The sequence below is a fragment of the Rhizobium sp. L9 genome (assembly GCF_002531885.1).
GTDB lineage: Bacteria > Pseudomonadota > Alphaproteobacteria > Rhizobiales > Rhizobiaceae > Rhizobium.
On record NZ_NWSZ01000014.1, the window covers coordinates 1 to 113209 of the forward strand.

General features: G+C 61.8%; 106 protein-coding genes and 5 pseudogenes. 60 read left to right on the top strand and 51 right to left on the bottom strand.

Annotated elements, in window-relative coordinates; all coding sequences use genetic code 11:
- Window positions 1-77 (top strand): annotated as a pseudogene (locus CO660_RS32820) (trehalose utilization protein ThuA); the annotation flags it as partial.
- 27 nt (window positions 78-104) lie between these two features.
- The gene (locus CO660_RS16215) at window positions 105-1142 is read left to right on the top strand and encodes a Gfo/Idh/MocA family oxidoreductase (RefSeq protein ID WP_085781620.1); all 1038 of its coding nucleotides are present in this window, start codon (window positions 105-107) and stop codon (window positions 1140-1142) included.
- 28 nt (window positions 1143-1170) lie between these two features.
- Here CO660_RS16215 and CO660_RS16220 read toward each other — a convergent pair whose 3' ends face one another.
- Both CO660_RS16220 and CO660_RS16225 read right to left on the bottom strand, forming a co-directional pair.
- Window positions 1171-1563 (bottom strand): DUF4112 domain-containing protein, encoded by a 393-nt coding sequence (locus CO660_RS16220; protein WP_097599574.1) that lies wholly within the window; start codon window positions 1561-1563, stop codon window positions 1171-1173.
- A gap of 142 nt (window positions 1564-1705) precedes the next feature.
- Entirely contained in the window at window positions 1706-3523 is a 1818-nt protein-coding gene (locus CO660_RS16225; RefSeq protein WP_097599665.1) for a HAMP domain-containing methyl-accepting chemotaxis protein, read from the bottom strand.
- Window positions 3524-3767: 244 nt separating this feature from the next.
- Between CO660_RS16225 and CO660_RS16230 the strand changes: the two genes are divergently transcribed.
- The gene (locus CO660_RS16230; RefSeq protein WP_097599575.1) at window positions 3768-4016 is read left to right on the top strand and encodes a plasmid stabilization protein; all 249 of its coding nucleotides are present in this window, start codon (window positions 3768-3770) and stop codon (window positions 4014-4016) included.
- Window positions 4017-4179: 163 nt separating this feature from the next.
- Here the strand turns inward: CO660_RS16230 and CO660_RS34475 are convergent.
- Window positions 4180-4364, bottom strand: a pseudogene (locus CO660_RS34475) (EF-hand domain-containing protein); the annotation flags it as partial.
- Window positions 4365-4527: 163 nt separating this feature from the next.
- Between CO660_RS34475 and CO660_RS16240 the strand changes: the two are divergent.
- The gene (locus tag CO660_RS16240) at window positions 4528-5175 is read left to right on the top strand and encodes a TetR/AcrR family transcriptional regulator (protein WP_097599576.1); all 648 of its coding nucleotides are present in this window, start codon (window positions 4528-4530) and stop codon (window positions 5173-5175) included.
- Window positions 5176-5295: 120 nt separating this feature from the next.
- On the opposite strand, the gene CO660_RS16245 is transcribed toward CO660_RS16240, so the two are convergent.
- Window positions 5296-5529 carry a hypothetical protein gene (locus tag CO660_RS16245; RefSeq protein ID WP_097599577.1) on the bottom strand — a complete coding sequence of 78 codons (234 nt, stop codon included), beginning with the start codon at window positions 5527-5529 and terminating at the stop codon, window positions 5296-5298.
- A gap of 131 nt (window positions 5530-5660) precedes the next feature.
- On the opposite strand from CO660_RS16245, the gene CO660_RS16250 reads away from it, so the two are divergent.
- The 9 genes from CO660_RS16250 (at window position 5661) to CO660_RS16290 (ending at window position 12577) form a co-directional block, all read left to right on the top strand.
- Window positions 5661-6500: a transporter substrate-binding domain-containing protein gene (locus tag CO660_RS16250; protein WP_097599578.1), complete on the top strand. Its 840-nt coding sequence runs from the start codon at window positions 5661-5663 to the stop codon at window positions 6498-6500.
- 163 nt (window positions 6501-6663) lie between these two features.
- On the top strand, window positions 6664-7326 hold the full coding sequence (locus CO660_RS16255; protein WP_097599579.1) for an amino acid ABC transporter permease: 663 nt from the start codon (window positions 6664-6666) through the stop codon (window positions 7324-7326).
- Window positions 7327-7331: 5 nt separating this feature from the next.
- Window positions 7332-7991 (top strand): amino acid ABC transporter permease, encoded by a 660-nt coding sequence (locus CO660_RS16260; RefSeq protein ID WP_085781604.1) that lies wholly within the window; start codon window positions 7332-7334, stop codon window positions 7989-7991.
- An 11-nt stretch (window positions 7992-8002) separates the two neighbouring features.
- On the top strand, window positions 8003-8773 hold the full coding sequence (locus tag CO660_RS16265) for an amino acid ABC transporter ATP-binding protein (RefSeq protein ID WP_097599580.1): 771 nt from the start codon (window positions 8003-8005) through the stop codon (window positions 8771-8773).
- 156 nt (window positions 8774-8929) lie between these two features.
- Window positions 8930-9679 (top strand): GntR family transcriptional regulator, encoded by a 750-nt coding sequence (locus tag CO660_RS16270; protein WP_097599581.1) that lies wholly within the window; start codon window positions 8930-8932, stop codon window positions 9677-9679.
- A 4-nt stretch (window positions 9680-9683) separates the two neighbouring features.
- The gene (locus CO660_RS16275; RefSeq protein ID WP_085781601.1) at window positions 9684-10469 is read left to right on the top strand and encodes a transporter substrate-binding domain-containing protein; all 786 of its coding nucleotides are present in this window, start codon (window positions 9684-9686) and stop codon (window positions 10467-10469) included.
- A 77-nt stretch (window positions 10470-10546) separates the two neighbouring features.
- A complete protein-coding gene (locus CO660_RS16280; RefSeq protein ID WP_085781600.1) occupies window positions 10547-11218 on the top strand; it encodes an amino acid ABC transporter permease in 672 nt (223 codons plus the stop codon).
- Entirely contained in the window at window positions 11215-11874 is a 660-nt protein-coding gene (locus tag CO660_RS16285) for an amino acid ABC transporter permease (RefSeq protein ID WP_085781599.1), read from the top strand. Before CO660_RS16280 ends, CO660_RS16285 begins: the two co-directional genes overlap by 4 nt.
- Window positions 11852-12577: an amino acid ABC transporter ATP-binding protein gene (locus CO660_RS16290; RefSeq protein ID WP_097599582.1), complete on the top strand. Its 726-nt coding sequence runs from the start codon at window positions 11852-11854 to the stop codon at window positions 12575-12577. Before CO660_RS16285 ends, CO660_RS16290 begins: the two co-directional genes overlap by 23 nt.
- On the opposite strand, the gene CO660_RS16295 is transcribed toward CO660_RS16290, so the two are convergent.
- The 3 genes and pseudogenes from CO660_RS16295 to CO660_RS16305 all read right to left on the bottom strand — a co-directional run bounded on the left by CO660_RS16295 (window position 12578) and on the right by CO660_RS16305 (window position 14178).
- Entirely contained in the window at window positions 12578-13240 is a 663-nt protein-coding gene (locus tag CO660_RS16295; protein ID WP_097599583.1) for a metal-binding protein ZinT, read from the bottom strand.
- Between the two features lie 243 nt (window positions 13241-13483).
- Window positions 13484-13669: pseudogene (locus CO660_RS16300) on the bottom strand (PfkB family carbohydrate kinase); the annotation flags it as partial.
- A 56-nt stretch (window positions 13670-13725) separates the two neighbouring features.
- Window positions 13726-14178 (bottom strand): helix-turn-helix domain-containing protein, encoded by a 453-nt coding sequence (locus CO660_RS16305; protein ID WP_097599584.1) that lies wholly within the window; start codon window positions 14176-14178, stop codon window positions 13726-13728.
- A gap of 346 nt (window positions 14179-14524) precedes the next feature.
- On the opposite strand from CO660_RS16305, the gene CO660_RS16310 reads away from it, so the two are divergent.
- The 5 genes from CO660_RS16310 to scpA all read left to right on the top strand — a co-directional run bounded on the left by CO660_RS16310 (window position 14525) and on the right by scpA (window position 20920).
- Window positions 14525-15727, top strand: a complete 1203-nt coding sequence (locus tag CO660_RS16310) for an MFS transporter (RefSeq protein WP_097599585.1) — start codon at window positions 14525-14527, stop codon at window positions 15725-15727.
- 293 nt (window positions 15728-16020) lie between these two features.
- Window positions 16021-16860 (top strand): MetQ/NlpA family lipoprotein, encoded by an 840-nt coding sequence (locus CO660_RS16315; protein ID WP_097599666.1) that lies wholly within the window; start codon window positions 16021-16023, stop codon window positions 16858-16860.
- 88 nt (window positions 16861-16948) lie between these two features.
- A complete protein-coding gene (locus CO660_RS16320; RefSeq protein ID WP_097599586.1) occupies window positions 16949-18031 on the top strand; it encodes a methionine ABC transporter ATP-binding protein in 1083 nt (360 codons plus the stop codon).
- Window positions 18012-18665 (top strand): methionine ABC transporter permease, encoded by a 654-nt coding sequence (locus CO660_RS16325; RefSeq protein ID WP_097599587.1) that lies wholly within the window; start codon window positions 18012-18014, stop codon window positions 18663-18665. The genes CO660_RS16320 and CO660_RS16325 overlap by 20 nt, the downstream gene beginning before the upstream one ends.
- A 116-nt stretch (window positions 18666-18781) precedes the next feature.
- Window positions 18782-20920, top strand: coding sequence for a methylmalonyl-CoA mutase (scpA, locus tag CO660_RS16330; RefSeq protein ID WP_097599667.1), 2139 nt, complete (start codon window positions 18782-18784; stop codon window positions 20918-20920).
- Window positions 20921-20965: 45 nt separating this feature from the next.
- Here the strand turns inward: scpA and CO660_RS16335 are convergent, their stop codons facing one another.
- Window positions 20966-22126: a fumarylacetoacetate hydrolase family protein gene (locus CO660_RS16335; RefSeq protein ID WP_097599588.1), complete on the bottom strand. Its 1161-nt coding sequence runs from the start codon at window positions 22124-22126 to the stop codon at window positions 20966-20968.
- Window positions 22127-22490: 364 nt separating this feature from the next.
- Here CO660_RS16335 and CO660_RS16340 point away from each other — a divergent pair, with 364 nt between their 5' ends.
- Both CO660_RS16340 and CO660_RS16345 read left to right on the top strand, forming a co-directional pair.
- Window positions 22491-23501 carry a Gfo/Idh/MocA family oxidoreductase gene (locus CO660_RS16340; protein WP_097599589.1) on the top strand — a complete coding sequence of 337 codons (1011 nt, stop codon included), beginning with the start codon at window positions 22491-22493 and terminating at the stop codon, window positions 23499-23501.
- 10 nt (window positions 23502-23511) lie between these two features.
- The gene (locus CO660_RS16345) at window positions 23512-24606 is read left to right on the top strand and encodes a Gfo/Idh/MocA family oxidoreductase (protein WP_097599590.1); all 1095 of its coding nucleotides are present in this window, start codon (window positions 23512-23514) and stop codon (window positions 24604-24606) included.
- Between the two features lie 4 nt (window positions 24607-24610).
- Here CO660_RS16345 and CO660_RS16350 read toward each other — a convergent pair whose 3' ends face one another.
- The gene (locus CO660_RS16350; RefSeq protein ID WP_097599591.1) at window positions 24611-25120 is read right to left on the bottom strand and encodes a GNAT family N-acetyltransferase; all 510 of its coding nucleotides are present in this window, start codon (window positions 25118-25120) and stop codon (window positions 24611-24613) included.
- Between the two features lie 142 nt (window positions 25121-25262).
- Here CO660_RS16350 and CO660_RS16355 point away from each other — a divergent pair.
- Window positions 25263-25654: pseudogene (locus tag CO660_RS16355) on the top strand (VOC family protein).
- A 47-nt stretch (window positions 25655-25701) separates the two neighbouring features.
- Here the strand turns inward: CO660_RS16355 and CO660_RS16360 are convergent.
- Window positions 25702-26622 (bottom strand): helix-turn-helix domain-containing protein, encoded by a 921-nt coding sequence (locus tag CO660_RS16360; RefSeq protein ID WP_097599592.1) that lies wholly within the window; start codon window positions 26620-26622, stop codon window positions 25702-25704.
- 86 nt (window positions 26623-26708) lie between these two features.
- On the opposite strand from CO660_RS16360, the gene CO660_RS16365 reads away from it, so the two are divergent.
- The 5 genes from CO660_RS16365 (at window position 26709) to CO660_RS16385 (ending at window position 32911) form a co-directional block, all read left to right on the top strand.
- Window positions 26709-27983: an extracellular solute-binding protein gene (locus CO660_RS16365; protein WP_097599593.1), complete on the top strand. Its 1275-nt coding sequence runs from the start codon at window positions 26709-26711 to the stop codon at window positions 27981-27983.
- Between the two features lie 86 nt (window positions 27984-28069).
- Window positions 28070-28930: a sugar ABC transporter permease gene (locus CO660_RS16370; RefSeq protein ID WP_097599594.1), complete on the top strand. Its 861-nt coding sequence runs from the start codon at window positions 28070-28072 to the stop codon at window positions 28928-28930.
- A complete protein-coding gene (locus CO660_RS16375; protein WP_085781576.1) occupies window positions 28927-29763 on the top strand; it encodes a carbohydrate ABC transporter permease in 837 nt (278 codons plus the stop codon). Before CO660_RS16370 ends, CO660_RS16375 begins: the two co-directional genes overlap by 4 nt.
- A gap of 25 nt (window positions 29764-29788) precedes the next feature.
- Complete coding sequence (ugpC, locus tag CO660_RS16380; RefSeq protein WP_097599595.1) at window positions 29789-30871, top strand: sn-glycerol-3-phosphate ABC transporter ATP-binding protein UgpC; 1083 nt, start codon at window positions 29789-29791, stop codon at window positions 30869-30871.
- A gap of 36 nt (window positions 30872-30907) precedes the next feature.
- Window positions 30908-32911, top strand: coding sequence for an aldo/keto reductase (locus tag CO660_RS16385; RefSeq protein WP_097599596.1), 2004 nt, complete (start codon window positions 30908-30910; stop codon window positions 32909-32911).
- A 45-nt stretch (window positions 32912-32956) separates the two neighbouring features.
- On the opposite strand, the gene cydX is transcribed toward CO660_RS16385, so the two are convergent.
- The 7 genes from cydX to CO660_RS16420 form a co-directional block, all read right to left on the bottom strand.
- Entirely contained in the window at window positions 32957-33079 is a 123-nt protein-coding gene (cydX, locus tag CO660_RS16390) for a cytochrome bd-I oxidase subunit CydX (protein WP_085781573.1), read from the bottom strand.
- A 13-nt stretch (window positions 33080-33092) separates the two neighbouring features.
- A complete protein-coding gene (gene cydB, locus CO660_RS16395; protein WP_097599597.1) occupies window positions 33093-34247 on the bottom strand; it encodes a cytochrome d ubiquinol oxidase subunit II in 1155 nt (384 codons plus the stop codon).
- A gap of 6 nt (window positions 34248-34253) precedes the next feature.
- The gene (locus tag CO660_RS16400; protein ID WP_097599598.1) at window positions 34254-35834 is read right to left on the bottom strand and encodes a cytochrome ubiquinol oxidase subunit I; all 1581 of its coding nucleotides are present in this window, start codon (window positions 35832-35834) and stop codon (window positions 34254-34256) included.
- Window positions 35835-35911: 77 nt separating this feature from the next.
- Window positions 35912-37603 (bottom strand): ATP-binding cassette domain-containing protein, encoded by a 1692-nt coding sequence (locus CO660_RS16405; protein WP_097599599.1) that lies wholly within the window; start codon window positions 37601-37603, stop codon window positions 35912-35914.
- Window positions 37600-39327 carry a thiol reductant ABC exporter subunit CydD gene (gene cydD / locus CO660_RS16410; RefSeq protein WP_097599600.1) on the bottom strand — a complete coding sequence of 576 codons (1728 nt, stop codon included), beginning with the start codon at window positions 39325-39327 and terminating at the stop codon, window positions 37600-37602. Before cydD ends, CO660_RS16405 begins: the two co-directional genes overlap by 4 nt.
- Before the next feature lie 4 nt (window positions 39328-39331).
- Entirely contained in the window at window positions 39332-39910 is a 579-nt protein-coding gene (locus CO660_RS16415) for a GbsR/MarR family transcriptional regulator (RefSeq protein ID WP_097599601.1), read from the bottom strand.
- Window positions 39911-40197: 287 nt separating this feature from the next.
- On the bottom strand, window positions 40198-40797 hold the full coding sequence (locus CO660_RS16420) for a HupE/UreJ family protein (RefSeq protein WP_097599602.1): 600 nt from the start codon (window positions 40795-40797) through the stop codon (window positions 40198-40200).
- A gap of 269 nt (window positions 40798-41066) precedes the next feature.
- On the opposite strand from CO660_RS16420, the gene CO660_RS16425 reads away from it, so the two are divergent.
- On the top strand, window positions 41067-42098 hold the full coding sequence (locus CO660_RS16425) for a hydroxyacid dehydrogenase (protein WP_097599603.1): 1032 nt from the start codon (window positions 41067-41069) through the stop codon (window positions 42096-42098).
- A 54-nt stretch (window positions 42099-42152) separates the two neighbouring features.
- On the opposite strand, the gene CO660_RS16430 is transcribed toward CO660_RS16425, so the two are convergent.
- Window positions 42153-43166, bottom strand: a complete 1014-nt coding sequence (locus tag CO660_RS16430; protein WP_097599604.1) for a Tim44 domain-containing protein — start codon at window positions 43164-43166, stop codon at window positions 42153-42155.
- An 84-nt stretch (window positions 43167-43250) separates the two neighbouring features.
- Window positions 43251-43709 carry a YbaK/EbsC family protein gene (locus tag CO660_RS16435; RefSeq protein ID WP_085781564.1) on the bottom strand — a complete coding sequence of 153 codons (459 nt, stop codon included), beginning with the start codon at window positions 43707-43709 and terminating at the stop codon, window positions 43251-43253.
- A gap of 250 nt (window positions 43710-43959) precedes the next feature.
- Here CO660_RS16435 and CO660_RS16440 point away from each other — a divergent pair, with 250 nt between their 5' ends.
- From CO660_RS16440 to CO660_RS16470, 7 genes are all read left to right on the top strand, one after another.
- Window positions 43960-45306 (top strand): extracellular solute-binding protein, encoded by a 1347-nt coding sequence (locus CO660_RS16440; protein ID WP_097599668.1) that lies wholly within the window; start codon window positions 43960-43962, stop codon window positions 45304-45306.
- 64 nt (window positions 45307-45370) lie between these two features.
- Window positions 45371-46672, top strand: coding sequence for a sugar ABC transporter permease (locus tag CO660_RS16445; RefSeq protein ID WP_097599605.1), 1302 nt, complete (start codon window positions 45371-45373; stop codon window positions 46670-46672).
- Between the two features lie 2 nt (window positions 46673-46674).
- Window positions 46675-47517, top strand: a complete 843-nt coding sequence (locus CO660_RS16450) for a carbohydrate ABC transporter permease (protein ID WP_085781561.1) — start codon at window positions 46675-46677, stop codon at window positions 47515-47517.
- Complete coding sequence (locus CO660_RS16455; protein WP_097599606.1) at window positions 47517-48572, top strand: ABC transporter ATP-binding protein; 1056 nt, start codon at window positions 47517-47519, stop codon at window positions 48570-48572. The genes CO660_RS16450 and CO660_RS16455 overlap by 1 nt, the downstream gene beginning before the upstream one ends.
- Complete coding sequence (locus tag CO660_RS16460; protein WP_097599607.1) at window positions 48572-49342, top strand: glycerophosphodiester phosphodiesterase; 771 nt, start codon at window positions 48572-48574, stop codon at window positions 49340-49342. The genes CO660_RS16455 and CO660_RS16460 overlap by 1 nt, the downstream gene beginning before the upstream one ends.
- Entirely contained in the window at window positions 49335-50339 is a 1005-nt protein-coding gene (locus CO660_RS16465; protein ID WP_097599608.1) for a LacI family DNA-binding transcriptional regulator, read from the top strand. Before CO660_RS16460 ends, CO660_RS16465 begins: the two co-directional genes overlap by 8 nt.
- Window positions 50339-51160, top strand: coding sequence for an inositol monophosphatase family protein (locus CO660_RS16470; protein ID WP_097599609.1), 822 nt, complete (start codon window positions 50339-50341; stop codon window positions 51158-51160). The genes CO660_RS16465 and CO660_RS16470 overlap by 1 nt, the downstream gene beginning before the upstream one ends.
- Here the strand turns inward: CO660_RS16470 and CO660_RS16475 are convergent.
- The 10 genes from CO660_RS16475 to CO660_RS16520 all read right to left on the bottom strand — a co-directional run bounded on the left by CO660_RS16475 (window position 51157) and on the right by CO660_RS16520 (window position 62302).
- Window positions 51157-52026, bottom strand: a complete 870-nt coding sequence (locus tag CO660_RS16475) for a glycerophosphodiester phosphodiesterase family protein (RefSeq protein ID WP_097599610.1) — start codon at window positions 52024-52026, stop codon at window positions 51157-51159. The genes CO660_RS16470 and CO660_RS16475 overlap by 4 nt on opposite strands.
- Window positions 52027-52089: 63 nt before the next feature.
- Entirely contained in the window at window positions 52090-53181 is a 1092-nt protein-coding gene (locus CO660_RS16480) for an aminotransferase class V-fold PLP-dependent enzyme (protein WP_097599611.1), read from the bottom strand.
- 10 nt (window positions 53182-53191) lie between these two features.
- A complete protein-coding gene (locus CO660_RS16485) occupies window positions 53192-53974 on the bottom strand; it encodes an ATP-binding cassette domain-containing protein (RefSeq protein ID WP_097599612.1) in 783 nt (260 codons plus the stop codon).
- Window positions 53971-54765 carry an ABC transporter ATP-binding protein gene (locus CO660_RS16490; RefSeq protein WP_097599613.1) on the bottom strand — a complete coding sequence of 265 codons (795 nt, stop codon included), beginning with the start codon at window positions 54763-54765 and terminating at the stop codon, window positions 53971-53973. Before CO660_RS16490 ends, CO660_RS16485 begins: the two co-directional genes overlap by 4 nt.
- Window positions 54762-55595, bottom strand: coding sequence for an ABC transporter permease (locus tag CO660_RS16495; RefSeq protein WP_097599614.1), 834 nt, complete (start codon window positions 55593-55595; stop codon window positions 54762-54764). Before CO660_RS16495 ends, CO660_RS16490 begins: the two co-directional genes overlap by 4 nt.
- Window positions 55592-56581, bottom strand: a complete 990-nt coding sequence (locus tag CO660_RS16500; RefSeq protein WP_097599615.1) for an ABC transporter permease — start codon at window positions 56579-56581, stop codon at window positions 55592-55594. The genes CO660_RS16495 and CO660_RS16500 overlap by 4 nt, the downstream gene beginning before the upstream one ends.
- 40 nt (window positions 56582-56621) lie before the next feature.
- A complete protein-coding gene (locus CO660_RS16505; RefSeq protein ID WP_097599616.1) occupies window positions 56622-58232 on the bottom strand; it encodes an ABC transporter substrate-binding protein in 1611 nt (536 codons plus the stop codon).
- Window positions 58233-58355: 123 nt separating this feature from the next.
- The gene (locus tag CO660_RS16510; protein WP_097599617.1) at window positions 58356-59753 is read right to left on the bottom strand and encodes an LLM class flavin-dependent oxidoreductase; all 1398 of its coding nucleotides are present in this window, start codon (window positions 59751-59753) and stop codon (window positions 58356-58358) included.
- An 18-nt stretch (window positions 59754-59771) separates the two neighbouring features.
- The gene (locus CO660_RS16515; RefSeq protein ID WP_097599618.1) at window positions 59772-60821 is read right to left on the bottom strand and encodes an ABC transporter permease; all 1050 of its coding nucleotides are present in this window, start codon (window positions 60819-60821) and stop codon (window positions 59772-59774) included.
- Entirely contained in the window at window positions 60818-62302 is a 1485-nt protein-coding gene (locus tag CO660_RS16520; protein WP_097599669.1) for a sugar ABC transporter ATP-binding protein, read from the bottom strand. The genes CO660_RS16515 and CO660_RS16520 overlap by 4 nt, the downstream gene beginning before the upstream one ends.
- A 232-nt stretch (window positions 62303-62534) precedes the next feature.
- Here CO660_RS16520 and CO660_RS16525 point away from each other — a divergent pair, with 232 nt between their 5' ends.
- Window positions 62535-63581 (top strand): substrate-binding domain-containing protein, encoded by a 1047-nt coding sequence (locus tag CO660_RS16525; RefSeq protein WP_097599619.1) that lies wholly within the window; start codon window positions 62535-62537, stop codon window positions 63579-63581.
- 78 nt (window positions 63582-63659) lie between these two features.
- Window positions 63660-64868: an acyl-CoA dehydrogenase family protein gene (locus tag CO660_RS16530; RefSeq protein WP_097599620.1), complete on the top strand. Its 1209-nt coding sequence runs from the start codon at window positions 63660-63662 to the stop codon at window positions 64866-64868.
- 74 nt (window positions 64869-64942) lie between these two features.
- Here the strand turns inward: CO660_RS16530 and CO660_RS16535 are convergent, their stop codons facing one another.
- Entirely contained in the window at window positions 64943-66160 is a 1218-nt protein-coding gene (locus CO660_RS16535; RefSeq protein WP_097599621.1) for an SfnB family sulfur acquisition oxidoreductase, read from the bottom strand.
- Window positions 66161-66442: 282 nt separating this feature from the next.
- Here CO660_RS16535 and CO660_RS16540 point away from each other — a divergent pair, with 282 nt between their 5' ends.
- Entirely contained in the window at window positions 66443-67777 is a 1335-nt protein-coding gene (locus CO660_RS16540; RefSeq protein WP_097599622.1) for an LLM class flavin-dependent oxidoreductase, read from the top strand.
- 18 nt (window positions 67778-67795) lie between these two features.
- Here the strand turns inward: CO660_RS16540 and CO660_RS16545 are convergent.
- Together CO660_RS16545 and CO660_RS16550 are read right to left on the bottom strand one after the other, a co-directional pair.
- Window positions 67796-67936 (bottom strand): annotated as a pseudogene (locus tag CO660_RS16545) (PIN domain-containing protein); the annotation flags it as partial.
- Between the two features lie 24 nt (window positions 67937-67960).
- Complete coding sequence (locus CO660_RS16550; protein ID WP_097599623.1) at window positions 67961-69031, bottom strand: substrate-binding domain-containing protein; 1071 nt, start codon at window positions 69029-69031, stop codon at window positions 67961-67963.
- 109 nt (window positions 69032-69140) lie between these two features.
- On the opposite strand from CO660_RS16550, the gene CO660_RS16555 reads away from it, so the two are divergent.
- From CO660_RS16555 to CO660_RS16595, 9 genes are all read left to right on the top strand, one after another.
- Window positions 69141-70175 carry a Gfo/Idh/MocA family oxidoreductase gene (locus CO660_RS16555; RefSeq protein ID WP_097599670.1) on the top strand — a complete coding sequence of 345 codons (1035 nt, stop codon included), beginning with the start codon at window positions 69141-69143 and terminating at the stop codon, window positions 70173-70175.
- An 11-nt stretch (window positions 70176-70186) separates the two neighbouring features.
- Window positions 70187-71086, top strand: a complete 900-nt coding sequence (locus CO660_RS16560; protein WP_097599624.1) for a sugar phosphate isomerase/epimerase — start codon at window positions 70187-70189, stop codon at window positions 71084-71086.
- A gap of 104 nt (window positions 71087-71190) precedes the next feature.
- Window positions 71191-72453 (top strand): extracellular solute-binding protein, encoded by a 1263-nt coding sequence (locus CO660_RS16565; RefSeq protein ID WP_085781544.1) that lies wholly within the window; start codon window positions 71191-71193, stop codon window positions 72451-72453.
- Window positions 72454-72518: 65 nt separating this feature from the next.
- The gene (locus CO660_RS16570; RefSeq protein WP_085781543.1) at window positions 72519-73427 is read left to right on the top strand and encodes a sugar ABC transporter permease; all 909 of its coding nucleotides are present in this window, start codon (window positions 72519-72521) and stop codon (window positions 73425-73427) included.
- Between the two features lie 3 nt (window positions 73428-73430).
- A complete protein-coding gene (locus CO660_RS16575; protein ID WP_097599625.1) occupies window positions 73431-74318 on the top strand; it encodes a carbohydrate ABC transporter permease in 888 nt (295 codons plus the stop codon).
- Between the two features lie 61 nt (window positions 74319-74379).
- Entirely contained in the window at window positions 74380-75456 is a 1077-nt protein-coding gene (locus CO660_RS16580) for an ABC transporter ATP-binding protein (RefSeq protein ID WP_097599626.1), read from the top strand.
- A gap of 106 nt (window positions 75457-75562) precedes the next feature.
- Window positions 75563-76396: an inositol monophosphatase family protein gene (locus CO660_RS16585; protein WP_085781540.1), complete on the top strand. Its 834-nt coding sequence runs from the start codon at window positions 75563-75565 to the stop codon at window positions 76394-76396.
- Between the two features lie 80 nt (window positions 76397-76476).
- Window positions 76477-76986 (top strand): peptide-methionine (S)-S-oxide reductase MsrA, encoded by a 510-nt coding sequence (gene msrA / locus CO660_RS16590; protein ID WP_097599627.1) that lies wholly within the window; start codon window positions 76477-76479, stop codon window positions 76984-76986.
- A gap of 81 nt (window positions 76987-77067) precedes the next feature.
- Window positions 77068-77847 carry a class I SAM-dependent methyltransferase gene (locus CO660_RS16595; protein WP_097599628.1) on the top strand — a complete coding sequence of 260 codons (780 nt, stop codon included), beginning with the start codon at window positions 77068-77070 and terminating at the stop codon, window positions 77845-77847.
- 20 nt (window positions 77848-77867) lie between these two features.
- Here CO660_RS16595 and CO660_RS16600 read toward each other — a convergent pair whose 3' ends face one another.
- From CO660_RS16600 to CO660_RS16625, 6 genes are read right to left on the bottom strand one after another with little or no spacing between them, the layout of a single operon-like run.
- Window positions 77868-79157: an amidohydrolase family protein gene (locus CO660_RS16600; RefSeq protein ID WP_097599629.1), complete on the bottom strand. Its 1290-nt coding sequence runs from the start codon at window positions 79155-79157 to the stop codon at window positions 77868-77870.
- A 26-nt stretch (window positions 79158-79183) separates the two neighbouring features.
- Window positions 79184-80128: an ABC transporter permease gene (locus tag CO660_RS16605; protein ID WP_097599630.1), complete on the bottom strand. Its 945-nt coding sequence runs from the start codon at window positions 80126-80128 to the stop codon at window positions 79184-79186.
- Window positions 80125-81174, bottom strand: coding sequence for an ABC transporter permease (locus tag CO660_RS16610; protein ID WP_097599631.1), 1050 nt, complete (start codon window positions 81172-81174; stop codon window positions 80125-80127). The genes CO660_RS16605 and CO660_RS16610 overlap by 4 nt, the downstream gene beginning before the upstream one ends.
- Window positions 81164-82696, bottom strand: coding sequence for an ABC transporter ATP-binding protein (locus CO660_RS16615; protein WP_097599632.1), 1533 nt, complete (start codon window positions 82694-82696; stop codon window positions 81164-81166). Before CO660_RS16615 ends, CO660_RS16610 begins: the two co-directional genes overlap by 11 nt.
- Window positions 82693-84105 (bottom strand): amidase, encoded by a 1413-nt coding sequence (locus CO660_RS16620; protein ID WP_097599633.1) that lies wholly within the window; start codon window positions 84103-84105, stop codon window positions 82693-82695. Before CO660_RS16620 ends, CO660_RS16615 begins: the two co-directional genes overlap by 4 nt.
- 8 nt (window positions 84106-84113) lie before the next feature.
- Complete coding sequence (locus CO660_RS16625; protein WP_097599634.1) at window positions 84114-85100, bottom strand: BMP family protein; 987 nt, start codon at window positions 85098-85100, stop codon at window positions 84114-84116.
- A 236-nt stretch (window positions 85101-85336) separates the two neighbouring features.
- Here CO660_RS16625 and CO660_RS16630 point away from each other — a divergent pair, with 236 nt between their 5' ends.
- Both CO660_RS16630 and CO660_RS16635 read left to right on the top strand, forming a co-directional pair.
- Entirely contained in the window at window positions 85337-86014 is a 678-nt protein-coding gene (locus CO660_RS16630) for a lysophospholipid acyltransferase family protein (protein WP_245362255.1), read from the top strand.
- The gene (locus CO660_RS16635; RefSeq protein ID WP_097599635.1) at window positions 86011-86940 is read left to right on the top strand and encodes a phosphatidate cytidylyltransferase; all 930 of its coding nucleotides are present in this window, start codon (window positions 86011-86013) and stop codon (window positions 86938-86940) included. Before CO660_RS16630 ends, CO660_RS16635 begins: the two co-directional genes overlap by 4 nt.
- A gap of 11 nt (window positions 86941-86951) precedes the next feature.
- Here the strand turns inward: CO660_RS16635 and CO660_RS16640 are convergent, their stop codons facing one another.
- From CO660_RS16640 to CO660_RS16650, 3 genes are all read right to left on the bottom strand, one after another.
- A complete protein-coding gene (locus CO660_RS16640; protein WP_097599636.1) occupies window positions 86952-87275 on the bottom strand; it encodes a chaperone modulator CbpM in 324 nt (107 codons plus the stop codon).
- Between the two features lie 2 nt (window positions 87276-87277).
- Complete coding sequence (locus tag CO660_RS16645) at window positions 87278-88192, bottom strand: J domain-containing protein (RefSeq protein WP_097599637.1); 915 nt, start codon at window positions 88190-88192, stop codon at window positions 87278-87280.
- 134 nt (window positions 88193-88326) lie between these two features.
- Window positions 88327-88794 (bottom strand): universal stress protein, encoded by a 468-nt coding sequence (locus CO660_RS16650; protein WP_097599638.1) that lies wholly within the window; start codon window positions 88792-88794, stop codon window positions 88327-88329.
- A 217-nt stretch (window positions 88795-89011) separates the two neighbouring features.
- On the opposite strand from CO660_RS16650, the gene CO660_RS16655 reads away from it, so the two are divergent.
- The gene (locus CO660_RS16655) at window positions 89012-89875 is read left to right on the top strand and encodes an NAD(P)-dependent oxidoreductase (RefSeq protein WP_097599639.1); all 864 of its coding nucleotides are present in this window, start codon (window positions 89012-89014) and stop codon (window positions 89873-89875) included.
- 35 nt (window positions 89876-89910) lie between these two features.
- Here CO660_RS16655 and CO660_RS16660 read toward each other — a convergent pair whose 3' ends face one another.
- Together CO660_RS16660 and CO660_RS16665 are read right to left on the bottom strand one after the other, a co-directional pair.
- The gene (locus tag CO660_RS16660; RefSeq protein WP_097599640.1) at window positions 89911-90735 is read right to left on the bottom strand and encodes a phosphoenolpyruvate hydrolase family protein; all 825 of its coding nucleotides are present in this window, start codon (window positions 90733-90735) and stop codon (window positions 89911-89913) included.
- 10 nt (window positions 90736-90745) lie between these two features.
- On the bottom strand, window positions 90746-91942 hold the full coding sequence (locus tag CO660_RS16665; RefSeq protein WP_097599641.1) for a Tm-1-like ATP-binding domain-containing protein: 1197 nt from the start codon (window positions 91940-91942) through the stop codon (window positions 90746-90748).
- A gap of 132 nt (window positions 91943-92074) precedes the next feature.
- Here CO660_RS16665 and CO660_RS16670 point away from each other — a divergent pair, with 132 nt between their 5' ends.
- The 7 genes from CO660_RS16670 to yghU all read left to right on the top strand — a co-directional run bounded on the left by CO660_RS16670 (window position 92075) and on the right by yghU (window position 98408).
- Window positions 92075-92746: a GntR family transcriptional regulator gene (locus tag CO660_RS16670; protein WP_097599642.1), complete on the top strand. Its 672-nt coding sequence runs from the start codon at window positions 92075-92077 to the stop codon at window positions 92744-92746.
- A 70-nt stretch (window positions 92747-92816) separates the two neighbouring features.
- On the top strand, window positions 92817-94070 hold the full coding sequence (locus CO660_RS16675; protein ID WP_097599643.1) for an extracellular solute-binding protein: 1254 nt from the start codon (window positions 92817-92819) through the stop codon (window positions 94068-94070).
- Between the two features lie 59 nt (window positions 94071-94129).
- Entirely contained in the window at window positions 94130-95065 is a 936-nt protein-coding gene (locus CO660_RS16680; RefSeq protein WP_097599644.1) for a sugar ABC transporter permease, read from the top strand.
- A complete protein-coding gene (locus CO660_RS16685) occupies window positions 95062-95889 on the top strand; it encodes a carbohydrate ABC transporter permease (protein WP_097599645.1) in 828 nt (275 codons plus the stop codon). Before CO660_RS16680 ends, CO660_RS16685 begins: the two co-directional genes overlap by 4 nt.
- Window positions 95890-95891: 2 nt before the next feature.
- Entirely contained in the window at window positions 95892-96983 is a 1092-nt protein-coding gene (locus tag CO660_RS16690) for a Gfo/Idh/MocA family oxidoreductase (RefSeq protein ID WP_097599646.1), read from the top strand.
- Between the two features lie 14 nt (window positions 96984-96997).
- Window positions 96998-97378 carry a cupin domain-containing protein gene (locus tag CO660_RS16695; protein WP_097599647.1) on the top strand — a complete coding sequence of 127 codons (381 nt, stop codon included), beginning with the start codon at window positions 96998-97000 and terminating at the stop codon, window positions 97376-97378.
- A 154-nt stretch (window positions 97379-97532) separates the two neighbouring features.
- Window positions 97533-98408 carry a glutathione-dependent disulfide-bond oxidoreductase gene (gene yghU, locus CO660_RS16700; protein WP_097599648.1) on the top strand — a complete coding sequence of 292 codons (876 nt, stop codon included), beginning with the start codon at window positions 97533-97535 and terminating at the stop codon, window positions 98406-98408.
- A gap of 83 nt (window positions 98409-98491) precedes the next feature.
- Here the strand turns inward: yghU and CO660_RS16705 are convergent, their stop codons facing one another.
- The 5 genes from CO660_RS16705 to CO660_RS16725 are packed head-to-tail and all read right to left on the bottom strand — an operon-like array spanning window position 98492 to window position 104442.
- The gene (locus tag CO660_RS16705; protein ID WP_097599649.1) at window positions 98492-100006 is read right to left on the bottom strand and encodes an ABC transporter substrate-binding protein; all 1515 of its coding nucleotides are present in this window, start codon (window positions 100004-100006) and stop codon (window positions 98492-98494) included.
- Window positions 100007-100025: 19 nt separating this feature from the next.
- Window positions 100026-101717, bottom strand: coding sequence for an ABC transporter ATP-binding protein (locus CO660_RS16710; RefSeq protein WP_097599650.1), 1692 nt, complete (start codon window positions 101715-101717; stop codon window positions 100026-100028).
- A complete protein-coding gene (locus CO660_RS16715; protein WP_097599651.1) occupies window positions 101714-102565 on the bottom strand; it encodes an ABC transporter permease in 852 nt (283 codons plus the stop codon). The genes CO660_RS16710 and CO660_RS16715 overlap by 4 nt, the downstream gene beginning before the upstream one ends.
- The gene (locus CO660_RS16720; RefSeq protein WP_097599652.1) at window positions 102562-103500 is read right to left on the bottom strand and encodes an ABC transporter permease; all 939 of its coding nucleotides are present in this window, start codon (window positions 103498-103500) and stop codon (window positions 102562-102564) included. The genes CO660_RS16715 and CO660_RS16720 overlap by 4 nt, the downstream gene beginning before the upstream one ends.
- A 51-nt stretch (window positions 103501-103551) precedes the next feature.
- Window positions 103552-104442, bottom strand: a complete 891-nt coding sequence (locus tag CO660_RS16725; protein WP_097599653.1) for a proline iminopeptidase-family hydrolase — start codon at window positions 104440-104442, stop codon at window positions 103552-103554.
- Window positions 104443-104569: 127 nt separating this feature from the next.
- Here CO660_RS16725 and CO660_RS16730 point away from each other — a divergent pair, with 127 nt between their 5' ends.
- Both CO660_RS16730 and CO660_RS16735 read left to right on the top strand, forming a co-directional pair.
- Complete coding sequence (locus CO660_RS16730; protein WP_097599654.1) at window positions 104570-105364, top strand: LuxR family transcriptional regulator; 795 nt, start codon at window positions 104570-104572, stop codon at window positions 105362-105364.
- Window positions 105365-105426: 62 nt separating this feature from the next.
- On the top strand, window positions 105427-106329 hold the full coding sequence (locus CO660_RS16735; protein ID WP_176536296.1) for a proline iminopeptidase-family hydrolase: 903 nt from the start codon (window positions 105427-105429) through the stop codon (window positions 106327-106329).
- A 16-nt stretch (window positions 106330-106345) separates the two neighbouring features.
- Here the strand turns inward: CO660_RS16735 and CO660_RS16740 are convergent, their stop codons facing one another.
- The gene (locus tag CO660_RS16740; RefSeq protein ID WP_097599656.1) at window positions 106346-107260 is read right to left on the bottom strand and encodes an acetamidase/formamidase family protein; all 915 of its coding nucleotides are present in this window, start codon (window positions 107258-107260) and stop codon (window positions 106346-106348) included.
- Between the two features lie 237 nt (window positions 107261-107497).
- On the opposite strand from CO660_RS16740, the gene CO660_RS16745 reads away from it, so the two are divergent.
- Both CO660_RS16745 and CO660_RS16750 read left to right on the top strand, forming a co-directional pair.
- A complete protein-coding gene (locus tag CO660_RS16745; RefSeq protein ID WP_097599657.1) occupies window positions 107498-107752 on the top strand; it encodes a type II toxin-antitoxin system Phd/YefM family antitoxin in 255 nt (84 codons plus the stop codon).
- Window positions 107749-108171 carry a type II toxin-antitoxin system VapC family toxin gene (locus tag CO660_RS16750; protein ID WP_097599658.1) on the top strand — a complete coding sequence of 141 codons (423 nt, stop codon included), beginning with the start codon at window positions 107749-107751 and terminating at the stop codon, window positions 108169-108171. The genes CO660_RS16745 and CO660_RS16750 overlap by 4 nt, the downstream gene beginning before the upstream one ends.
- Window positions 108172-108217: 46 nt before the next feature.
- On the opposite strand, the gene CO660_RS16755 is transcribed toward CO660_RS16750, so the two are convergent.
- Both CO660_RS16755 and CO660_RS16760 read right to left on the bottom strand, forming a co-directional pair.
- A complete protein-coding gene (locus tag CO660_RS16755) occupies window positions 108218-111691 on the bottom strand; it encodes an AAA family ATPase (RefSeq protein WP_097599659.1) in 3474 nt (1157 codons plus the stop codon).
- Window positions 111691-112959, bottom strand: a complete 1269-nt coding sequence (locus CO660_RS16760; RefSeq protein ID WP_097599660.1) for a DNA repair exonuclease — start codon at window positions 112957-112959, stop codon at window positions 111691-111693. Before CO660_RS16760 ends, CO660_RS16755 begins: the two co-directional genes overlap by 1 nt.
- Window positions 112960-113209 lie beyond the last annotated feature (250 nt).

Below are 113209 nucleotides of genomic sequence, written 5' to 3' on the forward strand. Positions count from 1 at the left end.
CGGTGGAAAAGGCATTGGAGCCGATCGTCGAACGCGGCCCGAAACTGCACCAGGCCGGCGAAGCCGGTTACCGCTGAACTCGATAAAGGATCATGAGGACAAAAATGCGCTTGATCATTCTCGGAACGGGAGGATGGGCAAATACCCACGCCATGAACTTCTCCGAAATCGCCGGCGTCAAAATTGTTGCTGCCGTCGATACAGACGAGGTCCGGCTGCGGGCCTTCGCGCTCAGGCATGGCATCCCGCTTACTTTCACATCGCTCGATGACGCCCTTGCCTGGGGGGAGTTTGACGCCGTGACCAATGTCACGCCGGATCGAGCGCATTATTCCACGACGATGAAGATACTCGGCGCCGGCAAGCATGTGCTCTGCGAGAAGCCCCTGGCGGTCAACTACCGCGAGGCCAAGGAGATGGCCGACGCCGCGGCGGCGTCCGGAAAGGTCACGATGGTAAACCTTACCTATCGTAATGTGGCGCCGCTGCAGGCGGCGCGAAAGATGGTGCTGGATGGCCGTCTCGGCGCGATCCGCCACTTCGAAGCGTCCTATCTCCAAAGTTGGTTGGTGTCCAAGGCTTGGGGCGACTGGACCAAAGAGTCGCAGTGGCTTTGGCGGCTGTCGACAAAGCACGGCTCCAACGGTGTGCTGGGCGATGTTGGTATCCACATTCTCGACTTCGCGGTTTTTGCCGCCGGCAGCGACGTAAAGGCGGCGGCATCGCATCTCAAGGTTTTCGACAAGAGCCCCGGGAACCGGATCGGCGAATACGAGCTCGATGCGAATGACAGTTTCCTGATGATGGCCGAGCTCGAAAACGGCGCGGCTGGCGTCATCCATGCAACGCGCTGGGCAACCGGCCATCTGAACGAATTGCGCCTGCGCCTGCATGGAGACAAGGGGGCGCTCGAGGTGGTGCATACGCCTGAAGGTTCGACCCTCAGGGCCTGCGAAGGCGCCGATGCCGACAAGGCGATCTGGCGCAAGATCGAGGTCGAACCGGTCATCACCAATTTCCAGCGATTTGCAAACGCCGTGGAAAAAGGGAAGCCGGATGAGCCGGGTTTCGGCCATGCCGCCAAGCTGCAATTTGTTCTTGATCACGCAGTCAAGACGGCCGGCGCCCTGACTGAGCTTTAGACAGGTTCCTCGGAGGGGCCGAGCATCGTCAGATGCGCTGGTTCAGCTCGTCTTCGCTGATGCCGAAATGCTCGAGGATGATGCCGACGTTCCGGCGGTGAGATTTGAAATAAACGTCGAAGAGATCGCCGACCAGCGGAACCGTGCCGCAGGCGGCGTCGACGCCGAGATTGACCGCCATGCGGGCGAGCTTATGGGCAGGAAGGCCGAGACGCCTTGCTTCATCGATGATGAAGAGACCGATGAGGGATCCGGCAACGTCGCCGACGGCTGGGATGAGGCCGAGAACCGAGTCTGCGCCGATCCGTACGCCGAAAGGCAATCTGACTGCGGTATCCATGAGCCGAGCGATCGCGGCAGCGCGTCGAATTCTTTCGCGTTCGAGCGCCGTGGGGCGTTCCCTGTGGGCAGAGGCTGGCATCAAAACCCTTGCGGCATTGGGATCGCAGCGCGATCCTGATCCAACGAAGGTGCGGCGTCGCGATCGAGATGTTCCATTGCCGTGAAACGCCGAAAGTCTTAATAGGTTCGCCGGCCGCGTGAGGATTTACGCCTGAGCCGCGTCAGGCGGCTCTCTGCGATCTTGACCCGCCGGCCGGTGCATTGATCTGAAAACGGCCGACCACGCCCTCCAGCGTCTGCGTCTGCCCGCCGAGCGCACGGCAGGCTGAGACCGTTTCCGCGGCCATCGCGGCATTGCGCTGCGTGACCTCATCGAGCGCATTGACGGAGGCATTGATTTCCGCGATCGCCACTGCCTGCTCGGAGGAAACCGAAACGATGCGGGCGATCAGGCCGGCGACCTGCTCGACCTGGCCTTCGATTTCCATTAGCGCCTTGCCGGTGCGGTTGACGAGCTCTACGCCGGTGGAAACCTGAGACGATGACGTGGAAATCAGAGATCTGATCTCCTTGGCGGCATTGGCCGAACGGAGGGCGAGCTCACGTACTTCCTGCGCTACAACGGCGAAGCCTTTGCCCGCTTCGCCTGCTCGGGCAGCTTCCACACCGGCGTTGAGCGCCAGAAGGTTGGTCTGGAACGCGATCTCGTCGATGACGTTGACGATATCGCCGATCTGGGCGGACGAACCCTCGATCTTCTGCATGGCGGCGATCGCATCGCGAACGATGGCTGCCGAATGTTCGGCGCTGCTGCGCGTCTCGGCCATCATACCGGTCGCCTTGCCGGCATGGTGGGAGGCGTCATTGGTTTTAGCGTTCATCTCCTTGAGCGCGGCGGTGGCCTCTTCTAGCATAGCCGCCTGCTGCTCCGTGCGCGATGCGAGGCTGTCTGCGGCATTGGTGATGCCGGTCGAGGAACTGCCCACCTGCCGGGAGGTCTGGGCGACCTCCGCCATTGAGGCGGAAAGAGCATCCAGGCTGTCGTTGAACTTGGCGCGCAAGCTCTCATAGGCGGCGGCAAAGGTTGTCGTGATACGGCAATCAAGATTGCCGTGCGACAGCTGGTCCAGGCCATATGTCAACTCGTTGATAACCGTTTCGCGTGTTCGCTCCTCGGCCGCCTTTTCGGCCATCTGGCTGCGCTCGCGCTCGAATTCGGCATCGCGAAGCGCCGTTTCCCGCTTCTGCGCGTCCTGCCGTTCCAGCGCATTACGGCGGAACACCGCGACCGCCTTGGACATGGCGCCGATCTCGTCGGAACGATTCGCATAGGGAACTTCGGTCGAAAAATCGCCTTCGGCAAGATTGCCCATATAGGCCTTCATGCCATCGAGCGGCACGATTGCCCGGCGGCGCAGAAGATAGAGTCCCGCCAGCAGCAGAGCGAAGGAGCCGAAGCCTGCAGCTCCCGCATAGATCGTCCAGGTCACGATTTCCGAAGCTGCGTTCGTTTCCTCGCCCTTCAGGAAAGCGTCGGAATTCGCGACGAGCTTCTCCACAGCATCCTGGTGCGTATGGAAGGCGACGCGCAACTGCTCGATCGCGCCGTGCGCCTTGTCTTCGTCCTTTGCTTTCAGCGCCGGAATGATCTCGCGGTTCATCACGTCCCAGAATGCATCGCCCTTGGTCAGCACATCGTTTTCGAGCTCGTCCTTCAAAGCCTGCGGCAGCCGGGTGGACTTCCAATAGGCGCGGCGGTCGTCGTAAGCGGCCTTGAGGTTTGCGATCTTGCCAAGATTGGCTTCGGTGAGCTCAGGGAATTTGCTGGCTTCGAAGGAGAGCATGTAGGATTCGACCACGAAGAGCGGCGGCGGCAATATGTCGGCGATGAGGTCCTTGCCATAGACCACCTGCTCGTAAACGGGGCCGTTGACCTTCAGCCGTTCGAGCGCCGATTGCTGCAACCCGATCGACATGAACAGGCCTGCTGAAACGGCGACGCCGAAGGCCACCAAGCAACGCGCAATAGTAAACGCCAAGACTGCCTCCATATAAATTTCTGGGCCTCTTCTTCGAGGCGACGAATTTATGCAGAGTATTATTTATCCAGAGATCGCTGAGATATGGTTAATTCTTTCAACTCGGAGACTCCAGCAGATTTTCGCAGGGCGAGAGCACCGTCCAAAATTGGGGTGGTCAGTGTGAAACCGGAACTTTCCAAGGCACTTGCTGCCATCTTGATGGCGCGAGGAGGCAGCTATAGATGTGGCAAGGGAGATTAACATGGCTGAACCTCAGCTTTCGGTACGAAGCTTGCGGGCGCGTGATCTTGCTCACCGGCTCGCCCGCCGTGAAAAACGCTCGATTGCCGATGTCGTCGAGAGGACGCTTGAATTCTATGAAATATGCGATGCCGGTCGCGAGCCGGCATCATCCTTTTACAACAGGCTTTCGCAGCAAAGCGGGATGGATACCAACCTCGAGGCCGTCCTCAACAAAGGCCACCAAGCGCATGAAGGGATTGAGCTTTAATTTCCGCCAACCGCTTCGGAGATGTTGAAAAGATCGCCTGCTGAAGCGATGATCGCATGGCTCGTTCCGGCATGTTGAACTGGTCGTGCCGACGTGACGATTGCCGAGATCGCTTTCGGTAACCTGCGCCGCCGTCCCTTTAGCCGGCCGGGATGGTCGAAGTAATCGCCAGCGTCATCAGCTGGGCCATCAATTTGTCGGCGCTGCTGGGTGTCTCTTCGTTAAGCTGCCGCTCGGTTGATTTCTTTGCTGAAACCGTACTACAGGATAGGGCGTCCTGGGATGCGGATGTCGAGCTCTTGCTACAGGAGAGGGAGAGACTGACGTTGCGGCCGAAATGGTCGTGATAGGCGCTCCATCGCTAGAGGGTGGGGATGCAGCGCATTACGGGAACGGATGAGTTCTATAAGTCGAAATTGCCAATGCCACAACCGAAGAAATCGTCCCTCACAAACTGCAGCCTGCTTTTCAGGAGCGTCGGCATGCGTCTCGGACAGACGGTCTGATCGTAATGGATATTGCCGACGAGACCGCAGATGAACCGCGCAAGCGCGGCCGGCCGAAAGTCTCCAGCGACGAAGACAAGCGGACCCATATCGTCGAAGTCGCCCGCCGCGTTTTCGTAAAATACGGCTATGCCGGAAGCACGACCGCAGGGGTCGCTTCCGAGGCGGGTGTTTCCAAGCAGACGCTCTACAAGCTGTTTCAGAGCAAGGAAGAACTGTTTGCAGCTGTGGTCGGCGCGCATCGGCGCCTGATGCTCGACCTGCCCAGGCCCGCGGAAGACCTCCCGATCACGGCGAGTCTCGAGCGCATCTTCATGATCGACATGGACGAGGATACGGATGCGGAACGCGCCGGCTTCCTGCAGCTTATCTTTCGCGAAGCCACGCAGTTTCCCGAGCTTATCGAAATTCTCCAGCGCGAAGGCATACTCGCCAGCAGGCAACATCTCGCCGACTGGCTGCGCGATCGCCGGGCGGAAGGCAGGCTGTCGCTGGATGATCCGGAGAGCGGCGCTCGCATGCTGATGGATATGATCTTTGGCGGCATGGGCCCGCCGGAAGGCCGCGTGCATGCCTGGCCCGACCGGGCTCTGATGCTTGCCCATCTCCACCGCTGCATCGCGATCTTCGCCGCCGGCGTCGCGGCCGCTTAGAGCGGTAAAGGCGCGCAGCAACTCCCGCACACCACGCCGCGCAATCCCTGGGTCAGGTGCTTGCCGCTTGCCGTCATCTGCTTGCCGCCCAAAACTGAGGGCCAGTCTCCCAACGTGGCTTCACCGGCAACCGTTGCCCGCCACAGCGAGGAAAACATCGGCAAGCTCACGACGGCCGGTGAACTCATGAGCGACTTCAAGCTCTGCTCCTATGCCATTAAGGCCTGTGGCCCCGAAGATATGCCGGGCCTTCATGAAAGAGCTGCTGGAAAACGACCTTAGGCCGAAGGGCGCGCCGCGACCGAAGAAATCGAAACCAACCGCAAAATGCTGCGCTGCCGAAAAAATCGCCAAGCACTCTGCTGCGCGTTTTTTCGGCATGCCCCATTGACAATTCACCGCCGATAGCACTTGATATCGAAATCCAATAAAATAGACAGATGTCCGGTATATTGGATCATCGAAACATCTACAAGGGGAACGCCATGATCATTTCCTTTCGCACCGGCCTGATGTCGCTGGCCGTCGCCGCCCTGGTGTCGACGCCTGTGCTCGCCGAGGGCAGCAAGCTCGACGAAGTTCTGGCCCGCGGCCATCTCGTGCTCGGCACTGGCAGCACCAATGCGCCCTGGCACTTCAAGAGCGCGGACGACAAGCTTCAGGGCTTCGATGTCGACATGGGCCACATCGTCGCCAAGGCCCTGTTCGGCGATCCGGATAAGATCGAATATGTCAACCAGTCTTCGGATGCCCGCATTCCGAACATCACCACCGATAAGGTCGACATCACCTGCCAGTTCATGACTGTTACCGGCGAACGCGCCCAGCAGGTTGCCTTCACCATTCCCTATTATCGTGAAGGCGTCGGCCTGATGCTCAAGGCGGACGGAAAATATGCCGATTATGCCGCCCTGAAGGCTGCCGGCTCGTCGGTCACCATCTCGGTTCTCCAGAACGTCTATGCCGAGGCTATGGTGCACGCCGCATTGCCGGAAGCGACCGTCGACCAATACGAATCCGTCGACCTGATCTATCAGGCGCTGGAGTCCGGGCGCGCCGATGCCGCCGCCACGGACCAGTCGTCGCTCGCCTGGTACATGACGCAGAACCCCGGACGCTACAAGGATGCTGGTTACGGCTGGAACCCACAGACCTATGCCTGCGCCGTCAAGCGCGGTGATCAGGACTGGCTGAACTTCGTCAATACCGCTCTTCACGAAGCGATGACCGGTGTCGACTTCGACTTTTACGCCAAATCCTACAAGACCTGGTTCGGCAAGGATCTGACGCCGCCGCAGATCGGCTTCCCCGTCGAATTCAAGTGACCGCGATGCGGGACGGGAGTTCGCTCCCGCTCCGCTGGAACAGAAAGATCTTGGTCCAGGTCGGGCCAAGATCCGAATCCGCTTCTGAATCGAATGGTTGGAGTATGACGCTGTCCGGGCCGCTCGCAGGTTCGGCAGCGTGCTCCGGTCTGAAAGGACCCGCATGGGTTACACGCTGAATTTCGCTGCCGTCTGGCGCAATTTCGACTTTCTCTTAAGCGGACTTGCCCTCAGCCTCGGCCTTGCCGTGATCTCGATCCTGATCGGGGCCGCAATCGGTCTTGTCGTGGCTTTCGCGCTGACGTCGAGGAGCCGCTTCGCGCTCGTGCCGGCGCGCATCTATGTCACTATCATTCGCAACCTGCCGATTCTCGTCCTGGTGCTTTTCGCCTTTTTCGCGCTGCCGCAGATGGGCTTGCGCCTCGACAAGATGAAAAGCTTCGTGCTGGTTCTCTCGCTCTATTCCGGCGCCTATCTGGCCGAGGTGTTCCGCGCCGGACTGCTGTCGATCCCAAGAGGACTGACGGAAGCCGGCCTCGCAATCGGCCTGACGGCAATGCAGATCCGAAGCTCGATCATCGCACCGCTGATGTTGCGCAACGTGCTGCCATCGCTCTCCTCGACCATCATCTCGCTCTTCAAGGACACCTCGCTCGCCGCCGCCATTGCCGTGCCCGAGCTGACCTTTGCCGCCCGCAAGATCAATGTCGAGAGCTTCCGGGTCATCGAAACATGGCTGGTTACATCAGCCCTCTATGTCGCCACCTGTCTCCTCATCGCCGCCTTGATGCGCCTCGTCGAGCGCCGTCTGGCCCTGCCGAGATAATTCCGATGTCTCACACCTTTCTCGAACAACTCTGGATCGCCCGTTACGTCATCATGAACGGCATCGCCATGACCGTGTCGATCTCGCTGCTGGCCATTCTCGCCGGCTCCGTTCTCGGGGTCTTTGTCGGACTGGCGCTGGTTTACGGCGGCATTGTCTTACGTCTCCTCGTGCGAGCCTATACGGATATCATCCGCGGCACGCCGGTGCTCGTGCTCGTACTGGCAAGCTATTACGTCTCCGCTGCGGTCGGTCTTGATCTCGGACCGTTCTCCGCCGGCGTCCTCGCCCTTGCCGTCTTCTGCTCTTCCCATGTCGGCGAAATCGTGCGCGGAGCGCTTCAGGCGATCCCGAAGGGGCAGACCGAAGCCGCTAAGGCGATCGGTCTGACCTTTACCCAGACCTTCACCTCGGTGCTGTGGCCGCAGGCCATGCGCCAATGTCTGCCGGCCTGGGTGAATACGGCGGCCGAGATGGTGAAAGCCTCGACTCTGCTCTCCGTCATCGGCGTCGCCGAGCTTCTCCTGCGCACGCAGGAGATCATTTCCCGCAATTTCATGAGCCTGCAGTTCTATTTTCTGGCCGGCGGTCTCTATTTCATCGTCAACTACGGCATCGAGCACTTCGGCAAATATGTCGAGCGCAAGACCGCCCTGCCGTCCTGAGGAGCCTACCGATGGCCAAGACCATTCTCGACATCAAGGGTCTGCGTAAGACTTACGGTATCCACGAAGTTCTCAAGGGGGTCGATTGCGCCGTGCAGGAAGGCGAAGTCATCTCCATTATCGGCTCATCCGGCTCAGGCAAGACCACCTTGCTGCGCTGCGTCAACATGCTCGAGGAATTCCAGGGCGGCACGATCAGACTCGACGGCGAGGAAATCGGCTATCACGTCGACGGCGCGTCGCGGCGGCGCAAGAGCGAGAAGGAGATTGCGCGCCAGCGCTCCCTGACCGGCATGGCTTTTCAGCAGTTCAATCTCTTCCCGCATATGAGTGCGGCCGAAAACGTCATGCTCGGCCTCGTCAAGGTGAAGAAGATGACGAAGCCGGACGCCCGCATCATTGCTGAAAAATGGCTGGACCGGGTCGGCCTTGCCGCCCGCGCCAACCATTATCCCAGTCAGCTCTCCGGCGGCCAGCAGCAGCGTGTCGCAATTGCCCGCGCCATCGCCATGTCGCCGCGGCTGATGTTGTTCGACGAGGTCACCTCAGCCCTCGACCCGGAACTGGTGGGCGAAGTGCTGCAGGTGATCAAGGGGCTGGCCGCCGACGGCATGACCATGCTGCTCGTCACCCACGAGATGCGTTTCGCCTATGAGGTTTCATCCCGCGTTATCTTCATGAACCAGGGCGTCATCTGCGAGGAGGGCGATCCGAAGGAAATGTTCCTGCGTCCGAAGACCGAACGATTGGCAGAATTTCTCAAAACATCGAGCTTCAATTAGACGACGGCGCGGCGATAGGGCAGGGGGAGGGGGGCGCGCTCGCCCAAATTACGTTCAGTCTGCATCCCCGGCAGGCAGATTTCCCGCCAAAAGTCCGAGACAGGTTGATGATCCAGAGCGGGGGGTTTTTGGCACGGGCTTTGCTTTCTGCCTTGTATGCAAGAGAGCCACACATCCGAGACCACGCAGAAATCCATTGAGGCAACGATCGTCTCGGGGATCCTTTCTGCCAAGATCCGGCCGGGCACTCGACTTGGCGAAAATCAGCTGGCAGCGCTCTTCGGCGTGTCGCGAACCCGCGTCCGTGAAGCGATGATGCGTCTGGAGACGCGCGGCATCGTGCATGTCAGCCCCCGGCGCGGCTGGTTCGTCGTCGAGCCCTCCGCTGAGGAGGCGATCGCCGTCTATCAGGCGAGGCGTGTCGTCGAGGCTGGATTGCTGCGCAGCATGGCCGTGCTGACGGAGGAGGGACGCAAGGCTCTCGACGCCCATCTGAATGAGGAGAGGAATGCCATGGCGGCGGGCGACCGCCAGCGGCTGACTTATCTGATGGGCGATTTCCATATCCGCATCGCGGAATTGAGCGGGAACACGATCATCGTCGATATCCTGCGCGACCTGACCGCGAGGACGATCCTCATTTCGATGCTCTATCAATCCGAATTTCATGCGGCACAGTCGCACGAGGGGCACTGCCGTATTTTCCAGGCCATGCAGGCAGGTGATTTCGTCAGAGCTGCGGAGCTCTCCGTCGAACATCTTGATGAAGTGGAAATGGGCCTCGACCTGACGGCGCGCCCGGATCCGCTTTCGGATCTGCGCAGTTCCCTGTCGCTTCCGCTAAAGGCCGCATCCTCCATCGCCCGGCAATCGGACCCCAAAACCACAACTTCAAAGGAGCAATGAACACATGCTGACAAGACGGATCTTCTTCGCAATCGCAGCCCTGACCGCGACCTTCAGCTTCACCTCGCCGTCTCACGCCGATGCTCTCGCCGACATCACGGCGCGCGGTACGCTGCGCGTCGCAGTCCCGCAGGATTTCCCACCTTTCGGCAGCGTCGGCACCGATATGGCGCCGATGGGCTACGATATCGACATGGCCAACCTCATTGCCGAAAAGCTGGGCGTCAAAGCCGAGCTCGTGCCGGTTACGAGCGCCAACCGCGTCCCCTATCTGCAGACGAACAAGGTCGATCTTGTGATATCGAGCCTCGGCAAGAATCCGGAGCGCGAAAAGGTGATCGATTTCTCGGTCGCCTACGCGCCCTTCTTCAACGGCGTCTTCGGGCCGGCCGATCTTTCGGTCGCCAAGGCAGAAGATCTCGCGGGCAAGAGCATCGGCGTCACGCGCGGCGCCGTGGAGGATCTCGAGCTGACGAAGATCGCGCCGGCCGACGCAACGATCAAGCGTTACGAGGACAATAACGGCACCATCTCGGCCTTCCTCTCCGGCCAGGTCGACATCATTGCCACCGGCAATGTCGTGGCGGCTGCCATCCTCGCCAAAAATCCTCCCAAGCGCCCCGAGCTGAAGTTCCTCATCAAGAACTCGCCCTGCTACATCGGCCTCAACAAGGAACAGTCCGCGCTTCTGGAGAAGGTGAACGGCATCGTCGCTGCCGCCAAAGCCGATGGCAGCTTGAATGCCATCTCGCAGAAGTGGCTCGGCGCCGATCTGCCGTCCGATCTTTAAGGAAATCCGGGTCTCGCGCATGTCATCCCGCCTCCGCGGGATGACATGCGCTCCGTCACCGCAAGAGGGGACATTCCTTGAGTTACCATTTCGAATTCGGCTGGCTGCTTGAATATTACCCCCAGATCATTAAGGGCATACTGATCACCCTGGAGCTCATCGCGATTGGCGGTGTGCTCGGCATTTCGCTCGGCATCGTTTGCGCCTGGGTGCGGGCGCTCGGCCCGGTCTGGCTGAAGCCGGTCGTTGCGGCCTATGTCGAACTGATCCGCAACACCCCATTCCTGATCCAGCTTTTCTTCATCTTTTTCGGTCTGCCATCGCTCGGCCTCCAGCTCTCCGAATTGACGGCCGCTAATCTCGCAATGGTCGTCAACCTCGGCGCCTATAGCTGCGAGATCATTCGCGCGGGCATCCAAGCAACGCCGAAAGGCCAGTTCGAGGCGGGCGAGAGCCTCGCCATGACGCGCTTCGAGACCTTCCGCCATGTCGTGCTCGTGCCGTCGCTGCAGCGCATCTGGCCGGCACTGTCGTCGCAAGTGGTCATCGTCATGCTCGGCTCAGCGGTCGTATCGCAGATCGCCGCCGAGGATCTGACTTTCGCCGCGAATTTCATCCAATCGCGAACCTTCCGAGCCTTCGAGGCTTACATCGTCTCGACATCAATCTATCTCGCGCTGGCAATCCTGCTCCGGCAGGTGCTGGGCCTGGTTGGCTGGTTCATCTTCCCGAGGAGAGCAGTGCGATGATCACCTTCACGCTTTGGGACATCCTGCGCAACCTGCTGCTCGCCACTCGCTGGACCATTCTTCTATCGCTCGTCTCGTTTATCGGCGGCAGCGTGGTCGGCCTCGGCCTGCTATTCCTACGCATCAGCAGGCGCAAGGCCGGTCGGGCATTTGCGAAATATTATATTGAGCTCTTCCAGGGTACGCCGCTGCTGATGCAACTCTTCATCGCCTTTTTCGGTCTCGGGCTCTTCGGAATAGACGTCCCGGCCTGGCTGGCGGCGGGACTGGCGCTGATCCTATGGAGCGCCGCCTTTCTCACCGAGATCTGGCGAGGCTGCGTCGAAGCGGTTGCGAAGGGGCAATGGGAAGCCTCCGCCAGCCTCGGCATGGGGCGTCTGCAGCAGATGCGCTACGTCATCCTTCCGCAGGCGCTGAGGATCGCCATACCGCCGACCGTCGGTTTCTCCGTTCAGATCATCAAGGGCACGGCGCTGACCTCGATCATCGGTTTCGTCGAATTGTCCAAGGCCGGCACCGTGGTCACCAACGCCACCTTCCAGCCCTTCACCGTCTATGGGCTCGTAGCGCTCATCTATTTCGCCCTTTGCTGGCCCTTGTCGAAAAGCAGCCAGATCCTGGAGAGGAAGCTCAATGTCGCTCATCGAAATCACTGACGTCCGCAAGAGCTACGGATCCAACGAGGTGCTGAAAGGCATCAACCTGAATGTCGAACCTGGCGAGGTCATTGCCATTATCGGCAAGAGCGGTTCGGGCAAATCGACCCTGCTTCGCTGCATCAATGGTCTTGAGACCATTACCAGCGGTTCCATCTCAGTGGCCGGCGCACAGCTCATCGATGACGAAGTCCATTTAAAGGCGCTGCGCCTGAAGGTCGGCATGATCTTTCAGCAATTCAATCTCTTCCCGCATCTGACTGCCGGCGGCAACGTCGTGCTGTCGCAGGCGGTGGTCAAAAAGACACCCAAGGCCGAAGCCGAGGCCACCGCCCGCAAGATGCTGGAGCGTGTGGGGCTGGGTCACAGGTTCGACGCCTATCCTGACGAGCTCTCGGGCGGACAACAGCAGCGCGTTGCCATCGCCCGCGCGCTCGCCATGCAGCCAACCGCCCTTCTTTGCGATGAGATCACCTCGGCGCTCGATCCGGAACTGGTCGCCGAAGTTCTGGCCGTCGTGCGCGAACTTGCCGCCGAGGGAATGACGCTGCTGATGGTCACGCACGAGATGCGGTTCGCCCGCGACGTCTGCAGCCGCGTCGTCTTTATGCATCAGGGCCGAGTCCATGAAGCAGGCCGGCCGGAGGACGTCTTCGCCAATCCGCAGACCGCCGAGCTCAGGCAGTTTCTCGGTGTCAACTAGTCAGTGGCTCAGCATCTCCTCGGCGATCTGTTTCCCATTCAGGCTCGCGGGGTAATAGGTCGGCCAGTTGGTGACCTCGTTCAGTAGCGCGGCGCGGTCGTTGCCCCAATAGAGATGGTAGTGATCCGCCTTCTCAGGGGCGACGATGTGGTCGCTGAACTGGATGAACCGAGGTGCGGCGTCATCACCGGCGCTTTTCCGGAAGATGAAACGCACCCCTCGATTACCCTTCTTGTAGGTGAGGATTTCGTGCCCATCCGCCTCGTAGTCTCCGCTCACGGGGTCCTTGCCGCGGAAAAAGGCAACCTTCTTTCCTTTGATGACGATCCGATCGACGTCGGTCTTGTATCCCGTCTCATAGTAGGCACGATATTCCCTGGCGCTCCTGTCGCCATGTTTCGCCTTGTCGGCCATCACCGGATTCAAGGTTCCATCTACAAGATAGGGATAGACCGACTGCCAGTCGCCTTCCCAGTCCGATAGTTCACGCGCCTTTACCTGGTCGTCATCGAAATACCCATTATACACCGACCCCTGTTGATCGTGGGAATGGCCGTGGTTGTGATTGTTTCCCGAAGATGTCTCAGCGCCTGCCATTCCTGCAAAAGTCAATGTTGAGGATACAGCCAGTGCGCAGCTGAGTGTCGTGATCGCCTTGTTCATTCGCTGAGACCCTTTTGATTGACCGGCACGGCTTGTGCCTCATTCGTAATGTAATAACATTACGAAGCCAATTAGCGTGCTTCGAATGCAGGCGCAAGGAGAAAACTGCTGATGCGTGTCGCTTGGGGGGCATCATGCATGACACCAAGTCAATTCGAGAGGCGCCCGTGCAGCGAGAGCTACGATCGGGCAGACATATGGCTATCGCAGTGAACCCGATGCAGAATGCTCCGCAATCAGCACGAAAGCGCCGTGGAAGATGTCGCCCGCCGCAAGCGTGTCGATCGCTCTCACCTTCGGAGCGGCAAGGTGACGGATGTCGCCGCTTGGGTCGTCGAACCACAGGGAGCCATTTTCGCCAGCCGTAACGCTGATGAAGGAATGTTCGAATTTCCGCTTCAGCAGACCAACGGTCTCGACGAGATCCGCCGTTCCTTGCCAGATCACCCGAGCCCGAGCTCACAGGAGAATTGCCACTTGGCCAGCTACTCCAGAGGCGGACGGGTGATATCCGCTATCGAAGGCAAAGCCGGACCGCTTTCCGCCTGAGCCATCGCTTTCACCAATGCGATGATCGTTTCACGAATATCGGGATTGGCAATCTTCAGAAAGGCGCGGTTAAGCACCAACCCCTCTTTCGTTCGCAGGAATTCTGCGACGGGGTCGGCATTGTCCGGCAGCGTCAACCCCTGAAGGCTCAATGGCTGCGACTCGTTCTGCTCGAAGAAGAAGCTCGGAGAGGTGTGAAGCACTTCGGCGATTCGCTGCAAACGGCTCGCACCAATGCGGTTGATGCCCTTCTCGTATTTCTGAACCTGCTGAAAAGTCACGCCGATCTGGTCGGCGAGCCGCTCCTGGCTCATTCCAAGCAGCTGCCGGCGTGTTCTGATGCGCGCGCCGACGTAACTGTCTATGGCATTCGGTGTCTTGACATTCATCGCGTGTTTTCAGCCTCGATCGGATTTCAATCGGCGCAGCTGTAGTACCCCTGTAAGCAGTTTTCCACGGTTGTTTTCATGTAGTATAGCATGCATGCGATGATCTCGGCTGACTGTGATATGAAAACCCCCGTCCAACACACGGCCAGCGACGCAAGCGCCGGTCGGGCAATAGGCAAATCAAACAAAAGCCGTACCGATCCTGGCCAAACCGGGCTGGTGATCGTTGCCCGGCCTGCGGTAAATGTCTTTCAGCGACCGTCGCTCGACAGTCTTGCCAGCCCCGATCGCCCAAAATCCATGAGAACGACACGGCACTAATCGTGCCTGTGCAGGAGGGATATTGATGGCAACCGTTGCCGAGCGAGCGCCCCGTTTCGAAAAGACGACGATGTCCATTCTGATGGCTGTCAGCTTCTGCCACATGCTGAACGACATCATGCAGTCGCTGCTCGCCTCGCTCTATCCATTGTTCAAGGCGAATTACGATCTCGATTTTGTCCAGATCGGCCTCCTGACCATGACGTTCCAGGTCACGGCGTCTCTGCTGCAGCCGGCGGTCGGCATCGTCACCGATCGCTGGCCGATGCCCTATTCGCTGCCGGTCGGCATGGCCAGTACCTTTTGCGGCCTCATTCTGCTCGGCAATGCCGGCAATTTCGCGCTGCTGCTGGTCGCGGCGAGCCTGATCGGTTTTGGCTCGGCGGTCTTCCATCCGGAATCCTCGCGTGTTGCCCGTCTTGCCTCCGGCGGCCGCCACGGTTTCGCGCAGTCCTTTTTCCAGGTCGGCGGCAATGCCGGCCAGGCGATCGGCCCACTGCTCGCCGCCTTCATCGTGCTGCCGCTCGGGCAACACAGCGTCTCCTGGTTTGCCGCCATCGCCATGGTCGGCATGGTCGTGCTGAGCTGGGTTGGCAGCTGGTATATGAGCCACAGGCGTCAAAACGCCAGCAAAGCGGCCGTCAGCCGAACCCTGCCGCTGCCGCAGAACCGCGTCATCTGGGCGCTGCTGATCCTGGTGCTGCTGACGGCGACGAAAAATGTCTACATGGCGAGCGTCTCGAGCTACTTCACCTTTTATGTCATCGACAGGTTCGAACTCAGCGTGCAGCAGGCGCAGCTGATGCTTTTCCTGTTTCTCGGCTCGGTCGCCGTCGGCACGTTCCTCGGGGGACCGATCGGCGATCGCTTCGGTGCCCGTTTCGTCATCTGGTTTTCGATCCTCGGCGTCATTCCCTTCGCGTTGCTGCTGCCCTATGCCAATCTTTTCTGGACGTGCGTGCTCAGCATCGTTATCGGCCTGGTCTTCGCGTCCGCCTTCTCGGCGATCGTCGTCTTCGCGCAGGAACTGGTGCCCGGCCGCGTCGGGCTGATTGCCGGCGTCTTCTTCGGCTTTGCATTCGGGGCAGGGGGGCTAGGTGCTGCGCTGCTTGGCGATTTTGCCGACACTCACGGCATCGCCTTCGTCTACCGCATCTGCTCCTACCTGCCGCTGCTCGGCCTGCTGACCGTCTTCCTGCCGCGCATTCCGAAACACACGCGGGCCTGAGGCCATCCTCGACGTCGCGATTGGCATATCGAGCTCCGGAAGTGTGTCGTCCTTTGGCCGCCGTGGATGGAAACGGCGACCGGAGGCGCGTTCTCCTTCTTTAGAATCTGCTCATAAGCCGCAATTAATCCATAAATTTGATGGAAAATTTATGCTGCCAGTATTGATGGCACGGCAAGAGTTTTTCCGACCCTTCCTGGACATCAGACATTCTTGCTTCGCCCGCGATCCAGCCTTTTGACATGATCAGCCGGCTCGGGGCGCTCGGCCTCATCAGTCAGACGGGATATAAAATGACCAAGAACAAAAAACTTCACGGCCTCAATTTTTCGCGCCGCGCGGCTCTTGCGGCCGCCGCTGTTTCCGCAGCTGCCCTTTTAGTCTTTGCCGCACCGGCACCTTCCTTTGCCGAGGACAAGTCGATCAAGGTCGGAATCATGGCCGGCGAGGATGAGGATGTATGGCGGGTGGTGACCAGCGAAGCCACCAAAAAGGGCCTCAAGATCGAGACCGTCATCTTCAACGACTACACTCAGCCGAACGAAGCGCTGGAGCGCGGCGAAATCGACGCCAATGCCTTCCAGCACAAGCCCTATCTCGACAACCAGATTCAGCAGCACGGCTATCACATAGTCCCCGTCGGCTATACCGGCGTCTGGCCGATCGGCCTCTATAGCAAGAAACACAAGGCCGTCGCCGAGATCCCCGAAGGCGCCGTCATCGGCGTGCCGAACGATCCCTCGAACGAAGGCCGGGCGCTGCGCGTTCTTCAGAGCCAGGGCTTGATCAAGTTGAAGGACGGCACCGGCATTCTCGCAACCGTCGCCGACGTCACCGACAATCCGAAGAAAATCGAGATCAAGGAACTCGATGCCGGCATCGTCGGCCGCTCGATCGACGATCTCGACGCCGGCGTCGTCAATACCGACTGGGCTCTGAAAAGCGGTCTTTCTCCGGCCGAGCGCATCGCGCAGGAGCCGATCGCCGACAACCCGTACCGCAACTTCATCGCCGTCAAGGAAGAGAACAAGAATGCGGATTGGGTCAAGACGCTGGTGTCTTCCTACCAGAACGACACCGTCAAGGCCGAGTTCGACAAGGTATACAAGGGGACGGGTCTCAGCGCCTATTGATCCGAAACTGGGCCGCGGTTAAGGCCTGCCGAAAGGCGGCCCGGGCGTTCCTGCCGGGGCCGCCTTCAGCATTTGTAGGGAAAAGTACATGAACTCCGTTGTTTCCAGGGCGGCGATCGAGCCGGGGCCGCAGGCGGCCGAAGAGGTGGTGAAGCTTATCGACGTGAAGCGTCGGTTCGGGGCCACGCCGGCACTTGACGGTATTTCGCTGAGCGTGAACAGGGGCGAGATCCTCGGCATCATCGGCCGCAGCGGCGCCGGCAAGTCGACGCTGATCCGCTGCTTGAACGGGCTGGAGCGCGCCGATAGCGGCGAAATCCGTATCGACGGCCGCGATATTACCCGGCTTCAAGAACAGGAACTGCAGCCGCTGCGCCGCCGCATCGGCATGATCTTTCAGCACTTCAACCTGCTTTCGGCCAAAACGGTGGAGGACAATGTTGCCCTGCCGCTGAAGATCGAGGGTATTGCCAAGGCCGAGCGCCTGAAGCGGGCCCATGAACTTCTCGAGCTCGTCGGTCTTGCCGACAAGGCGCAGGCCTACCCCGCCTCGCTCTCAGGCGGCCAGAAACAACGCGTCGGCATCGCCCGGGCGCTGGCGGCGCGCCCGGCGCTACTTCTCTCGGACGAAGCGACATCGGCCCTCGATCCTGAGACAACCCGATCGATCCTAACCCTGCTCAAGGATATCAATCGTAAGCTCGGACTGACCATACTGCTGATCACGCATGAGATGGAAGTGGTGCGCGGCATTGCCGATCGCGTCGCGGTCATCGATGCCGGACGGATCGTCGAGGAGGGCCAGGTCTGGTCGGTCTTCGCCAATCCGCAAACTGACATCACCAGGAGCCTGCTTGGCGGCATCCGCCCGCAACTTCCCGATCACATTCTCGGCCGGCTGTCGGCGACGACGGGCAGTGAAGTGATCCTCAGTGTCGATCTTGCCGGGCCGCAAGCGCAGGGGGCGCTGTTTGCCGAACTCTCCGCGGCTCTGCCGCATTCCTTCCGCCTCGTCCATGGCGGCATCGACCATATCCAGAACCAGCCGGTGGCGCGGTTCTTCATCGCCGTTCCCGCGCGCGACCCAGCGCTTGCCGGAAAGGTCGAACAATTCCTGACGGCCCGGTCCGCCCGGGTGGAGGTGCTTGGTTATGACGCCGATCATGCTTGAACTGCTTCTTCGCTCGCTTTGGGAGACGGTCCTGATGACTGTCGCCTCGGGGGTGATTTCGCTCGTCGCAGGTCTGCCGCTCGGCCTTGCCCTCGTCGTCACGGCGCGCGGCGGCATCGCCGAAAATCTCTGGATCAACCGCATCCTCGGTGCCGCCATCAACGGCTTCCGCTCGGTGCCATTCATCATCCTGCTGGTGGCGCTGATCCCGCTGACGCGGCTGATCGTCGGCACCGCGCTCGGCACCGGGGCCGCCATCGTGCCGCTCGCCATCGCCGCGACACCCTACTATGCGCGCATCGCAGAGGTGTCGTTGCGAGAGGTCGACCGCGGGCTGATCGATGCCGTGCGCGCCATGGGCGGCAATCGCTGGACCATTATTCGCGAGGTGCTGGTGCCTGAAGCGCTGCCGGGCATCGTCGCCGGCTTCACCGTCACCCTGGTGACGCTGATCGGCGCCTCGGCCATGGCGGGCGCGATCGGCGCCGGCGGCCTCGGCGATCTTGCCATTCGCTATGGCTATCAGCGCTTCGAAACCAATGTCATGATCGCAGTGGTCGCCGTCCTCGTCATCCTCGTCTGCGGCATCCAATGGCTCGGCGACCGACTAGTCGCCAAGCTCGACCACAGATAGGTCACAGTCGGAGGCTTGCGGCGGGTGAATGGCTTGCTGTGTTAATTGTCCTAAGGCTGTATCGCGTGATCCACCTGTGAAGTGATAAGGTGGCCATGAAGCAGCCGGAGGAACGCATGACGAAGAAGACGCTGTCGGATTGGGCGGAGCTTGCGCAGAAGGAGCTGCGCGCCTCACCCGAGACACTGACCTGGCACACGCCGGAAGGCATCGCTGTCAAGCCGCTCTATACCGCTGAGGACCTCGAAGGCGCCGCGCATCTCGGCTCGCTGCCCGGTTTTGCGCCCTTTACCCGCGGACCGCGCGCGACGATGTATGCCGGCCGGCCATGGACCATTCGCCAATATGCCGGCTTCTCCACAGCAGAGGAATCGAACGCCTTTTATCGCCGCAATCTCGCTGCCGGCCAGAAGGGCCTGTCGGTCGCCTTCGATCTTGCCACCCATCGCGGTTATGACAGCGACCACCCTCGCGTCGAGGGCGATGTCGGCAAGGCGGGCGTCGCGATCGACAGCGTAGAGGACATGAAAATCCTGTTCGACGGCATTCCGCTTGGTGACATGTCGGTCTCAATGACCATGAATGGCGCCGTCATTCCGATCCTCGCTTCCTTCATCGTCGCCGGCGAAGAGCAGGGCGTGCCGAGGGCCGAGCTGTCGGGAACCATTCAGAACGACATCCTCAAGGAGTTCATGGTCCGCAACACCTATATCTATCCGCCAGAACCTTCGATGCGGATCGTTGCCGACATCATCGACTATACGGCAAGGGAGATGCCGAAATTCAACTCGATCTCGATCTCCGGCTATCACATGCAGGAGGCCGGCGCGACGCTGGTCCAGGAGCTTGCCTTCACGCTGGCCGACGGCCGCGAATATGTCAGGGCGGCGATCGCCAAGGGCCTCAACGTCGATGATTTCGCCGGAAGACTCTCCTTCTTCTTTGCGATCGGCATGAACTTCTTCATGGAGGCGGCGAAGCTGCGCGCCGCCCGGCTGCTCTGGACCCGCATCATGGAGGAGTTCCGGCCGAAGAAGGCATCCTCGCTGATGCTTCGCACCCATTGCCAGACCTCCGGCGTTTCATTGCAGGAGCAGGATCCCTACAACAACATCATCCGCACTGCCTTCGAGGCGATGTCGGCCGTGCTCGGCGGCACGCAGTCGCTGCACACCAACTCCTTCGACGAGGCGATTGCGCTGCCGACGGAAATCTCCGCCCGCATCGCCCGCAACACCCAGCTAATCCTCCAGCATGAAACCGGAGTGACCAAGGTGGTCGATCCGCTGGCGGGCTCCTATTATGTCGAGAGCCTGACGAAGGAACTTGCCGACAAGGCCTGGGCTCTAATCGAGGAGGTGGAAGCGCTTGGCGGCATGACGAAGGCTGTCAACGACGGTTTGCCGAAGCGGCTGATCGAGGAAGCGGCGGCGCGCCGCCAGGCCGCCGTCGACAAGGGCGAGGAGGTCATCGTCGGGGTTAACCGCTACAGGCTCGACAACGAACAGCCGATCGACATTTTGGAGATCGACAACAGCGCAGTGCGCAACGCGCAGATCCGCCGCATCGAGGAGACGAAGCGGCGGCGCGATAGCAGCGCCGTGCGCGAAACGCTGGCCGCCCTGGCAGAAACCGCACGCAGCGGCAAGGACAATCTGCTGGCGGCCGCCATCGAGGCGGCGCGCGCCCGCGCCACTGTCGGCGAGATATCGGATGCGATGCGCGCTGCCTTTGGTGATCATGCCGCGACACCTGATGTCATCAGGGGAGTCTATGGCGAAGCCTATGACAATGAGCCGGAACTTGCCGTCCTGAGGGAGCGTATGGCAGGGGTGACGGAAGCGATGGGGTACCGGCCGAAAATCATGGTCGCCAAGCTTGGTCAGGACGGGCACGACCGGGGCGCCAAAGTGATCGCCTCGGCCTTCGGCGACATCGGCTTCGACGTGCTCGCCGGTCCGCTGTTTCAGACGCCTGACGAGGCTGTCGAGTTGGCGCTTGATCGAAAGGTCAATGTCGTCGGCGTCTCGTCGCTCGCCGCAGGCCACAGGACGCTGCTGCCGCAGTTGGTCGAGAGGCTCAGGGAAAAGGGTGGCGACGATGTCATCGTCGTCTGCGGCGGCGTCATCCCACGACAGGACTATGAATTCCTCCATGAACACGGCGTTGCGGCCGTGTTCGGCCCGGGCACGAACGTTCTGGAAGCGGCAAACTCCGTTCTCGACCTGCTAGAGGGCAAACGGCGAAACCAGTAGTTCATAAAATCTGCGCAGCCGGAGGCAACCCGCTGCGCACTTTGCTTAGAGCAACCCGCGCGTCGCAAGGTTGCGCATCAGCGCCGATATGCCGAAGGTCCACGGCGGGCATTCGGTGGAGAGGCGCACGGTATTGACGAGCGTGCCGAGCCCGGCCGAGGAAATCTCGACGACATCGCCGATCTTGTGCGTAAAGCCTTGCTTCGGCGCATCACGGTCCTGCGTTGGCGCAAACAGCGTTCCGAGAAAGAGCATGAAACCATCGGGGTATTGATGATGAGGGCCAAGCGTCTGTTTGACGAGATCGGTCGGGTCGCGGCTGATCTGCGACATCGAGCTTTTCCCATGCATCACGAAGCCATCTTCGCCCGTCACCTTCAGATCGAGTTCGGCCCTGCGCACCTCATCCAGCCCATAACCGGCATCGAACAGCCGGACGAACGGACCAATCGAGCAGGACGCATTGTTGTCCTTGGCCTTGCCTAGCAGGAGCGCCGAGCGCCCTTCGACATCGCGAAGGTTGACGTCATTACCGAGCGTCGCACCCTTGATTTCACCGCGGCTGTTGACCGCGAGCACGATTTCCGGCTCCGGATTGTTCCATGTCGAGATCGGATGCAGGCCGACATCGGCACCCCAGCCGACCGAAGAGAGCACCGGCGCCTTGGTGAAGACCTCGGCATCGGGGCCGATGCCGACCTCAAGATATTGCGACCACATGCCCTCGTCGATCAGCGCTTGCTTGACCTTGGCGGCCTCGGGCGAACCGGCCGTGAGGTTGGTGAGACTGCCGCCGATCAGCGCGCTGACGCGCTCACGGATCGAGGCGGCACGATCGGGATTGCCGGCCGCCTTCTCCTCGATGACGCGTTCGATCATCGACTGGGCAAAGGTGACGCCGCAGGCCTTGACCGCCTGCAGGTCGGCGGGCGCTAGGAGGTAGGGCCGTCCGGCATCCGGTTTTCCGGTGCTGTTGGCGGCAATCTCCTCCAGAGGACCGATCTCCTTGCCACTTGCGGCTCGGACGAAGCCCGCGGCATTCTGGCTCTCGACCAGGGCGCTCAGCGTCGGCGCCTCGTGCGAGGTGATGTCGATGAGCATTCCGTCACGAAGCGTCACGATGCTCGGGCCGGCAACTTCGGGATTCCAGACGCGCCCGACAAAAATTCCGCCGCAAGCGGCAGCATCGAGAAGGGGATGAGACATGGTGATCCTCCGTTACAGGCAGCGGCGAGCGCTCTTGAAAGAATTCCGAGATTGTTGCCGCCCTCCAGCCCGGCGGCCGCCGAAATCGATCACATTCGGCCGAGCGGAGCAAGATAGGCGGGGAAAAAGACTTTTGCCGGATCGGATTGAGCGGATCTGCTGCCTGCATCAATTCGAATGAAGGTCATAAATAACTATTTAGATACATAATAAGCTTTATTTTTCAGATGGTTGAATACGAACACTGGCGATTTCACCCCCCAGCTTGCCTTGACAGGAGCCAGCTTTCGTTATCTGTTTTGGCCGATATGGAGGATGCCGGCACCAGCCGGCCGCACGAAAATCCCGGGAGGATATTGCAGCGATGTTGAGATTTGCCGTCGTCGGAATCGACCATGGGCATACGTTCGATCACGTGAAGGGACTGCTCGCCGCAGGCGGCGAGTTCGTTGGCTATTGCCCGCAGACCTCCGTGCCGGCATTGCGGGAAGCCTTCGAGAAGACCTATCCCGATGCGCCGCAGATCGACCGGGAGAAACTGTTCGACGATCCCTCGATTGATGTCATCTGCATTTCCGCCATTCCGCGCGACCGGGCCGGGCTCGCCATCCGCGCGATGAAAGCGGGCAAGGACGTGATGACCGACAAGCCGGGTGTGACGACCTTTGCCCAGCTCGAGGAGGTTAAGCGCACCGTTGCCGAGACCGGCAAGATCTTCTCCATCTGCTTTTCCGAGCGCCATTGCGTGCGCTCCGCCGTCAAGGCCGGCAAGCTGGTTAAGGAAGGTGCGATCGGCAAGGTCATTCAGACGCTCGGCGTCGGTCCGCACCGGCTGCAGCTGCCGACCCGACCCGATTGGTTCTTCGATCCGGAATATTTCGGCGGCATCATCGTCGACATCGCCTCGCACCAGGTCGATCAGTTCATGTTCTATACCGGCTCGACCTCGGGCGAAGTCATCGCCAGCTCGATCGGTAATTTCGGCATGCCCGATAAACCCGCCTTCCAGGATTTCGGCGAGGTACTGCTGCGCTCCGACAAGGCGGCCGGTTATGTCCGCGTCGACTGGTTCACCCCGGAGGCGCTGCCGACCTGGGGCGACGGCCGCCTCACCATCCTCGGTACGGAGGGTTATATCGAGCTGCGCAAATATATCGATATTGCCGGTCGGCCGGGCAAGGATCACCTCTTCCTCGTCAATGGCAGGGAAATGACCCATATCGATTGCAGCAGTGAGAAGCTCGATTATTTCGACGCGTTCACCGCCGATGTCGCTAACCGCACGCAAACGGCGATGACGCAGGATCACGTTTTCGAAGTCTGCCGGCTTTCGCTCGAAGCCCAGACGAAAGCCGCGCGTATCGGCGCTCGCTGAGGAGGATATCATGGCCAGAAAATTACGCGTCGGCGTTATCGGCGCTGGTATTGCCGCGCGGCACCTGACGGGCTTCGGCTGGAACAAAGATCTTTTCGAGGTTCCCGTCCTTTGCTCGCTGGACGAGGATCGCGGCCGGGCGCTGTGCGACGAATTCGCCATTGCGGAATATACGCAGGATGCGGATTCGCTGTTTGCCCGGAACGATCTCGACATCATCGACATTTCGACGCCACCGAGCTCGCATTTCGAACTCTGCCGCAAGGGAATCGAATCCGGCAAGCATGTGATTTGCGAGAAGCCGCTCTTCGGCTCGATTGCCGAAGTCGATGAGATGGGCCGCATCCTCGCCCGCTTCCCGGGCAGGAAGCTGATGCCGATCTTTCAGTATCGCTACGGCTCCGGCCTGCAGAAGCTGAAACTGCTGATCGAGCAGGGCCTTGCCGGCAAGCCGTTCCTGACGACGATCGAGACCCATTGGTGGCGCGGGCCGGATTATTACGCCGTGCCGTGGCGCGGCAAATGGACGAGCGAACTCGGCGGCGGCCTTCTCGGTCACGCGATCCATGCCCATGACATGCTGAATTATGTGCACGGTCCCTGCGCCGAAGTATTTTCCTATGGGGCGACGCTGGTCAATCCGATCGAGGTCGAGGATACGGCCGCCCTCTCGGTGAGAATGCAGAATGGCTCGCTGGCGACGCTGTCGATGACGCTCGGCTCGCGCAAGGAAATCTCACGGCTGCGTTTCTGCTTCAGCGATCTCGTCGCCGAGAGCATCCTCGAACCCTATACGATGGGCCGCGATCCCTGGGTCTTTACCGCCGGAACCGAAGAGCACCAGGCGCGGGTCGATGCGGCGCTCGCCGCCTATGTGCCGGGCGAGGATGGTTATACCCGCCAGTTCGAGCTTTTCCACAGGGCGATCGTCGAGGACACGGAACCGCCGGTGACGTTGCAGGATGCCCGCAATTCGCTGGAGCTGGTGACGGCCGCTTATTTCTCCCAGCGCACCGGCCGGCCGACGCCGATGCCGATTGCCGCCGATCATCCGCTCTATCGCTCCTGGCTCCCGGAAGAACAGCGTAGGTCCGACGGCCTCTGAACGATTACGCGGTGGATGCCGGGCGGCGCTTGGCATCCACCCTGAAACGCTTCTTGATCCGATCGACCGGAGTTCCGTCCAAAAGCGGGACCTGAATGAGCCGGTCATAAGGCTCAAAGCCCATCTTTGTGTAATAGGCAAGACCTCCGACATTGTCGGCACGAATGGTCGCATTGATGAATTCAAGCCCGAGTTCCTCGGCTGCTGCCAGCGTCGCCGGAAAAAGGGCGCTGCCGACGCCGGAAATTTTGGGGTTCATGCGGGCAAATGTCGCGATATCGGCATAACCTCTCGGCGGATCGCCGTAGAGACTCAACGACTGGAAGCCGGCAAGCGACCGATCATGCTCCGCGACATGACAGATAAGGGGGAACTCGCCGTCGATGTACCAATCCGCGAATTCCGCAGCCGTCAACGGCGTCTCGAGTGCGGTTGTTCCGCCGGCCAGAATGAGTTTGTTCAGGAGACTGCACAGCTCCTCCGAGTCGGCGGATACCGCCCTTCGAATATGCATATGGTTCTGACCCCGTTTTTACTCCCACCGTACAGGTGACGTCCACAGAGCACAACCAACTGCCTCGTCGACTGCCGTCAACGCCCTTCGATCCTCCTTGAAAGCCTTAGACCTTTTGCAATCCGAACCGAGAGAAGCACCCATGCTGAAATCCTTCGAACACGTCGGCATGACGGTCAGTGACATGGACCGCTCCGTCGATTTTTACTGCAGTCTGTCGGCCTGCGCCTGCATCTGCGCAAGAGGATGGCCGATGGCGCCGAGATCGCCTTTCTCGATGCCGGCGGCGGCATGCTGGAAATTTTCGCGCCGGCAGAAGGCGCGGCGAGGGCGGTCGACGTGCCGGACGGTGCGGCCGGCCTGCGCCACCTGACCTTCCTGTTCGAAAATGTCGAGGTGACCTTCGCTCGTCTGGAAAAGGCCGGCGTCGAGATCAAGGAGCGGCCGCGTCTGGCAATCAACACCGAGGTTCTGCACAAAGTCGCCTTCGTTCGTGATCCCGATGGCATCCAGATAGAGCTCGCCGAGAGGTAGCTCAGCGTTTGGAGCCGCCGATGACGGTCACCGAGGTGAAACATGCGTTAGTTGCGGAAGGCGCCGGCGGGCATCGTCGTCACCAGGCGGATGTCGCGACGGAAATCGGATGGCGACATGCCGGCGATGTGGCGGAAGGATTTGTTGAAGGCGCTGATCGAGCCGAAACCGCTGTCCATCGCCACCTGCAGAACATTGGCGCCTTCGCTCATCAGCATTGCCTGGGCGCGAGACAGCCTGAGCAGCGTCACATATTTGCTGAGCGTCATGCCTGTCGATCGCTTGAAAAGATTCATGGCATATTTCGGATGCAGATCCGCGGCGCGAGCGATATCGACCGAATCGATGTCCTGGAGGAAATTGGCGGCGATGAAATCGCACATGCGCGCGACGCTTCGCGAGGAGTTGGGATGCAACTGATCGCCGTCCAGGCTGGCGGTCGTCTTCGATGTCGTCATCGAATAGGGTTCGAATGCGATACGCTCGATGCGCAGCAGCAATTCGTCCACGGCATGCTGGGCCTTGGCGGAATCACCGGAATTGGCATAGCGAAACCAGCGAGCGAAGTTTTCGTTATCAGCAGCGTCCGTTGCCGAGGTCAGCAACGTCTCACCTTTCATAAGACGACTGGAAATGCTGAGCGGCAGGCGCAGCCGGAAGAAATAGACAAGCGGCAGGTGAGCACCGGCATAGAGCGAATCATCTGACGATTCGTCCATCTGATGCGGCTGCCCACCCCAAAACAGGCACATATCACCGGCGTTCAGCCGAAACGCGTGATCGTTCATGCGGTAATGCACACTTCCGCGCATGACATAGTTGATCTCGACCTGCGCGTGCCAGTGCGGCATGGCCATGACAGGCGGGTGCGCGTGAAACATCTGCAGTGCCGTCGGCGAACCCTCGATGCTGCTAGCGCCGGGCTGATAGATTGCGCGCGTGCCGACCTTACTTTCCGCCAAATCCATATTCCCTTTTTAGGAGACAGCCGCTCCCTTGCGGATAGTCTAACCGCGTTCGTGAAAGATCGGCAATTGAAAAGGGAGGATTTTCAATGCGCTTCAAACTTCTCGCTGCGACCGCAGCTGTCGCACTGCTTGCTTCCGGCTCGGCCTTCGCTGAGTCGGCCAATCTCACAATCTGGAGCTGGAATGTCGCCGCATCGGCGTTGAAATCCACGCTTCCCGGCTTCAACAAACAATTTCCCGATATCAAGGTCACCGTCGAAGATCTTGGCAACAGCCAGGTTTTCGACAAGACGCTCGCAGCCTGCGCTGCCGGCGGCGACGGCTTGCCCGACATTGTCAGCATCGAAAATTTCGAGGCTGAAATCTTCTGGAGCCGTTTTCCGGACTGCTTCGCCAATCTGAAGGAGCTCGGCTACACGGCCGATATCCAGGCGAAGTTCCCCGACTTCAAGCGCACCGAACTTGAGGTCGGCGATGTCGCCTATGCCATGCCGTGGGATTCCGGTCCCGTTGCCGTCTTCTACCGCCGCGACATGTACGAAAAGGCCGGCGTCGATCCGAGCACGATCAGCACCTGGGACGATTTCATCGCCGCCGGCAAGAAGATTTCTGCCGCCAATCCCGGCGTCGTCATGGCACAGGCCGATTTCAACGGCGACAGCGAATGGTTCCGCATGATCGCCAATGAACAGGGCTGCGGTTATTTCTCGACCGACGGCCAGAACATCACCATCAACCAGCCGGCCTGCGTCGCCGCGCTGCAGAAGGTGAAGGAGATGAAGGATGCAGGCACGCTGACCGCAGCCAACTGGGACGAGAAGATTCAGGCCAACACCGCCGGCAAGGCCGCAAGCCAGCTCTATGGCGGCTGGTATGAAGGCACGGTGCGCTCGACCTCACCCGATCTCAAGGGCAAGTGGGGCGTCTACAGAATGCCGAGCCTGACGGCCGACGGCCCGCATGCCGCCAATCTCGGCGGCTCGTCGCTCGCCATTTCAGCGACCTCCGCCAACAAGGAAGCCGCCTGGAAGTTCGTCAACTACGCCCTCGGGACGAATGAAGGCCAGGTCACCATGCTGAAGGAATTCGGTCTGGTCCCGTCGCTGCTGTCTGCCGAGAAGGATCCTTTCGTCAATGAGCCGCAGCCCTATTGGGGCGGCCAGAAGGTCTGGGCCGACATTCTCGCGACCCTGCCGAAGATCGTGCCGAGCCGCGGCACCGCCTTCCAAAGTGATGCCGAAGGCATCTTCAAGGCAACGCAGGCGAAATTCTTCGCCGGCGGCTATCCCGATGCGAAGGCGGCTCTCGACGATGCCGCCAAGCAGATCGCTTCCGCAACCGGACTTCCGATCGCGCAATGAATGACGATGCCGGGCGCTTCCGCGCCCGGCATTTCACCCGCCTGCAGCGCGGCCCGTCATTCATTCGTTCGTGAGGAGGAGGCTCGATGCCGTTCAGAACCCGGAGCGCCTATGCGTTCCTCGCCCCCTATCTGCTTGTTTTCGCCACCTTCTGGGTCTGGCCGATCATCGACTCGTTCCTGATTTCCTTTCAGAACACGCGCATCAATCCCTGGAAATACAGTTTCCAGGCCAATTGGGGCCGGCTCTTCTACGACCCTGCCTTCTATAACGCTCTCTACAACACGCTGATCATCCTGGTGATCCAGGTGCCTGTGATGATCGCGCTGGCGACCGTCATGGCCGTGCTGCTCAATTCGCCGCTTCTGAAGGCGCGCCCGCTTTTCCGTTTCGCCTTCTTTGCCCCCGTCGTCGTCGGCGAGGTCGCCTACGCAGCCGTGTTCCGGCTGATGTTCAGCCTTGATTTCGGCATCATCAACAAGATTATTTCGGCGGTCGGCTTCAGCCCGATCTCCTGGTTCGACAACGCCAATGCCGCGATGGCGGTGATCATCCTCGCCGTCACATGGCGCTGGGCCGGCTATAACGCCATCATCATCCTGGCCGGCCTGCAGGCCATCCCCGACGATGTCTACGAGGCCGCGACGCTCGACCGGGTGAGCAAGACACAGCAATTCTTCCACATCACCCTGCCGCTCTTGAAGCCGATCATCCTCTTCTGCGTCGTGCTCTCGGTGATCGGCACGATGCAGCTCTTTACCGAACCCTTCCTCATCACCAATCGCGGTGGTCCGGGCGGCGGCACCGAGACACTCGGCCTCTTCCTCTACCGCCAGGGTTTCACCTCGCTGAACTTCGGTTATGCCTCGGCGATCGCCTACACGATGGCAGCTCTCGCCGTGGTGATCTCCTTTTTCAATCTCTGGATCGGGAGGGACCCGAAATGAGATCCAAGTCGCAATCCCTTCTCGTCCGTCAGATCGCGCTGCACGCCGCACTAGCGCCGCTGGCGCTGATCTGGCTGTTTCCGCTGTGGATGATGTTCGTCTTCTCGACAATGCCCGACAACGGCATCTTCAATCCCGAGATCGTGCTGTGGCCGTCGACCAATTTCGTCGAGAATTTCAAAAATCTGCAGGCAGATACCGATTTCATCGGCGCAATGGTAATCTCTATCGGCGTGGCGCTTATCTATACCGTGCTCTCGGTGATGCTGACCTCGATGGCCGGCTGGGCGCTGGCGCGTTATCGTTTTGTCGGCCGGTCCGTTGTCATCGCCATCATCCTCGGCACGATCACGCTGCCCTTCTCCGTGGTGGTCATACCGCAATTCATCATGGTGGCGCGCGAGTTCAAGCTGGCAAACACCTGGGTGGCACTGATCGTGCCGCCGCTTTTCAATTCGCTTGGCGTCTTATTCATGCGGCAGTCCTTCTCGATGATGCCGGGCGAGCTCTTCGATGCGGCACGCGTCGAGGGCGTCAAGGAATGGCAGATCTTCCTGCGCATCGCCCTTCCGCTGGCGCGCCCGACCATGGCGGCATTGGCGATCATTCTCTTCCTGCATTCGTGGAACAATTACCTCTGGCCGCTGCTCATCAATTCCAGACCGGGGATGATGACGGCGCCGGTGGCATTGGGAACGTTGATCGGCCTCACCAAGGTCTCCTGGGGTGGAATCATGGCCGGCGCGGTGCTGCTGACTGCGCCGATCCTCGTCGTCTTCGTGGCGCTCCAGCGCCATTTCATCGCCGGCATCGCGGCCGGCGCAATCAAGTAATCGGGCAAGTAATCGGGGAAGCCGAATGGCAGAGCTTTCACTTACCAACATCGTCAAACGCTTCGGCGGCTTTGAGATCATCCATGGCGCCAATCTGGAGGTGAAGGACGGCGAATTCGTCGTCTTCGTCGGCCCTTCCGGCTGCGGCAAGTCCACGCTGCTGCGGATGATCGCCGGCCTTGAGGATATTACATCGGGCGAGCTCCGGATCGGAGGCAAGGTCGTCAACGACGTCGAGCCGGCAGATCGCGGCATCGCCATGGTCTTCCAGTCCTATGCGCTCTATCCGCATCTGACGGTCGAGGAGAACTTGAGTTTCGGCTTGCGCATGAACGGCAACCCGAAGGCCGATACCGAGCGGCGCGTGAGCCATGTCGCCGATATCCTGCAGATCACCGAACTGATGAAACGGCGGCCGAAGCAGCTTTCCGGCGGCCAACGCCAGCGCGTTGCCATCGGCCGTGCCATCGTTCGAGAGCCCGAAGTCTTCCTGTTCGACGAACCGCTATCGAACCTCGATGCCGAGCTGCGCGTGCAGATGCGCGTCGAGATCTCAAGGCTGCACAAACAGCTCGGCACGACGATGATCTATGTCACCCACGACCAGACCGAAGCGATGACGCTTGCTGACCGCATCGTCGTGCTGCGCGCCGGCAATATCGAGCAGATCGGCGCACCGCTCGACCTCTATGACGACCCGGCCAACCAGTTCGTCGCTGGCTTCGTCGGCTCGCCTAAGATGAATTTCCTGAAAGCCGCGGTCGTCGAGGCGCAGCCGGGCCGGGCGGTTATCGCGCTTGAGAGCAATCCGGAGACGCGCCTGCCGCTGTGCATCGCCGATCCCATCGAAACCGGCGCGAAAGTGACCCTCGGCATCCGGCCCGAACATTTCGTCGATGGGGGTGCTGGCGATACCGATCTTACCGTTGCCATCGATGTCGCCGAACACCTCGGCAATACCAGCTACATCTATGCCGCCGTCGGCGACGAACAACTGATCATTGAGCGGCCGGAATCGCGCACATCAGGCAATCGAGAGACGCTGACCGTCGGCCTTCCCGCCAACCGCACATTCCTTTTCGACGGCGCCGGCAAACGGCTCCGCTGAACCAATCCCAAGGCAGAAAGACGAAAGAGGATTCCCATGACTTCCGATCAACCGATCCGCTGGGGCATCATCGGCCCCGGCACCATCGCTCGCACCTTTGCCGATGGCGTTGCCCACTCGCGCACCGGCAAACTGGTCGCGATTGCCACCCGCAATCCTTCCAAGCCAGGACTTGCCGAAAACTTCCCAGGCGCCCGCATCGTCGATGGTTACGAGGCGCTGCTTTCCGACCCCGAGGTCGATGCCGTCTATATTTCTGTGCCCCATACCGGCCATGCCGAATGGGCGATCAAGGCGGCGCGCGCCGGCAAGCACATCCTTGTGGAAAAGCCGATCGCGCTTTCGGCCTATGATGCCGAAGCCGTTTACTACGAAGCCAAGAAAACCGGCGTCTTTGCGGGCGAAGCTTTCATGTACCGGGTGCATCCGCAGACGGAAAAGCTGGTTCAGCTCATCAAGAGCGGCGTCATCGGCACAATCCGCATCATCCGCTCGAGTTTTGGCTTCAACATGGGCAGCTATAAGCCGGAGCATCGGCTTTTCGCCAATGATACTGCCGGCGGCGGCATTCTCGACGTCGGCGGTTATCCTGTTTCCATGGCACGATTGATCGCCGGCGCCGCGGAGGGCAAGGCCTTCCTCGAACCGGAAAAGGTGTCGGGCGTCGCCCATCTTGGAGAGAGCGGCGTCGACGAATGGGCGTCGGCCGTGCTCAAGTTCCCGAACGAGATCATCGCCGAAGTCTCCTGCTCGATCATGGCGCAGCAGGACAATGTGCTGCGCATCATCGGCTCCGAGGGCCGGATCGAGGTCGCTGACTTCTGGTTCGCCTCCGGCCACAAGGGCGGCGTCGGCAAGATTGAAGTCTTCAAGGGCGGCAGCCGAGAGACGATCGAAGTCCGGGAAGAGCGCTGGCTCTATTCCTTCGAGGCGGATGCCGCGGGCGATGCGATCCGGGCCGGCAGGACCGAGTTCAGCACTCCCGGCATGAGCTGGGCGGATTCGATCGCAAACCTGCGCGTGCTCGACCAGTGGCGGGCCTCGGTCGGTCTCGAATATGGCGTCGAGAAGGCCATCAAACGCACGTCCAATATATCAGGCGGCGCGGTCACGCGCGGCAACAGCATTCCGCAGCGACAGATTCCGGGCATCTCGAAGCCCGCTTCGGTCGTGACCCTCGGCTTCGAGTTCTTCCCGAACTTCGCCGCCGCCTCGCTGACGCTCGATGCTTTCTACGAGGCGGGCGGCAACGCCTTCGACACTGCCTTTGTCTATGGCGCCGGCAAAACGGAGGCAATCTTCGGCGACTGGCACACCAGCCGCAAGGTGCCGCGCGAGGAGATCGTGCTGATCGGCAAGGGCGCGCACTCGCCGCTCTGCTACCCGGACATGATCGCAAAGCAGCTCGACCAGTCGCTCGCCCGGCTGAAAACAGACTATGTCGACATCTATTTCATGCATCGCGACAACACCGATATACCCGTCGGCGAGTTCGTCGATGCCATGGATGCCGAGGTCAAACGCGGCCGTATCCGCGGCATCTTCGGCGGTTCGAACTGGACGCGGGCGCGTTTCGACGAGGCGATCGCCTACGCCGAAAAGACCGGCAAGGCGGCGCCGGCAGCGCTTTCCAACAACTTCTCGCTCGCCGAGATGCTGGATCCCATCTGGGCCGGCTGCGTCGCCGCCTCCGACGACGACTGGAAGACGTGGCTGAACGAGAAGCAGATTCCGAACTTCGCCTGGTCGAGCCAGGGCCGCGGCTTCTTTACCGACCGCGCCGGCCGCGACAAGAAGGATGATGAGGAGATCGTTCGCGTCTGGTATTCGGAGCGCAATTTTGGACGCCGCGACCGCGCCATCGAGCTTGCTGGCAAGCTCGGCCGCAGCCCGATCCATATCGCGCTCGCCTATGTCATCGCCCAGCCTTTCCCCGTCATTCCATTGATCGGTCCGCGCACGATTGCCGAATTGGAGGACAGCCTCTCGGCGCTCGACATCAAGCTGACGCCCGATCAGGTGAAGTGGCTGGAAGGCTGATGAACGAGGGGAGGGGCGCGGCTTCGGACCGCGCCCTTTCCATGTCTACTTCTGCGCCTCTGACGCCTTCTTTCTGGCGGCATCGTCCATCAGCTCGTACCACATGGCGTTGAGGACGGCGAAGGCGGCTGCCAGCGGCAGGCCGAGGATCCATGCGAAATACCACATCGTTTCGTCTCCCTCAGTAAGCGTGACTGTTCTTGTCGGTGACGGACTTCTCGTCGACCTTGCCCCACAAAACCTTGTAGACCCAGGCGGTGTAGGCAAAGATGATCGGCAGGAAAATTACCGACACCACGAGCATGATGAACAGCGTCATATGGCTGGAGGATGCATCCCAGACCGTCAGGCTCGATCGCGGATCGAGCGAGGAGGGCAGGATGAACGGGAACATCGAGAGACCGACCGTCGAAATGATGCCAAAGATCGCGACTTTGCTGAAGAGCAGCGTCATCACCTCGCGCCTTGCCCGCATGGCGATGAAGGCCAATGCCGCACCGGCAAAGCCGAGGACGGGTGCCAGGATCATCCAGGAATGGGCGGTGTAGTTGGCAAGCCAGGCGCTCTTTTCGATCACCACCGTTTTCAGCAGCGGATTGGAAGGTCCGATCGGGCTTATATCGCTGGTGATACGGTAGCCGCCGACACCGAACCACAGGAAGAGGCCCCCGAGGGCAAACAGCAAGATGGCGGCAAGGGCGGCGATGCTGCCATAACTCCTCGCCCGTTCCGCAACCGGCCCGCGCGCCTTCAGCACCAGCCAGGCCGCGCCATGCATGGTCAGCATGGCGACGGAGAGCAGGCCGCAGAGCAACGCATAGGGGTTGAGCAAGGCAAAGAACGAGCCTTCGTAGAAAATCCGCATATCGTCGGCAAAGCGGAAGGGCACGCCCTGCAGGACATTGCCGACGGCGACGCCGAAGATCAGCGCCGGCACGAAACCGCCGATGAAGAGCGCCCAGTCCCAGCCGTTGCGCCAGCGCGAACTGTCCCGCTTTGACCGGTATTTGAAACCCACCGGACGCAGAATGAGCGCGAACAGGATCGCAAACATTGCGAGGTAAAAGCCTGAGAAGGAGACCGCATAGAGCGGCGGCCAGGCGGCGAAGATGGCGCCGCCGCCGAGGATCAGCCAGACCTGGTTGCCTTCCCAGGTGGCGCCGATCGTGTTGATCGCCACGCGCCGTTCCGTATCGGTCCTGGCGACGAAAGGCAGCAGCGTGCCGACGCCGAGATCGAATCCACCGGTTGTCGCGAAGGCGATCAGCAAGACGCCGAGCAGCAGCCACCAGATGACGCGCAGGGTTTCATAATCGAGGAGTTCATGGAGAATCATGGCAGGTCACTCCGCGGCCGGGACGAGGGTTTCGGAAATCAGGACGGCTTCCGGCTCGTCGTCCGGTTCCGGCCCCTGGCGGATCGCCTTGATCATCAGGCTCATCTCGATGACGATCAGCACCGTGTAAAGCGCGGCAAAACCGATGATCGTCAGAAGCACGGTGCCTGCGCCGAGGCTTGAGACGGCCGCCGCCGTCGGCAGCACGCCTTCGATCACCCAGGGCTGGCGGCCAAATTCGGCGACCACCCAGCCAAGCTCGATGGCGACCCAGGGGAGGGGAATCGCTAGAACGGCAATCCTCAGAAGCAGCGGATACTTGTCGAGGTGGCGCCGCGCCGACAGCCAGAAAAAGGTTGATGTCAGCAGGATGAAGAAGATGCCGAGGCCGACCATGATGCGGAAGGACCAGAAGAGCGTCGGCACGTGCGGGATGGTATCGCGCGCCGCCTGAGCGATTTGCGCGTCGGTCGCCTGACGCGGATCGTCGACATAGCGCTTCAGAAGAAGCGCGTAACCGAGATCATGGCCGAGATCCTCGAAAGAGCTGCGCACTTCCTGGGCCACCTGATCCTGGGCGGGTGCGGCGCGGATCTGCATCAGCGCATCGTAAGCCTTGATGCCGTCGCGGATGCGGGTTTCGGCCTGCTGTTCGAGCTTGTCGATACCGGGAATCTCTGTTGTCAGCGACCGCGTGCCGATCAGGCCCATGACCCACGGGATATGCACGGCGAAATGTGTTTCACGCGCATCCTGGTCGGGGAAACCGAAGGCGGTGAAGGCGGCCGGTGCCGGCTCGGTCTTCCACATGCCTTCGATCGCGGCAAGCTTCATCTTCTGGTTCTCGGTCGCGAGATAACCGCTCTCGTCGCCAAGCACGACCACCGACAGCGCCGAGGCGAGGCCGAAGGATGCCGCCACCGTCATCGAGCGCTTGGCCAGTTCGATGTGCCGGCCCTTGATCACATACCAGGCCGAGACGCCGAGCACGAAGATCGAAGCGCAGACGTAACCCGCCGACACCGTATGGACGAATTTCGCCTGGGCGACGGGATTGAAGACGACGTCGAAGAAGCTTGTTATCTCCATACGCATCGTCTGCGGATTGAGCGCCGATCCCACCGGGTTCTGCATCCAGCCGTTGGCGATGAGGATCCAGAGTGCGGAAAAGTTAGAGCCGAGCGCCACCGCCCACGTGGCGACGAGGTGGCCGACCTTCGACAGCTTGTCCCAGCCGAAGAAGAACAGTCCGACGAAGGTCGCCTCAAGGAAGAAGGCCATCAGGCCCTCGATCGCCAGCGGCGCGCCGAAGATGTCGCCGACGTAGTAACTGTAATAGCTCCAGTTCATGCCGAACTGGAATTCCATGACGATACCGGTGGCCACGCCGAGCACGAAATTGATGCCGAACAGCGTCCCCCAGAATTTCGTCATCTGCCGCCAGATCTGGCGGCCGGTCATGACATAGACGGTTTCCATGATCGCGAGCAGCACGGAAAGGCCGAGCGTCAGCGGCACGAACAGGAAGTGGTAAAGCGCCGTCAGCGCGAATTGGAAGCGCGATAGCGCGACGATATCTAATTCCATTGTCTTTCTCCCACGGTCCCACGGGGTACGGAGCGTTCCTCAGCGCCGGCTGGCGCCTGAGGGCATGCGGCTCTGGCTCAATCCGGCCGAAGCCGGTCGAGCGCCTTTTCGAACGCCGCCTCTCCGCGGCGCGAAATCTCTGAAATGCGGCCGCCTTCGATGACGGCGACGCAGTCTGCAATCGCGGCCTCGCGGCGGATATGGGTCGCGATGACAAGCGAGCGGCCCACTGCCATCGCCGACAGGCGCTGGAGCACATCGCGGGCGGTGGCGCCGTCGAGGCTTTCGGTCGGCTCGTCTAGCAGCCAGAGCGGCGTATCGCGCAGGAAAAGTCGGGCAAGCGCCAGCCGGCGCGATTGGCCGCCGGACAGGCCGAGGCCGCCTTCGCCGAGCCGCGTCTCAAGCCCTTGCGGCATGGCATCGACATCGGCCAGCAGGCCGGCGGCGGCAAGCGCATCGTGCAGATGGGCCTTGCTCGCATCCGGATCGGCAAGAAGCAGATTGCCGCGCAGACTATCCTCGAAGAGTTCCGTCCGTTGCGTCAGCAGGGTCGCCGTCACTGCGGCGACGCTTCCCGACCTCGCAGGCAATTCGCCGGAAAGCAGAGCCAGCAGGCTTGATTTGCCCGCGCCGCTCGCGCCGATGACTGCCAGCCGTTCGCCCTGCCGTAGCGCGAGCTTGATGCTCTCAAGAGCAGGCACCGCGGAATTTTCATGGAAGGCGGACGCGCCAGCGAGTGCAAAGGCATATCCGGGCATCGGTAGCGCCAATGGCTCGGTTGCCGCCGCGGCGGCAAGCCTTGGCGAGATGCGTCTCGCTGCCAGCAGCGTCCGGCCGAGTTCCAGGGCGCCGCGACGCAGCACCGCGAAGGGTTCGACGGCCGCCAAGGCGACGAGCAGGCCGAGGGCCGCGACAGGCGCGGTGATCGCCTTCGTCTCTCCAAGCACCGCCACGGCAAGCAACGAAGCCGTGAGCAGAAAGGCCGAGACGAGGCCGAAGCCGAAGATCAGACCGGTTTCGACGCGATTCAGCCCGTCATCGGCATGAGCGGCATAGCTGTCGGCAGCAGCAATCGCGCTCCTCTGGGCCTCAAGCCGGCCGGCCATCAGCAGGTCGGTCTGGCCGGCGACGAGATCGATCGTCCGCGAGCGCAGTGCCTCGATGCCATGGGCGCGCCGGCGGGCATGCTTGCGCGCCGCGCGGCCGCCGATCCATGGCAGGCCGAGGCCGGCGCCGGCGAGAAAGAGGCCGAAGGATAGGCCGAACAAGGGATGCATCAGCCCCAGCACCACGCTCGCAGCCAGTGCTGCGCCGATTGCGACGGCGGCCGGCACGAGAATGCGGAGATAAAGGGAATCGAGCGCATCGATATCGGCCGTCAGCCGGAAGAGCAACCGCGCGGGGCGGCGCAAGAGAGCCCGGGCGGCACCCGGTTCGGCAAAGCCGCGAAACAGCCTCTCGCGGAGCGCGGCGAGCACACCGAGCGTCGCCTCATGGGTGGCAAGTCTTTCACCGTAGCGAGCCGCTGTCCTGATGATGGCGAGCAGGCGAATGGCGGCAGCCGGCGCAAAGACGTCGAAGGTCATGGCAGCCGCGGCCGAAAGGCCGGCAAGCGAGGTGGCTGTGATGAACCAACCGGACAGGCCCAGCAGTGCAATGCCCGCCGTCACCGTCGCTGCCGAAAGCGCAGCACCGAGCAGCAGCGCGCGCCGGCGCTCGGCAAAGAACAGAATGAGGATCGGTCTGATGTCTGCAACAAGGAAACTCATTCGGCGGCCTCCCTCATGACGAAATCGGTGTCGATGCGGACAGTTCGATGCATGCGAGCGGCAAGCTGCGGATCGTGTGTCGCAACGACGAGGGTACGGCCCCGTGCGAGCGCAAGCAGGCTCTCTGCCACATCAGCCGCGGTGGCGGCGTCGAGATGGGCGGTCGGCTCATCGGCCAGAATGATCTTCAGATGCGGATTGCAGGCCGCGCGCGCGATCGCAAGCCGCAGCGCCTCGCCGCCGGAAAGCCCGATCCCGCCTTCTCCGAGCGGCCGGCTGCCATAGGCGTCGGCCACCTTTCCGAGGCTGGCGGCATCGAGCGCGTCCGCCACATTGCCGCGTGAGATGCCGGGCCTTCCGAGCGCAATATTGGCCGCGACGGTGCCGGCAAAGATATGCGGCTTCTGGCCGATCCATGCCATCGCACCCCTCAGGCTGGCGGCAGTTTCATCCCGAAGTTCGATGCCGCCGACGACGATGCGGCCGCCACATGGCGCCAGCCCTGATATCAGCGAAAGAAGCGTCGACTTGCCGCAACCGCTGGCGCCGAGCAGCGCCAGATGTTCACCGGCAGCGATTTTAAGGTTGAAGCCGTCGAGGACAAGCGGCTCGTCGGCGCCGTAACGGAAGGCAAGGTTTTCGAGGTAGATGTCAGGAGCCTCGCCGCCAGCGGGTGCCGCGGCCTCAGCCGCCCCGTGGATCGGCAGGCCATCGGCGGCAAGCGCATCCAGGGCCTTCAGCGCCGATTCACCGGCCGCCCGGTCATGCCAGACGGCCGAGAGTTCACGCAGCGGCTCGAAGAAGGCGGGCGCGAGCAGCAGGATGAACAAGCCTTCTTGCAGATCGAGCCCGCCTGACCAGGTTCCGAAGCGGATTTCGCCGAGCAGGCTGAAGCCGACATAGACGGCTATCATCGCTACGCCGAGTGCTGCGAAAAGCTCGAGCACAGCCGAGGACAGAAAGGCGATTTTCAGCACGGACATGGTGCGCGCGCGCAGCAATTCCGCCTCGTGACGCAGCCGCCCCGCCGTTGCATCGACTGCGTCGAGCGCGCGGATCGTCGTCAGTCCGCGCAGCCGATCGAGCAGGAAGCCGTTGAGACCCCCGGTTGCGACAAGCTGTCTTTCGCTTGCCGCTTGGGCGCGCCAGCCGATCAGCGCCATGAAGATGGGGATCAGCGGCGCGGCAAGCAGCAGGAGCAGAGCGGCGATCCAGGAGACCGGCAGGATAAAGACAAGGATGACGAACGGCACAAGGCTCGCCTTGATGCGTGCCGGCTGGAAGCGCGCGAGATAGGGCACGATGAGTTCGGCCTGTTCGCCGGTGACGCTTGCGGCTTTGCCTGATGCCGGCCGGCTGCGGTCGGTCGGCGACGATTGGGAAAGGGCAGCGACAGCGAGTTGGCGCTTGCGAGTGAGTTCCGTGCGTGCGGCGCGGAAGGCCAGACGGCCGCCAGCCGCCTCCAGACAGCTTTTTATCAATCCAAGGGCGAGGATGCCGAAGGCCAGCCAAAGTACGTCGTGCAGCCCGCCGCCATCGGCAATACGATCGACCGACACGGCCAGCAATCCCGCCTCCGGGATCCAGAAGGCGGCGGCCAGCGCCTGCAGCATCGCCGCATTGCGCAACTGGCCTTTTCCCGCGTCGGCGTGCGGTGATAGCGGCTCGCAATTGCGCGGCCGGATTTCCACTTCGTTTGTCGCGTCGAAGAAAGCAGTGCCCATGGCGCTAACTCTTTTTCGCAGGATTCGGCCGGCGGGCTCGGCCGAGCGAGACGACCCGGTCCTTGGCCTCCAGAAGCTTTGTCACCTTCGCGCCAAGCGAGAGTAACGTTGCGAGCCTTTCCGTTTCAAGTTGTTTCACATCTTCATACCAATGGGTCAGTTGTTCGATCAGCGTGTGCATCTCGCCCATGCGCTCCTGGGCATAGCGCTCGGCTTCGCTGGCAGGGCGCTGCATCAGGATCTCGCGCAGAACCGACAGCGTCGGATCGACTTCCCGCTTCTTTCGCTCCTCGGCGAGCGTCCGCAATATCTGCCAGACATCATCCGGCGTGGTGAAGAAATCGCGGCGGTCATCCGGCTTGTGCTTGAGCAGGACGAGGTTCCAGGCCTGCAATTCACGCAGGCTCATCGACACGTTGGACCGCGAGATGCCGAGAGAATCGGCGATCTCTTCCGCGCAAAGCGGTGCAGGGGAGACGAAGAGCAGGGCGTAGATCTGGCCGACTGTGCGGTTGATCCCCCAGCGCGAGCCCATTTCGCCGAAATGGAGAACAAAGGACTGGACAAGAGGCGGAAGATTCATGGTCGTTTCCGTGGCGTCTGTGATTTCAGAAATTTCTGAAACTAATATACAGACTTTCGGACCCGGCCGACAATCTGCAAGACGGCCCTGCGTCAATTTGGATGCCCGTCGGTTCGTTGATCGTGCACCATATATAGCCTGCCCCGGCGCCGATGGATTTGACTTAAATCAAGCTGTAGCAATTTGCGAGGCGACGAAAAAACGCCTGGCAAGGTGTTACCGGGCGTTTGGTGACTGCGATATCAGGTGCGGCCGCCCATGCGGGGCCAGCTGGGATGGCGTCAGGCTCAGATCAAGCCGGACAGGAGGCCGACGCCGGCGAGGGCAGCAAGGCTGCCGGCCGTGCGCGTCACCAACACGCCTTGACGTTTGCCGGCGTGCCCGACGGCGTAGCCAAGCGCGAGGCCAGCGGCGTGCAACAGTGCCGTGGCGACCATGAAACCGGCGGCATAGGCGCCGCCAGCAGCATTTTCCGGCATTTCAGCGCCGTGCGCATGACCGTGGAAAATGGCGAAAATGCCGATGATACCGGCCGCTGCGGCGAGCGGCGCCTTGACATTGAACGCCACAACGGCGCCAAGCACGACGACTGAAAGCGCGATACCGGTTTCAACAAAGGGAACATTGATACCGGAGACGCCAAGGAGACCGCCGAGTGCCATCACCAGAACGAAGGTCGTCGGCACAAGCCATACGGCGCGGCCGCCAAGCTGAAAGGCGAAAACGCCGACCATCACCATGGCGAGGATATGATCGAGGCCGGATATCGGATGGGCAAAGCCATGGCTGAAACCCGCCGCTTCGCCGATCGCGGGATGGGCGGAGGCGACGGCAGGAAGCGCGATGGCGGCCAAAGCCAGCAAGCTGCTCTTGAATGCTGATTTCATTGCTCGATCCCCTCTTAAGTTTTCCGGTATGTGGCGGCGGCCAGCAAAGACGTGCGCGCAGGCTAGTTCAAGGAATTTACGTCGTCAACGAAAACTCTAAGAAATAACAAGGCGATTCAATTGCTTATCTGATAGGCAAATGCCGCTTTCGACAGCGTCGCCGCTTCCATGCGATGTAGCGAAGCATCACGAACTGGAAAGCGTTTCGCACAGGAGCTATCAATCGAAGAGCAGAGGCGGCGCCTACCGCCGCGATGGAGGAGATGTCCATGACGAATGCCGAACGACCGCTGGCGATCAGCGCGCCCGAGCCGCGCACGCTCGACCTGATCTTCAGCGACAAGGCGCGCACCGAACTGCATGCGAAATACGAGATCGTCGAAGCCGATCCGGAGAATATCGCCGGTCTCGGCGACGAAATCCTCGGCCGGGCCCGCTACATCATCGGTCAGCCGCCGCTTTCGGCCGAAACGCTCGCCAGAATGCCGGCTCTGCGCTCGATCCTCAACGTCGAAAGCAATCTTCTGAACAACATGCCCTATGACCTGCTCTTCGAGCGCGGTATCCATGTCGTGACGACAGGCCAGGTCTTTGCCGAGCCGGTCGCCGAAATCGGGCTCGGCTTTGCGCTCGCGCTGGCGCGCGGGATCATCGATGCGGACGTCGCCTTTCGCGAAGGCAGCGAGCTTTGGGGCGGGGAGGGCAATGCAGGTGCGCGGCTGATCGCCGGTTCCGAGATCGGCATCGTCGGCTTCGGCGATCTCGGGAAGGCGCTGCGCCGGGTCCTTTCCGGCTTCAGAGCGCGCATCAGGGTGTTCGATCCCTGGCTGCCGCGCTCGATCCTCGAGGAAAACGGCGTCGAACCTGCGAGCCTTGAAGATGTGCTGACGAAGAGCGATTTCGTCTTCGTCGTCGCGGCCGTCACCAGTGAAAACAAGGGTTTTCTTGGCGCTGACGCCTTTGCTAGCATGCGCAGGAGCGCCGCCTTCATCCTGCTCAGCCGCGCCGACGTCGTCGATTTCGATGCGCTGATGGCGGCCGTGGCGTCCGGCCATATCCTTGCGGCGAGCGACGTCTACCCCGAGGAGCCACTGCCGTCTGATCATCCGGTACGCAGCCTGAAAGGCTTCATCCGCTCGGCGCACCGGGCCGGAGCGCTCGACAGCGCCTTCAAGAAGATGGGCGACATGGTACTGGAAGACATGGACCTGATGGATCGCGGTCTGCCGCCGATGCGCTGCAAGCGGGCCGAACGCGAGACCGTCTCCCGCATGCGCTCCAAGCCGGTGGCAGTGAATTAGAAATGCCGCCCAAGCTGGTTGTCAGCTTGGCGGCATCCATAGTGGCTGGTTTTTCTAGGCGGCGCGCTGGCCGGTGCCCTGAATCGCAGCGAGCTTCCAATCCGCGCCCGGCTTGCGCACGAAGGTCCAGATTTCGATGCTTTCACTCGGACGGCGGTCGTCGCCGGAAACGACACGACCGCTGTCGCGTTCGACCATGGCATCGATGGAGGAATAACGCATGGCAAGCGTCGCATATTCCTGGCCGTTCTCCCGCCAGGCCTCGGCAATATCGCCCTGCAGCAGCCTGACGTCGGAGACACGATTGCGCACGCCGTTGGTGGCGTTTTCTCCCAGTTCCTCGGCCAGGTAGGACATGGCCTCGGGCGTCGTCAGCCGGCGCAACGTGCTGTAGTCTTCGGCGCCGTAAGCGGTCTGCACCTTAGTCAGCAACTCCTCGAACTGGTCGAGATCCGACTGGGTCAGCCCGATTTCGTCGCCCGGGTGATCGCGGCGCGACTGCCCGCCGTAACCGGCGCCCGAGCCGATCGCCGGAATCTGGAACGACGAATTGTTCGTGGGCGCCATGTTGAAGGACTGGCCGGCGGACCGGCTCTGGCCGCCGATGCCGTAAGAGGGCTGGCGGCGGTTGGCGAAATAGCGCATGGCGAACATGATGGCGCCGCCGATCAAGGCAATCTGCAGCAGCATGCCGAGGAAGCCGAAGCCGCCGCCGAAACCGTGGCCGAGCAGCATGCCGAGAAGGCCACCGGCGATCAGGCCGCCGATCATCGAACGGCCGAAGCCATTGAAGAAACCCGGGCGCTGCTGGGCGTAGCCGGGCTGCTGCGTGCCATAGGGGGCGGTGGTTTGCGGGCGCGGCGTCATCGAGCGTTCAATGGGGGCAGCCGGGGCAGGCGCCGTGCGGGTAACCGGAGGCGCGCTGAAAGTACGGGTGCCACGGCTTCCGAACCCGCCGAAGCCGCCGGCGCGGCGCGCATCGGCATCGCTGATCGTGGCAAAAACGGTAGCGCTCGTCAGTACGGCAATGGCGGCCATCTTGGCAAAACGCGAAACGGTACTCGGCATTCCTGGTCTCCTGTCATGCACAATCACGGCATGTCGGGATAGAATATAGGTCGTCTTTCTTCTGTTTGAAGTATTTCGGCCGCTTTACTGGCAGACGTCGACCCAGCTGGCGCCGGTCAGCTCGGCCAGCCTTCCTGTGGCGATGCGCACGGCCGAATTGGTCGAGCCGGCCGCCGGCACCACTTCATCGAAGCGTTTCAGCGAAATATCGCAATAAATAGGCAGCGGTGAGGGCAGGCCGAACGGGCAGACACCGCCGACGGGATGGCTGGTCACCGCCATGACCTCTTCGGCATCGAGCATGCGCCCCTTGGCCCCGAAAGTGTCCTTGAACTTGCGATTATCGAGCCGTGCCGTACCGCCGGCAACGACCAGCATCATCTGCTCGCCGACGCGCAGGCAGATCGTCTTGGCGATCTGGGCGGGCTCAACGCCATGGGCTTCGGCGGCAAGCGCCACCGTCGAGGAGCTCTCGGCGGTTTCGATGATTTCGATGTCGGGTGCGTGGGTGCCGAAGAAGGCGCGGACGGATTCAAGGCTCATGGATCGGATGCTAGACCAGGAAAGGCGCAATTTGAAGCATAAAAGATGCTCGCCGAACACCGCCGCTTGCAAGTGCCGCGGACATCGTCATAATAATTTTGCACACGTGCTCAATTTTGTCATTCGGCCGTTACAACAAGCCCATAGAGCGGGACTCGTCACGTTTTCGCGGGCTTTTCGAAGCGGTCGTCAACACCAGTGATGACCCGTCAAAGAGGCCTCACACTGCTCTTCTGGGGAGATGAAGAAGATGACCATTTTGCCGACGTTGAAATCCCTTACTGTCGCGGCTGCCATCCTGGCCTCGACCTCCGTATTCGCACTTGCCAAGGACGTCACCATCAGCGTCTGGGCCGGCGGCACCGGCCCGAACGACGTCTATCGTCTCGATGCCATCGAGATCGCGGCTCAGCAGTTGCAGCGCGAAGCCGCCCTCAAGGGCGAAGATCTGAAAATCACCGTCGAGAAGAAGCCCTATAGCGCCTGGGAAGACTTCAAACAGGCCTTGACCCTTGCCGCAGAAGCAAAGACCGCCCCGAACATCGTCGTCAGCGGCCATGAGGACATCGCGCCTTGGTCGCAATCCGGCCTGATCGTTCCGATCGAGGATTATGTCGACCTCGATTCCTGGCCGCTCAACGGCATCTACGAAAATCTTCTGAAGATTGCCTCCTACAACGGCACCGTCTACGGCATCCCGCAGGATGCCGAATCCCGACCGATGTTCTTCTGGAAGCCTTACATGAAGGCGATCGGCTACAGCGACGCCGATCTCGACGCCCTGCCTCAGAACGTGCAGGACGGCAAGTATACGATGAAGAACCTGCTCGAAGACGCCAAGAAGATGCAGGACAAAGGCCTCGTCCAGCCCGGCTACGGCTTTTATCCGCGCACCAGCAACGGTCCGGATTACTGGCAGTTCTACACCAGCTTCGGCGGCACGATGGAAGAAGGTGGCAAGCTCGTTTTCGACAAGGCCGCGATGACACGCACATATCAGTTCTTTGCCGACGCCGTTAAAGCAGGCGTCACCAAGAAGAACCACATCGGCATGCCGGGCGACCAGTGGTGGAAGGAAGTCGCCACCGGCAAGGCCGGCATCTGGGACGGCGGCACCTGGCACTATGCCCGTCTCGTCAACCAGGAAGGCCTCAAGGATTTCTTCGGAAACGTGATCTTCACGCTGATACCGGCTGGCGAAGGTGGCAAGGCCAATACGCTGACGCATCCGCTCGTCTATCTCCTGACCGCAGGTCACAGCCAGGATGATACGGAGATCGCTGCCCAGCTGGTCAAGATCGCCTCTGAGCCCCGCACCAATGCGTTGCATGCGGTCAAATCAGCCCATCTCGGCATTTCCGAGGCGGAGTCCCAGGTCGATTTCTATTCCGCCGACCGCTGGACCCGCGAAGCCACCGAACGCCTGCTGCCGCATGCCAACGCGATGCCGAACAATTCCGATTTCGGCACCTATTGGAACATCATGTGGAAGAACCTCGAAGCTTCCTGGACCGGCGCCAAGGCAGTCGACGCTGCAGTCGGCGACGCCGAAAGCGAGCTGAAAAGCACGCTCGGCGACAAGATCGTCATCCGCTAAGATCGAAGCGTCCCTCCGGGCGGCGGCGACCCGCCGCCCGATCGATCCCTTCGAGGAGGCTTCCATGAAATCGTCCAGAGCGCTCGGCCTGGTGATGATCGCGCCTGCGGCGATTATGATCGTGCTTTTCTTCCTGATGCCGGTCGTTCTGACGGCAGTCTTTTCTATGACGAACATGACCACGGCGACCGGCATTTCAGGAGGCGTCTATCAGATCGCACCCAATTCGTTGGTCACGCTGAAATCGGTGATGCCGGAGATCGCGGCCGAGTTGGCCGAGCCGCGCTACACGATCGACGAAGCCGGCCTCAAGGCCGTGGAGAGCCTCGGCCTTGCGCCTGCGATCGCGGCGGAGTTGCGTGCCAAGCACGCCGGCGAGGTCTTTGCGACGCGGCGCGAGGCCGAACGTATGATCAAGGATCTTGCCGAACGACCTTCGACGCGCGAGGTCAAACAGATCTCCGAACAGTTCAACCGCTCCGTCCTCAATACGCGCTTCGACAGCAAGGAACAGCTGTTTTCGTCGCTGGACGGACTGGGGTTCAAGCTGACGCCGGAGCAGAAGGAAACCGTCGCCAAGACCACCTATACCGGCTGGACCTGGACGACCGACAATTTCTCACGCATGACCAGATCGCCCGACATGGCGCGTGTGCTTTTCAATACCGTGCTCTATGTCGCGCTAGTATTGATGCTCTTCAACGTCGGTTATGCTCTGCTGCTTGCCATCTGGACGCATTACATGCCTGCGACGCCGGCCTCGATCTTTCGCGGCATCTGGCTCCTGCCGCGCATCACGCCCGTCGTCATCTACGTCATGTTGTGGAAGTGGCTCGCCTGGGACAGCGGCTTCATCTCCATCCTGATGGGCAAATTCGGCTACCCCCCGAAGAACTATCTGCTCGATACCGCCTATAATGCCTGGTCTTTCGTCGTGCTGATCAACGGCTTCATCGGCGCCTCGATGGGCATGCTGGTGTTCTCGTCGGCGATGAAGGCCATCCCGAAGAGCCAGTTCTATGCGAGCGAGGTCGACGGCGCCTCACGCTGGCAGCAGATCCGCTACATCATCCTGCCCCAGATGCGCTGGCCGATCCTCTTCGTCACCTGCTATCAGACGCTGTCGCTGCTCGCCTCCTTCAATGAAATCCTGCTCGCCACCAATGGCGGGCCGGGCAACGCGACCGAGGTCTGGGCGCTCTCCGCCTATCACACCGCGCTCAGGAATTATGCCGGCAATCTCGAATACGGGCTGGGAGCCGCCATGGCGCTGGTGCTCGTCGTCATTGGCGTGATGCTGTCGCTCCTCTATCTGCGAGTCTTCAACTACCGCACGCTTGTCGCCAAGCCCCTGATCGAGGATTGACCATGGCCGAACGATCCCAACCCTCGGCAAATTACAGCAGCTGGCCCGTCATGGCGGCGCTTACCATCGTCAGCCTGCCGCTGCTATTGATGTATGTCTATCTCTTCCTCGACACCGTGACGATAAAGCAGCAGGACGCGTTGCTGCCGTCGGGCCTGACGCTCGATCACTGGCGTTTCCTGTGGCAGACGACGCCGGGCAAAGCCAACATCTGGCAGGTGACCGTGAATACGCTGCTCTTTGCAGCCAGCACCACCAGCGTCGTGCTCATCGTCTCGTCGATGGCCGGTTACGTGCTCTCGCGCTTGAACGTGCCGGCGCGTGGCTTCTTCCTTGCCGGCGTCATGGTGCTGCATGCCTTCCCGTCCGTGACGCTGATCATCGCCATCTTCATCGTGCTGCAGATGATAGGCCTCTATAACTCGCTGATCGGCGTCATCCTGGTGAAGGCGGCGATCGACCTGCCGCTCGGTATCTGGCTGATGAAAGGCTTCTACGACACCGTGCCCTGGGAAATCGAAATGGCCGGCGTCGTCGACGGCGCATCGCGTTTCAGGGTTTGGCGCAGCCTGGTGCTGCCGCAGGTCAAGCCCGGCATCATGGCGCTGGGCCTGTTCTCCTTCCTGTCCGGCTGGGGCGAGTTCATCCTGCCGCAGGTGCTGGCGCCGGGCAACCAGGTGCAGGTGCTGTCGGTCTATCTCGCTGGCTTCCTTGCCGACGACAACAATTACGATTTCAACATGTTCAAGGCTGTCGGCCTCTTCTACCTCATTCCGGTGCTGATCGCTTACGCGCTCTTCAACAAATACCTCATGAACATCTACGGCGGCGGGAGCAAAGGCTGATGCGCATCCTCCTCGACAATTTCTCGAAGAGCTTCGGCTCCACCAAGGTCATCGAGAACATGCGGCTCGAGGTCGCCGGCGGCGAGATGCTGGCGCTGCTTGGCCCGTCCGGCTGCGGCAAGTCGACGACGCTTTTTGCAGTCTGCGGCATCCACCGGCCGACCGGCGGACGCATCCTTTTCGGCGATCGGGATGTCACGGACCTGCCGAGCCAAGCCCGCAATGTCGGTGTCGTCTTCCAGTCCTACGCGCTCTACCCGCATATGACGGTTGCCGAGAACATTGGATTTCCTCTGAAGGTCAAGGGCGCGCCTGCCGCCGAGATCCGCAAAGAGGTCGATCGTATCGCAGCCCTGGTTCACATCGGCAATCTGATGAGCCGCCGGCCGGCCGAGCTTTCCGGCGGCCAGCAGCAGCGTGTGGCGCTGGCCCGGGCACTGATCCGCAAGCCCGACGTGCTGCTGCTCGACGAACCCCTCGCCAACCTCGACGCCAAGCTGCGCCTTGAAATGCGCTCGGAGATCCGACGCCTGCAGCGCGAGACCGGCATCACCGCCATCCTCGTCACCCATGACCAGGTGGAGGCGATGAGCATGTGCGACCGTATCGCCATAATGAAAGAGGGCGAGATCGTCCAGATCGCCACGCCGGCCGAGATGTACAACGATCCGAGGACCGCCTTCGTCGCCGGTTTTCTCGGCAATCCGCCGATCACCTTCCTGCGCGGCGTCATGGAAAAAGGCGCTTTCGCAATTCCGGAAAGTGAGATCCGGGTGCCGTTGCCCGACGCGATCGGCGCCGCCGAAGGCAGCAAGCTGATGCTTGGCGTCCGGCCGGAGCATTTTACGCCGGCCGGCGATATCGCCGTCTCTGGCAAGATCACCTTCGCCGAAACGCAAGGGCGAGAGAATCTTTACGACGTGCGCCTTGCCGGCGGGCCGCTGCTACGCTCGATCCAGCCGGCGCGCAACGATATTCACGTCGGCGACGATGTCGCCTGGGGGATCGACAGCCGCGGCGTGTTCGTCTTCGACGAGAACGGAACGAGGCTCTGATGACCCGCGATTTTTCGACCTTCTTCGAACGTTATGGCTGGCCGACGGCCAAGGGCCGGCTTCCATTCTGCATCGGCCATCGCGGCGCCAGCGGCCATGAACGCGAAAACACTATCGCCGCGTTCCGCCGCGCAGCCGAACTCGGCGCGGAGATGTGGGAGCTCGACACGCAGCTGACCGGCGACGGCGTGGTGGTCGTCTCGCATGACGACCATCTGGACCGGGTCTACGGCATCGACCGGCGCATCTCGGAAATGACGGCGGCGGAGCTTGCCGACCTTGACGGCGTCGACGTGCCGAGCTTTTCGCAGGTCGCCGCTCTCGCTCGAGAGACGGGGACCGGCCTCTATGTCGAGCTCAAGGCGCCGGGGACCGGCATCCGATGCTGGCAGCACCTTGTCGAAATGAACCAGCGCTTTGCCTGCCTTGGCTCCTTCGATACCGCTCAGGTGCGCGAACTCAGGGACGCTGCCTGCGATTTTCCGCTCTCGGTGCTGATCCGTGTCGGCCACGACCCGCATGCTCTCGGTGATGAGGCCGGCGCAGATATCCTCCATCTCTGCTGGGAAAGGGCAGGGGAGCGTCCGCAGGATCTGGTGACCGAGTCGCTGCTGCATCGTGCCTTCGAGGTGGGCCGCGAGATCGTGCTCTGGCACGAAGAGCGGCGGACCATTCTCGATGACCTCATGAAACTCCCGGTTCTCGGCATCTGCACCGATCTGCCCGATCTGATGCGGCCGCCGCCGACGAAGGAGAGAGCACTTGGCTGACAAGGACAAGGGACCGCGCAAGGTAACCTCCTTCGACGTGGCGCGGGTGGCCGGCGTCTCGCGCGCCGCCGTATCGCGCGCCTTCACGCCGGATGCCAGCGTTTCGCCGAAAACGCGCGAGAAGGTCTATCAGGCCGCCAAGGAACTCGGCTATCGAGTGAATTATCTTGCGCGAAGCCTCACCAACAAGCGTTCCGATCTCGTCGGTCTCGTCGCCGCGGGTTTCGACAACCCGTTCCGCACGCTGCAGATCGAGCATCTGTCCCGGGCGCTGCTCGCCCGTAACTTCCGCCCGATCCTGCTGCCAACCTCACAGGAGGCGGATACTTCAACGGTCATTGGCCAGTTGCTGCATTACGCCGTGTCAGGCGTCATCGTCACATCGGACGCACCGCCGACCGAAATCTGCGAACAATGCGCGGCCGAAGGCGTGCCGATCGTGCTGATCAACAAGGGCAACGACATTCCTTTTGTCGACCGCATCATTTCCGACGACAGCATGGCGGGTCATCTGGCGGCCAGCCATCTGATCGATAGCGGCGTGCGTAAGCCCGCCGTGATGGCCGCCCCGGCCAGATCCTATACGGCGCGACGTCGCAGCGAGGCCTTCATCGCCCGTTGCAAGCAGCTTGGCGTTGAGGGGCAGTTCCTGCAGGTCAAAATCAACGACTATCGGAGCGGTTATGACGCGGCAACCGACCTGGCCGCATCCGGCATCAATGGGCTGTTCTGCGCCAATGACTACATGGCCTGCGGGGTGATCGACCGAGTCATGCAGGGCAGGAGCCGCGACGAGACGCCGCCGCTCCGCATTATCGGCCATGACGACATCCCCCAGGCCGCGTGGACCGCCTACGACCTGACGACCATCCGCCAGCCATGCGACATCCAGGCAGAACAAACCGTCGACCTGCTGATCAGCCGGATGGCCGAACCGGAGCTGACGGCGCGTGTCGAGTCCACGCCGGTGACATTGATAAGAAGAAGGACCGCCTGATGAATGCCGCATTCGACGCCGCTGCCATCCGTGCACGGGCTGAGGCCGCCATTGCTGTTGCGCTCGAGGTTGGACGGGAGACAGCCAGGTTCCGGCGCGAGTCGGATCCCGGCACTCTCGCCGTTCAAAGTAAGGGATTGCAGGACTTCGTCACCATCGCCGACGGGAGAGCGGAGCAGGCGATCCGCCAGGGGCTCATCTCGCGCTTCCCGGACGATACCTTCATGGGAGAAGAGAGCGGCGGGCAATCGGAAGGAGCCGGCACCTGGGTCGTCGATCCGATCGACGGCACGACCAACTATATCAGGGGGTTCCGTTATTGGGGCGTTTCGATCGCCTTTGTCGTCGGCGACAAGGTCGAGATCGGCGTCGTTTACGACGCTGCTGAGGATAAAGTCTGTCACGCTGTTCGCGGCGGCGGCGCCTTCAAGGATGGGCTGCCGATCCATGCGGCGACGACTGCCGATCCCGCCAGTGCGCTCATCATTCTCGGGCATTCGCGCAAGACGAGCTTCGACGAGTATCTCGCGCTCTCCAGGCGACTACATGAGCGCGGCATGGATTATCGGCGCATGGGCGCAGCCGCCATCGACCTTGTGCGCGTCGCCGAGGGCGCCGCTGACCTCTGTTACGAACGTCACCTCAATGCCTGGGATATGCTCGCCGGTGCGCTGATCGCTGAAGAAGCCGGCGCGACAGTCGCGATTCCGCCGGTCGGCAGCCTACTCGCGCAGGGTGGACCCGTCGTCGCCCACGCGCCCGGGCTCGCCGGCGAATTCGCCTTCATCCTTGAGACCGCAGGGCTGATGGTCGCAGGCTAGCCGGTCATGCGCCGGCGCCAGGCGCGTTCGGTCGCTGGCGCTTCATCGGTGGTGACCTGATCCGGCTTGAGGGCCATCAATGTCGAGAAGCCGCGCCATTCCTCTTGGCTGAATCCAGCCTCCGGATCTGTCAGGGTGAAGGTCCATGCATCGACGCGTTTGCCTTCGTCCCGGCAGAGACCGATCAGGTCTAGGCCATCCTTGGCGGCATCAAGGATCAACTGCCAGTGGAGATAGATCGTGTCAGGTTCGGTCGGACCGCGCAGGTCGGCGCGCAGTTCCATTTCGGCCGCCCTCCAGCCGCTGGCCTGTCGGATATCGTAAAGCTTGTCGGTCGGATCGATCCCGCGCATGAGATGCGGAAGCTTTTCCTTGACTGCCACGATGAGGTCGAGACTGCCGCCGCTGACGATCACCGAGGCGGTGATATTGCGGAAATGCACGGCAAGATGCTCGATTCCACGGGTGCCGATAGCTTCGTAATCGTCCTTCATGTCGAATTGCAGCAATGCGGCCGGATGCGTTGCCTGCATCATGTCGGCAAGATCCTCGCTAAGGATCAGCGGCCGGGCGCCGTCCTTCATCCTGAGATCGCGGAGGTCGGCAACGTTCCTGGCAGCGACTGGTCCACGGCCCGTCGTTTCACCTTCGAGCTCCCTGTCGTGCAGCACGGCGAAGCCGCCGTCGGCACGCACGCGCAGATCGAGTTCCATCGAGGCGCCTGCCGCAAAACCCTCCGCCATCACCTCGGCGGAGAACAGGGGATCGGCAAACCGCTTGCGCAGCCGGTGCCATTTCAGACGGGTGCGATGCCCCTCATGCGAAATCTCCAGGCCCTGCGAATCCGCCAATCTCGTCATCTGCATCTAATCTCCGCGATGTCACTCTCCTGCCTTGCCAAGCCGCGATTATCAAGACCCGCATCGCGTTCAGCGACCATAAGCTACCGCTATGGCCTCTGAAGCGGCGGCGATATCGGCGGCATGACCTGCCTGCCTGAGGGCAGCGCCGTAGGCAACGACATTCGAGAGCACCGTCTGGAATGAGGCGCGCGGCCCCGTGTGGTTGAGGCGCACGAGATGGGCGGCGGCTCCGACACCTGCGGCGAGTTCAACGCCCAGGCGTCTGGCGGTCGCGATTAGCGCTGCTGGTCCCAGCTCTTCCGGCACCCGCACCGCCGTCACCAGATTGGAAGCCTTTGCCGCCGGTACCCAGGTTGCAACGCCCAGTGCGGCAAGTCCAGCCCGCGTGGCCGAGCCTGCCAGCACATGGCGGGCAATGACATTCTCCAGACGCTCGGCCTCGATGCGGTCGAGCGCAGCTTCAAGCGCAAAGAATTCCAGCGGTGCCGGCGTTCCCGGCAGACCCTGCCTGCGATCATCGACCCAGCTCTTCAGATCGGCCAGCGACAGGATCGAGTCGCGCGGCCCACCTTTCCTGAGAATGAGATCCCAGGCGCGTCTGCTGACGGAGAGCGCTGAAACGCCGGCCGGGCCGCCGAGCGCCTTCTGTGGCCCGATTACCGCAACATCGATCCCGAGACTATCGATCTCGAGCCGATGGCCGCCGATCGAGGCGACCGCATCGACGATGGTGACGATGCCGCGGCCACGGGCAAGCGCCAAGATCTCGGGCAGCGGATTCAAGATGCCGCTCGCCGATTCCGCGTGAACCATGGCGAGGACGTCGATGTGAGGCGCGAGATCGAGTGCCTTTGCGACCACCTCGATGTCGATCGGCAGACCCGGCTCGGCAATAATATCGTGGAGCGTGGCACCGCCCCGCCGCAGCCATTGCCCGAACCAGCCGCCATAGGGGCTGGTGACGATATTGACAACTGAAAGGCCCGGACGCGCCAGGCTGGCGGCTACCGCCTCCAGCGCCACCACCGCCTCGGCCTGCACAAGCAATATATCGTTGCGGCTCTGCAAGACGCCGCCGATCCTGTCGGCCAGGGTAGCGTAGCGTTCCGCTGGATAGGAGGGGGCGCCGTGCAGGGGATTCCAACCGGGATCGAACATGGACGTTTCCTTAAGATGGATTGGTAACGAGACGGGGAACAGCTTCCACAAGCGCGCGGCCGGCAGCCGATTTCGGTTCGGCCACGATAGCCGCCGCGTGGCCGGTCTCGACGATCCGCCCGCGATCCATGACGGCGATGCGGTGAGAAACGGCTCGCACGACGGCAAGATCGTGCGAAATGAACAGACAGGCAATGCCCTGTTCTTTCTGCAGGCTCACCAAAAGTTCGAGGACCTTGCCGCGCACCGTGACATCGAGCGCTGAGACTGCCTCATCCAGCACCAAAAGAGAGGGACGCGTGGCAATAGACCGGGCAATCGCCACACGCTGGCGCTGGCCGCCCGAGAGCGTACGAATCGGGCGGCCGGCATAACTGGCAGGCAGGCCCACGCGGTCGAGAAGCATCGCGATCTCGCCGGCCCGCTGATCCCTGGGCACGATGCCATGAATGCGCAGCGGATCATCGAGAACCGCAGCAACACTCGCCAGCGGATTGAAAGCGGCAAGCGGGTCCTGGAATACCATCTGCATGCGCGCCCGTTTGCGGCGTAGAGATGCGCCGTTCAAGGCAAGCCAATCCTCTCCCTCGAAGCAGATCGAACCGGCATCACAAGGGAGAAGCCGCAGCAGAATGCGCGACAGGCTCGATTTTCCGCTGCCGGAAGCACCGACGAGGCCGAGCGTTTCGCCGGCCGCGATCGTCAGCGAGACATTATCGAGAGCGGCGAGCCGATGGCCTGAAGAGGAAAAGTCTTTCGAGATATTTGCTATGGAAAGCAGCGTCGGCTTCATGACGGCGCCCCTGCGATCAGCGGCGGCGTCAACAGGTCGCGATGGCTGGCGATGAGGTCGGCGGTATAATCGCTTTTGGGAGCCGAAAGCACCGAGCGCGCGGGACCTTTCTCGACCAGTTTCGCATTGCGGAAGACGGCCAGGCGGTCGACGAAGCCGGAGGCAAGGGCGATGTCATGGGTGATGAAGACAAGCGTCATGCCATCCTCGCGTACCAGACCGTCGAGCAGGCGAATGATCTCGGCCTGGACGACGACGTCGAGCGCGCTCGTCGCCTCGTCGGCGATCAACAGCGCAGGTTTTGCGGCAATTGCCGCTGCGATCGCCACGCGCTGGCGTTGACCTCCTGAAAGCTGGTGCGCAAAGGCCCGCATCGCCCTGTCAGGCTGAGGCATTCGCACTCGCTCGAGCAATTCCTCGGCTCTGGCATAAGCCTGTTTCCAGCTCAGCCCGAGATGACGCCTGGCGCCTTCCGCGATCTGTTCGCCGATCCTCAGCACGGGGTTGAGGCTGGAGCCTGGATCCTGAAAGACGAAGCCGAAGTCACGACCCGGACGGGGCGGGTGGCGAAGTCTCGGCCAAAGCATCTCGCCTTCGACCTTCGCCTCTTCAGGCAGCAGACCGGCGAGCGCGCGGGCGAGCGTGCTCTTGCCGGAGCCGCTTTCGCCTATGATGGCCAGCCTCTCGCCGGTGATGAGATCGAGATCGACACCGTCGAGCGCGGTTGTGCCGTTCCTCCCACGTCCATAGACGACCGAAAATTTTTGCAGGCTGCAAAAAGCGTCGCTCATGCCGCCCTCACGCCGTTGTCGGCCAGCGCCTTGCCGAGGCCCTCGCTGAAGAGATGGACGCCGAGTACGGTCACCGCGAGAGCGCAGCCGGGGATAACCGAGAGATAGGACGCCGAACGCAGCACGCTGCGTCCCTCGGCAATCATCGACCCCCAGGTGGCAATATTCGGATTGCCAAGCCCAAGAAACGAAAGTGCCGCCTCGGTGAGGATCGCGCCGGCCACGATGGTGGCGGAAAGCGCCAGCACCGGCGGCAATGCGTTCGGCAGGATCTCGCGGACGGCGATCTCAATCGGATGCATGCCGATTACCCTTGCCGAGGCGACGTAATCCTGTTCTCGGATCGCCAGCACCTGCGCCCGCGTCAGCCGCGCCGGATCGGCCCAGGCGCCGAGCGCGATGGCAAGGACGACGACAGGCGTCGAGACGCCGATGGTGCTGACGAAGGCGAGCGCAAGCAGGAAAGCCGGCACGATCTGGAAGGCATCGACCACACGCATCAGCGCCTCGTCGACGACCCCGCCGGCAAAACCGGCCGCCATGCCGACGCAGACGCCAAGGCACATCGCCGAAAGCGCCGCCGCAAGACCGACGGCAAACGAAGTGCGTGCTCCGTAAAGCAGACCGGCGAGGACATCGCGGCCGAGCCGATCGGTGCCGAGCGGAAAAGCCGGATCGGTGAATGGCGCAATCAGCGCGCGGCCGGCGATCCTCAACGGATCGCCCGGCGAGACGATAGGTGCGAACAGGCTCGCTAAAAGCAGGGTGATCAGGATCACGAGCCCTGTCATGCCTTCCGGCTGGCGCAGGAATCGCTGGAGACCGCTCATGCACCACCCTCAGAAGCGCCGATGCGGGGGTCGAGCACGGCATAGACGAGATCAATGAGGAAATTGATCGAGATGACCAGAACCGCGCTGGTAACGACGATGCCCATCAAAAGCGGCGCGTCGCGGCCGTTGACCGCCTCCTGTGCCAGCCGCCCGAAACCTGGAATGGCGAAAACGCTCTCGATCACAACGCTGCCGCCAAGCATGGCCGCCGATTGCAGACCGAGCATGGTGACGAGCGGCAGCAGCGCGTTGCGCGCGACATGGCGCAGCACGATGCGGCTGCGCGACAGCCCCTTGGCACGGGCAAAGAGCACGAAATCGAGCTTCCATGCATCCGCCATGCCAGCACGCATGACCCGCAGGAACAGGCCGAGATAGATCAGGGCAAGCGCGCCGACCGGAAGAACCAGATGGTCCGATATGTCAAGCGCGCGCGCAAGGCCGGTCTTGCCGGACGCGATCGTTTCGATGCCGGCGATCGGAAACCAGCGCAGCTTCACCGAAAACGCAATGCTGAGCACCAGGCCGAGCCAGAAGCTCGGAATGGCATAAACAACAAGAGAACCAATCGACAGCAGCCGGTCCCGCATGCTGCCCGGCCGCGCGCCGGCAAAGATGCCGAGCGCTGAACCGAGGCCGAAGGAAAGCGCTGTCGCACTGCCCATCAGGAGCAGCGTGTTGGGCAGGCGCTCGGCGATCAGTTCACCAACCGGCCGGTCGAAGGCGACCGACCAGCCGAGATCGAAGCGCGCCAATGACGAAAGATAGAGCCAGAGGCGTGCGAGCATGGAGCGGTCGAGGCCATAGCTTTCGCGCAGCGACTGGATCAGCGCAGCATCGCCGCCGCCGATCGAACCAAGATAGGCATCCACCGCATCTCCGGAGGCGGACTCGAGCAGGAAAAAAGTGAAAATCACCACGATCAGCAGCACCGGAATGCTGCTGATTGCCCTGCGCCTCAGGAGGATGATCGCTCGTTTCACGCCGGAGAGGGCCTCTGGAAGAGAGTTGCCGCCGATCCTATCACGATTGCAGCGCGGTATCGCCCCAGTTCGAGACGGCCCAGCGTGGGTTGTTCGAGACGTTGAGCACGGTATCGCGCGCGACGGTGATGAAACCCCATTCCGCCACGTTGATCAGTGGCAAGTCGGCGACAACGAGTTCCTGGAACTTGCGGTAGAGGTCGGTACGCGCCGCCGTGTCGACTGTCTCGGATGCCTGCTTGATGATCTTGTCGAGTTCCGGATTGACATAACCGCCCTGGTTCGAGAAGGGCACGCCAGCAGGTGCGCCGGATTGAACAAGAATGGTGGTGGAGATCGCCGGATCGCCTCGGAAGACCGGCGGGCCGACCGCGAGGTCGAAATCATGATCGGTATAAACAGCCTTCTGATGCGCGGCCGCATCGGCATTGACGATCTCGGCATCGATACCGATCACGGCGAGCGCCTGGCGAAGGTAATCGCCAAACTGCCGGGTCTCGTTGAAATAGGGCGCCGGGCGCAGCTTCAGCTTGAAACGGTTGCCGTCCGGCCCTTGTTTGTACCCGGCCTTGTCTAGAATATCGTTGGCTGCAGCGGGGTTGAAATCATAGATCGCGACATCGGATGTGTAGAACTCCGGCGCATTTTTTGGCACAGGCCCGGTAGAGGCGGTGGCATAGCCGAGGAAGATGGTATCGACCACGAATTTCTTGTCGATCGCATGTGCGATTGCCTGGCGCACCCTGAGGTCGGCCAGTTCCTTGCGGCGATGATTGATCTCGACGACAAGCTGATAGGTTAGAGCCTCGTAGCCCTTCGAGATCACCTTGATGCCGTCGACCTTGGATATACGGTCGAGATCGGCCAGAGGCACCGCCGAAAAGGCGGCAAGCTGGATTTCGTCCGCTTCGAGGGCCGCACCGGCGGCCGCACGATCGGGCAGCACCCGGAAGACGATTTCGTCGAGTTTCGGCTGCTCCTTGTCCCAGTAGTTCTCGTTGCGCGCCAGCCGGTAGTATTCCCCGGGCTTGTGTTCGGCAAATTTGAACGGGCCGGTGCCAACAAGCGCGTTGTTGGCAGGATTGGTGGCAATATCGGCGCCGTCGAAAATGTGCTTGGCGACGACGCTTGTCACGACAGGCAGCGCGTTGCGGATGAGCTGAAACGGCGTCGGCTTGGAGAAGCGGAAGATGGCGGTGTAATCGTCGGGCGTGTCGACAGCTTCCAGATTGGCGAAGACCAGACGGCCGAGATTCTGCAGCGGCTTCCAGATGTTGAGCGCCGAGAAGGCAACATCGACCGAGGTGAAGGGCTTGCCATCGTGCCAGGTCACACCATCACGCAGCTTGAAGGTAACGGAGAGGCCGTCGGGGGAGCCTTCCCAGGAGGTGGCAAGGCGCGGCGCAAGACGGTCCTTGCCGTCGAACGAGGCTTCGGCGAGCGGTTCAATAACCTTGCTCGCGATGAAGAAGACGCCGTTCGAGGCGACAATGGCGGGATTGAGGTTCTTCGGTTCGGAATCAGCCGCGACGACCAGCCGACCGCCGCTTGGCTCGGCCTGCGCCAGGGCCTGCCTGGCAAGCGCCGTCGAGGCAAGCAGCAGGGCGGTGCCCTTCATCAGCGTGCGCCGTGAGATTTCTGGAATGGTCATGCGCCCTCCTGATCGATCAAATTCCGAGCGGCCATATTCACGTCGAAATGCCGATCGTCATCGAGATTAATTTCGAATGATCGGGGTTCGCGAGACATTTCTTGTCACCCAGCCATTATTTGCTCAACCGTTGGCGGCCAGGCGCGCCGGCTCACCCGAGAGATTGCGGTAGGCGGCCCCCGGATGCGGCGCGACAAGCCGCGGGCCTGCTCCCCCAAGCTTTTCCCGCAGCGTTCCCTTGGCATATTCGGTCTTGTAGACGCCGCGCTTCTGCAATTCCGGCACCAGCAGGTCGACGGCATCCTCGAAACTCTCGGGCGTCACGGCATAGGCGAGGTTGAATCCATCGACATCGGTATCCTCGATCCATTCCTGCATCAGATCAGCCACCGTCTGCGGCGAGCCGACGAAAACCGGACCGAAGCCGCCGACGCCGACCCAATCGGCCATTTCGCGCACCGTCCATTCCTTCGTCGGATCAATCGTCGTGAAGGTTTCGACGGCCGATTGCACCGCATTGGTATGCCGATGCCGCAGCACTTCATCCGGCGCGAACTGACCAAAATCGATGCCCGTCCAGCCGGAGATCAGCGTCAATGCGCCCTCGAAGGAGGCGTATTTGCGATATTCGTTAAACTTGCGCTGCGCCTCCGCATCCGTCTCGCCGAGCACCACAGTCTGCAGATTGAAGGCGAGGATTTCACGCGGGTCGCGGCCAACACGTTCGGCTGCCTCGCGGACATTGGCGACATAGCGTTTCAGCACGGCCTTCGACGGCGAGGCGACAAAGATGCATTCGGCATGGGCGCCGGCAAAATCCTTGCCCCGGCTGGAGGCGCCGGCCTGGTAGAGCACCGGCGTGCGCTGCGGCGAGGGCTCGCTCAAATGAATGCCCGGCACGTTGAAATGCTTTCCGGAATGGCGGATCGGATGAACCTTGTCCGGATGGGTGAAGATGCCGGTTTCGCGGTCACGGACGACAGCCCCGTCCTCCCAGCTGCCCTCCCACAGCTTATAGCAGACCTCGAGATATTCCTCGGCAAGGTCGTAGCGATCGTCATGTTTCGTCTGCGCGGGCTGGCCGATATTCAGCGCGCCGCTGTTGAGATAGGAAGTGACGATGTTCCATCCGACACGCCCCTTCGTCAGGTGGTCAAGCGTCGAGATGCGCCGGGCAAAAGTGTAGGGATGCTCGAAGGAGAGTGAGGCGGTCAGGCCGAAGCCGAGATGCTCGGTCTCGTGAGACATCGTCGGAATGAGCTGCAACGGATCGTTGACCGGCACCTGCGCGGAATGGCGCAGTGCGGCATCGACATTGCCGTTCAGCACATCGTAGACGCCGAGCACGTCGGCGATGAACAACCCGTCGAACTTGCCGCGCTCCAGCGTTTTTGCCAGATGCACCCAGTAGTCGAGATCCTTGTAGGTCCAGGACTTGTCGCGCGGATGGCGCCACAGTCCCGGCGACTGATGTCCGACGCAATTCATATCGAAGGCGTTCAGCCTGATTTGGCGGGTCATGTCTTTTCTTCCTTGAAATTACGGATTGCTTCGTCCGAGGCCGTAGGTCAGGGCTAAGGCCCCGACGAGCACGGCGCCCTTGACGAAATCCTGGGTGTAGTAAGGGGCGTTCAGCATGGTGAGACCGTTCAAGAGCACGCCGACGAAGACGGCGCCGGCGATGGTACCGAGCACGTTCGGACGCCTGAGATTGAAGACGGCAAAACCGATCAGTGCGGCAGCGACCGAATCCATCAGCAGCGAGCCGCCGGAAGAGACGTCCCCGCGCCCGACACGGGCGGCGATGACGATGCCGCCGAGCGATGCCAGCGTGCCCGACAGGACATAGGCAAGGGTCTTCAGCTTGACGGTCGAGGCTCCCGCAAACCGGGTGGCGACCTCATTGCCGCCGGTCGCAAACAGCAGCCGGCCTATGCGGGTGCGCTCGGTGAGGATGAAAAGGAGAACAGCGACGGCGGCCATCAGCACCACGGAAACGGGCAGGGTGCCGAGGATGCTGTAGCGGCCGATCAGCAGGAAGGCCGGGTCGTAGGCCCCGGTCGCCTTCGAGCCGTCGGGCAAGGTGAGACCCGCAGAAATCGACCGGCCTGCCGTCGGGATTAGTTGCAGGCCGGAGAGCAGGAACATCATCGCCAGTGTCGCCAGCAGGTCCGGCACCTTCAGGCGGACGATGAGGAAGGCGTTGACGAGACCGACCAGGGCGCCGAAGGCGAGGACCAGCGGCACAGTCGCATAAGCGTCGAAGCCCCACACGATCATCGCGTAACTCGCCGCCATGACGCTCGATGCGGCGACTGCGCCGATCGACAGATCGAAGCCGCCGACGGCGAGCGTGACGGTGACGCCGGCGCCAAGAATGGCGACCACGGAAACCGCCTGCAGAATGCTCATCAGATTGGCGATATTGATGAAGGCGGGCTCGGCGATGGTGAAGCCGACGACGAGGAGCGCAAGCAGGATGAAGACCGCGCCCGCACGCAGAAACGCGCCGAGGGCGGCCAGTGGATTGCGGTCGGCCCGCGGCACGGCGCCTGCCTGCGGCACGGTTTCTTCGTCGATCGTCGTCATACGGATATTCCCTGGATTTCAGGATGAAGGGCGGCATCGTCGGCCGCAGGTCTCAACACGTGGCGGTCGATAACGAGGATGCGGTCGGCCACTTCGTAGGCCTCCTCCGGATCGGAGGTCGCAATCAGCGTCGCCCGGTCGGTGCGGGCGCGGATGGCCCGGATAATGTCGCGGCGGGCGCCGACATCGACGCCCTGGAAGGGTTCGTCGAGCAGCAGCAGCCGGCTCGGTTCGGCCTCCCAGCGGGCGATCACCGCCTTCTGCTGGTTGCCGCCGGAAAGCGACCAGATCGATGCGAGCGGCCCGGCGGCCTTGATGCCCAGACGGACGATCGCTTGCTCGGCCTCGCGTCGCTCACGGCCGCCGAGAAGGAAACCATGCGGGTACCATTTGCCGAGATGCGGCAGGCTGATGGTTGCCGACAGCGAATGACCTGGCCATGCCGGCGGCATCAGCGAGGAGCGGTGCCGGTCTTCCGCCGCCATGGCGACACCTGATGCAATCGCTTCGGCCGGGCTTTTCGGCCGGTACGGCCGGCCGTCCAGAAACATCGCGCCACGCTTGAGCGCGGTGACGCCGAAGATCGCCTGGAGCAATCGGCTCTTGCCGGCGCCGAGCACCCCGGTGACCGCCACCACCTCGCCCTCATAGAGCGACAGGTCGAAGGTCGCGCCTTCCGGCAGCAGGCTGACATCGCGCATTTCGAAAATCGCCGGGCCGATCGCCGGCCGCGCATCAGGCCGCGCCGCTTCCAGCTTGCGGCCGATCATTGTCTCGATAGCGCTCGAAAAATCGATCGGCCGCGAGAAGGTGCCGACGACGTGGCCGCCGCGCATGACGATTGCGCGGTCGGCGATGGCTTCGAGATCGGCCGTGCGGTGCGAGATATAGAGGATCGCCAGGCCTCGCTTGCGCAGCCGCAGCAGAATATCGAACAGCCGTCGGCTTTCCTCGCCGGAAAGGCTTGCCGTCGGCTCGTCGAGGATGAGGAGATCGGCGCGATTGGCAAGTGCGCGGGCGATCGCCACCAGCTGACGGTCAGCGCTGGCAAGCTCGCCGAAATCACGGTCGAGCGGCAGGCTGAAGCCGGCAGCATCGAGCATCGCCTGTGCGGCGCGGCGGATGCCGGCGCGTGACACGAAGAAGGGTGTGCTGCGATCGGCGAAACGATTAAGAAGCAGCGCATCGGCAGCGGTCAGTCCCGCCGCGCCGACAATATCTGTCGATTGGTGCACGGTGACGACACCGGCTTTCGCCGCTTCGGCCGGGCTGCGCGGCGCGAAAGGGTGGCCCTCGAGATGGATCGTGCCGCCATCAGCCGCGAGCACCCCGGAAAGGATCTTTACCAGTGTCGATTTGCCGGCGCCGTTTGCACCCATCAGCGCCACGATCTCGCCGCGCTCTATAGAAAGATCCGCGCCAGCCAGCGCCCGCGTCGACCCGAAACTGCGGGTGATGTTTCCAATGTGAAGAAGCGGCATCGACAAGATCCGGAACTGCATTCGAAGCGGAATTGTGCCCCGTTCGTGGGAGCGAATTCCAGGCACGCATTTCCCTGGTGAACTATGCCCGGGAAACAAAGAATCTCCCGCAGCCGGCAAAATCGGATCATTTAATCTACTAAAAGTATAGATATTATATCTAATAAATCGACGCGTCGCGAGGGCTGGAACCTGTCAGACGACGCCTCCGATTGTTAGAAGGAACGCGACGATGAAATCCCTCGCACGGCTCGCACTCTCCGCCGCCGTCACTCCGTTTATTCTCATTCAAGGCGCACACGCCGACGGCCTGTCCGGTGCTCCGGCACCCTTCGACAAGGGCGGCGTCAAGGTGGCGCTGATCAGCTATATCTCGGCCGGCGATTTCTTCCAGGCATATCAGGCCGGTGCTGAGGCCCAGGCCAAGGCGCTGGATATCGACCTGCGCGTCTTCCCCGGCCGGCAGGATGCCGCCGAGCAGCGAGAACAGATCCTGCAGGCGATCAATCTCGGCGTCTCCGGCATTGTCATCGACCACGGCCTGCCGGAATCGCTCGGCGACGTGGTCCAGCAGGCGCTCGACAAGGGCATCAAGGTCGTGGCCTTCGACGTCAACCTCAACAACCCCAAGATTCCGCAGGTCGAGCAGAGCGACCATGAACTCGCATCCCTCGCTCTCGAGCAGGTGGTAAAGGACAACGGCAAGGAATTCAAAGCGGGCTATGTCTATGTCGCCGGCTTTGCGCCCCTCGACCGCCGCAATGAGGTTTGGGACAAATTCAAGTCGGAGAATAAGGGCGTCGTAGAAAAGGCCCGCTTCGGCAATGTCAGCGACACGACGGCGACCTCGACCGCCGACCAGGCCAAGGCCGCCCTGGCCGCCAATCCGGATATATCTGTCGTCTTCGCGCCCTATGACGAATTCGCCCGCGGCGTAAAACTTGCCGCAAACGACCTTGGCATCGCCAAGAAACTCAAGATCTATTCGGCCGACGTTTCCACAGCCGATATCCAGGAGATCACCGAGGAGGGCAGCCCCTGGGTCGCAACGGTGGCGACCAATCCTGCCGTCGTCGGCGCCGTCTCCATCCGCGCTGCGGCGCTGGAAATCGCCGGGCAGACGGTTCCTCATCAGATTACCGTCAAGCCGACCCTTCTGACGCAGGAAAGCCTGCGCGCCGCTGGCGTCAAGACGATCGAGGACCTGGCGGCCAAGATCCCGGCCTTCAGCACGAGCGATGCGGCGACCGCGAGCTGGATCCCGGACAAGCTGTTCTAAGGCTTTTCAGCGCGATCCTTCCGGCGGGAGCACTCGGCTCCCGCCGGATCATCTTTTTGGAGAATTGGAGCCCCGTCCATGAGCCAGTCCAATGTCGTCTTCGCGGTGAGCCGCAACCCGACGCGAGAAGACCTCTTTGCCCGTGCCGAGGAGATTTCGGCCGACCTTTCCCGCCGCGCCGCAGACCTCGATCGCGACGGTCGTCCGCCGCTCGCTGAAATCGTCAAGCTGAAGAATGCCGGGCTGCTGAATGCGCTGCATCCTACCGAGATTGGTGGCGGCGGCCTCGACTGGGTCGACGGTCTGAAGCTGGTGCGCATCCTCGCCCGGGGCGAGAGCTCGATCGGCCAGCTGCTCGGCTACCATTATGTCAACAGCCAGTACATTTACTGGGCGCTCGATCCGGCGCGTGCCCATGCACTCGGCAGCGAAACCGTCGCCAGGAACCTCTACTGGGGCGCCGCCGTCAACCCGCGCGATCCCGGTCTGGTGCTCACCCGCCGCGGCAACGGCTATGTGCTGAACGGACGCAAGTCCTTCTCCACGGCGGCGCGTGTCTCCGATTACATCAATGCCAATGCAGCGCTCGACGACAAGATCGCCGGCTTTGCCGTGCCGACCAATCGGCCGGGCTATGTCGCCAATGACGACTGGGACAATATCGGCCAGCGTCTCTCCGACAGCGGCAGCGTCGAATTCCGCGACTTTCCCGTCTACGAGGAGGATTTCGTTGGCGCCCCCGCCGCACCTGATGCCGCCGCGCCGGTGCTTTCAACCTTCAACACGCCCTTCATCCAGCTTGTTTTCGTCAACTTCTATCTCGGCACCGCCGAAGGCGCGCTGCAGGCGGCGGTGGATTATGTGCGCACCACCACCCGGCCGTGGATCACCTCGGGCGTAGAGCGGGCGGCCGACGATCCCTATATCCTCGAACGTGTCGGCGAATTCACCGCGGCGCTCAAGGCCTCGGCAGCGCTTGCCGACAGCGCGGCCGCTGCGGTGCAGGCTGGCCTTGCCCGTGGCCTGAAGGTAACTGAACGCGAGCGCGGCGAAGCGGCGGCCGAAGCCTATGCCGCCAAGGTTCACGCCACCCATGTCTCGCTCGACATCACCTCGCGCGTCTTCGAGCTGACCGGTGCACGCTCGACGGCCGACAAATACCGCTTCGACCGATTCTGGCGGAATGTCCGCACCCATACGCTGCACGATCCCGTCTTCTACAAGGCCAAGGAAGTCGGCGAATTCGTGCTGAACGATAAGATACCGGAGGTCAGCCTCTACAGCTGAGGCGACCACGCCCGCCATGAAAGCAAACCCACCGCCGGCGCGCCGGCGGTGGGTTTTTTGTTGGGGGCTCGAATTCAGAGCGCGCCGTTCTTTGGCGGCCTGACGCCGTTCAGGTGATAGTTGCCGACGACATGGTACTTCCACCGCACGGGATCGTGCAGCGTATGGGTGCGGGCATTGCGCCAATGACGGTCTAGATTGAGGCCGATCTGCACCGACGAGGTGCCGGCAAGTTCGAAGAGCGTGTTGGAAGCCTCGAGCGCCACCTCGGTTGTCAGCACCTTGGCGGCGGCAACGGCAAGTGTCGCCTCGACCACCTTTTCCTCCGTCGTCTCGACCTGCGCGGCGTCAACCTTGTGACCGGCACGTTCCACCAGTGCCGTCGCGGCTTCCAGCCGGATGGCGATCTGCCCCACCTTGGCGATCGTAAGAGGATCGTCTGAGGCGCGATCGAGGCCGCTATCCATCCAGGGGCGCGATTTCGTCCTGACGAAATCCAGTGTTGCGGCGAAGGCCGCGCGCGCAATGCCGAGATCCACACCCGCGTGGATGATCTGCCCCACCGAGCCGATCGTCGTGGGCCGCTCGAAGCCCCTGTGATGTAAAACCACGGAATCGGCGCTGACATAGACATTGTCGAGGATCGTCGTGCCGCTGCCGGTGGTGCGCTGGCCGAAGCCGTCCCAGTCGTCGACGATTTCCACGCCTTCGGTGCCCTTCGGCACGAAAGCCATGGTCAGCCGGTCTTCCGGATCAAGCGCGAAGACGGTGATCCAGTCGGCGAAGAGGACACCGGTCGAATAGAATTTGCGGCCATTGATCCGGTAGCCGGGCCCGTCGCGGGTGATGCGCGTATTGTAGTGGCCGACGGTCTTGGTGCCGCGCTCGGAAAGCGCATTGCCGAAGCGGTCGCCGGCCAGTACGCGGCCGAAGAAATAGCGCTGCTGCTCCTCGCTGCCATCGGTTCGCAACGACTCGAGAATGTAGAAATGATTTTGCGGGATCTGGCCGATCGAACCGTCGGCCTCCGACAGGATCGCAGTGATCTCGGCAAGCACGGCGTTGGAAACGTCGAGCCCGCCAAGTTGCGCGGGCACGGTGATCGCGAGGAGTCCGGACTGGGCGAGGAGATCAAGCTCGGCGAAAGGCAGGATCCGGTCGGCGTCACGTTCGGCGGCGCGCGCCGCAAATAGTGCAGCCAGCTTCCGCGCGGTGGCGATCGCCTCCTCGTCGCTGCCGATACGTGCGGCCACTGGCCGAATCTGGTCTGCTTGCCTCAGCACGCTGTTCATCGATGCCTCCAATTCTGACGATGCTATCGGTGAAAGAAATCGGGCGCCGAGATAAGAGTACAAATTCTATAGATGTGATCGAAAATAAAAAGTGTTTGCTTATCAGCCTCCCGCCCGCGCCATTACGGTTTGGAAGGAAGGGTCGCGCTGCGGTGCCACTTGGAACGCCGGAAAAGTTTGCGGCTGAAAATGCCGCTTGCGGCCTCGATTTGATTTCATCGCATTCCTACGTATCCGAGATCCGGGGCAGGCGTCCGCCGTGCCCAATCCATGAGGAACATCATGACCCCACGGCAGTTGCGCCTCGGCGCCTTCATGCGTCCCGTCAGTCTGCACACCGGCGCATGGCGCTATCCCGGCTCCTATCCCGACGCCAACTTCAATTTCGCACACCTGAAATCCTTCGCGCAGGCGTTGGAGCGGGCGAAGTTCGACGCCTTTTTCATGGCTGATCACCTCGCTGTGCTGAATATGCCGGTCGAGGCCCTGAGGCGCAGCCACACCGTGACCTCCTTCGAGCCGTTCACGCTGCTGTCCGCGCTGGCGGCGGTGACGGAGCGCATCGGCCTCGTCGCGACCGCTTCCACCACATTCGACGAGCCCTATCACATCGCCCGGCGATTTGCCTCGCTCGACCATATCAGCGGTGGCCGTTCCGGCTGGAACATCGTCACCACGTCCAATCCAGACGCCGCGCTCAATTTCGGCCTAGACGAGCACGTGGAGCATGGCGAGCGTTATCATCGTGCGCGCGAGTTCTACGATGTCGTGACCGGTCTTTGGGACAGCTTCGCCGATGATGCCTTCATCCGAGACCGGGAAAGCGGCCTGTTCTTCGATCCGGAAAAGATGCACGTGCTTAACCACAAGGGCGAGGAACTGAGCGTTCGCGGGCCGCTTAACATTGCCCGCCCGCCGCAAGGCTGGCCTGTCATCGTGCAGGCCGGCCAGTCCGATCCCGGCCGTCAGCTCGCAGCCGAGACCGCCGAAGTGGTTTTCTGTTCGCCGCGCGAACTGGCCGCGGGCAAGGCGCTCTATGCCGATATCAAGGGGCGCATGCAAGCAATCGGCCGTGATCGCGACCATCTCAAGATCCTGCCGGCCGCCTTCGTCATCGTCGGTGACAGCATCGAGGAGGCCCGCGCCAAACGCGCCACCCTCGACAGCCTTGTGCATTACGACAGCGCCATCGCCTCGCTGTCGATCGCGCTCGGCCATGATGTTTCCGGCTTCGATCCCGACGCGCCACTGCCGGCCGATATTCCCGACACCAATGCCAGCAAGACTGGCCGGGCACAGGTGCTGAAGCTCGCCGCCGAGGAGAAGCTGACCGTTCGCCAGCTGGCGCAGCGTTATGGCGGTTATGCCGGCCTCGCCTTCGTCGGCACGCCAGCAAGCATTGCCGACGAGATGGAACGCTGGCTGGAAGAAGAAGGCTCGGACGGCTTCAACGTCGTTTTCCCCTATCTGCCGCAGGGCCTGATAGATGTCACCGAAAGACTGATCCCGGAGCTCCAGCGCCGCGGCCTGTTCCGCAGCGAATACAAAGGCACGACGCTGCGCGAGCATCTCGGACTGCCGCGGCCGGAAAATCGCTTTTTCGCTGCACGTGCATGAGGCACGGCCGCGGGATGCTCAGTCCGGCGTTTCAAAACGCCAGGGATCGATGCATTCGACGCCTAAAGGGATGAAGTCGGCGATATTGCGCGTAACCAGTTTCAGCCCGTGTTCCAGCGCAGTGGCAGCGATCATCGCGTCTGCAGAGGGGCGTTTGTCTGTGCTATCTGAGTTTCGAGGCGCTCAGACGGGGGCTGCGACCTCAAACGCGTCGCTTTCTCCCGGTGACAGTTCGAGCGGCCAGATGATGTTGCGGCCGCCATCCGGATAGAGCCCGCGATAGGCCGGCATGCTGGCGAGAAGCGTCTGGCCGATCGCTATGCCGAGATCATGGAGCGACATGCGGAAGCAGCTGAGCGAGGGCTGCAGGAAGCGTGCGCGCGGGGCATCGCGGAAACCTATGACCGCAAGGTCGCGACCGGGGAGAATCCCCGACTCCATCAGCCGTCGGTAGAGGCCGATCGCCATGATCTCGTAGATCAAGATGACTGCGGTCGGCCGGTCTTCAAGCTGCAGCAGTTCATGTGCTGCGTGGTAGCCGCCTTGTTCGCTCGACTTGACGCGAATGACCAGCAAGGGATCGAAACGGATGCCGTGCCGTTCGAGCGCACGGCGATAGCTGTCGACAAAGAGATAGCCGAGATTGGCCTCAGTCGATGGCGCCGTAATCGCGATCCGGCGATGGCCGCGCGCGACCAGCCGTTCGACAGCGCTCTCGGCGACCCCCTCGAAATCGAGATCGACCCAGGGAAAATTGCCGGGCGAAAGGCTGCGGCCGACAGCAACGAAGGGAAGCTTCGCGCGCGAGAGAAGATCGATACGCCGATCGATTCGCTGCGTGTTGGAGATGATCATCGCATCGACGACACGTCGCGCCACCATGCGCTTGAGATATTCGCGCGGGTCCTCATCGGCCGGGCAGGGAAGCATCAGGAGGTCGAGCTTATGGCGGGCAAAGCAATGCTGCAGCCCGCTGGTGACCCCAAGGAAAAAGTTGTCGGCATTTTCGACCACTTCCCGGCTGGATTCAATCATCAAGCCGATGACCTTGGTTTCTCCCTGTCGAAGGCTCCGTCCCGACTGATTGGCGACGTAGCCGAGCTCTTCGGCCGCCGCCAGCACGCGCCGGCGGGTTTCCTCGTTCACGTCAGGTTTGTTGTTCAGCGCACGGGAGACCGTGCCGATCGAGATATCAAGGTGTTCGGCAAGCTGGCGGATGCCTCTCGCTGCTGGCGCTTTTCCTCTGCTCTGCATTTTCGCATTTCGCCTCTATTGACAGCGTAAAATGTTTTCGCCTACAGTCGTAAACGTTTACGGAATGCGTGTCACGAGGAGAGTTGGCGCCATTCTCTTGGAGGAAATCGTGAAATTCAGTGCCATTCTGTGCGGGTGCGGAGCTATGTCCAAAGGTTGGTTGCGCGCGATCGCTTCCAAGCCTCAACTCGCAGAGTCCATCGCCATCGTCGGCCTCGTCGACCTGAATCGGGAGACGGCAGAAAAGCTCGCCGCCGAGTTCGATCTGGAAGGTGCCGTCATCGGCTCTGACCTGTCCGAGGTCATCGCTGCCACGAAGGCGGATCTCGTCTTCGATATCGTCATTCCAGCGGCCCGGTACGATGTCGTTTCGACGGCGCTGAAGGCCGGCTGCCATGTGCTGAGCGAAAAGCCGATGGCCGCCTCGCTCGCCGAGGGGGCCGCCCTGATCGATCTCGCCGCCGAGAGCGGCCGCATCCACGCGGTCATCCAAAACCGCCGCTTCATTTCGGGGATCAGGCGCCTGCGCCGTTTCGTCGACAGCGGTGCGATCGGCGAGCTTACCGCCATTCATTGCGATTTCTTCCTCGCGCCGCATTTTGGCGGCTTCCGCGAGGAGATGGACAATGTGCTGCTTCTCGACATGGCGATCCATACCTTCGATGCGGCGCGCTACGTCGCGGACAAGAAGCCGCTCGCCGTCTATTGCGTCGAACGCAATCCGAAGGGTTCCTGGTACCGGCATGGCGCGTCGGCAAACGCCATCTTCGAATTTTCCGACGACATCGTCTTCACCTATCGCGGCTCATGGTGCGCCGAGGGTGAGCGCACCAGTTGGGAAAGCCAGTGGCGTCTCGTCGGCTCGAAGGGAATGGTGACCTGGGACGGCGAAGAGAATTTCAAGGCCGCCGTCGCCGGCGAGGAGCCGGGTCTGTTGCGCGGCATTGTTTCCGTAAACGTTCCCGGTCCAGAACATGACGAGGAAACCCACGGCCACGCCAGCGTCATTGCCGATTTCATCGCGGCGATCCGCACGGGCAATCAGCCCGAGACCGTCAATTCCGACAATATCAGAAGCCTTGCGATGGTCTTCGGCGCGATCGAAAGCGCCAAGACAGGCCGGCGCATCGAAATTTCAGCATAGGATCAACTGACGTGAGCAATCCTGCAAAATCCATTCGCATCGGCACCATGGTCAGCGGCAACAAGGGCGACGCCGCCACACGCATCGGCCAGATTGCCGAGCTGGGCTTCGAGAGCTTCGAACCGTTCTTCTGGCAGACGACGAAGGGACAGAACCTTGCCGAGCTCGGCAAGCGCTGCCTCGACGCGATCGGCGACCGCGACATCACCATTTCGACGCTCGGCATGTTCGGCAACCCACTGGAAGAGGACGCGATCGACCTGGAGACGTTGCAGGGCTGGAAGGACTGCATCGACAACGCTCATCATTTCGGCGCCACCTGCGTCGCCGGCTTCACCGGACGCATTCGCGGCAAGCCGCTGACCGACAGTCTGCCGCGCTACAAAGAGATCTGGAGCGAACTCGCCAAACGCGCCGCCGACAAGGGCGTCAAGATCGCCTTCGAGAATTGCGCCATGGATGGCAATTGGGCGAATGGCGACTGGAACATCGCTCACAACCCGGATGCCTGGGAATTGATCTTCAACGAGACGCCGGATGATCATATCGGGCTGGAATGGGAGCCCTGCCATCAGATGGTCTATCTGATCGATCCCATGCCGCAGATCCGCAAATGGGCGCACAAGTTTTTCCACGTCCACGGCAAGGACGCGACCATCCGCTGGGAGGTCATCAAGGAACACGGCATCTTCGGCAAGGAGAAGTTCGTCTACATGCGCACGCCGGGCTTTGGCGACAGCAACTGGACCGACATTATCTCCGAACTGCGCCTTGCCGGCTGGTCCGGCTCGATCGACATCGAGGGATGGCACGACCCGGTCTATCGCGACGAACTTGAGATGACTGGCCAGGTTCACGGGCTCAACTATCTAAAGAAATGCCGGGGCGGAGATTTCATTGTTGATCCCTGATCAACCGCCTAAAATGGAGCGCCGCCGGGCTGGGAGGCTGGGCGGGGCGCCATGACTGACTATCTGGTCTTTTCGCGGCGCAGCCGCTTTTTTGGGAGGAAGGCATGAAAAGAATTGCAACACTTGCGCTAGCACTCGGCACGGCGATGCTGATGACATCGATCGGCCATGCCGAACAGAAGACCTTCAAGATCTGGTGGTTCGAGGAGCCGACCACGGCTCAGGGCATTGTCTGGAAGAAGGCGCTCGAGGAGTTCAAGGGGAAACATCCTGATATCACCGTCAGCTTTGAGCAGAAGACCTTTCAGCAGTTGCAGGCCTCAGGCGGCATGATCCTCAATTCCGACCAGGCTCCTGACGTGCTCGAGTACAACAAGGGCAATGCGACCGCTGGCTTGGTTGCAAGCCAGGGATTGCTGACCAATCTGGATGACTACGTAAAGAAGGAGGGCTGGGACAAGATCCTTAACGAGGGCGATTTTGTCCTAAGCCGTTATGACGAAAAGGGCATCTATGGCTCCGGCCCTGTTTGGGGCGTCTCTGTTTTCGGCGAATATGTTTCGTGCTTCTACAATATTGACATGTTCGAAAAGGCAGGCCTCAAGCCGCCGACGACGCTTGAAGAGTGGGTCGCTGACTTGGAAGCCTTCAAGCAGAAAGGTATCACGCCTCTCGCGCTCGGCGCCATCGACACCAGTGGCCAGCACTTGCTTGCCTCTCTCGCCTACACCAAGGCCGATGACGCCTGGATCCAGAATTATCAGGGTTTGAAGGCCCCTCTCGACGGCGCGCCTTACCTCTATGCGGCGCAGACATTGGTCGACTGGGTTAGCAAGGGCTACATCAGCAAGGACTCCACGGGCATGAAGGACCCGGACGCTGCTCTGCTGTTTACCTCCGGCAAGGCACCGATGTACGTCTCGGGCACGTGGAATCTCGGCACCTTTGCCTCGACGATCAAGGACTTCAAGTGGGGTCAGTTCGTGATTCCGACGCCGAAATATTCTGTCGGCTCGACAGGCAATCTCTGGGTCGTTCCCAAGAGCAGCAAGAATCCCGACCTCGCCGCCGAGTGGATCAGCCTGACCTTGTCGCCGAAGTACCAAGCTGAACTCGGCAATGCGGGGGGCGTCCCGATCGCCGCTGATCTTTCCGCCATCACCAATCCCATCGGCAAGAACGCCGCAGCGGTTTTCAAGCAGATCTCTGACAAAAACGGCCTCGGCTTCTATCCTGACTGGCCGGTCCCCGGCTACTACGACGTGCTCAATCAGAAAGACACCGGCCTCTTCCAGGGCAGTCTGACTGCGGAGCAGTTCGTCGAAGAGATCAAGCAGGTCTACGACGACGCGCAGGAGAACCAGTAGCGCGACCTTGAACGCTGGGCTGCGCTCCGGCGCAGCCCATTGTGGTAGGCTGAAGGAAGAATGACATGGCCATATCCAGCCAGCGATCGAGCGACGGGTCACAAAGCTATAGCCTCTACCTCATCCCGGGGGTGATCGGCTTCATTCTGATCGTGCTCATACCGCAGCTTGCTAATATCGGGCTGAGCTTCACGGCATGGAAAGGCGTTGGCACGCCGCGACCGGTCGGCCTGCAGAATTATCATCGCCTACTTGCGGACGATCAATTCTGGGGATCGATGTATCACACGCTGCTGTTCATCGTCTCGATGACCGTGATACCCGTGTGCATCGGCCTGGTCCTGGCCGCTCTGCTGTTCGACTATGTCAGGGACCAATTCGGGGAATGGGTCTCAAGCTTCTTCAGGGCCGGTTTTTACTTGCCGCAGATCCTGCCGGTAACGGTCGCGGGCGTGCTCTGGGGCTGGATTCTCAACCCCGTCGGTGTCATCAACATCACGCTAAAGGCCATCGGCCTCGATAATCTTGCCCAGAACTGGATTGGCGACGCGACATACGCGCTTGCTGCCGTCTCGCTCGTTATTGTCTGGATACAGGTCGGTTATTGCCTGGTGGTTTTCATGGCCGGTCTTTCGCGCATCGACCCGTCTCTCTACGAGGCTGCCGACCTCGACGGGGCAAACTGGTGGAGCCGGCTGGTGACACTCACGATCCCACTCCTGGCGCCGGAGATTTTCGTCGTCGTGCTGACCACGTTGATCGCAGCACTGAAAGTCTTTGCGCCAATTTTTGTCATCACCGCCGGCGGCCCCGACAACTCGACCCTGGTGCCATCCTATCTGACCTACTACCACTTCTTCACAACCCAACGCGTCGGCTATGCCGCAGCTATCGCGGTCGTGCAGACGACTCTGACGATCGCTTTGGCTGTGATTTTCCTACGCTTCCAGAGCCGGCAGGAGTCGAAGGGGTAGATCATGGCTTACTCAGTTCTCAGCGATGGTAAGACCAAGGCAAAGGCGACGGCGGCAGCCGATGGCGCGCGACGCGATTCCATGCGGTGGGTGGTGCTGGCGATCCTAATTCTACTCCTCGCCTTTACGCTCTTTCCCTTTTTCCTTGCTCTGCTCAACGCCTTCAAGGCGAGCGCCGAATACGCGGTCGGCGGACCGCTTTCAATTCCCAGGTCGATCGATCTCACGGCGATCGAGAAATTCTGGACGGTGTCTGATTTCAGCCGCAAGCTGCTCAACAGTGTGGTGATCAGTCTCTCCGTATCGGTATTGGGGGTACTGATAAGCCTGTTCAACGCCTATGCGATTGGCGTCGGCAAGGTGCCGGGGTCGCGCGTGATTTTGGTGGTCTTTCTTCTCGGCATCATGGTGCCGCAGGAGTCCATCATTTACCCGCTTTACTACATGGCGAAAGCGAGCGGCCTCTACGATACACAGCTTTCCGTGATCATCATTTTTGCGGTCCTGCAAAGCGCTTTTGGGACTTACCTGCTCTCGACCGTGCTGAGTACCTTTCCCAAGGAAATCCTTGAAGCGGCGGAGATGGATGGCTCGACCCACTGGAAGACGCTTTGGTTCGTAGTCGTCCCGGTGCTGAGACCTACGCTCATGGTCCTCGGAACCTTCTTTTTCATCTGGACCTGGAACGAATTCTTGATCCCGCTCGTCATGCTGGTGTCCAACAACAACCAGACGGTCTCGGTTGCCATGGGCCTTACCCGTGGACAGAACATGTCGGACCCGGTGCTGCAGGCCTCGGCGGCTTTCCTGGGTATAATACCGACCGTGATCTTCTTCTTGATCTTCCAGCGTACCCTAACACGCGGCATCGCCGCCGGAGCGGTCAAGTGACCACGTTTTTCACCCTTGACCATCTCATCGGTCCCGTTTGGGGGCCAGCAAGGTTTTCGGTATGAGCCAGGACATCCAAATCGAACTCTCGGGCGTCGAGAAGCACTACGGCGCTTTTCACGCGCTTAAGAACGTCAACCTTTCAATTCCCAAGGGCACGTTCGTGGCGCTGGTCGGTCCGTCCGGATGCGGCAAGTCCACGTTGCTCCGTTCGCTTGCCGGGCTGGAAAAAATTACCGGCGGTACGCTGAAGATTGCCGGCAAGGTGATGAACGACGTGCCGCCGCGGGCACGCGATATAGCCATGGTTTTTCAGAGTTACGCCCTCTATCCGCATATGACGGTAGAACAGAATCTGACCTATTCGCTGAAAATGCACGGCGTCCCTAAGGCCGAAGCAAAAAAGAAAGCCGAGGAAGTCGCTGTTATCACCGGTCTTTCCCGGCTGCTCGACCGTTATCCGCGCCAGCTCTCCGGGGGCCAACGGCAGCGCGTCGCCATGGGCCGCGCCATTATCCGCAATCCCCAGGCCTTCCTATTCGACGAGCCGCTTTCCAACCTTGATGCTGCGCTACGTGTCTCGATGCGCAAGGAAATCCGCGCCCTGCACGACCGGCTGGGCGCTACCTTCGTTTACGTCACGCACGACCAGGTCGAGGCGATGACGATGGCCGATCATGTGGTTGTCATGCGTGACGGCATCATCGAACAGCAGGGCGCGCCGCTTGACCTATACGACCGTCCGGCCAACCGCTTCGTCGCCGGCTTCATCGGCTCGCCGGCGATGAATTTCATTCCCGCCATCGCTGCCGAAGACGGCAAGAGCCTTGTATTGGATTTCGGAGCGGTGAAGCAGAGGGTTGCGATAGCACGCGTGGTCGAACCCGGACGTAAGCTCGTCGCCGGCATCCGGCCGGAGCATATCGAGGTGGTCGCGCCCGGGCAGGGCAGCTTCGACGTGCCGATCGCCTTTGTCGAGTCGACAGGCTCCTCGACCTTCATCGTCGCAGCGACGCAGCCGGAACTGACGATCGTCGAGACGCGGCGCGACAAGGTCAGACCAGGAGAGATGATCGGACTATCGGTCGATCCGGCCCAAGTCCATCTCTTTGACGCATCGACCGAGCGCCTGATATAAGACCCGTCAGGCGCGGACAGCTTCAAAAAACCCTCACCGGTCTCTGCGAAGGGGGTGGCTCCGCACGGTTCACTTCGTTCATATCTGCAGCATCCGGATTTTCTTCATGGCATCCTCCCCGACATCAGCGCGCCTATCCCCGAACGCGTCGCCCCGCCTCATCGTGCTTGCCGAAACGGTGTTGAAGGCGGGCGAGACGGCCCGAGCCTCCCTACGGCGGCGGACATCCGGGGAAATGCTGGCCAAGGCGCCCCGCGATTACCAGACCGAGATCGATGTCGCGGTCGAGCGTATCATCGTCGAGGAGCTTACGAAGGCCTTTCCCGATTATGCCATCCAGGGCGAGGAGGCTGTCGGCAACCGCACGGCCGGGCCGGAGACGCCGATCATCTACATCGACCCGATCGACGGCACGACCAATTACGCCTGGGGCCTCCCGCATTTCGGTATCACGATCTCGATCGCCGAAGGCAGCAGGCAGGTGGTCGGCGTCGTCTATGATGCCATGCAGGACGAGCTCTTCAGCGCCGAGATCGGCGGCGGCGCCTATCTCAATGGCGAGCGCATCCGTTGCGCCGATGTCGGCGACATCGAGAACGTGCTGATCGGCGCCGGCCTGCCCATCCCGGGCCAGGTCAAGGCGGTGGCGGAAGACAGCTATTTCGAAGCCATCAAGCGCCTTATGGCGAATACGGCAGGCGTGCGTCGCCTGGGCTCGGCAGCGCTGTCGATCGCCTATGTCGCCTGCGGCCGGCTGGACGGCTTCTTCGAGGACGGCCTCTCGATCCATGATTTCGGCGCTTCGGCGCTGATGGTCGAAGAGGCCGGCGGCATAGTCACGCGTTTTTCCGGCGCGACAGTCGACGGCGCTGGAGACATCCTAGCCGCCAGCAGGGCGCTGCATCCCTGGCTCAGGGAGGGTTTCCAGATTAGGACATAAGCCGCCGCGGCCGGCGGATTTCCATCTTATGGAAATCGGCGACGTGAGACACTATCTCATGGCAAACAAGGAGACCTCCAATGACCGAAGAACGTGCAGTGCTCGCCGGCGGTTGCTTCTGGGGCATGCAGGACCTCATCCGCCGCTACAAGGGCGTGATCTCGACCCGCGTCGGCTATACTGGCGGCGATGTGCCGAATGCCACTTACCGCAACCACGGGACCCATGCCGAGGCGATCGAGATCATCTTCGACCCCGCCCGGATCAGCTACCGCGAAATCCTCGAATTCTTCTTCCAGATCCACGATCCGACCACACGCAACCGCCAGGGCAACGACGTCGGGACGAGCTATCGCTCGGCGATTTTCTACACCAGTCCTGAGCAGGAGCGTGTCGCCCGCGATACGATCGCCGACGTCGATGCTTCGGGCCTGTGGCCCGGCAAGGTCGTCACCGAAGTTGTGCCGGCCGGCGATTTCTGGGAGGCCGAACCCGAGCACCAAGATTATCTGGAGCGGATCCCTAACGGCTATACCTGCCACTTCGTCCGGCCCGGCTGGAAACTGCCGACCCGCCAGAAGATCGCCTGATACCGCTCATGGATGCCGGGAGAAACTCCGGCATTCTCATCAAACCGATGATCGAAGCTCACGCGAAGCAGAGTCAGTGTCATGGCGTTCGATCGTGCCGATTTTTACGATGCAGAATTGGCGCGCCATAACCGGCACCTTCGGGATGCTGCCGACGTCGGCGCGGATGACCGGGTGCTCGATATCGGCTGCGGTGCGGGGCAGACGACGCGTGAAGCCGCCCGCGCCGCGTCTCAAGGAGAAGCGGTCGGTGCGGATATTTCCGTAGAGATGCTCCAGATCGCAAGGCGACGGAGCGCTGCGGAGGGTTTGCGAAATGTGGTGTTCGAGCAGGCAGACGCGCAATTTCACGCCTTTCCCGCTGCCAGCTTCGATCTCTGCATCAGCCGGTTCGGCGTGATGTTTTTTGCCGATCCGGCGGCGGCCTTTGCCAATATCGGCCGGGCAATGCGTCCGGGCGCGCGTCTTGTGTGGATGGTGTGGCAAAGCCGAGAGCGTAACGAGTGGTCTGGCGCCATCCGGCAGGCCCTGGCACCGGGAACTGTGGTTTCGGCAGGTTGTCCCGACCCGTTTTCGCTTGGCGATCCTCCCATAGCCAAGGACCTTTTGAGCGCCGCAGGTTTCACGTCGATCGACTTTGCCGACCTGCGAGAGCCTGTCTTCTATGGACCGGACGTCGATGCGGCGTCTGATGCGCTCGCCGGCCTCTATCTGGTGAAGGATGCGCTTGCACACACCGATGAACCGCCTGGCAAACCGCTGCAGCGTCTGCGCGAGTTGCTCGAGGCGCATAGGACGCCGGAGGGAGTGTTTTTCGACTCCCGCGCCTGGATCATCACAGCTCGCCGCGCGGCGGGATAGTATGCAGGCGTCATCGCGTCTCAATAGCGCGGTGCGTAGTCGAGGCCGCCGTCGATCCGGGAAGGACGCCCGTCCAGGAAAAGCTCGCCGATGCGCGGCGCCGAGCGGGCGACGACCTTGCCGCGGCGGATCACCGCCAGCCGGTTCGGCTTCAGCCGCAGCGCCTCCAGCGTGTCGCGCGCCTGGAGGATGACGAGGTCGGCGTTGCATCCCTTATCCAGACCGTAGTCTGCAAGTCCCATCGTCTTCGCCGAGTTGACGGTCAACGCGTCGAAGATCTTCTTCTTGTCGTCGATGCCGGCCATCTGCGCGACATGGATCGCCATGTGGCCAACCTCCAGCATGTCGCCCGATCCCATCGAATACCACGGGTCCATAACGCAATCGTGCCCGAAGGAGACGTTGAGTCCGGCATCCATCAACTCACGCACGCGGGTCATGCCGCGGCGTTTCGGATAAGTATCGTGCCGGCCCTGCAGCATGATGTTGATCAGTGGATTGGGGATGACGTTGATTTCAGCCTCCGCCATCAGCGGGATAAGCTTGGAGACATAGTAATTGTCCATCGAATGCATCGAGGTCAGATGCGAGCCGGCGACACGTCCCTGCAGGCCGAAGCGGATAGTTTCAGCCGCCAGCGTTTCGATATGGCGCGACAGCGGATCGTCGGTTTCGTCGCAATGCATGTCGACCGGCAGGCCGCGATCGGCGGCAATACGGCAGAGCGCCTCGACCGAGGCCGTCCCTTCGCCCATCGTCCGTTCGAAGTGCGGAATGCCGCCGACAATGTCGACGCCCATGTCGAGAGCCCGGTTGAGCGCGTCGATCGCGCCCGGCGAGCGGTAATAACCGTCCTGCGGGAAGGCGACCAATTGCAGATCGATATAGGGCGCCACCTTCTCGCGGACCTCGATCATCGCCTCGACGGTCACCAGCCTGGGATCGCTGGTATCGACATGGCTGCGGATGAAGAGCAGGCCTTGCGTCACCGCCAGATCGCAATAGCGCAGCGCACGATCGACCAGCTCTTCCCTCGTCACGATCGGGCGCAGCTCCCCCCAGAGCGCGATACCTTCGAGCAAAGTGCCGGAGATGTTCATGCGCGGCAGGCCGAGCGACAGGGTAGCGTCCATATGGAAATGTGGATCGACGAAAGGCGGGCTGACCAGCCTGCCGGTGGCGTCGATTTCTTCGCCCGCCTGCGCCTGCAGATTGCGCTCGACGGCGATGATCCGGTCGCCCTCAATGCCGATATCGATGCCGGTGCGGCCATCGGGGAGATTTGCGTTTCTGACGATCAGATCGAACATCGGAGCCTCGTTGGATGTGGACGGTCTCAGCGCTCGCCGCGACGATACGCCTGCATCAGCGCCTGCGGAACGCGGGCGCGGCGCGCCATGACGGCAAGTGCGGCAATGGAAAGGATATAGGGCGTCATCAGGAAGAGCTGATAGGGCACAAGCCCGCTCAGCACGGTCTGCAGCCGAAGCTGGAAGGCATCGAAGAAGGCAAAGAGAAGGGCGCCGAAAAGCGCCCGGCCCGGGCGCCAGGAGGCGAAGACAACGAGCGCGATGCAGATCCATCCGCGTCCCTGCACCATGGTCGGGAAGAAGCTGTTGAACGCCGACAAGGTCAGGAAAGCACCGCCCATTCCCATCAGCGCGCTGCCGATAATGACTGCGCCGTAACGCACCTTCATCGGGTTGACGCCCTGCGCTTCCGCCGCATGCGGGTTCTCGCCGGTCATGCGGATCGCAAGCCCGACGGGCGTGCGGAAGATGATGTAGGCCATCAAGAGGGCGATCAGCATCGCAAGATAGGTCGGCGCGGTTTGCGTGAAGAAGGCGGGGCCGATAAACGGTAGCGTCGAGAGGCCGGGAATGGCGATCGGCTGGAACGGCACGATGGTGGGCGGCGTATTGGCAAGCGGCACGATCAGCCGGAAGACATAATAGCTGAAACTTGACGCAAAGAGCGTGACGCCGAGGCCGGAGACATGCTGGGAGAGGCCGAGCGTCACTGTCAGCCCCGCATGCAGCAGGCCGAAGACGCCACCCGCAACCGCGGCAATCAGCAGGCCGGTCCAGAGATCGGCGCCATGATAGACGGAAAGCCAGCCGATCATCGCCCCAAAGGTCATGATGCCTTCGATGCCGAGATTGAGCACGCCCGCCCGTTCGCACAGCAGGGCGCCGAGCGTGCCGAAGATCAGCGGCGTGGCGATCCGCAGGATCGCCGCCCAGAGGCCGGCGGAGGCGATAATGTCGAACAATTGCGTCATCGCCGGATCCTGTACTGGGTGAAGAACAACGCGATCAGCATCGTCAACAGCGACAGCGCCACCGTCACATCGGCGATATAGGTCGGAATGCCGAGGCCACGGCTCATGCCGTCGGCGCCGACGAACATGGTGGCCGTAAAAATCGCGGCGAAGACGACGCCGAGCGGATTGAGGTTGGCAAGCATGGCGACGACGATGCCGGCGTAACCGAAACCGGGCGACAGATCGGTCGTCACGCAACCCTTGACGCCCATCACCTCGATTGCGCCGGCGAGCCCCGCAAGCCCGCCCGAGAGACAGGCGACCTTCACCAGCGTTTTGCCGAGGGGCACGCCTGCGAAGACCGCACCGGCAGGATTGAGGCCCGCAGCGCGGGACTGCATGCCGAAGACGGTGCGGGACTGGACGAAATGGACGACGACGGCAAGAGCGATCGCGATCGCAAAGCCGATATGCAGGCGCGATCGGGCGAGCAGTTTCGGCAGCATGGCGTGATCGCTGACGGATTGCGATTGCGGCCATCCGAAGGCGAGCGGATCCTTGAGAACGCCGTCGATCAACATCGAGACGAAAAGCACGGCGATGAAGTTCAGGAGCAGGCTGGTGACGACCTCATCGACGGAAAAGCGCAGCCTGAGCCACAGCGGAACCAGGATCAGCACCATGCCGGCGACGGCGCCGATCAGCAGCAGGAGCGGGATGAGGATGGGCGCGGGGAGATTGCCAAGTAGCTTCGAACTCGCCGCAGCGACGGCGATGGCGCCGAGGTAGAACTGGCCCTCGGCGCCGATATTCCATAGCCGCGCCCGAAAGGCGACGGCGGCCGCAAGCCCGGTCAACATCAGCGGCGTTGCCCGCGTCAGTGTTTCGGTCGCCGAAAGCCGTGAGCCGAAGGCGCCGGTCAGGATGCGCCGGTAGGCATCGAGAACGGGCGCGCCGGCAATCGCGATCAGGATGCCCGCCAGAGCCAGCGCTGCGATGACCGCAACGACAGGCGTGAATATCAGCAGGGAAAGCGGGCGGTGCTCGCGGCGCTCAAATCGCATGGCCGGCCCCTGGAGTTTCCTGCCATTCACCGGCCATCATCAGCCCCAGCCTGCGGGCGTCGGCGTCTTCAGCCTCGACGGGCGGCGACAGGCGGCCGCCGACGATCGCCTGTATGCGGTCTGCAAGTGCGATCACCTCGTCGAGATCCTCCGAGATCAGCAGCACGGCGGTTCCCTGCCGGCGGGCTTCGAGCAGGCGTGCGTGCACGGCGGCGACTGCACCTTCGTCGAGGCCGCGGGCAGGCTGCGCGGCAATCAGGATACGCGGCCGTCGATACAGGCTGCGCCCGAGAATGAGCTTTTGCATATTGCCACCGGAAAGCAGCCGGGTGCGAATTGCCGGGCTGCCGCCGCGAACGTCGAATCCGTCAATGATCTCCCTCGCGAAAGCCATGCCGGCCTTGCGGTTGACGAGACCACGGCGCGAAAAGGCCGGTGAGGCGATCCGCTCCAGCACGGCGTTTTCCCAGATCGCCATTTCGCCGATCACACCCTCATTGTTGCGGTCCTCGGGAATGCGGCCGATGCCGGCTTCGACGACATCGGCGACGCCGAGATTGCCGATGGTTTCCCCGAACAGCTTGAGCTCGCCGGCGCTGCGCGCCAGCGTTCCCGACAGAACATGCGCCAGCGCCGCTTGGCCATTGCCGGAAACGCCGATAATGCCGAGGACCTCTCCCTGATGCAGCCGCAAGCTGATCGATTTCAGCCGGTCGACCCCGCCCGTGCGCACCGTTACACCGGCAGCTTCGAGGACAACGGCGCCGGGTGTCGATGGTTCGCGAACGGGCCGTGTCACGCGGCGTCCGACCATCAATTCAGCCAGCTCCACCTTGCTCGTGTCCGATGCCCTGCGTTCGGCGACCATCTTGCCTCCGCGCAAGACGACGATGCGGTCGGCCGCCGCCATGACCTCATCGAGCTTGTGCGAAATGAAGATCAAGGACAGGCCCTGGCGGGCCATCTCCTTGAGCGTCGTGAACAGTCGCTCGGCCTCGATGTTGGTCAGCACCGCCGTCGGCTCGTCGAGGATCAGGATGCGGGCGTCGTTGTAGAGCGCCTTGAGGATTTCCACCCGCTGCTGCTCGCCGACCGACAGATCGCCAAGGCGGGCTTCCGGATCGACGGTGAGGCCGAAGCGTTCGGAAATCGCCAGGAGCTTCTTGCGCGCCGCCGATGTTGCCGACCGCCAGGACCACAGTTTTTCAGTACCGGTCATGACATTTTCGAGGACCGTCAGATTGGGGGCGAGCGAAAAATGCTGGTGCACCATGCCGACACCGGCGCGGATCGCCGCGCGTGGCTTTCCCTGCGGCACCTCCGCGCCCTCGATCAGAATTCGCCCGGCGTCCGGCATGTAATGGCCGAAAAGGATGCTCATCAGCGTCGTCTTGCCGGCACCATTCTCGCCGAGCAGGGCCACGATCTCGCCCCTCGCGAGCGTCATGGAAATATCGTCATTGGCGAGATTGTCGCCGAAGCGTTTGCTGACACCGATAATTTCCAGAACAGGCCCGGTCATGTCGCTAATCCTGCGACCGGAAAACGGTGCTGCCATCGCGCCTCGGCCTCCAGGCGTGCCGCCAGCGACAGGAGGCGTGGCTCCTGGCCCATCGACGCTATGAGTTGCACCGGCAGCGGCATGGCGTGCTCATCCTGTCCGAAAGGGAGCGTCAAAGCAGGGAAACCTGAGATATTGGCCAGACAGGCAAGCGGCGCAAATGCCGCCATGCGTTCGAGATGCAAATTCGTGTCGGCATGATCGGACGGAAAGGAGCCTATCGCAAGAGGCGCGGATGCAAGCATCGGCATCAGGATGCAATCGACCTTGTCGAACAGTGCCCAAAGGGCGTGGCTCACCAGAACGGCATCGTTCAGCGTGTTCCAGAGCATGGACGCCGAAAGCGCCCGGCCGCGGGCCGCGAAAGCCTGCGTGAGAGGCTCGGCCCTGCTTTCCTCAAGACCCGCTGCCTCGATGAGTGCGGAAAGGTTGACGGAAACGATATCGGCAAAGGCGCGGCCGCTGGCGGCGACGCTCCATTCGAAATCGGCCCACGCCAAAGGAACGATGACGTGTCCGTCGCTCTCCAGCATGCGCGCCGCGTCTTCGACGGCGGCAAGCCGGCTACCCTCGGTCGGATAGGTCGGCCCGGTATCGGTCAGCAGGCCGATCCGCAGACGGCCGTTGTCGATATCGGTGGGGGCGGGATCCGGAACGGGTCCGCGCGAATTGCCGCTCAACCGGTCGAAAATCAGCGCCGTATCCCGCACCGAGCGGCAGACCGCCAGTTCGCTGGCAATACCGGCGAGGTGGTTGCCGAAGGATGGACCGCCGGGAATGGCGCCGCGGGTCGGCTTCAGTCCGACGAGGCCGCAACAGGCGGCCGGCACGCGGATCGAGCCGCCGGCGTCGGTGGCATGGGCGATCGCGACGATGCCGGCCGCAACCGCTGCCGCCGCGCCGCCGGACGAACCGCCAGCGGTGCGCGCCGGATCGAGCGGATTGCGGCAGACCGGTCCAATTGCCGGTTCGCTGGCGAGCGATAGACCGAATTCCGGGCTCGTCGTCAGGCCGAACAGGCAGAAGCCGGCATCGCGAAAGCGGGAAGCGAGATCGGAATCGGTTTCGCCGCCCTTTCTTTCCAACAGGCGGGAACCCGCCGTGACCGGCAGTCCTCGAAAGGGACCGCCAAGATCTTTCGCCAAGGTCGGCACGCCGGCAAAGGGCCGGGCAGAGAAATGATCCGGCGCGCTCCGCCGTTCCCGGTCGCTGGCGTGTGCGTTGGCGAGGCCCATGGCGGCATCGAGATAGGCGATCGCGCCGAGCGACTCACGCCGTGCAGCTCTCTTGAGAGAGGCCTGCATCGCTTCCGCAGCGCTCAGGCTGCCGCGCCTGATCGCTGCCGCCAGCTCCGTTGCGTCGCCCTGCATGGACCGAACTACTTCGGCTCGTCCATCATCTTCGGAACTTCGAAGGTGCCGGCCTTGATCTCCGCGCGCTTGGCTTCCATCGCAGCTTCCGCCTCGGCAGGCGCCACGCCCTTGACGAAGACGATATCGCTGCCGCCTTCCTTCATCAGGCCGTAGGATGTGTAGTTTCGGCCCACCGGTTTGCCGGCGGCGACATCGGCGATCGCGGCATTCAGGATCGGACGGAAGTACCACATGGCGTTGGCGAAGACCGTATCCGGATAACGCGGCGTATAATCGATCAGCGAGCCGACCGACCTGATGCCGCGTTCCTTGGCGGCGTCGGCCGTGCCGATGCGTTCGCCGAACAGGATGTCGGCGCCGGCGTCGATCTGGGCAAGGCCAGCTTCACGGGCCTTCGGCGGATCGAAGAAAGTGCCGATGAATGCGACGAGGTGTTTTGCATCAGGGTTGACCGCCTTGACGCCGGCGGCGAAGGCGTTGATCAGCATGTTGACCTCGGGAATCGGAATGGCGCCGACCGAACCGACGATGTTCGACTTGGTCATCTTGCCCGCAAGCATGCCAGCGAGATAGGCGCCGTCGTGATTCCAGGTGCCGAAAACACCGAAATTGTCGCCGGCTTGCTCGCCGCTCGAACCAAGCACGAAAGCGGTATCGGGATAGTCGGCCGCGACCTGACGGGCCTCCTTCTCCACGGCATAGGCCTCGCCGATAATCAGCTTGTTGCCCTGTTCGGCATATTCGCGCATGGCGCGGGGATAATCGGTGCCTGAGACGCCTTCGGAGAACACATATTCGATGACTCCGTCCTTGGCCGCGTCCTGGAGGGCCTTGTGCAAGCATGAGTTCCAGGCATTTTCAACCGGCGACGCATGGATGCCCGCAACTTTCAGGGGCGCAGCCGCCCTTGCTAGCGGGGCGAAGCCGCTGACGCCAAGCGCAATGCCCGACGCGATCACTGCCCGGCGTGAAATCAACATGTCTTTGGTCATTGATTGTTCCCCTTTTTTTACCAGCTGGTTCAAAAATCATAGTAGCGCCTAAAAACGTGTCAAGCAGTGAACCGGCTCAAAAATCAGGCTAATCGGCCGCAGCAGCCTGGCTGAATGAACGAGACGTCCTAGGTCTGCATGCCCGGTGCCGCCGCGCTTCTCGGGCCGGATCTGCAGGGCTTGGCGCGACAACTCCGGCAGGCTATGCATAGAACCGTTGGGTTGGGGAAATTGAAATGGGTGAAGAAGAAGACGCCTCGCGGCGGCCGATCGCGAGCCGGTCGTCGTCCTGGGCGATCGCCCTCGTCCGTCGCCTTCTCGTGCTGTTCGTGCGGATCATGGTCGGCGCCCGAAGCGAGTGGCGGGGCTGTACGCCCGACCTTCGCCGCCGCATCTATTTCGCCAATCACAACAGCCATGTCGATACTGTTGCCGTCATGGCTGCCCTGCCGTGGCCGGTGCGACGGCTGACCCACCCGGTCGCGGCGCGCGATTACTGGGGAACGAGCGCCTTTCGGCGTTTCATTGCCGAGAAAGGCCTGCGCGCCGTCCTGATAGACCGCAAGCCTCTGCCCGACAGCAACCCGCTGGAGCCGGTCGAGCGCCTGCTGGAGGAGGGGTGCTCGGTCCTGATCTTCCCGGAAGGAACGAGAAGCTCCAGCGAGGAGATCGCCCCGTTCCGCAGCGGCATCTATCGTCTTGCCTGTCGTTTCCCCGATGTCGATCTCGTGCCGATCCATCTCGACAATCTTCAGCGCATCCTGCCGAAGGGAAGCTGGCTCATCGTGCCGATCACCTGCACGGCCCGGTTCGGCAAGCCGCTGCGCGTCGAACCGGGCGAAGGAAAGGACGCATTCCTGGCCCGCGCCCGTGCAGCAGTCATCGAGTTAGCGGACGGAAAGCACATCGCATGAGCAGCTTTTTCTCCATCGTGCTTGCCGCAATCCTCGGCCTGCTGGCCGTCGCCTCCGCTATTGGTTTCATCCTTCAGCGGCGCGCGACCGAGCCCGGATCCGTCGCCACCGTGCATAACCTCAATGCCCGCATCCGCTCATGGTGGATCATGGTCGCGATATTCGGCGGTGCGATCCTGCTCGGCGACACCGCTGTGGTCGTCCTGTTCGCATTCCTGTCCTTCATGGCGCTGCGCGAATTCTGGACGCTGACGCCATCGCGGCGCGGCGATCACCTGGCGCTGTTCCTGTCCTTCTTCGTCGTCCTGCCGGTGCAATATGTGCTGCTCGGGACGCTATGGTACGGCCTCTTTTCGATCTTCATCCCGGTCTATGCATTCCTAATCCTGCCGGCAGTGGCGACCCTGACGGGCGACGTGAACGAATTCCTGGCGCGCACCGCCAGGGTGCAATGGGGATTGATGCTGACGGTCTATTCGATCAGCCATGCCCCCGCGCTCCTGATGCTGGAGACCGGCACGCCGCCCGCCCTGCTGCTCGTCTATCTCGTCATCGTGGTGCAGCTCAGCGACGTCTTCCAGTATGTCTGGGGAAAGCTCCTGGGGAAACACCGCTTCTCGCCGAACATCAGCCCATCGAAGACGCTCGAAGGCCTCTTCGGTGGCGGCGCATCGGCCATCCTGGTGGGAACGCTGCTCTATCGCCTGACGCCGTTCTCGCCTCTGCAGGCCGCAGCCGTCAGCACCGTCATCGTAGTCGCCGGCTTCTTCGGCGGCTTCGTGCTCTCGGCCATCAAGCGCGATCTCAACGCCAAGGACTGGGGTTATGTGATCGAGGGCCATGGCGGCGTGCTCGACCGCCTGGATTCCATCACATTCTCAGCGCCGCTGTTCTTTCATATCGTCCGCTATTGGTTCACGACCTAGGCGCCGTCTAATCAAGACCGATCGAGATCCTCCAAGATCTCGAACAGCCGGCGCTGAACATCCCGCTCCTGTCTGCCAATGGCCGTCATCAGCCTGGCCATCGTTCCCCGCAGCCCATGCAGCTCGTCCACCAGCTCCATGACGATATCAACGCCGGCTTCGTTGACGCCCATATTTCCCATCAGGTCCAGAATGAGCCTTGCGCGGGCGACGTCAGCGTCGCGAAATTGTCGCTGACCGCTCGATGTCTCCGGGATCAGCCAGCCCTGTTCGATCCAGAAATCGAGTTGGACGACGTCGATTTTCAAGTAAAGACGGAATTCGAGATCATCCATGATCAGGCCTCCATGTTCTTTCTCGGATCGTATGGATGTGCGGCCGCCCATTCCTGCACAAGAGACGTGAGCCGATCGTCAGGGCGATCGGGCAATACGATCTTCAGCGAAACATAGACGTCGCCGTGCCCACCGCCGCGTTTCGGAACGCCCTTGCCCTTGAGACGCAGGACCTTACCGGTGTTGGAGTGCGGCGGCAGCGTCAGGCTGACAGCTCCGGAAGGCGTCGGTGCGCGAACCTTGCCCCCGAGCACCGCTTCACTGAGCGAAATCGGCAGTTCCAGGCGAATGTCGTCGCCGTCGCGCGTGAAGAAGCGATGCGGGCGCACATGAATTTCGATCAGCGCATCGCCAGCCGGCCCGCCTCCGATGCCCGGCTCACCCTTACCGCGCAGCCGCAAGGTCTGGCCGTCGCGAGTTCCCGGTGGAATTTGCACCTCAAGTGCGGGTCCATCGGGAAGCTTGACTTCGGTTCTGGCGCCGTTGACGGCTTGGAGGAAATCGACCTCCATGGAGAACCGCCGGTCCTGACCATGGCTCCGCGACCGACCACCGCCGGTGCGGCGCGAAAAGAAGTTTGCAAAGATATCGTCGGCATCGCCGAAATCGGCGAAGCCGGCACTGTTGTGATAGGGATCGTCGGGACCGCTTGAGGAGGCATAGTCGCGATAATAGCTGCGCTGGGCCCGCTCGGCGCCCGACATATCGATCTCGCCGCGGTCGAAGCGGCCGCGCTTCTCCTCATCGCTCAAAATCTCGTAAGCGGTCGAAATTTCCTTGAACCTGTCCTCGGCGTGTTTGTCGCCGGGGTTCAGGTCGGGGTGAAGTTTCTTGGCGAGCTTGCGGAACGCGCTCTGAATATCCTTCTGCGTCGCATCCCGCTTCACGCCCAGAAGCTCATAGGGATCCTGGCTCATGTACATCTCCGGTCGGGCAGTGAATACTGCTGGTTGGGTTGGGATTGATATAGGTTGCCAGGCCGCCGCCGGGGAGGGGATGCCCGCAAGCGTCAAAAGCCGGCCGTGTCATGTTCGGCGGAAGCTCGCCAGGATCAGAGCAAAGCGACGTTTTCTGCTTGAGCCGCAGCATCCTCACCGGCATGGTCCAGGCGCCGGTCGATAAGAACAGAGCACCCGGCATGGCGCACCACCTTCTCGACGATCGAGGAGAAGACATAGTCGGTGATATCGGGCACGTGGGATGACAGCAGGATGAGATCGGCAGCTCTCTCCCTAGCGGCCGATACCAGCAGCGCGGCGGCAAGGCCGATGCGAACCTCGATCATCGCCGGGATGTCCAGATCCTTGCACAGTGACGCAAGTTTCCGCTCGGCATCGACAATGGCAGCCGTCTCGAACTCTTCGGGAATGTCGGTCAGGTGGCGGTGCGGGATATTCTCAATGACGTGCACGACGACAATGGTTCCGCCTTCGTCCACCAGCGCCGCAGCCCGGCGCAGCAGGCGGTTTGCCGTCTGTCTGGAGCCCATGCCGATGCCGCAGATGATGGTGCGATACATTGAGATCAATATCCTCGAGGCGAGTCATTTCCGTCATCATAGCGCTATCGACAGCGCCTGCGTTGACTAAAGTCAAGCCGCGCTCTCGAACGATCGAAAGAGGGCGGGCAATGGATGATCGCGGTTCAGGACACGAATTCTGCCGCATTGTCGCAGTTGACGGCGACCGGATCAGCGATAGCTCTCATGCGACGCCGTCAAACCGTTGAGGTTCCACATGCCGAACTTTGCTATTATCGGAGCGGGCGCGATGGGAAGCGCTGTCGCCAAACGGTTGATCGACCACGGCGCAACGGTGCTGACCTGTCTCGAAGGGCGGAGCGAGCAGACGATCGCGCGAGCCAAGGCGGCCGGCATGGTGCCGGTAGGCCGCCTTGAGCTGGCCAAGGCCGAGCTGATCCTGTCGATCGTTCCGCCGGCCGAAGCAATCAAGGTCGCCGAACTGATCGCGGACATATCAGCTAAGACGCCGGTGCCGCCCTTCATCGACCTCAATGCCATTGCACCGAAGACGATGCAGGTGCTTGCGGCCCGTTTCGATGGCAGCGGCGTGGCGGTGCTGGACGGCGCCATCATTGGAGGACCGCCGGTTGCCGGAAAATCAGGTCCGAGTATCTATGTCAGCGGCGACAGCGCAGAGCACAGCAGACTGCTCGAAGATTACGGCTTGCAGGTCCGCCGTCTCGATGGACCGCTTGGTGCAGCTTCAGCACTGAAGATGTGTTATGCCGGCATCAACAAGGGATTTATCGGCCTCGGCGCCGCGATGCTTCTCGCCGCTTCCCGCTCGGGCGCTGCCGATAGCCTGAAGGTCGAACTCGCCGAAAGCCTGCCCGACTTCGACCGCAAGCTGTCGAAATCCATTCCTGACATGTATCCGAAGGCCTATCGTTGGGTTGCCGAAATGCAGGAGATCGCCGATTTCCTCGGTGCGGGCGATCCGGCAGCAGCCATCTTCCAAGCCATGGCGGATGTCTTCTCCAGGCTGGCAGAGGATGTGGAAGGCAGCCGCGCCCTCATCGCGCAGCTGGACGAGATCCTTTGCTCCCACCGAGCATCCGGCGCAATGGTCATGCCATAGCTCATCGCCGCTGCCGGCAACCCGTACCGAGCCGCCTAAACCTTTGCGAAGTCCTCGACCTGCGCGCGGATGGCGACCTCGGTCGGCAGCCGCTCCATCGAACTTGCGCCGTAGAAACCGTTGCATCCCTTGCAACGGGCCAGCACGTAGGCCGCATCCGCGGGCATGGCGATCGGGCCGCCATGGCAGAGCACGATGACGTCGTCGCGTACCGACCTCGCGGCATCAGACCATGCGTTGATTTTCTCCACGCATCCGTCGAGCGTCAGCGCCGTTTCGGCGCCGATCGCGCCTCCCGTTGTCAGGCCGAGGTGGCAGACGACGATATCGGCACCGGCCTTGGTCATGGCGGCGGCGTCATCGCTGCTGAAGACATAGGGTGTCGTCAGCATATCCTTAGCGTGCGCACGGGCGACGATGTCGATTTCCAGCTCAAAGCCCATACCGGTCTCTTCGAGATTGGCGCGGAACGATCCGTCGATCAGCCCGACCGTCGGAAAATTCTGGATGCCGGCAAAGCCCATAGCCTTCAATTCGTCGAGGAAGTGATCGGGCAGCATGAACGGATCGGTGCCATTGACGCCGGCAAGCACCGGCGTGTGGCGCACGACCGGCAGAATCTCGCGGCCCATTTCTTTTACGATTTCGTTGGCATTGCCGTAGGCCAACAAGCCGGCCAGCGAGCCACGCCCGGCCATGCGATAACGGCCGGAATTATAGATCACGATCAGGTCGATGCCGCCGGCCTCCTCGCTCTTGGCCGAAAGGCCCGTGCCGGCGCCGCCGCCGATGATCGGCCGGCCCTCGGCGATCTTGCGGCGAAGCTTGTTCAGAATGTCGTTTCTATCGATACGGGACAAAACTCTCTCCTCAGGCAGGGATGTCGTGGAAGCTGGCGACGAGTGCCGCGGCAAATTCCGGACTGTTGATATGGGCATCTATCTCGACGAGGCGTCTGTTTGGCGCGTCGCGCCAGCCGGTCCGGATGGCGGAAAACAGCGCGGCGTCGGCTTCCGGATCGTGGAACGGCTGACCGACGGCGTCGATTGCCGAAACGCCCTGAAGCGGCAGCAGGAAGCGGACCGGGCCCTGCATGCGGTTGAGCCGTTCGACGATGAAAGCGCCGATCCTGCCGTTTTCCTCCGGCGTGGTGCGCATCAGGGTCACCTGCGCATTATGGACGTGAAGCCTGCGGTCGCGGAAAGCCGCCGGCACCGTTTCCTGCGCGCCGAAATTCACCATGTCGACGGCGCCGACCGAGCCGACATAGGGCAGGCCGGTGCGGATGATTGCGCCGAAGCGATCCTCGGTCGCGGGAAAGACGCCGCCGACAAGGAGATCGGGAACCTCGGTCGTCGTCACGTCGATCACGCCCTGCAGCAGACCTGATTCGGCGAGCTTCTCCATCGATTGGCCACCGACGCCGGTCGCATGGAAGACGTAGACTTCATGGGTCTTGCCGAGCATCTCGCGGACCTGGGTCACGCAAGGCGTGGTGACGCCGAACATGGTCATGCCGATGCCCGGCCGATCATCCGTGGAGGCGGGAACGGGGTTGCGGGCCATGCCGGCCGCGGCATTGGCCGCATTCCCGATCACTCTGCGTGAAATCGCATTCAGACCGGCGATGTCGACGACCGAATACATCATGGTCAGATCATTCGGGCCGACATAGGGCGCCACATTGCCTGAGGCCACCGTCGAGACCATCAGTTTCGGCAGGCCGATCGGAAGCGCCCGCATCGCCTCGGTCACCAGCGCAGTATTGCCGGTACCGCCGAGGCCGAGCACAGCGCCGATATCGTTGCGTGATTTCAGGAAACCCGTCAGCGCCTTGGCCATGGCCGAAACCGCCGTTCCCCGGTCAGTCTGCCCGAGCACGGCCGCAGCACCATCCGGATGAAATGCCGCGACGTCGCGCGCTGGAATATCGGCGCCCGCACCCTCACCAAGCGTGCCGACATCAATCAGAACGGCCTCGGTTCCGGCTGAAAGAACCACCTCCCTGGCGTAGTTCAGTTCAGCGCCCTTGGTGTCTGAGGTGCCGACGATATAGACCTTTCCCATTGGTGTTCCCCGCCTTTTTGGTCCAGCTCCCGCTGATTTTCCAACAAAATTCCGCGTTTTGTATTTTCCATATTGTATATTCTTACGTATATTGCATACTTAAATCGCGAATGCCAGACGGAAGTGGAGACCATGAACGCACCGCGCCACCTGACCCTTCGAGAGCGGATCTACGAGGAAATCGTTCGGCTGATCGTTTCCGGCGAACTGCCGAGCGGCGTCTCCATCGACGAAAAGGAACTGACGGAACGCCTGCAGGTCAGCCGCACGCCATTCCGCGAAGCGATCGGCACGCTTGCCAAGGAAGGGTTGATCGAGATCAAGCCTTATCGGGGCTTCTTCGTACGCAGCTTCACGCCCAAGGAGATCGACGACCTCTACGAGCTGCGCAAGACGCTCGAGTGTTTCGCCGTCGAGCTCGCCGTTCCGCAGATGAGCGACCGGCATATCGCCGGCTTCGAACGTAATCTGGATGAGGCAGTGGCGGCGCTGCGCCGCGGCGACATGGCGACCTACGGCATCCGCGACAAGGAATTCCACGAGACGATTGCCGAGCTTTCGGGAAGCGCCCCGTTGGTCGAAACGTTGGCACGGCTCGCGCTGCAAATCCAGATCTGCCGCTCGATCGCCAATGAGAGCCGCGATCTCGCCGAGCGGGCAGCCGAGGAGCGCGATCAGATCCTGCAGGCTTTCCGGTCGCGCGACATAACCCGCGCCAAGGCGCTGATGCACGCGCATATCAGCGACGTCCAGCAGGCCGTCATGGCACGCTTTCAGAAGGAAAAACGGCGATTTGACGGATGAATGAAGGAGAGGGAGGTCTCCTCTCAACATGCGAAAAACGTGGCCGAGGAGCGGCCCGGAGGAGGGAACAATGCTGAAATTTCTTGCCCGCGGAACGGCACTGGCGGCGATGATCGCCGCAAGTTCGCCGGCGCATTCCGAGACCCTGAAGATGTGGGGTCCGGAACAGATCACCGAACCACTGGTCGCCCAGTTGTGGAACGGCATCAAGGCCGATTTCGAAAAGGCCAATCCCGGTGTAACCGTCGAATTCATGCCGCCGACCGGCACGATCAGCAACGGCGCGGTGCAGGCGGCGATCCAGTCGGATGCCGGCCCCGATGTAATCCTCACCAATTCGGGCATCGGCCGCATCAGCGTCGTCAAGAACGCCAAGCAGGTCATGCCGCTCACCGAACAATATGAAAAGCGCGGCTGGAAGGACGAGATCTATCCGTGGCTCTACACCGAACTGAAGGGCCAGTTCGGCGGCGAAATCTACGAAGTTCCCGATGGGCTCGACGCTCTCGGCATCTGGTACCACAAGGATCTTTTCGAGCAGGCGGGCTGGAAGATCCCGGCGACGTGGGCCGAGTTCGAAACGCTAATGAAGTCGATCGAGCAAAGCGGCCTGCAGCCGATCGCCATCGGTCCGCGCACGCCGGGCAGCGCCGGCCATCTCTTCGGCAATCTGCTGCAATCGGCGAGCGGCAAGGACGTGATCGGTAAGGCGCTGCGCCGCGAGATCGCCTTCGATGATCCTTCGGTCGCCGCCGGCGCCGTCCGGCTGCAGAAGCTGGTCGAGGCGGGCTACATCAAAAAGGAAATGGCGGGTCTCGACCTCGACGGCGCCTCGCGCCTCTGGTTCAACAAGCGCGCCGCCATGTTCGTTGCCGGCCCCTGGTTCACCGCCAATGCCCGTAAGGCCGGCTATGACCTCGCCAACGCCGGTTATGCGCCCATGCCTTCCGACATCAAGGGGGCGGCGATACCGACCGGCGGCGTCGGCTGGAGCTGGCTGGTGCCTGTTAACTCAAAACAGCCGGAGCTTGCGATGAAGTGGATCGACTTCATGCTGTCGGATGCGGTGATGAAGAAACGGGCGCAGGATCCGGCAAGCACGATGATCTATCCGCGCGAAATCCCCGGCGTAGAACCACCGACCCCTGTTCTCAAAGATATCTTCGCGGCTGCCGCCGGTGGTGTCGGCTACAATCCGAGCGTCTATCTGCCCGGCCCCGTACTCGACACCTACTTCCAGGTCATCCAGGGTCTCATCTCCGGCCAGATCGGCGGTGAGGACGGCATGAAGCAGATCCAGACGAAGATGACAGAGGCGAAATAGTGGCCATTCCAGAAACGCCGGGAAGCAAGGCCGTGGCTCCTCTCAGCACTGCACCTGCCATGGCGGGGCATACGGGCGGCAATCCCGCCCGTATGTCCATACGCCGGACGGCAGGCTCGGCTTGGGCCGATGGCGATACCGGCACCGCATTCTGGCTGATGGCGCCGGCGCTCGCTCTCTATGCCGTCTTCACGCTGCTGCCGATCGCTGCCACCTTCTGGCTGAGCTTCAATAGCTCCGCCGGCTTCAACACGTCCGCGAGCTTCGTCGGTGTCGACAACTACGCCAAGGCGGCCCAGGATCCGATCGTCTGGAAAAGCCTCGGCCATACCTTCATCTGGCTGGCCTACCACGTGGTGATGGCAGGCGGGCTCGGCCTTCTGCTGGCGCTTGCGGTCAGCAGGCTCAAGGTCACGCAGGTCTTCTTCCGCACCGCTTTCTTCCTGCCGCATCTGGTCTCGCTCGCCGTCGTCGGCGTCATCTGGGCCAATATCTACGATCCGTTTTTCGGCCTGCTGAACACAGCCCTGACACGGGTCGGGCTCGGCGCCTTCACGCAGGGCTGGCTTTCCGATCCCGCGCTCGTGCTGTTCTCCGTCAATGTCGCAAGCTCGTGGCAGGGTTTTGGCCTTTACATGCTGCTCTTCATCGCCGGCCTGCAGAATATCGACCACTCGCTTTACGACGCGGCCGAAGTGGACGGCGCCAACGCGTTCCAGAAGCTGATCTATGTGACGCTGCCGGGGCTTCGCGAGGTGACGACCTTCGTCATCTCGCTGGCAATGATCAACGGCCTGAAGGGCTTCGCCACGGTCTTCGTCATGACCAATGGCGGGCCATTCTATCAGAGCGAGCTGATCACGACCTATATCTACCGGCTTGCCTTCCAGTCCCAGGATCACGGGCTTGCGGCGGTGCTTTGCATCCTGCTCAGCCTGCTTGCGATTGCCATCACCCTCGTCTTCAACCGCTGGCGCGCGAGGCTTTCCCAATGAGTGTGCGCAATCGCGAATGGCCGGTGGCGCTGGCGCTCACCCCGGTCTTGATCCTGATCCTCGCCCCCTTCGTCTGGCTGCTGATATCGAGCTTCAAGACCGAGGCCGAGATCGGCCAGGCCGATCCCTTTGCCTGGCCCGCCGACCTGATGTGGCGCAATTATCTCGACGCCTGGCAAATTGGCGGCTTCGGCGAGCTCGTCGGCAACAGCCTTATCAACGTCGTCGGCGTCGTCCTTCTGTCGCTCGTCACCTGCGCGCCGGCCGGCTATGCGCTTGCCAAGATCCGATTCCGCGGCCGGGAATGGCTGTTCTACGCCTTCATCCTCGGGCTGACCGTGCCGGTCCAGGCGATCGTCATCCCGCTCTACCAGGTGCTCTTCGGGCTGAACCTCGTCAACACGCTTGCTGGTATCGTACTGGTGCAGGTCAGCAACGGCATTCCCTTCGGCATTTTCCTGATGCGCAGCTTCTTCATCGGCGTGCCGGACGATCTGATCGAAGCCGCCAAGATCGATGGCGCCTCGCATTTTCAGATCCTCACCAAGGTCTTTCTGCCGATCTCGACGCCGGCGGTCCAAGCGCTCGTCATCATCAGCGCTCTCTCCACCTGGAACGATTTCTTCCTCCCGCTGATCGTGCTGATCAGCCCCGAAGTGCAGACGCTGCCGCTCGGGCTGGTGCGTTTCGCCAGCACCTATGCTTCCGACTACCGCCTGGTCTTTTCGGGTACGGTCATTTCGTTCCTGCCGATCATTCTTCTCTACATCCTGATGCAGCGCCGTTTCACCGAGGGGCTGACGCAGGGAGCAATCAAGGGCTGACCATGTCGCATCATGTCCAGCGGGAAATCCGCTACAATTTCGAATTCGATTACCGCATCAAGGCCTGCTTCATCGGCGCCGGCGGCCATGCCTACCGCAATGTCTATCCGGCGCTGCGCTATGCGCCCGTGGACCTCGCCGGCATCTGCGATCTCGATATCGGCCGCGCCGAGAAATTCGCCAAACTCTTCGGCGCCGGCAAAGCCTATACCGACCATCGCGAGATGCTCATGCGGGAAAAGCCGGACCTGGTCTTCCTCGTCACCGCCTATCATCCCGACGGCCGGGTGCAGGCGACCGACCTTGCGCTCGACGCACTTGCCTCGGGCGCCCACGTCTGGATGGAAAAGCCGACAGCGGCGAGTCTCGAGGATATCGAAAGGCTGCAGGCGGCAAGTGCGGCGGCCGGACGCATGGTGATGACCGGTCTCAAGAAGACCTTTTTCCCCACGATCGAGAAGCTCAAGGACCTGATCGGCTCGCCCGGTTTCGGCAGGCTGACCTCGATCAACGTCCGTTATCCCCAGAGCCTGCCGAGACCGGAAGACCGCGCCGATCTAGTCAGGATGCAGAGTTTCCTCGACCATATCTACCATCCGGGCGCGATCCTCAATTTCCTCGGCGGCGAGATCGAGCGCGCGGGCTATGAATGGGAGCCGCTGACGGGCGCGAGCGTCACCAGCCTGCGCTTCCGCTCCGGCGCGATCGGCACGCTGCATTTTGCCGCCGGCCAATCGGGCGGCAGCATTTTTGAACGGGTCGAGATCGTCGGGGAAGGCGCCAACGCCATTGTCGAGAACGGCAGCCGATTGACTTATTTCCGCAAGGCGGACCTGCCGTCCTATGGCCGCGCCGCAAGCTTCATCCAGCCGGACGAGAATGCGGCGCTGTTCTATGAGCCCGAACATTCGCTCGGCCAGCTCTATAACAACAACCTCTTCTATCTCGGCTATGTGCCCGAAATCCTGCACCTGACCGACGCGATCCTTGCCGGCGCGCAGATAACAAGGGGCACGCTCGAAATCGCTCGCGAGATCATGAAGCTCTTCGAATTCTACAGACGCACGGATGCCGGCGTCACTTTTTATCTTTGACCGGAGGCGCAGTCTTGAACGAGACCGACATCATTTTCAGGAAAGCCGGCGGCGAATTCATGCCGACCCCCTGGGGCGAACTCAACTGGAAGATCACCGGCGACGGCACACCCGGCGCCGAGATGACCTTCGGCACCTGCCGCATCAATCCCGGCGAGCGCAACCAGCTGCACTCGCATCCCGATTGCGAGGAGATTCTCTACGTCGTCTCCGGCAGCTGCGAACACAAGCTTGGCGACGCCCTTTATCGGCTCGAAGCCGGCGATGCGATCCGCATTCCCCGCAATGTCAGGCACTGGGCGCGCGCGCTCGGCAGCGAACCGCTCTTCGCCCTGATCATGTTTTCCTCCGGCACCAGGACGGCGGTCAACCATGAAGGCGAGGGGGCGGCCTGAACCGGCCGTTTTCCGCAACTTTGCCAAGCTCTGACGTTTGCGTGAAACCATTCCGATAGCTGTGACAAACCCTCATCACCTCTGCTATGTCAGGAAAAATGCGGCGACCCAACAGGCGTCGCGCTCTGTCCGATCAATGCCAGGAGTTTGAAAGATGAGCGGTACCTCCGACTATATCCCCCCGAAAGTCTGGACCTGGAACAAGGCGAATGGCGGCCAATTCGCCAATATCAATCGCCCGATAGCGGGACCGACACATGAGAAGGAGCTTCCGATCGGCCGCCACCCGCTGCAGCTCTATTCGCTCGGCACGCCGAACGGCCAGAAGGTCACGATCATGCTCGAGGAGCTGTTGGCGCTCGGCCATAGCGGCGCGGAGTATGACGCCTGGCTGATCAAGATCGGCGAGGGAGACCAGTTCGGCAGCGGCTTTGTCGCCGTCAATCCCAACTCCAAGATTCCGGCTTTGATGGACCGCAGTGGTCCGAAGCCGATCCGCGTCTTCGAATCCGGCGCCATCCTCACCTATCTCGCCGAGAAATTCGGCGCTTTCCTGCCGACCGAGCCGGGTGAGCGCGCCGAATGCCTGTCATGGCTGTTCTGGCAGATGGGAAGCGCGCCCTATCTCGGCGGCGGCTTCGGCCATTTCTACGCCTATGCGCCTGTCAAGATCGAATATGCGATCGATCGCTTCGCCATGGAAGTGAAGCGTCAGCTCGATGTGCTCGATCGCCGCCTTGCCGAAAGCGAATATGTGGCAGGCAGCCAATACACGATCGCCGATATTGCCATCTGGCCATGGTACGGCGGACTGGTGAAGGGCTGGAGCTACGGGGCGGCCGAATTCCTGCAGGTCGAGGACTATAAGAACGTGTTGCGCTGGGCCGACACTATCTACAGCCGGCCCGCCGTGCAGCGCGGCCGCATGGTCAACCGCCTCTCCGGCGACCCGTCGAGCCAGTTGCACGAGCGTCACGACGCCAGCGACTTCGAAACCAGAACGCAGGACAAGCTCGCGGCAGCCGAATAAGCAAGCCGATCATTCACTTGTCGCGGCAATGAACGAGGCTCCGCGGCCCTAAAGGCGGCGGAGCCTTTGCATGCTGCACGAACTCAGTTCTTGACCGTGTCTTCCAGAAAGAAGCGGCCGAGCGGGTTCTGGTGGAAGTTCTCGATATTCTTGCGCGAGACGTTGATGTAAGGGCTATAATAGAGGTCAATCCAGTTGACGTCGTCCTTGGCCATTTTCTGCAGATTTACATACATCTGTTCGCGCTTCTCGGGATCGAGCTCGAGACGCGCCTTGGCGACCAGTTCCTTCACTGCCTCGTTCTTGTAATTGGTCAAATAGTTGTTGTTGGAATCGTGGCCGAGGACGAAGGTGGTCTTCTGGTCCGGGTCGAGAATATCGTTGGTCCAGTAATTAACTGAGATGTCATAGTCGCCGGCAACGAGCATATCCCATTCCTGGCTCGGGTCGACCTTCTGTAGATTGGCGGTGATGCCGGCCTTCTGTAGCTGCTGCTGGACCAAGACGGCCGTCTGCTCATCGACTTCGTCGCCGGCACGCACCACGTAATTCAGCGTCAGGTCGGAGGCTCCGGCAGCCGCCAGCAGCTCCTTCGCCTTTGCGGGATCATAGGGCCGCTGCAGGTTGTCGGCGTAGTAATAAAGCGCACCCTTCGGAATGTAGGAATTGGCGACGGTGCCCTGGCCGAAGGTGACGGTGTCGACGATCGCCTTCTTGTCGATCGCAAGGTCCAAGGCCTGGCGAACTTCCTTCTTGCCGAGCGCGCCATGCGCGTGATTGATCAGCAGATGGTCCTCGCGTGTCGATGCGTCGATGGCGACATTCAGATTCGGATCCTTCTTCAGCTCTTCCACGCGGGAGAAGGGCACGAAAATCGCAGCGTCGAGCTCGCCGGCCTGAACGTTCAGCATGCGGGTGTTGTCATCGGGCACCGAAATCCACTCGACGCCGTCGAGCTTGACGCGGTCGGCTTCCCAGAAATTCGGGTTTTTCTTGAGGATGACGCGGTCGCCGCGCCGCCATTCGTCGACCACGAAGGCACCGGATGCGATCGGCTTCTCGCCATAAGCATCGGGTCCCAGCAATTCCATGCCCTTCTTGGAAATGACCGAGGCATTGGGCAGCGCGAGCGTCGAGAGGAAAGGCGCGGACGGGTTCTTGAGCTTGATCGTCAGCGTATGCGCGTCGGTTGCGACCGCCGTGTCGATCACCTTGTAGGAATCGCTCCAGAGCGAGGCAGGGTCGTCACGGATGCGCAGCAGGCTGTAGGCCGCGTCTTCCGCCGTCAGTGGCGAACCGTCGGAAAATTTCGTGTCGCGGATCTTGAGCGTATAGGTCAGCCCGTCATCCGAGGCGGTCCAGCTTTCGGCAAGGCCCGGCTCCAGCTTGGTGCCTGTCTTGTCGACGCGGATCAGCACATCGTAGACATTCGAGAACACCCAGTTGTCGATGTTCTGGGCCGTCTTGATCGGATCGAATGTCGTCGAATCCTCGCGGCGTCCGATTGTGAGCACACCGGCGGCCTCGGCATAGCTCGCACTCAGCGTCAGGCCTGCGAGCATGGCGGCAAGCCCGATTGATTTCCACCTGTTTGTCATCAGTTCGTTCCCTTCTTTGTTATGACATTCGTTTGATCGACATGGATTGCGGTTCGTTCCAGCGGCCGGTGCCTTGCAGCAGCGGCTTGTCGGGATCGATGTCGGGAATGGCGGCGATCAGCGCCGCGGTATAGGCATGCTTCGGCCGCGCGAAGACCTCCTCGGTGCGGCCCTCCTCGACGATCTCGCCGCGATACATCACCACGACGCGTTCGCAGAGATTGCGCACGATCGCGAGATCGTGGGCGATGAAGATCAGCGTGAGGTTCATCGTCGCGGTGAGTTGGCGGAAAAGCTCGATGATCTGCGACTGGATGGTGACGTCGAGGGCGGCCACGCATTCGTCGGCGATGATCAGCTTCGGCTCGACGGCGAGCGCGCGGGCAATGCCGGCGCGCTGGCACTGGCCGCCGCTCATGCTGCGCGGCTTACGCTGCGCGAATTCGCGCTCGAGGCCGACAAGATCGAGCAACTCGCCGATCCGCGGCGCTATATCGGCGGCGGCGACCTTCCCCCGAACCTTCAGTACTTCGGCAAGCGTCTGGCCGATTGTCAGCCGCGGGTTCAGTGCATTGTAGGGGTCCTGGAACACCATCGCCGTTTCGCGCCTGAGCTTTGCCAGGCCCGCGCTGCGCTGCTGCGCCAAGTCGATACCGTCGAAAGTGACGTGGCCGGCAGAAAGCGGTGTCAGCCCGAGGACGGCGCGAGCAAGCGTACTCTTGCCGCTGCCGGATTCACCGACGATGCCGATAGTCTCGCCTGGCATGATCCTCAGGCTGACGCCGGCAACGGCGCTGATCGTCTTGGCACTGCCGGGGAGCAAACTGCCCCCCGCTGTGAAGCGGACTTGGACATCGTCGATTTCGAGCAATGCTCTGCTCGGCTGGCGGGCCTCGGCCTGCGGAGCGGCCGTCCCGCCTGACATGGAGGGGTGGCTGTCGATCAAGTTCATCGTGTAGGGATGCTGTGGCCGCGCAAGGATCGTCCGCTTCGGTCCCTCTTCGACAAGCTTGCCGCCGCGCATCACGGCGATGCGGTCGCAGGTCTGGGCGACGATGCCGAGATCGTGGGTGATGAGAATGATCGACAGGCCGCGCCGGTCGCGAATGTCGATCAGCAGCCGCAGGATCTGTGCCTGGATGGTGACGTCGAGCGCGGTCGTCGGCTCGTCGGCGATCAGGATCTTCGGATTGCAGGACAGGGCGACACCGATCATCGCCCGCTGGCGCATGCCGCCGGAAAATTCATGCGGATAGCTGTCGTACTGACGGCCGGGTTCTGGAAAACCGACCTGCGTGAGAATCTCCACCGCTTCTGCGCGAGCCTCGCGGGCGCCGAGGCCCTGATGATACCGGATGCCCTCGGCGATCTGGTCACCGATCCGCATGACCGGATCGAGATGGCTGGTCGGGTTCTGGAAGATCATGCCGATCTCGCCGCCACGCACCTTCAGCATCTCGCCATCGTCGACCCGCGTCAGGTCGCGCCCCTCGAGCAGCACGGAACCGCTCTCAATCTTCAGCAGCGAGGAGGGCAGCAGGCGCACCAGCGAGCGGCAGAACAGGCTCTTGCCCGAGCCGCTCTCGCCGACGAGGCCGAGAATTTCACCGCGGCCGAGGTCGAGCGAGACCGCATCGAGCAGCGTGCGCGGACCGGAATCGAGATGCGCCCTGACTGTGAGATCGCGGACGGACAGTACGGAGCCGCTCATTCGTGTACTCCCAGCAATTCGCCGAGCGCATCGCCGAGCATGCTGAAGCCAAAGGCGAGGCAGACGATGGAGAGGCCGGGAAACAGGGTGATCCACCAAGCCGTGGTGATGAAGCTCTGCCCTTCCGCGACCATGACACCCCATTCGGCGATCGGCGGCTGGACGCCGAGGCCGAGATAGCTGACGGCCGCGCCGCTCAGCAGCACCAGCGTCGCATCGGACATCGAAAAGACGATCGAGCCGGCAATCGCGTTCGGCAGCAAGTGCCGGAACATGATGCGCCTGCGGCTGAAGCCGAGGCTGACGGCGGCAACGGCGTAATCGCTGCCCTTTAGCACCAGCATCTGCGCCCGGATCAGTCTCGCATAGGAGACCCAGCCAACCAGCGCCATGGCGATGTAGAAGCTGCCGAGCCCGGGGCCAAGGATGGCGATGATCGAGAGCATCAGCACGAGAAAGGGAAAGGCAAGAATGATATCGACCAGACGCATGAACAGCGCATCCACGATCCCGCCGAAGAAGCCGGCGATCGTGCCGACCGTCGTGCCGATGACGAAGGGGAAGACGACGCCGATCAGCGCCATCTGCAGATCGATGCGCGCACCCCAGATGACGCGGGAAAGGATGTCACGGCCGAAATTGTCGGTGCCGAAGGGGTGAAGCAGCGAAGGCGCCTGCAGGCGCACCTCGGCATTCTGCATGATCGGGTCATAGGGCGCGATAAGAGGCGCCGTAAGCGCCAGCAGGATGAAGAACAGCAGCACACCGGCGCCGACGGCAAGCATCAGCCGCCGGCCGCGAAGGCGGCGCGAGCCAAGGGGCGCGGGTGATGTCGCCTCGATGCTCATAGCTTCACCCTCGGATCGACGGCAACGGTGATGATATCGGCGACGAAGTTGATGAGCACGGTGGCGCAGGCAAAGACCATGGCGACACCCTGCACCACCATGTAATCGCGCGAGAATATGGCTCTGACCAGCAGCTGGCCCATGCCGGGCAGCGCAAAGACGCTCTCGACCACAACCGTGCCTCCGATCAGCCAGCCGATGTTGACGGCGAGCAGATTGATCGTCGGCACCAGCGAATTCGGCAGCACGTGCCGCCAGAAGACGATGCCTTCGGGCATGCCGCGGGCGCGCGCCGCCGTCGCGACATCCGATTTCAGCGCCTCAATCATTGCCGCCCGCAGGCTGCGCGTCAGCACGGTCGAGAGCGACAGCGCGACCGTCAGGCTCGGCAGCACAAGATGCGCAAGTTTGTCGCCGATGGCCACGCCGTAGCCCGAAACCGGCAGCAGGCCGAGCTCGACGCTGAACAGGATGATCAGCATCAGCCCCAGCCAGAAGGGTGGAAAGCCGATGCCGAAGGTCGAGACGATGCGCACCACATGGTCCGGCGCACGACCGGCATTGCGCGCGGCGATTGCCGCCATCGGTACCGCGATCAGCACCGACAGGATGACGCTGGCGGCCACGAGCGCGAGCGTCGGCTCGATGCGGGTCGCGATCAGTTTCAGCACGTCGATCTTGTAGAGGATCGATTTGCCCATCTCGCCATTGGCAAGGTTCTTGAGAAAATAGACATATTGCAGCCACATCGGCTGGTCGAGGCCGTATTGGGCACGGATATTGGCAAGTGCCTCAGGCGTCGCCCGCGTGCCGAGGATATTGCGTGCGGGATCGCCAGGGATCAGCCGAACCAGAATGAAGGTGATGACGCTGATGCCGAAAATGACCGGCAGGAACTGCAGCGGTCGGGTCAGAACGAATTTATAGCGATGCATGGCGGCGCTCGCCCCTCTGTCTTCGTCCGGTTTGAGCCGCTTTCATTTGCATCAGGCTGCCTTGTGCCGGTCGAGGAAATCGAGAAGCGCCGGATAATAGTCCCCTGGGTTCTCGTAGAAGGGCATGTGGCTGGCATTGGCGAACACCCGGAGCTCGGCATTTGGCAGCGCCAGCTTCATCCTCAGCGCGCAGGCCGGCGTCAGCTCATCATGCTCTCCCGTGGTGATCAGCACGGGCAGCGTCAGCCGCGGCAGATCCGGGATGCGGTTCCAATCCTTGAGGTTGCCGATGTAAAGAAACTCGTTCGGGCCCTGCATCGTCGCATAAGGCGCCATGTTCCAGTCGTCGAGCGATCGGCGTATCGGCGCCGGCCATTCGGTCAGGCGGCAGACATGGCGGTAGTTGAGGATAGTGATGGCGGCGAGATATTCCGGATGATCGTACGTGCCCTGCGCCTCGTGCTTCTGCATCATCGACACTGTTTCGGGTCCGAGCGCTGCGCGCAATCGTTCCAATTCCGAGATTAGATGCGGCATGTCGGCGACGGTATCCTCGAGGATCAGCGTCTTGAGGTTTTCGGGATAGGTCAGCGCATAGTCGATCGCCAGCCACCCGCCCCAGGAATGGCCGAGCATGTGGACCTTTCCGAGCCCGAGCGCCTTGCGCACCGTCTCGGTTTCCTCGACATAGCGGCCGATCGTCCAGAGCGACAGATCGTCCGGCCGGTCGGAGGCGCCGGTGCCGAGCTGGTCGAAGGCGACGACGCGGTAGCCCTTGTCGATCAGGCAGGAGTGGGCCTCGCGCAGGTAATCACAGGGCAGACCCGGACCGCCGTTCAGACAGAACACCGTCTCGTTGCCGGTTCCGAAGCTATAGGCGACGACGCGATAGCCACCGACATCGATCTCAAATCGCGCGTCCGGCTGTATTTCACGCCACATTGATTGCTCCAGCAGAAATTTCCCTTGCTCAATATTTGGGCATGGTTAATTTTTTACCGGAAATCGCGTTCTATGCCAGCTATAAGAAGTGATAGGGTGGGGCGCACACCGAACCGGGGAACTGCTCATGCTTGATGATATCGGAACGATCAGACGGCAGTTTACAGCGCATGAAACGCTGGACGGGCGGATCGACCAGGCCTTCGAGGCGATGAAGCAGCTGGGCTTCGAGGCGCTGATCTACGATTATACGCCGGTGCCCTACGATCTCGATGGCGCGATCATGTTCCCGTCGCTGCTGAAGCTCCGGAACATCGCCGAGGACATGCACGACTACTGGTTCGATCGCGGTTATTTCCGCATCGACCCGGTCCAGCAGGTGGCGCTGCGCAGCAGCGCGCCGTTCTTCTGGAATTACGACACGAATGCCGACACGCCGATCAACCGCTTCATGAGCGACGATACCGCGCCGGTGACGCGCTATCTGCGCGAGCGCGACATGTCGACCGGTGTCACCGTGCCGGTCCATATGCCGGGCGGCGATTATGCGACGGTCACCGGCATCCGCTTCAGCGGGGATCGCGATTTCGAACGGCATGCGTTGCGCGCTATCGCTGACTTTAACCTGCTTGCCCACGTCTTCCATGAGACCGCCTATTCGCTTTTCGACACCAAGGCTCGAAGCGTCGGCAGCATCCGCCTGACCGAGCGGGAGCGCGAATGCCTGCGCCATTCTGCCGAAGGTTACTCCGCCAAGGAAATCTCGCGCATCATCGGCCGCTCCGTGCCGACCGTGGTCATGCATCTCAACGCCGCGGCCAAAAAACTCGGCGCCCGCAATCGTACGCAGGCCGTCGTACGCGCCACCCATTACCGCCTGCTCGAAGAGCATGGCCGATCATTATCATCCTATAACTTGTGATAGCTGCCTTCGCCGCTGCCGCCGCGTTATGGTTTCCAAACTTCCGAGGAATGGAGATGTCGGTGGCCGAAGTCGCAACCAGTGAAGCCTATCTGCCCTTTCGCGATTATCGCACCTGGTACCGCGTCACCGGTTCGCTGGAAAGCGACAAGCTGCCTCTCATCGTTGCCCACGGAGGGCCCGGCTGCACGCATGACTACGTCGATTCCTTCAAGGAAATCAGCGCCCTCGACGGCCGCCCGGTCATCCATTACGACCAGCTCGGCAACGGCAATTCCACCCGCCTTCCGGACAAGGGCCCGGATTTCTGGACAGTCGGCCTCTTCCTCGAAGAGCTGGATGCGCTGCTTGCCCATCTCGGGATCCAGCATCGTTACGCCTTCCTGGGCCAGTCCTGGGGCGGCATGCTCGGCGCCGAACATGCGGTGCGCCGGCCGCAGGGCCTGAAGGCGCTTGTCATCGCCAACTCGCCGGCCAACATGCACACCTGGGTTGCCGAAGCCAATCGGCTGCGGCAGGAACTGCCGAAAGAGGTGCAGGACACGCTGCTGAAGCACGAACGGGCGGGAAGCCTTACCGATCCGGACTATATCGCCGCCTCCCGCATCTTCTATGACCGCCATGTCTGCCGCGTGGCGCCATGGCCGCCCGAAGTGGCGCGGACCTTCGCCATCATGGACGAAGACAACACCGTCTATCGCAACATGAACGGCCCGACCGAATTCCACGTCATCGGAACGATGAAGGATTGGACGATCGAAGACAGGCTCGACCGCATCGAAGCACCGACGCTGCTGATCTCGGGCAAATATGACGAGGCGACGCCCCTTGTCGTGAGGCCTTATCTCGAACGCGTCCCCGGCTGCGAATGGGTGCTCTTCGAGAATTCCAGCCACATGCCGCATGTCGAGGAAAAGCAGCTTTGCCTGGCGACCGTTTCCCGTTTCCTCTCGCAGCACGACTGACGCTTATGCCGGTCCGTCACGGTTGGCGAACCAGCCATTTCTTGGCGACCCGGCAGGCCATCGTATAGGCCGGATCGAAGACGTTGCCGACATCGTAACGCACCACCTGACCCAGCAGATGGCTGGCCGCTGTCCGGTCCAGGCCGTAATCCGAGGCCAGCCAATTCAACATTTCGCTCGTCGCGTGCTGAAGCGCCTGATCGAGGGGCCGGGCATTGCCGATGGTGAAGATGTCTTCAGCGGTTTCTCCGCGTGGCCAGACCAGCCCGGCCTTCTTTTCCACCGTCAGCCGCACCGTGACTTCGAAAGTGGTCTCGACGCCGGTGCCGACGATCTCGCCATCTCCCTGCACGGCATGGCAGTCGCCCAAAAAGAAAAGGGCGCCCGGCGCCGATATGGGCAATCGAACGGTCGTGCCCGGACCGAACAGGCGATAATCCATGTTGCCGCCATATTCACCGCTGGTCGCCGTCGAGATCGCCTGGCCGAGGCTGGGCGCAACGCCGAAACAGCCGATCATCGGCGCAAGAGGCAGAACGAAATTATCGAGGCCGGAGACCGGCTCGGCCAATCGGACCGTCAATGCTTCGCGGTCGATCGCCCAGATCGCCATATCGCGCGGCGGCAGGTCGCGAACCGTCTCGGGATCGATGACATTGGCTGCGACGATGCTGCGGGTAAAACCAGTGTCCCTTGTCGGGATCATGCTGATGATCTCGACCTTCAGCGCATCTCCGGGCTCCGCGCCTTCCACGAAGATCGGGCCGTTCATCGGGTTGGGACCGGATGTCCGCCGGATGCCCTCCTTGTCATAGCCGATGGCGTCGAGCGTCTCCGTGACCACGGTATCGCCGTCAGCGACACGCAAGGCGGGCGGAAGAGAGCCGATGACATTGTGAAAAGTCGTCGGAATGAAGCGGTGAGTGGTCATGAGAATACGGCTCTCGCTTGTTTCGAATACCCTCAGCTCGCGGCTGGGCTGCCCGGCTGAGAAGCGAGACTAGATCAGAGATGATGTGGGAAGCCAATATCCCGACATCGCTCGTGTAACCCCGCATCGATTCGCGATCGTGACCCGACGTCTCCTGCCGCGAAACGGTCGGCTGATCTTTTGCCTTTCATTCTCCGAATGCTATATGTAGGTAAGTGCCTACATCAGAGGTGGATTATGAGCGTGACACGTCTTTCCAGCCGCGAACTAAATCACGACGTGAGCAGGGCAAAGAAGGCGGCACAAAATGGTCCGGTCATCATCACGGATCGCGGGAAGCCATCCCACGTGTTGATGACCTATGACGAATTCGAGCGGCTAACCGGCAAGCCTCGCAGTCTCGTCGATGCTCTCTCCATGCCAGGCCTCTCGAATATCGATTTCGAAGTGCCTCGTGTTGAGATCGCCCCCCGAGGAATCGATCTATCTTGAAATATCTGCTGGACACCAATGTTGTTTCCGAACTTCGCAAGGTCGGAGACGGCAAGGCCGATGCCAATGTGGTCGCATGGGCTGGAGCGCAAGATGCAACAGGCCTATGCATCTCCGCCATGACGATCCTGGAACTGGAACGTGGAATACTCGGCGTACAGCGCCGCGATGCGGCGCAAGGCGCTCGTCTGCGTGCGTGGCTGGAAAATCTGGTTCGACCAGCATTCGCCGACCGTATCCTATCGATCGACGATGCGGTCGCGACCCGCTGCGCGCATCTGCATGTTCCAGACCGGCGCAATGAAGCCGATGCCTTGGTTGCCGCGACCGCCCTGGTTCACGGCCTGACCGTCGTTACCCGCAATGTCCGGGATTTCGAGGGCATGGGCATTATCGTGCTGGATCCGTGGCAAGATTGATCTCCCTGCCGAAACGCAGAAGTGGCGCCCGTTTCTTTGCGCCCTGTCACGGCAGTTGATGTATGGTCACGTTCGGAACGACGTCTCGCGCGATTTCGCAGAGATGCCAATGGTGGGTAAGGTAGATAACCTGTCCGACCTTTGCCATTTCGCCGAGCAGGCGGAAAACCTCTTCGGAGCGGGGATTGTCGAAGCTCTCCATGATGTCGTCAGCGACGAAGGGTACCGGCCGGCGAAACGCTGCGAATTCCTCGTAACCCGCCAGCCGCAGCGCGAGGTACAGCTGGAACTGAGTGCCGGTCGACATCGCGTCCGCAAGCTTCGAACCACCGTCGCGCGACACGCCGATCAATATCTCCTTATCCCGATCGGGCTGGGTCGTCAGGCCGGAATAATTGCCGCCGGTGATCAGGCGAAAGGCCTCCGATGCGCGGTTCATCATCGAGCTGCGATGTTTTTCGCGATAGATATGCAGTGCCTGTTCGGCCGCGAGCATGCCGGCGCGCAGCGCCAGATGCCGCACGGCCAGTTCCTCGATTTCAAGGAAAATGGTTCGGCGCTTGGCCTCGATCCGGGCCACGGCGTCGTCTCCTCCGACGGCCTCGAGCTTCTGCCGCGCCAGCGACACGTCGGAATAGAGAAGCTTCGCACGCTCGGTGAGATCCTCGATCCGGGCGCCAAGCTCGATGGCGTCGCGCTCGACCGCAGCGGCGTCGACACCGTCAAGGCGCCGTTCGGCTTCGGAAAAACTCGCAGCGCGCAATGCCTCGGCGATCTGGCGGCGTAAGGTGGCGACCCGCTCTTCCAGCCGGTCCCGCTCTCGGGACTGGTTGAGCAATACTTCCACCGAAGCAAGCGAGTCTGCGGCGAAATAGCCGGTCAATTCGTCCTTGCGGGCATTGTGAACGGCCAATTCCTCCTCCAGCGCAAGCCGTTTTTCCAATTGTCTTTCGAGATCCGCCTGCCGGTCTGCCCGAAGCTGAGCCGCATGCCGTGCCGCCTCATGACGTTCCACAAGCGCGTTTGCGGAGGCGAGCGTATCCACGGCCGGTTGGCTGAGACCGCAGTCTCTGAGAAGACCGGCGATATGCTCGCGAAATTGCTGCTGGTCGCGCTCCATCGCGGCAACACGACTTGCGAGGTCATCTCTTTCCTTCAGGATGGAGGGCAGTGCAGCGAGCGCGTTCAGCATTGCTCGGACGGCCGCCATCGAACCGGCTTTGTCGGCAAACCAGGTTCGCGACAGCGCCCCCGCCCATTCCCGCTCCCAGGCCGCCATGGCGGCTTCCGCCTCCTGCCGGTCGCGCTGTCGTTCCCTGAGATCGTGGCTGAGGTCACCGACCGCCTTTTCGTGCGCCTGCCGCGCCGCCCGCTCGGCTCTGCCGGCGGCGAGTATATCATTTGCAGCCTGCATCAGCTCGGCGACCGGTCGCTGGTCTGCGTCATCAAGACCGGCTTCTGCAAGGCTCTCCGCAAGCGTTGCGGCATGCCTATCCAGTTCGATGCGAAGCGCGTGCACCGTGTCTTCTGCGTGTTGCAGATCGTCCCAGGCGGCCAGCGCCGCGGCTCGCTTGGTGCTCCAAGTGTCGAGTGCGGCCACGCGCGCCGCGGCTTCGGCGTCATATTCGATGTTTTCAGGCAGCAGATCACCGATGCGCTCGGCAAGCGCATCATGTTCGGCGCGCGCTTCGCCAAGCAGTTCCCTTTGCCGCTCGATCATTGCTGCCGTTGCCGCTTCCGCTTGGCGGAGTTGGCGCAGCTCGGCCAGTTCCTGCGCCCGCGACAGCCGGCCGGCGCATACCACGTCGTCCTGCCGCATCCGCTCCTCGAAAATCCGAGCCGTGGCGGCATTCAGACTGGTGAGATGCGCCTGCCAGGCGGCATCGCGTTCATCGCGCAGCCGCGCGGCCTCGGTATCGTCGATCGAACCGCCGGCGACTAAGGCCGCGATCCGGGCTTTGGTCAGCGCCTGTTCGGTGCCGAGATCGCGCAGCCTTCCCTCGTGATCGCCAATCCGCTTGTCGATAGCAGTCGCTTGGCCACGCCAGGCTTCGATCTGTCGAGGCTCTGCCGCGGCCGTCCGCTGCAGAGCGACGGCGTTGCCGCTCCAGGGTGCGAGCTGTTCAAACTGGTTCTCCTGCGTTCGCTTCGCCTGGACAAGTGTCCGTTCTTCCATGGTAAGCCGCACGGGGAGATCAGATCCCGCCAGCCGGCTCAGGGCGATCTCGATGCGGCCGAAACGCGCAGGATCCAGGAGCCCAGATCCATCTCGCGAGCCGCCTTCCCTGTTCAGCCTTTCGAGATTCTCCCGCGCTCGCAACAGTTCCCGATCAGCGGCTGCCAGTTTCGCCTCGACGCCGGAACGCCGTTCGATAAGATCGCGGATGATGCCGATCAGCGAAGCGGGCAGCAGCAGCGCCTCGGGTTTCGCATGGCCCGGCTGTTCGAGATCGGCCAGCAGTCGGACCAACTCACCCTCCTGTTCGGCCAGCGCCAGCCAGCGCTTCGGCAGATCGCTCTCAGCCGCAAGATAGCGCGCCCGACCCTGATCCAGCAGGTCCATATGCGCGGTGACCGCCAGCGCCTTGTCGTCGATCGCGATCGCCTCGATCTCATCCGCAAGCTGGCGCAGCGTGCGGTCGGCGGTATCGACAAGCGCCTGCAGCCGCGTCTCGTCGCGCGAAAGCTGCGGCAGGAGCGCGAACCATTCGGACGGCGGCCGCGGCAGATCGCTCATGGCGGCTGCATCTGCATCCAGCCGCCGGAGCTCTAGGGCCGCGGGTAGGGCGCCGAGAAGGCGCGTCAGCTCCTGATGCCGGGTCTTGGCCTCGGCCAGTTCCCGCGTGGTTTTGCCATAGGCAGCGTCGGCCTGCTCATAAGTCGATTTCAGGGCCGAATAGGTGGAGGCAAGCGTGTCCATAGCATTGCGCTCGGCCTTGAGCGCTTCGAGCGAACGCTTGAGTTCCGCGAGCTTGGTGCTCGACGACCGCTTCTTGTAGATCGCGTTGGCTTCGTCGGCTGCGGTCACCAGCGAACGGCTCAGGCCTGCCAGGCCTGAGCTGGCCGAGAACAGTAATTCGCCGAGTTCGCCCTTGCTTTGTATGATGGCGTTGCCGCCTTCCTTGAGCGACTGATCGTCGAGCGAGAACATGGTGCGATAGGCCTCGCGACCGACGCCTCCAAGCGCGCCGGCCAGGAGCGCCTCGTTCACAGCTTGTCCCCGATCATCGACGAGGCTGCCGGTCCGCAGCTTGAGCCGCGCCAGCTCGTATTCCCAGCCACCAAATTCCAGCCGCGCACCGACCTTCATCGTATTGTAGGGATGCAGGAAATTATAGGTGCTGCGCTCACCAATGCCGTAGAGCAGATCAAGATAGGCGGCGAAGGTGGTCGACTTGCCCGCTTCGTTCAGGCCATAAACGATGTGCAAGTCCGGCGAACCTTGACGGGCCGCGCCGAAATCGATGGAGTGATCGGTGAACTTGCCATAGCGGGTGAGGTCGAGGCGGCGCAGACGCATCAGCTGTCTCCCCGATCCACCGCCTTCATCCGGGCGGCGATGTCCTCGGCGCCATCGGCGAGAAGGCAGTCGATGAAGCGTTCAAAACCCGCCTCGTTCTGGCCGGCAAATGCCCGGCTCTCGGGCGGCAGGTCGGCAAGCAGGTCCCGGACCATCTCCCTGACCTCGTCGCGAAATCCGCTGCGGGTGATGACCTCGTCCCGCATCAGCGCCCCGAGTTCGACGACGGGATCGGCGGCGACCGCGTCTGCGGGGATCGAGGGCGCTTCGAAGGCGAGCTCCAGCTTCTCGATCCAGGTGCGGCCGATCGCGTCGCTGCGCCGCTCGGCTTCGGCCTGCATGAGGTCGACATCGCGCCGCAGCTGCCAGGAGAGCGGCGTGCGGCCCGAAAGCCTGAGGCGTGCGACAAGATGCGGCGAAGCCGTGCGGTCGCGCTGCGCCATCAGGGCCGTCTCGACCATCATGGCTGCCTCACGCCAATCATCGACACCCGTGAGGTCGACATTGACGCGCTCGAACTGCGCGATGCTGGTACGCCGCTCCTCGACCGTCACGGTCCGGTCGTCGGCCACGGTCACCAGCGACACGGTCTTGACGCCCGCTTCATTGATGTCGCGGCCCTGCGGCATGCCGGGCATGATGACCGTCGCCGTGCCGGGATAATGGCTGCGCTGGTGGAGATGCCCGAGCGCCCAGTAGTCGAAACCCGAGGCATGCAGGTCGAGCACGTTGCAGGGCGCATAGACATCATGTCCGGCCGATCCGGCCAGACTCGTATGCATGATGCCGATATTGACGGCATCTGCTACCGGCGGCTTGAATTTCGGCAGCAGCGGGTCCGGGGCTTGCGGCTTGGCGAAGCTCAGACCGTGGATTGCGACCGACAAGCTGCCCTTGGTGGTCTCGACGGTCTCGGCATGGCCGCCGAAGATCTTCACCGTATCAGGCATCACCAGTTCCCGAGCGATCTTCGACATGGCATCGTGATTGCCGCGGATCTTGAAGACGACAATGCCCGCCCGGTGCAGCCGCTCCAGCTGACTCGCCAGGAAGCGCGCCGTCTTCATCGACGTCTGCTCCCCGTCATAGAGATCGCCGGCGATGACAAGCGCGTCGACCTGCTCCTCAAGGCAAAGATCGACGATCGCGACCAGCGTCTGTCGGCTGGCGTCACTCACGAGGTCGGCCAGCTCTGCGTTGCGAAGTGCGAGAGAGCGCAAGGGAGAGTCGAGATGGAGATCGGCAGTGTGGACGAAACGATAGGCCATGAATGCAAGAATGGTGTTGCGATAGAGTGATCGAGCAGGCGCCGTCTGACAAATAAACGGACGTTATCGCCCGTCAGCAAAACATGAGACCATGCCACGAATATTCAGAGCATGGACGGCAGCGTCCTGGCGAGTGAAATGGGCCGGCGGAGCTGGCCCATCCACAATCAATGCTGCTCTATCGGACTGGCCGCCGACTCAAAAGGTCCGGATGGGAACGCGTGAGGGTCGGCTTGACATCAGGGCCGCA

What these genes read in the sequence shown, in the direction of transcription:
- CO660_RS16215 (WP_085781620.1), top strand. Translation starts at nt 105, where the DNA reads ATGCGCTTGATCATTCTCGGAACGGGAGGATGGGCAAATACCCACGCC.
- CO660_RS16220 (WP_097599574.1), bottom strand. Translation starts at nt 1,563, where the DNA reads ATGCCAGCCTCTGCCCACAGGGAACGCCCCACGGCGCTCGAACGCGAA.
- CO660_RS16230 (WP_097599575.1), top strand. Translation starts at nt 3,768, where the DNA reads ATGGCTGAACCTCAGCTTTCGGTACGAAGCTTGCGGGCGCGTGATCTT.
- CO660_RS16240 (WP_097599576.1), top strand. Translation starts at nt 4,528, where the DNA reads ATGGATATTGCCGACGAGACCGCAGATGAACCGCGCAAGCGCGGCCGG.
- CO660_RS16250 (WP_097599578.1), top strand. Translation starts at nt 5,661, where the DNA reads ATGATCATTTCCTTTCGCACCGGCCTGATGTCGCTGGCCGTCGCCGCC.
- CO660_RS16255 (WP_097599579.1), top strand. Translation starts at nt 6,664, where the DNA reads ATGGGTTACACGCTGAATTTCGCTGCCGTCTGGCGCAATTTCGACTTT.
- CO660_RS16260 (WP_085781604.1), top strand. Translation starts at nt 7,332, where the DNA reads ATGTCTCACACCTTTCTCGAACAACTCTGGATCGCCCGTTACGTCATC.
- CO660_RS16265 (WP_097599580.1), top strand. Translation starts at nt 8,003, where the DNA reads ATGGCCAAGACCATTCTCGACATCAAGGGTCTGCGTAAGACTTACGGT.
- CO660_RS16270 (WP_097599581.1), top strand. Translation starts at nt 8,930, where the DNA reads ATGCAAGAGAGCCACACATCCGAGACCACGCAGAAATCCATTGAGGCA.
- CO660_RS16275 (WP_085781601.1), top strand. Translation starts at nt 9,684, where the DNA reads ATGCTGACAAGACGGATCTTCTTCGCAATCGCAGCCCTGACCGCGACC.
- CO660_RS16285 (WP_085781599.1), top strand. Translation starts at nt 11,215, where the DNA reads ATGATCACCTTCACGCTTTGGGACATCCTGCGCAACCTGCTGCTCGCC.
- CO660_RS16290 (WP_097599582.1), top strand. Translation starts at nt 11,852, where the DNA reads ATGTCGCTCATCGAAATCACTGACGTCCGCAAGAGCTACGGATCCAAC.
- CO660_RS16295 (WP_097599583.1), bottom strand. Translation starts at nt 13,240, where the DNA reads ATGAACAAGGCGATCACGACACTCAGCTGCGCACTGGCTGTATCCTCA.
- CO660_RS16305 (WP_097599584.1), bottom strand. Translation starts at nt 14,178, where the DNA reads ATGAATGTCAAGACACCGAATGCCATAGACAGTTACGTCGGCGCGCGC.
- CO660_RS16310 (WP_097599585.1), top strand. Translation starts at nt 14,525, where the DNA reads ATGGCAACCGTTGCCGAGCGAGCGCCCCGTTTCGAAAAGACGACGATG.
- CO660_RS16315 (WP_097599666.1), top strand. Translation starts at nt 16,021, where the DNA reads ATGACCAAGAACAAAAAACTTCACGGCCTCAATTTTTCGCGCCGCGCG.
- CO660_RS16320 (WP_097599586.1), top strand. Translation starts at nt 16,949, where the DNA reads ATGAACTCCGTTGTTTCCAGGGCGGCGATCGAGCCGGGGCCGCAGGCG.
- CO660_RS16325 (WP_097599587.1), top strand. Translation starts at nt 18,012, where the DNA reads ATGACGCCGATCATGCTTGAACTGCTTCTTCGCTCGCTTTGGGAGACG.
- scpA (WP_097599667.1), top strand. Translation starts at nt 18,782, where the DNA reads ATGACGAAGAAGACGCTGTCGGATTGGGCGGAGCTTGCGCAGAAGGAG.
- CO660_RS16335 (WP_097599588.1), bottom strand. Translation starts at nt 22,126, where the DNA reads ATGTCTCATCCCCTTCTCGATGCTGCCGCTTGCGGCGGAATTTTTGTC.
- CO660_RS16340 (WP_097599589.1), top strand. Translation starts at nt 22,491, where the DNA reads ATGTTGAGATTTGCCGTCGTCGGAATCGACCATGGGCATACGTTCGAT.
- CO660_RS16345 (WP_097599590.1), top strand. Translation starts at nt 23,512, where the DNA reads ATGGCCAGAAAATTACGCGTCGGCGTTATCGGCGCTGGTATTGCCGCG.
- CO660_RS16350 (WP_097599591.1), bottom strand. Translation starts at nt 25,120, where the DNA reads ATGCATATTCGAAGGGCGGTATCCGCCGACTCGGAGGAGCTGTGCAGT.
- CO660_RS16360 (WP_097599592.1), bottom strand. Translation starts at nt 26,622, where the DNA reads ATGGATTTGGCGGAAAGTAAGGTCGGCACGCGCGCAATCTATCAGCCC.
- CO660_RS16365 (WP_097599593.1), top strand. Translation starts at nt 26,709, where the DNA reads ATGCGCTTCAAACTTCTCGCTGCGACCGCAGCTGTCGCACTGCTTGCT.
- CO660_RS16370 (WP_097599594.1), top strand. Translation starts at nt 28,070, where the DNA reads ATGCCGTTCAGAACCCGGAGCGCCTATGCGTTCCTCGCCCCCTATCTG.
- CO660_RS16375 (WP_085781576.1), top strand. Translation starts at nt 28,927, where the DNA reads ATGAGATCCAAGTCGCAATCCCTTCTCGTCCGTCAGATCGCGCTGCAC.
- ugpC (WP_097599595.1), top strand. Translation starts at nt 29,789, where the DNA reads ATGGCAGAGCTTTCACTTACCAACATCGTCAAACGCTTCGGCGGCTTT.
- CO660_RS16385 (WP_097599596.1), top strand. Translation starts at nt 30,908, where the DNA reads ATGACTTCCGATCAACCGATCCGCTGGGGCATCATCGGCCCCGGCACC.
- cydX (WP_085781573.1), bottom strand. Translation starts at nt 33,079, where the DNA reads ATGTGGTATTTCGCATGGATCCTCGGCCTGCCGCTGGCAGCCGCCTTC.
- cydB (WP_097599597.1), bottom strand. Translation starts at nt 34,247, where the DNA reads ATGATTCTCCATGAACTCCTCGATTATGAAACCCTGCGCGTCATCTGG.
- CO660_RS16400 (WP_097599598.1), bottom strand. Translation starts at nt 35,834, where the DNA reads ATGGAATTAGATATCGTCGCGCTATCGCGCTTCCAATTCGCGCTGACG.
- CO660_RS16405 (WP_097599599.1), bottom strand. Translation starts at nt 37,603, where the DNA reads ATGAGTTTCCTTGTTGCAGACATCAGACCGATCCTCATTCTGTTCTTT.
- cydD (WP_097599600.1), bottom strand. Translation starts at nt 39,327, where the DNA reads ATGGGCACTGCTTTCTTCGACGCGACAAACGAAGTGGAAATCCGGCCG.
- CO660_RS16415 (WP_097599601.1), bottom strand. Translation starts at nt 39,910, where the DNA reads ATGAATCTTCCGCCTCTTGTCCAGTCCTTTGTTCTCCATTTCGGCGAA.
- CO660_RS16420 (WP_097599602.1), bottom strand. Translation starts at nt 40,797, where the DNA reads ATGAAATCAGCATTCAAGAGCAGCTTGCTGGCTTTGGCCGCCATCGCG.
- CO660_RS16425 (WP_097599603.1), top strand. Translation starts at nt 41,067, where the DNA reads ATGACGAATGCCGAACGACCGCTGGCGATCAGCGCGCCCGAGCCGCGC.
- CO660_RS16430 (WP_097599604.1), bottom strand. Translation starts at nt 43,166, where the DNA reads ATGCCGAGTACCGTTTCGCGTTTTGCCAAGATGGCCGCCATTGCCGTA.
- CO660_RS16435 (WP_085781564.1), bottom strand. Translation starts at nt 43,709, where the DNA reads ATGAGCCTTGAATCCGTCCGCGCCTTCTTCGGCACCCACGCACCCGAC.
- CO660_RS16440 (WP_097599668.1), top strand. Translation starts at nt 43,960, where the DNA reads ATGACCATTTTGCCGACGTTGAAATCCCTTACTGTCGCGGCTGCCATC.
- CO660_RS16445 (WP_097599605.1), top strand. Translation starts at nt 45,371, where the DNA reads ATGAAATCGTCCAGAGCGCTCGGCCTGGTGATGATCGCGCCTGCGGCG.
- CO660_RS16450 (WP_085781561.1), top strand. Translation starts at nt 46,675, where the DNA reads ATGGCCGAACGATCCCAACCCTCGGCAAATTACAGCAGCTGGCCCGTC.
- CO660_RS16455 (WP_097599606.1), top strand. Translation starts at nt 47,517, where the DNA reads ATGCGCATCCTCCTCGACAATTTCTCGAAGAGCTTCGGCTCCACCAAG.
- CO660_RS16460 (WP_097599607.1), top strand. Translation starts at nt 48,572, where the DNA reads ATGACCCGCGATTTTTCGACCTTCTTCGAACGTTATGGCTGGCCGACG.
- CO660_RS16470 (WP_097599609.1), top strand. Translation starts at nt 50,339, where the DNA reads ATGAATGCCGCATTCGACGCCGCTGCCATCCGTGCACGGGCTGAGGCC.
- CO660_RS16475 (WP_097599610.1), bottom strand. Translation starts at nt 52,026, where the DNA reads ATGCAGATGACGAGATTGGCGGATTCGCAGGGCCTGGAGATTTCGCAT.
- CO660_RS16480 (WP_097599611.1), bottom strand. Translation starts at nt 53,181, where the DNA reads ATGTTCGATCCCGGTTGGAATCCCCTGCACGGCGCCCCCTCCTATCCA.
- CO660_RS16485 (WP_097599612.1), bottom strand. Translation starts at nt 53,974, where the DNA reads ATGAAGCCGACGCTGCTTTCCATAGCAAATATCTCGAAAGACTTTTCC.
- CO660_RS16490 (WP_097599613.1), bottom strand. Translation starts at nt 54,765, where the DNA reads ATGAGCGACGCTTTTTGCAGCCTGCAAAAATTTTCGGTCGTCTATGGA.
- CO660_RS16495 (WP_097599614.1), bottom strand. Translation starts at nt 55,595, where the DNA reads ATGAGCGGTCTCCAGCGATTCCTGCGCCAGCCGGAAGGCATGACAGGG.
- CO660_RS16505 (WP_097599616.1), bottom strand. Translation starts at nt 58,232, where the DNA reads ATGACCATTCCAGAAATCTCACGGCGCACGCTGATGAAGGGCACCGCC.
- CO660_RS16510 (WP_097599617.1), bottom strand. Translation starts at nt 59,753, where the DNA reads ATGACCCGCCAAATCAGGCTGAACGCCTTCGATATGAATTGCGTCGGA.
- CO660_RS16515 (WP_097599618.1), bottom strand. Translation starts at nt 60,821, where the DNA reads ATGACGACGATCGACGAAGAAACCGTGCCGCAGGCAGGCGCCGTGCCG.
- CO660_RS16520 (WP_097599669.1), bottom strand. Translation starts at nt 62,302, where the DNA reads ATGCCGCTTCTTCACATTGGAAACATCACCCGCAGTTTCGGGTCGACG.
- CO660_RS16525 (WP_097599619.1), top strand. Translation starts at nt 62,535, where the DNA reads ATGAAATCCCTCGCACGGCTCGCACTCTCCGCCGCCGTCACTCCGTTT.
- CO660_RS16530 (WP_097599620.1), top strand. Translation starts at nt 63,660, where the DNA reads ATGAGCCAGTCCAATGTCGTCTTCGCGGTGAGCCGCAACCCGACGCGA.
- CO660_RS16535 (WP_097599621.1), bottom strand. Translation starts at nt 66,160, where the DNA reads ATGAACAGCGTGCTGAGGCAAGCAGACCAGATTCGGCCAGTGGCCGCA.
- CO660_RS16540 (WP_097599622.1), top strand. Translation starts at nt 66,443, where the DNA reads ATGACCCCACGGCAGTTGCGCCTCGGCGCCTTCATGCGTCCCGTCAGT.
- CO660_RS16550 (WP_097599623.1), bottom strand. Translation starts at nt 69,031, where the DNA reads ATGCAGAGCAGAGGAAAAGCGCCAGCAGCGAGAGGCATCCGCCAGCTT.
- CO660_RS16565 (WP_085781544.1), top strand. Translation starts at nt 71,191, where the DNA reads ATGAAAAGAATTGCAACACTTGCGCTAGCACTCGGCACGGCGATGCTG.
- CO660_RS16570 (WP_085781543.1), top strand. Translation starts at nt 72,519, where the DNA reads ATGGCCATATCCAGCCAGCGATCGAGCGACGGGTCACAAAGCTATAGC.
- CO660_RS16575 (WP_097599625.1), top strand. Translation starts at nt 73,431, where the DNA reads ATGGCTTACTCAGTTCTCAGCGATGGTAAGACCAAGGCAAAGGCGACG.
- CO660_RS16580 (WP_097599626.1), top strand. Translation starts at nt 74,380, where the DNA reads ATGAGCCAGGACATCCAAATCGAACTCTCGGGCGTCGAGAAGCACTAC.
- CO660_RS16585 (WP_085781540.1), top strand. Translation starts at nt 75,563, where the DNA reads ATGGCATCCTCCCCGACATCAGCGCGCCTATCCCCGAACGCGTCGCCC.
- msrA (WP_097599627.1), top strand. Translation starts at nt 76,477, where the DNA reads ATGACCGAAGAACGTGCAGTGCTCGCCGGCGGTTGCTTCTGGGGCATG.
- CO660_RS16595 (WP_097599628.1), top strand. Translation starts at nt 77,068, where the DNA reads ATGGCGTTCGATCGTGCCGATTTTTACGATGCAGAATTGGCGCGCCAT.
- CO660_RS16600 (WP_097599629.1), bottom strand. Translation starts at nt 79,157, where the DNA reads ATGTTCGATCTGATCGTCAGAAACGCAAATCTCCCCGATGGCCGCACC.
- CO660_RS16605 (WP_097599630.1), bottom strand. Translation starts at nt 80,128, where the DNA reads ATGACGCAATTGTTCGACATTATCGCCTCCGCCGGCCTCTGGGCGGCG.
- CO660_RS16610 (WP_097599631.1), bottom strand. Translation starts at nt 81,174, where the DNA reads ATGCGATTTGAGCGCCGCGAGCACCGCCCGCTTTCCCTGCTGATATTC.
- CO660_RS16615 (WP_097599632.1), bottom strand. Translation starts at nt 82,696, where the DNA reads ATGACCGGGCCTGTTCTGGAAATTATCGGTGTCAGCAAACGCTTCGGC.
- CO660_RS16620 (WP_097599633.1), bottom strand. Translation starts at nt 84,105, where the DNA reads ATGCAGGGCGACGCAACGGAGCTGGCGGCAGCGATCAGGCGCGGCAGC.
- CO660_RS16625 (WP_097599634.1), bottom strand. Translation starts at nt 85,100, where the DNA reads ATGACCAAAGACATGTTGATTTCACGCCGGGCAGTGATCGCGTCGGGC.
- CO660_RS16630 (WP_245362255.1), top strand. Translation starts at nt 85,337, where the DNA reads ATGGGTGAAGAAGAAGACGCCTCGCGGCGGCCGATCGCGAGCCGGTCG.
- CO660_RS16635 (WP_097599635.1), top strand. Translation starts at nt 86,011, where the DNA reads ATGAGCAGCTTTTTCTCCATCGTGCTTGCCGCAATCCTCGGCCTGCTG.
- CO660_RS16640 (WP_097599636.1), bottom strand. Translation starts at nt 87,275, where the DNA reads ATGGATGATCTCGAATTCCGTCTTTACTTGAAAATCGACGTCGTCCAA.
- CO660_RS16645 (WP_097599637.1), bottom strand. Translation starts at nt 88,192, where the DNA reads ATGAGCCAGGATCCCTATGAGCTTCTGGGCGTGAAGCGGGATGCGACG.
- CO660_RS16650 (WP_097599638.1), bottom strand. Translation starts at nt 88,794, where the DNA reads ATGTATCGCACCATCATCTGCGGCATCGGCATGGGCTCCAGACAGACG.
- CO660_RS16655 (WP_097599639.1), top strand. Translation starts at nt 89,012, where the DNA reads ATGCCGAACTTTGCTATTATCGGAGCGGGCGCGATGGGAAGCGCTGTC.
- CO660_RS16665 (WP_097599641.1), bottom strand. Translation starts at nt 91,942, where the DNA reads ATGGGAAAGGTCTATATCGTCGGCACCTCAGACACCAAGGGCGCTGAA.
- CO660_RS16670 (WP_097599642.1), top strand. Translation starts at nt 92,075, where the DNA reads ATGAACGCACCGCGCCACCTGACCCTTCGAGAGCGGATCTACGAGGAA.
- CO660_RS16675 (WP_097599643.1), top strand. Translation starts at nt 92,817, where the DNA reads ATGCTGAAATTTCTTGCCCGCGGAACGGCACTGGCGGCGATGATCGCC.
- CO660_RS16680 (WP_097599644.1), top strand. Translation starts at nt 94,130, where the DNA reads ATGGCGGGGCATACGGGCGGCAATCCCGCCCGTATGTCCATACGCCGG.
- CO660_RS16685 (WP_097599645.1), top strand. Translation starts at nt 95,062, where the DNA reads ATGAGTGTGCGCAATCGCGAATGGCCGGTGGCGCTGGCGCTCACCCCG.
- CO660_RS16690 (WP_097599646.1), top strand. Translation starts at nt 95,892, where the DNA reads ATGTCGCATCATGTCCAGCGGGAAATCCGCTACAATTTCGAATTCGAT.
- yghU (WP_097599648.1), top strand. Translation starts at nt 97,533, where the DNA reads ATGAGCGGTACCTCCGACTATATCCCCCCGAAAGTCTGGACCTGGAAC.
- CO660_RS16705 (WP_097599649.1), bottom strand. Translation starts at nt 100,006, where the DNA reads ATGACAAACAGGTGGAAATCAATCGGGCTTGCCGCCATGCTCGCAGGC.
- CO660_RS16710 (WP_097599650.1), bottom strand. Translation starts at nt 101,717, where the DNA reads ATGAGCGGCTCCGTACTGTCCGTCCGCGATCTCACAGTCAGGGCGCAT.
- CO660_RS16715 (WP_097599651.1), bottom strand. Translation starts at nt 102,565, where the DNA reads ATGAGCATCGAGGCGACATCACCCGCGCCCCTTGGCTCGCGCCGCCTT.
- CO660_RS16720 (WP_097599652.1), bottom strand. Translation starts at nt 103,500, where the DNA reads ATGCATCGCTATAAATTCGTTCTGACCCGACCGCTGCAGTTCCTGCCG.
- CO660_RS16725 (WP_097599653.1), bottom strand. Translation starts at nt 104,442, where the DNA reads ATGTGGCGTGAAATACAGCCGGACGCGCGATTTGAGATCGATGTCGGT.
- CO660_RS16730 (WP_097599654.1), top strand. Translation starts at nt 104,570, where the DNA reads ATGCTTGATGATATCGGAACGATCAGACGGCAGTTTACAGCGCATGAA.
- CO660_RS16740 (WP_097599656.1), bottom strand. Translation starts at nt 107,260, where the DNA reads ATGACCACTCACCGCTTCATTCCGACGACTTTTCACAATGTCATCGGC.
- CO660_RS16745 (WP_097599657.1), top strand. Translation starts at nt 107,498, where the DNA reads ATGAGCGTGACACGTCTTTCCAGCCGCGAACTAAATCACGACGTGAGC.
- CO660_RS16755 (WP_097599659.1), bottom strand. Translation starts at nt 111,691, where the DNA reads ATGCGTCTGCGCCGCCTCGACCTCACCCGCTATGGCAAGTTCACCGAT.
- CO660_RS16760 (WP_097599660.1), bottom strand. Translation starts at nt 112,959, where the DNA reads ATGGCCTATCGTTTCGTCCACACTGCCGATCTCCATCTCGACTCTCCC.